Origin of the sequence: Halotalea alkalilenta DSM 17697, from assembly GCF_000621205.1 — a bacterium.
Classification (GTDB): Bacteria; Pseudomonadota; Gammaproteobacteria; order Pseudomonadales; family Halomonadaceae; genus Halotalea; species Halotalea alkalilenta.
On sequence record NZ_KK211226.1, the window covers coordinates 312,369 to 399,257 of the forward strand.

At 65.0% G+C, this 86,889-nt stretch carries 72 protein-coding genes and 1 pseudogene (1 of these 73 cut by a window edge); 32 read left to right on the top strand and 41 right to left on the bottom strand.

Going from position 1 to position 86,889, the window contains the following annotated elements; all coding sequences use genetic code 11:
• The 8 genes from Q376_RS0110700 to Q376_RS0110735 form a co-directional block, all read right to left on the bottom strand.
• Positions 1 to 245, bottom strand: the start of a protein-coding gene (locus tag Q376_RS0110700; RefSeq protein WP_281173360.1) for an ABC transporter substrate-binding protein. Its footprint begins 556 nt before the window's first position; 245 of the gene's 801 nt are visible here — the first part of the coding sequence; its start codon is at positions 243 to 245; the stop codon falls past the left edge of the window.
• A 439-nt stretch (positions 246 to 684) separates the two neighbouring features.
• Entirely contained in the window at positions 685 to 1,737 is a 1,053-nt protein-coding gene (gene allD, locus Q376_RS0110705; RefSeq protein ID WP_043447325.1) for an ureidoglycolate dehydrogenase, read from the bottom strand.
• 2 nt (positions 1,738 to 1,739) lie between these two features.
• Positions 1,740 to 2,936, bottom strand: a complete 1,197-nt coding sequence (locus Q376_RS0110710; protein ID WP_052365132.1) for an amidase — start codon at positions 2,934 to 2,936, stop codon at positions 1,740 to 1,742.
• Positions 2,933 to 3,970: an ABC transporter ATP-binding protein gene (locus Q376_RS22285; RefSeq protein WP_081803506.1), complete on the bottom strand. Its 1,038-nt coding sequence runs from the start codon at positions 3,968 to 3,970 to the stop codon at positions 2,933 to 2,935. Before Q376_RS22285 ends, Q376_RS0110710 begins: the two co-directional genes overlap by 4 nt.
• Before the next feature lie 72 nt (positions 3,971 to 4,042).
• The gene (locus Q376_RS22290; protein ID WP_043447328.1) at positions 4,043 to 5,101 is read right to left on the bottom strand and encodes an ABC transporter ATP-binding protein; all 1,059 of its coding nucleotides are present in this window, start codon (positions 5,099 to 5,101) and stop codon (positions 4,043 to 4,045) included.
• A gap of 2 nt (positions 5,102 to 5,103) precedes the next feature.
• Positions 5,104 to 5,997 carry an ABC transporter permease gene (locus Q376_RS0110725; RefSeq protein ID WP_052365133.1) on the bottom strand — a complete coding sequence of 298 codons (894 nt, stop codon included), beginning with the start codon at positions 5,995 to 5,997 and terminating at the stop codon, positions 5,104 to 5,106.
• A 25-nt stretch (positions 5,998 to 6,022) separates the two neighbouring features.
• Positions 6,023 to 6,976 (bottom strand): ABC transporter permease, encoded by a 954-nt coding sequence (locus Q376_RS0110730; protein WP_027350313.1) that lies wholly within the window; start codon positions 6,974 to 6,976, stop codon positions 6,023 to 6,025.
• Between the two features lie 19 nt (positions 6,977 to 6,995).
• A complete protein-coding gene (locus Q376_RS0110735) occupies positions 6,996 to 8,666 on the bottom strand; it encodes an ABC transporter substrate-binding protein (protein WP_052365134.1) in 1,671 nt (556 codons plus the stop codon).
• Positions 8,667 to 9,014: 348 nt separating this feature from the next.
• On the opposite strand from Q376_RS0110735, the gene mnmE reads away from it, so the two are divergent.
• Together mnmE and Q376_RS0110745 are read left to right on the top strand one after the other, a co-directional pair.
• Positions 9,015 to 10,406: a tRNA uridine-5-carboxymethylaminomethyl(34) synthesis GTPase MnmE gene (gene mnmE / locus Q376_RS0110740; RefSeq protein ID WP_052365135.1), complete on the top strand. Its 1,392-nt coding sequence runs from the start codon at positions 9,015 to 9,017 to the stop codon at positions 10,404 to 10,406.
• Positions 10,407 to 10,589: 183 nt separating this feature from the next.
• Positions 10,590 to 11,795 carry a tyrosine-type recombinase/integrase gene (locus Q376_RS0110745; RefSeq protein WP_027350316.1) on the top strand — a complete coding sequence of 402 codons (1,206 nt, stop codon included), beginning with the start codon at positions 10,590 to 10,592 and terminating at the stop codon, positions 11,793 to 11,795.
• A gap of 99 nt (positions 11,796 to 11,894) precedes the next feature.
• Here Q376_RS0110745 and Q376_RS0110755 read toward each other — a convergent pair whose 3' ends face one another.
• The 10 genes from Q376_RS0110755 to Q376_RS0110795 form a co-directional block, all read right to left on the bottom strand.
• Entirely contained in the window at positions 11,895 to 12,947 is a 1,053-nt protein-coding gene (locus Q376_RS0110755) for a virulence RhuM family protein (protein WP_027350317.1), read from the bottom strand.
• 90 nt (positions 12,948 to 13,037) lie between these two features.
• Positions 13,038 to 14,831, bottom strand: a complete 1,794-nt coding sequence (locus Q376_RS0110760) for an ATP-binding protein (protein ID WP_027350318.1) — start codon at positions 14,829 to 14,831, stop codon at positions 13,038 to 13,040.
• Between the two features lie 7 nt (positions 14,832 to 14,838).
• Positions 14,839 to 15,924, bottom strand: a complete 1,086-nt coding sequence (locus tag Q376_RS0110765; protein ID WP_211266650.1) for an SIR2 family protein — start codon at positions 15,922 to 15,924, stop codon at positions 14,839 to 14,841.
• Between the two features lie 2 nt (positions 15,925 to 15,926).
• A complete protein-coding gene (locus Q376_RS0110770; protein ID WP_027350320.1) occupies positions 15,927 to 18,950 on the bottom strand; it encodes a type I restriction endonuclease subunit R in 3,024 nt (1,007 codons plus the stop codon).
• Positions 18,947 to 19,531, bottom strand: coding sequence for a restriction endonuclease subunit S (locus Q376_RS24815; protein ID WP_211266651.1), 585 nt, complete (start codon positions 19,529 to 19,531; stop codon positions 18,947 to 18,949). Before Q376_RS24815 ends, Q376_RS0110770 begins: the two co-directional genes overlap by 4 nt.
• 8 nt (positions 19,532 to 19,539) lie before the next feature.
• Complete coding sequence (locus Q376_RS24820) at positions 19,540 to 20,223, bottom strand: restriction endonuclease subunit S (protein ID WP_155834288.1); 684 nt, start codon at positions 20,221 to 20,223, stop codon at positions 19,540 to 19,542.
• Positions 20,220 to 21,788: a type I restriction-modification system subunit M gene (locus tag Q376_RS0110780; protein ID WP_027350321.1), complete on the bottom strand. Its 1,569-nt coding sequence runs from the start codon at positions 21,786 to 21,788 to the stop codon at positions 20,220 to 20,222. The genes Q376_RS24820 and Q376_RS0110780 overlap by 4 nt, the downstream gene beginning before the upstream one ends.
• A gap of 10 nt (positions 21,789 to 21,798) precedes the next feature.
• The gene (locus tag Q376_RS0110785; RefSeq protein ID WP_027350322.1) at positions 21,799 to 22,122 is read right to left on the bottom strand and encodes an HVO_A0114 family putative DNA-binding protein; all 324 of its coding nucleotides are present in this window, start codon (positions 22,120 to 22,122) and stop codon (positions 21,799 to 21,801) included.
• 134 nt (positions 22,123 to 22,256) lie between these two features.
• Entirely contained in the window at positions 22,257 to 23,120 is an 864-nt protein-coding gene (locus Q376_RS0110790) for a phage integrase N-terminal domain-containing protein (protein ID WP_027350323.1), read from the bottom strand.
• 575 nt (positions 23,121 to 23,695) lie between these two features.
• Positions 23,696 to 24,862: an STY4528 family pathogenicity island replication protein gene (locus tag Q376_RS0110795; RefSeq protein ID WP_027350324.1), complete on the bottom strand. Its 1,167-nt coding sequence runs from the start codon at positions 24,860 to 24,862 to the stop codon at positions 23,696 to 23,698.
• Between the two features lie 1,101 nt (positions 24,863 to 25,963).
• Here Q376_RS0110795 and Q376_RS0110800 point away from each other — a divergent pair.
• Positions 25,964 to 28,384 carry a membrane-bound PQQ-dependent dehydrogenase, glucose/quinate/shikimate family gene (locus Q376_RS0110800; RefSeq protein WP_027350325.1) on the top strand — a complete coding sequence of 807 codons (2,421 nt, stop codon included), beginning with the start codon at positions 25,964 to 25,966 and terminating at the stop codon, positions 28,382 to 28,384.
• A 120-nt stretch (positions 28,385 to 28,504) separates the two neighbouring features.
• Here the strand turns inward: Q376_RS0110800 and Q376_RS0110805 are convergent, their stop codons facing one another.
• Together Q376_RS0110805 and Q376_RS0110810 are read right to left on the bottom strand one after the other, a co-directional pair.
• Positions 28,505 to 29,425, bottom strand: a complete 921-nt coding sequence (locus tag Q376_RS0110805; RefSeq protein ID WP_027350326.1) for a LysR family transcriptional regulator — start codon at positions 29,423 to 29,425, stop codon at positions 28,505 to 28,507.
• 151 nt (positions 29,426 to 29,576) lie between these two features.
• Positions 29,577 to 30,539 carry an NAD(P)H-dependent flavin oxidoreductase gene (locus Q376_RS0110810; protein ID WP_027350327.1) on the bottom strand — a complete coding sequence of 321 codons (963 nt, stop codon included), beginning with the start codon at positions 30,537 to 30,539 and terminating at the stop codon, positions 29,577 to 29,579.
• A 148-nt stretch (positions 30,540 to 30,687) separates the two neighbouring features.
• Here Q376_RS0110810 and Q376_RS24025 point away from each other — a divergent pair, with 148 nt between their 5' ends.
• Both Q376_RS24025 and surE read left to right on the top strand, forming a co-directional pair.
• Positions 30,688 to 31,227 carry a GNAT family N-acetyltransferase gene (locus Q376_RS24025; protein WP_052365136.1) on the top strand — a complete coding sequence of 180 codons (540 nt, stop codon included), beginning with the start codon at positions 30,688 to 30,690 and terminating at the stop codon, positions 31,225 to 31,227.
• A complete protein-coding gene (surE, locus tag Q376_RS0110820; RefSeq protein WP_027350328.1) occupies positions 31,224 to 31,997 on the top strand; it encodes a 5'/3'-nucleotidase SurE in 774 nt (257 codons plus the stop codon). The genes Q376_RS24025 and surE overlap by 4 nt, the downstream gene beginning before the upstream one ends.
• Before the next feature lie 431 nt (positions 31,998 to 32,428).
• Here the strand turns inward: surE and Q376_RS0110825 are convergent, their stop codons facing one another.
• Together Q376_RS0110825 and Q376_RS0110830 are read right to left on the bottom strand one after the other, a co-directional pair.
• Positions 32,429 to 32,776, bottom strand: a complete 348-nt coding sequence (locus Q376_RS0110825) for a zinc ribbon domain-containing protein YjdM (protein ID WP_027350329.1) — start codon at positions 32,774 to 32,776, stop codon at positions 32,429 to 32,431.
• Between the two features lie 198 nt (positions 32,777 to 32,974).
• Complete coding sequence (locus Q376_RS0110830) at positions 32,975 to 33,277, bottom strand: hypothetical protein (RefSeq protein ID WP_027350330.1); 303 nt, start codon at positions 33,275 to 33,277, stop codon at positions 32,975 to 32,977.
• A 488-nt stretch (positions 33,278 to 33,765) separates the two neighbouring features.
• On the opposite strand from Q376_RS0110830, the gene Q376_RS24825 reads away from it, so the two are divergent.
• Together Q376_RS24825 and Q376_RS0110840 are read left to right on the top strand one after the other, a co-directional pair.
• Positions 33,766 to 33,963 carry a hypothetical protein gene (locus tag Q376_RS24825; protein WP_155834289.1) on the top strand — a complete coding sequence of 66 codons (198 nt, stop codon included), beginning with the start codon at positions 33,766 to 33,768 and terminating at the stop codon, positions 33,961 to 33,963.
• Between the two features lie 81 nt (positions 33,964 to 34,044).
• Positions 34,045 to 34,968, top strand: coding sequence for a hypothetical protein (locus tag Q376_RS0110840; protein WP_155834291.1), 924 nt, complete (start codon positions 34,045 to 34,047; stop codon positions 34,966 to 34,968).
• An 8-nt stretch (positions 34,969 to 34,976) separates the two neighbouring features.
• Here Q376_RS0110840 and Q376_RS0110845 read toward each other — a convergent pair whose 3' ends face one another.
• The 5 genes from Q376_RS0110845 to Q376_RS0110865 all read right to left on the bottom strand — a co-directional run bounded on the left by Q376_RS0110845 (position 34,977) and on the right by Q376_RS0110865 (position 40,655).
• On the bottom strand, positions 34,977 to 36,149 hold the full coding sequence (locus Q376_RS0110845; RefSeq protein WP_027350332.1) for a cysteine desulfurase family protein: 1,173 nt from the start codon (positions 36,147 to 36,149) through the stop codon (positions 34,977 to 34,979).
• Positions 36,146 to 37,006, bottom strand: a complete 861-nt coding sequence (nadC, locus tag Q376_RS0110850; protein ID WP_155834293.1) for a carboxylating nicotinate-nucleotide diphosphorylase — start codon at positions 37,004 to 37,006, stop codon at positions 36,146 to 36,148. Before nadC ends, Q376_RS0110845 begins: the two co-directional genes overlap by 4 nt.
• 5 nt (positions 37,007 to 37,011) lie before the next feature.
• Complete coding sequence (gene nadB / locus Q376_RS22305; protein ID WP_081803509.1) at positions 37,012 to 38,649, bottom strand: L-aspartate oxidase; 1,638 nt, start codon at positions 38,647 to 38,649, stop codon at positions 37,012 to 37,014.
• Positions 38,646 to 39,911, bottom strand: a complete 1,266-nt coding sequence (gene nadA, locus Q376_RS0110860; RefSeq protein WP_027350334.1) for a quinolinate synthase NadA — start codon at positions 39,909 to 39,911, stop codon at positions 38,646 to 38,648. The genes nadB and nadA overlap by 4 nt, the downstream gene beginning before the upstream one ends.
• A gap of 72 nt (positions 39,912 to 39,983) precedes the next feature.
• Positions 39,984 to 40,655, bottom strand: a complete 672-nt coding sequence (locus tag Q376_RS0110865) for an NUDIX hydrolase (protein ID WP_052365137.1) — start codon at positions 40,653 to 40,655, stop codon at positions 39,984 to 39,986.
• A gap of 220 nt (positions 40,656 to 40,875) precedes the next feature.
• On the opposite strand from Q376_RS0110865, the gene lplAB reads away from it, so the two are divergent.
• From lplAB to Q376_RS0110880, 3 genes are all read left to right on the top strand, one after another.
• Positions 40,876 to 41,922: a lipoate-protein ligase LplAB gene (gene lplAB, locus Q376_RS0110870; protein ID WP_027350336.1), complete on the top strand. Its 1,047-nt coding sequence runs from the start codon at positions 40,876 to 40,878 to the stop codon at positions 41,920 to 41,922.
• A 108-nt stretch (positions 41,923 to 42,030) separates the two neighbouring features.
• Positions 42,031 to 42,708: a DUF2848 domain-containing protein gene (locus Q376_RS0110875; RefSeq protein ID WP_027350337.1), complete on the top strand. Its 678-nt coding sequence runs from the start codon at positions 42,031 to 42,033 to the stop codon at positions 42,706 to 42,708.
• A 141-nt stretch (positions 42,709 to 42,849) separates the two neighbouring features.
• Complete coding sequence (locus Q376_RS0110880) at positions 42,850 to 43,236, top strand: RcnB family protein (protein WP_027350338.1); 387 nt, start codon at positions 42,850 to 42,852, stop codon at positions 43,234 to 43,236.
• Positions 43,237 to 43,268: 32 nt separating this feature from the next.
• Here the strand turns inward: Q376_RS0110880 and Q376_RS0110885 are convergent, their stop codons facing one another.
• On the bottom strand, positions 43,269 to 44,465 hold the full coding sequence (locus Q376_RS0110885; RefSeq protein WP_027350339.1) for a globin domain-containing protein: 1,197 nt from the start codon (positions 44,463 to 44,465) through the stop codon (positions 43,269 to 43,271).
• A 138-nt stretch (positions 44,466 to 44,603) separates the two neighbouring features.
• On the opposite strand from Q376_RS0110885, the gene norR reads away from it, so the two are divergent.
• The 10 genes from norR to Q376_RS22330 all read left to right on the top strand — a co-directional run bounded on the left by norR (position 44,604) and on the right by Q376_RS22330 (position 58,150).
• Positions 44,604 to 46,178 (top strand): nitric oxide reductase transcriptional regulator NorR, encoded by a 1,575-nt coding sequence (gene norR / locus Q376_RS0110890; RefSeq protein ID WP_052365139.1) that lies wholly within the window; start codon positions 44,604 to 44,606, stop codon positions 46,176 to 46,178.
• Between the two features lie 208 nt (positions 46,179 to 46,386).
• A complete protein-coding gene (locus tag Q376_RS22310) occupies positions 46,387 to 48,144 on the top strand; it encodes an ABC transporter ATP-binding protein (protein WP_043447334.1) in 1,758 nt (585 codons plus the stop codon).
• Complete coding sequence (locus tag Q376_RS22315; RefSeq protein WP_043447337.1) at positions 48,141 to 49,907, top strand: ABC transporter ATP-binding protein; 1,767 nt, start codon at positions 48,141 to 48,143, stop codon at positions 49,905 to 49,907. The genes Q376_RS22310 and Q376_RS22315 overlap by 4 nt, the downstream gene beginning before the upstream one ends.
• Before the next feature lie 115 nt (positions 49,908 to 50,022).
• Positions 50,023 to 51,375 carry a paraquat-inducible protein A gene (locus tag Q376_RS22320; protein ID WP_052365140.1) on the top strand — a complete coding sequence of 451 codons (1,353 nt, stop codon included), beginning with the start codon at positions 50,023 to 50,025 and terminating at the stop codon, positions 51,373 to 51,375.
• Positions 51,372 to 53,021, top strand: a complete 1,650-nt coding sequence (gene pqiB / locus Q376_RS0110910; protein WP_027350341.1) for an intermembrane transport protein PqiB — start codon at positions 51,372 to 51,374, stop codon at positions 53,019 to 53,021. Before Q376_RS22320 ends, pqiB begins: the two co-directional genes overlap by 4 nt.
• Positions 53,018 to 53,725 carry a PqiC family protein gene (locus tag Q376_RS22325; protein WP_052365141.1) on the top strand — a complete coding sequence of 236 codons (708 nt, stop codon included), beginning with the start codon at positions 53,018 to 53,020 and terminating at the stop codon, positions 53,723 to 53,725. Before pqiB ends, Q376_RS22325 begins: the two co-directional genes overlap by 4 nt.
• A gap of 193 nt (positions 53,726 to 53,918) precedes the next feature.
• Positions 53,919 to 55,271 carry a sn-glycerol-3-phosphate ABC transporter substrate-binding protein UgpB gene (ugpB, locus tag Q376_RS0110920; protein WP_052365142.1) on the top strand — a complete coding sequence of 451 codons (1,353 nt, stop codon included), beginning with the start codon at positions 53,919 to 53,921 and terminating at the stop codon, positions 55,269 to 55,271.
• Positions 55,272 to 55,282: 11 nt separating this feature from the next.
• Positions 55,283 to 56,158 (top strand): sn-glycerol-3-phosphate ABC transporter permease UgpA, encoded by an 876-nt coding sequence (gene ugpA / locus Q376_RS0110925; RefSeq protein ID WP_027350343.1) that lies wholly within the window; start codon positions 55,283 to 55,285, stop codon positions 56,156 to 56,158.
• The gene (ugpE, locus tag Q376_RS0110930; RefSeq protein ID WP_027350344.1) at positions 56,158 to 57,003 is read left to right on the top strand and encodes a sn-glycerol-3-phosphate ABC transporter permease UgpE; all 846 of its coding nucleotides are present in this window, start codon (positions 56,158 to 56,160) and stop codon (positions 57,001 to 57,003) included. The genes ugpA and ugpE overlap by 1 nt, the downstream gene beginning before the upstream one ends.
• 34 nt (positions 57,004 to 57,037) lie before the next feature.
• Positions 57,038 to 58,150, top strand: a complete 1,113-nt coding sequence (locus tag Q376_RS22330; RefSeq protein WP_052365143.1) for a sn-glycerol-3-phosphate import ATP-binding protein UgpC — start codon at positions 57,038 to 57,040, stop codon at positions 58,148 to 58,150.
• Between the two features lie 15 nt (positions 58,151 to 58,165).
• On the opposite strand, the gene Q376_RS0110940 is transcribed toward Q376_RS22330, so the two are convergent.
• From Q376_RS0110940 to Q376_RS0110960, 5 genes and pseudogenes are all read right to left on the bottom strand, one after another.
• The gene (locus Q376_RS0110940; protein WP_027350345.1) at positions 58,166 to 59,023 is read right to left on the bottom strand and encodes a 23S rRNA (adenine(2030)-N(6))-methyltransferase RlmJ; all 858 of its coding nucleotides are present in this window, start codon (positions 59,021 to 59,023) and stop codon (positions 58,166 to 58,168) included.
• A gap of 280 nt (positions 59,024 to 59,303) precedes the next feature.
• Positions 59,304 to 59,948, bottom strand: a pseudogene (locus Q376_RS22335) (YiaD family glycine zipper/OmpA-like lipoprotein); the annotation flags it as partial.
• A gap of 37 nt (positions 59,949 to 59,985) precedes the next feature.
• Entirely contained in the window at positions 59,986 to 61,188 is a 1,203-nt protein-coding gene (gene hemW / locus Q376_RS0110950; protein ID WP_027350346.1) for a radical SAM family heme chaperone HemW, read from the bottom strand.
• Positions 61,188 to 61,787 carry an RdgB/HAM1 family non-canonical purine NTP pyrophosphatase gene (gene rdgB / locus Q376_RS0110955; protein WP_027350347.1) on the bottom strand — a complete coding sequence of 200 codons (600 nt, stop codon included), beginning with the start codon at positions 61,785 to 61,787 and terminating at the stop codon, positions 61,188 to 61,190. Before rdgB ends, hemW begins: the two co-directional genes overlap by 1 nt.
• 186 nt (positions 61,788 to 61,973) lie before the next feature.
• Positions 61,974 to 64,250, bottom strand: coding sequence for a xanthine dehydrogenase family protein molybdopterin-binding subunit (locus Q376_RS0110960; protein ID WP_245598938.1), 2,277 nt, complete (start codon positions 64,248 to 64,250; stop codon positions 61,974 to 61,976).
• 305 nt (positions 64,251 to 64,555) lie between these two features.
• On the opposite strand from Q376_RS0110960, the gene Q376_RS0110965 reads away from it, so the two are divergent.
• Positions 64,556 to 65,026 (top strand): MarR family winged helix-turn-helix transcriptional regulator, encoded by a 471-nt coding sequence (locus Q376_RS0110965; protein ID WP_027350349.1) that lies wholly within the window; start codon positions 64,556 to 64,558, stop codon positions 65,024 to 65,026.
• Positions 65,027 to 65,051: 25 nt separating this feature from the next.
• Here the strand turns inward: Q376_RS0110965 and Q376_RS0110970 are convergent, their stop codons facing one another.
• The 4 genes from Q376_RS0110970 to Q376_RS0110985 all read right to left on the bottom strand — a co-directional run bounded on the left by Q376_RS0110970 (position 65,052) and on the right by Q376_RS0110985 (position 69,096).
• Complete coding sequence (locus Q376_RS0110970; protein WP_027350350.1) at positions 65,052 to 66,368, bottom strand: MFS transporter; 1,317 nt, start codon at positions 66,366 to 66,368, stop codon at positions 65,052 to 65,054.
• Positions 66,369 to 66,429: 61 nt separating this feature from the next.
• The gene (locus Q376_RS0110975) at positions 66,430 to 67,089 is read right to left on the bottom strand and encodes an N-carbamoylsarcosine amidohydrolase (RefSeq protein WP_027350351.1); all 660 of its coding nucleotides are present in this window, start codon (positions 67,087 to 67,089) and stop codon (positions 66,430 to 66,432) included.
• A gap of 25 nt (positions 67,090 to 67,114) precedes the next feature.
• Entirely contained in the window at positions 67,115 to 67,933 is an 819-nt protein-coding gene (locus tag Q376_RS22340) for an alpha/beta fold hydrolase (protein WP_052365144.1), read from the bottom strand.
• Complete coding sequence (locus Q376_RS0110985; protein ID WP_043447344.1) at positions 67,930 to 69,096, bottom strand: FAD-dependent monooxygenase; 1,167 nt, start codon at positions 69,094 to 69,096, stop codon at positions 67,930 to 67,932. Before Q376_RS0110985 ends, Q376_RS22340 begins: the two co-directional genes overlap by 4 nt.
• 484 nt (positions 69,097 to 69,580) lie before the next feature.
• Between Q376_RS0110985 and Q376_RS0110990 the strand changes: the two genes are divergently transcribed.
• The 4 genes from Q376_RS0110990 (at position 69,581) to Q376_RS0111005 (ending at position 75,531) form a co-directional block, all read left to right on the top strand.
• A complete protein-coding gene (locus Q376_RS0110990; protein WP_027350353.1) occupies positions 69,581 to 70,630 on the top strand; it encodes a 2,5-dihydroxypyridine 5,6-dioxygenase NicX family protein in 1,050 nt (349 codons plus the stop codon).
• Between the two features lie 99 nt (positions 70,631 to 70,729).
• Positions 70,730 to 71,260, top strand: coding sequence for a (2Fe-2S)-binding protein (locus Q376_RS0110995; protein WP_027350354.1), 531 nt, complete (start codon positions 70,730 to 70,732; stop codon positions 71,258 to 71,260).
• Positions 71,257 to 74,124 carry a c-type cytochrome gene (locus Q376_RS0111000; RefSeq protein ID WP_043447348.1) on the top strand — a complete coding sequence of 956 codons (2,868 nt, stop codon included), beginning with the start codon at positions 71,257 to 71,259 and terminating at the stop codon, positions 74,122 to 74,124. The genes Q376_RS0110995 and Q376_RS0111000 overlap by 4 nt, the downstream gene beginning before the upstream one ends.
• 243 nt (positions 74,125 to 74,367) lie before the next feature.
• Positions 74,368 to 75,531, top strand: a complete 1,164-nt coding sequence (locus Q376_RS0111005) for a type III PLP-dependent enzyme (protein WP_027350356.1) — start codon at positions 74,368 to 74,370, stop codon at positions 75,529 to 75,531.
• Between the two features lie 126 nt (positions 75,532 to 75,657).
• On the opposite strand, the gene Q376_RS22345 is transcribed toward Q376_RS0111005, so the two are convergent.
• Complete coding sequence (locus tag Q376_RS22345) at positions 75,658 to 76,629, bottom strand: LysR family transcriptional regulator (RefSeq protein ID WP_052365145.1); 972 nt, start codon at positions 76,627 to 76,629, stop codon at positions 75,658 to 75,660.
• 327 nt (positions 76,630 to 76,956) lie between these two features.
• Here Q376_RS22345 and argH point away from each other — a divergent pair, with 327 nt between their 5' ends.
• From argH to Q376_RS0111045, 7 genes are read left to right on the top strand one after another with little or no spacing between them, the layout of a single operon-like run.
• A complete protein-coding gene (gene argH / locus Q376_RS0111015) occupies positions 76,957 to 78,387 on the top strand; it encodes an argininosuccinate lyase (RefSeq protein ID WP_027350357.1) in 1,431 nt (476 codons plus the stop codon).
• 45 nt (positions 78,388 to 78,432) lie between these two features.
• A complete protein-coding gene (locus Q376_RS0111020) occupies positions 78,433 to 79,314 on the top strand; it encodes an amino acid ABC transporter permease (protein WP_027350358.1) in 882 nt (293 codons plus the stop codon).
• A 27-nt stretch (positions 79,315 to 79,341) separates the two neighbouring features.
• Positions 79,342 to 80,106 carry an amino acid ABC transporter ATP-binding protein gene (locus tag Q376_RS0111025; protein WP_027350359.1) on the top strand — a complete coding sequence of 255 codons (765 nt, stop codon included), beginning with the start codon at positions 79,342 to 79,344 and terminating at the stop codon, positions 80,104 to 80,106.
• A gap of 46 nt (positions 80,107 to 80,152) precedes the next feature.
• Complete coding sequence (locus Q376_RS0111030; protein ID WP_043447350.1) at positions 80,153 to 80,980, top strand: ABC transporter substrate-binding protein; 828 nt, start codon at positions 80,153 to 80,155, stop codon at positions 80,978 to 80,980.
• A gap of 55 nt (positions 80,981 to 81,035) precedes the next feature.
• Positions 81,036 to 81,887, top strand: a complete 852-nt coding sequence (locus Q376_RS0111035; RefSeq protein ID WP_027350361.1) for a polysaccharide deacetylase family protein — start codon at positions 81,036 to 81,038, stop codon at positions 81,885 to 81,887.
• The gene (locus Q376_RS0111040) at positions 81,880 to 82,770 is read left to right on the top strand and encodes a polysaccharide deacetylase family protein (RefSeq protein ID WP_027350362.1); all 891 of its coding nucleotides are present in this window, start codon (positions 81,880 to 81,882) and stop codon (positions 82,768 to 82,770) included. Before Q376_RS0111035 ends, Q376_RS0111040 begins: the two co-directional genes overlap by 8 nt.
• On the top strand, positions 82,767 to 84,134 hold the full coding sequence (locus tag Q376_RS0111045) for an MmgE/PrpD family protein (RefSeq protein ID WP_043447353.1): 1,368 nt from the start codon (positions 82,767 to 82,769) through the stop codon (positions 84,132 to 84,134). Before Q376_RS0111040 ends, Q376_RS0111045 begins: the two co-directional genes overlap by 4 nt.
• Before the next feature lie 49 nt (positions 84,135 to 84,183).
• Here Q376_RS0111045 and Q376_RS0111050 read toward each other — a convergent pair whose 3' ends face one another.
• From Q376_RS0111050 to Q376_RS24345, 3 genes are all read right to left on the bottom strand, one after another.
• On the bottom strand, positions 84,184 to 85,317 hold the full coding sequence (locus Q376_RS0111050; RefSeq protein WP_027350364.1) for an SMP-30/gluconolactonase/LRE family protein: 1,134 nt from the start codon (positions 85,315 to 85,317) through the stop codon (positions 84,184 to 84,186).
• Between the two features lie 469 nt (positions 85,318 to 85,786).
• Positions 85,787 to 86,080, bottom strand: coding sequence for a hypothetical protein (locus tag Q376_RS24830; RefSeq protein ID WP_155834295.1), 294 nt, complete (start codon positions 86,078 to 86,080; stop codon positions 85,787 to 85,789).
• Position 86,081: 1 nt separating this feature from the next.
• Positions 86,082 to 86,438 carry a hypothetical protein gene (locus tag Q376_RS24345; protein ID WP_211266652.1) on the bottom strand — a complete coding sequence of 119 codons (357 nt, stop codon included), beginning with the start codon at positions 86,436 to 86,438 and terminating at the stop codon, positions 86,082 to 86,084.
• Between the last annotated feature and the right edge of the window lie 451 nt (positions 86,439 to 86,889).

The window sequence follows — 86,889 nt, forward strand, 5'->3', positions numbered from 1 at the left end:
AAGCGGTGCGAACGTAGACCGGTGATCAAACTGGCGAACCGGGTATCGACGAAGTCCGCCGTAAGACCCATCCGCCCGGCCATCGCACGCATGAAGTCGGGATCGAAACCCGCAGGCTGGTCACCCTCCATGTAGGCGTAAGGGGGGTAGGTCAAATCGGAGCCGATCGTCAGCCGACCCTGGCTCAGCGTCGGCGAGGCAGCTTGGGCAATGGAGGTAGAGGAGGCAAGGGCAGTAAGTATCACGGCGGCGCGACACAGTTGAGAGAGACGAGAGAGGCGCATGGGAGAGTCCGAGTCTGATTATTGTTGAACAATTTGGCATTGACACTAAAGCAAAATACGTTCCATTTTATTTTTAATCTTATATTTCAAAATCTTAAACAAGATATCGAGAGATAGTTTTTGTCAAAAATCCATCAAATGCACCATTTTCGATCAAAAAACCGCAACATAAAGATGAAGTGCATGCCCACAGCAAGTCGATCAGGCGCATGTCTGTCCCACGCGGACTGCGGTCTAATCTCCAAGGCACTTGGAATCCGCTCGGGACGAACGGGTTGGGGGTTGGCGCCAAGGCCCGGGATTTCCCCACCGCTCGCGGTGAACCGGGCCTTCGCCGACTTGGGCCAATCTTGCGAGACACCATGGAGGCCCGTGTCGAACCACGGCCTCGACCACCGCTTCAGCGTGCGAAGGGATCTTTGCCGGCGTAGGCGTTGCGGTGGATCACTTCGCTTTCTAAATAGGCGAGCACGGCATCGTCGACTTCCACTCCGAGACGCTTGGATTCGCGCTCGCGCAGTACGCAGTCCTCGCCGGGGTAGAGCACTCGCTCGACGCCGGCGGCGGGGGTGGAGGCGCTGAGCTCGCGCATCGCTTGGGAGACGCGGGAGCGAAACGCGCGGGCGTCGGTGAAGGCGGCGGGATCGATCACCAGGTGCAGCTGGCCCAGTTCGCGCCCGGCCGAGAGGTCGTGGTACATCGAGGAGACGTGCTTGCCGAACGGCAGGCCGAGCAGCATGCCGGCGAGCACGTCGACCATCATCATTAAGCCATAGCCTTTGGGCCCGGCGATCGGCAGCAGCGCACGCACGGCATCGGCGTCGGTGGTCGGCGCGCCGCTGGCGTCGACCGCCCAATCGGGTGGGATTGCCTCGCCGCGCATCCGCGCATTCAGCGCCTTGCCCCACGCCTGCACCGTGGTCGCCATGTCGAGCATCATCCGATCGTCCCCCTCGCCCGGCGCGGCGAAAGCGATCGGATTGGTACCGTAGTAAGGCTCGGCGCCGCCGTAGGGCACCGCCATGGGGTCGGACTGGCACATCGATAGCGCGACCAGCCCTTGCCGGGCGGCCTGCTCGACGAAGAACGAGAGCGCCCCGCTGTGGCCGATCCGGCGTACGCCGACCGCCGCTACGCCTTGCTCGCGGGCGATCTCGATCGCCACCTCCATCGCCTCGAAAGCGGCGACGTGGCCGGCGCCGTTGTCGCCGTCGAACACCGCCGCGGCGGGTGCCCGGCGCTCGACCATGAAGCGCGGCGCGGGGTTGGTGCCCCCCTTGCTGATCCGCTCGGCGTAGTACTCGACCCGCAGCGCGCCGTGGGAGTGGACCCCACGGGCGTCAGCATGAACCAGCGAGGCGGCGACCATGCCAGCGTGCTCGGCACTCAGCCCCGCCAGCACGAGCTTGCGGACGATCAGCGCGGTGAGCTTCTCAACCGCGATGCGTGTCACACTCAGCCCTCCACCGATGCGCCGATACGCGCCGCCAGCCGCACCAGCGCAAGGTCGCGACCGCGCCCGGCGAGCAATGAGATACCCAGCGGCGCGCCGTCTTTCTCGGCGAGCGGCAGATTGACCTGGGGCAGGCCGCAGAGCACCGCGATTCCGAGCAGGTGATGAGCGATGGTGCGAGCCGCCTCGATCTCCTCGTCCTTGGCGTCGAGGCGCGGCGCGATGTCGGCGACGGTGGGCAGTACCAGCACGCGGTCGCCGAGCATTGCATCCACCGCATCGCGAAAGCGCGCCCGAAATGCGATGGCCTCGGCCAGCTGTTCGTCACTGACCTGCCGCCCCCAGCTGAAGCGAGCGCTCACATCCGGGCCAAGCACCAGGCCGTGGCGCAGGATCGTCTCGCCCTGCGCCTGCCAGGCCTCGCGGCCCTGGATGTAGCGAAACGCCCAGTAGGCCTCCTCAAGCGACGGCCACTGATCGCTGAACGCCTCGATACCGCTGCAGGCGCGCTCGATACGCGCCAACGCCGGCGCCAGCGCGGCGCGAGAAGCCGCTGGCAGCATTTCCATCAGCACCGCGCTGGACAGCGCCGGCGCCTCGATCAGCGGCGCGCTGTCCTCGCCAAGCAGACACTCGGCGACCCGCTGGAACACCTCAGGGTCGCGCGCGAAGAAGCCGCAGGTGTCCATGCTCGCGCACAGCGGCTGGCAGCCCTCGAGCGAGATCCGCCCGTGGCTTGGGCGCAGCCCGTACAGACCGCAGTAGCTCGCAGGCGTACGCACCGAGCCGCCGGTATCGGTGCCCAGCGCGAAGTCGCACAGGCCGTTCGAGACCGCCGAGGCCGAGCCCGAGGAGGAGCCGCCGGGAATCCGCTGCGGCGCGGCGCCGTTGCGCGGGGTGCCGAAGTGCGCGTTCTTGCCGCTCATCGAGAACGCCATCTCATTGGTCTGCGCCTTGCCGATCATCCTCGCGCCTGAGTCGAGCAGCCGCTGCACGGTGGGCGCGGTAGTGCGCTTGATCCCCGACATCGCCAAGAGCGTCGGGTTGCCGCCGGAGGTCGGGTAGCCGGCGACGTCGAACAGGTCCTTGACCGCGAAACTCAGCCCCGCGAGTGGCCCCTGCTCTGCATGCGCGACGCTGGCCGGCGGATAGGGCATCAGCGCGAACGGCTCGTCGCCCTGTACATCCTCGATGTTCATCGATCCATTCGCTCCTCTTGGCGGGGTTGGGTATAGGGATCGGCGTCGCTGCGTCCCATCGCCCAGTGGCAGGCGACGAGATGCTCGCTGTCGATCCTTTCGCTGGGCGGCAGCTGGCTCGAGCAGATCGCCATCGCGTGGCGGCAGCGCGGGGCGAAGGCGCAGCCGGGGGGCAGCGCGGCGAGGTCCGGCGGGGAGCCGGGGATGGTCTCCAGCCGCTTGCCCTTGGCCAGCCCGCCATCCGGCCGACTGGCGAGCAGGGCGATGGTGTAGGGGTGGCGCGGCGCGCGCAGAAGCTCCCTGACCGGCGCCATCTCGACGATCCGCCCGCCGTACATCACCGCGACCCGATCAGCGACCTCCGCGGCGGCGGCGATGTCGTGGGTGACGAAGATCAGCGCCAGGCCGAGCTCGCGCCTGAGTTCGCGCAGCAAGATCAGGATCTGGATCTGCACCGTGGCGTCGAGCGCGGTGGTCGGCTCGTCGGCGAGCAGCAGCTTGGGGTGGCAAGAGAGCGCCAGCGCGATCATCGCGCGCTGGCGCATCCCTCCCGACATCTCGTGGGGGTAGGCGTCGAGGCGCGACTCGGGGCTCGGGATGCGCACGCTCTTCAGCGCCTCCAGCGCCCGCGCGCGCGCCTCACTGCGCGATAGCCCGCGATGCCGGCGCAGCCCCTCGACGATCTGCTGGCCCACGGTATAGACCGGGTCGAGCGCCAGAAGCGGCTCTTGGAAGATCATCGCCACCTCGCCCCCGCGCAGCCGCGATAGCTCGCCGCGCGACATCGCCATCAGTTCGCGCCCCTCGATCTCGATCTGGCCCTCGATCCGGGTGCTGCGCTCGGGGTGCAGGCGCATCAGCGCGCGCAGGGTGACGCTCTTGCCCGAGCCGGACTCGCCGATCAGCGCCAGCGCCTCGCCCCGCGAGACGCTGAGATCGACGCCATTGACCGCCTCGATGCGCTTGCCGGCCTGCTCGAAGCGCACCTTGAGGCCGCGCGTCTCGACCATCGCCGCCGGTTGCAGGTCGCTCATGCTGCCTCCTCGCTAGCGGATTGATGGGCGGCGCGCGGCGCGCCCGTGGAAGGTTCCCAGCGCCTGTCGCGGTCAGGCATCGACGCACTGCGCCTTGGCGGCCTGCGAGTGCTGAGAACCCGGCACCACCATCCAGCACGCCGCCCGGTGGCCCTCATCGAGCTCCGCGAACGGCGGCTTTTGTTCTGCGCAAAGCGGCTCGGCGTAAGGGCAGCGGGTGTGAAAACGACAGCCGCTGGGGGGATCGATCGGGCTCGGCGGGTCGCCGACCAGCGGCGGCGCTTCGGTGCGCTGGTCAGGGTCGAGCGAGGGCATCGAGCCGAGCAGCGCGACCGTGTAGGGGTGCGCCGAGCGCTCGAACAGCGCCTCCGCCGGGCCGATCTCGATCACTTCGCCCAGGTACATCACCAGGATGCGGTCCGAGACGTAGCGCACCACGTGAAGATCGTGGCTGATGAACACGTAGGTCAGCGCCATGCTGCGTTTCAGGTCGTCGAGCAGGTTGAGCACCTGGGCCTCGACCGACTTGTCGAGCGCCGACACCGCCTCGTCGAGGATCACCAGCCGCGGCTCCAACGCCAGGGCGCGGGCGATATTGACCCGCTGGCGCTGGCCGCCGGAAAGCTCATGGGGATAGCGCCCGCCGAAGCGCTGGGGGTCGAGCCCGACACGATCGAGCAGCGAGCGCGCACGCGCCATCGACTCGCGCCTGCCGACGCCGTGGACCCGCGGCCCGAAGGCCACCGACTGCTCGATGGTCATCCTCGGGTTGAGCGATGAGTAGCTGTCCTGGAACACCATCTGCACCTGGCGGCGGAACTCGCGCAGCGGCAGCTGCTGCCCGCCGACCGTGGCGGCGTCGAAGATCAGCTCGCCGGCATCAAGCTTGATCAACTGCATCAAAAGCCGCGCGGTGGTCGACTTGCCGCAGCCGGACTCGCCGACCACGCCGAGGGTCTCGCCCTTGCGCACCTCGAAGTCGATGCCGTCGACCGCGCGCACCACCCGCCGCTTGCCGGCCCCGCCCCTGACCGAGAAGTGCTTCACCAGGCCGCGCACCTTGAGCAGGGGCTGGATCGGCCCGCCGAGATCGCGCGGATCGGCAGCGCGGGAATCACTGCTGGATGGCATCGTCAGCTCCTCACCGCCATCGCCGCGCGCAGGCGATCGGCGAAGACATTGAACGAGATCGAGGTGATGAAGATCATCACGCCGGGCAGCGCGGCGATCAGCGGCTGGGAGTAGATCGCCGTGCGCAGGGTGTTAAGCATCAGCCCCCACTCCGGCTCCGGCGGACGTACGCCGAGGCCGAGGAAGGAGAGCCCGGAGGCGAGGATCATCGACACCGAGATCAGCCCGGTGGAGTAGACGAAGATCGGCCCGATCACATTGCCGAACACCTGGGTACGGATGATCAACAGCGCACTGGCGCCCGAGGCGCGCGCCGCCTCGATGTAGTCACGCCCGCGCACCTGGGTGGTGACGCTCTCGGCGACCCGCGCCACCTCGGGAATGAACACCAGGGTCAGCGACAGCAGCGCGTTGCCGATCCCGGCGCCCAGCGCACCGGAGATCGCGATCGCCAGCAGCACCGAGGGGAAGGCGTAGAAGACATCGATGGTGCGCATGATCACCGCGTTCAGCCAGCCGCCGGCGTAGCCGGCGACGATACCGAGGGCGCTGCCGATGAAGAACGCCAGCACCACCGGGGTGATGCCCATGAACAGCGAGAGCCTGGCGCCGAGGATCAACCGCGAGAGCAGGTCGCGCCCGAGCTCGTCGGTGCCGAGCGGATGCCCTTCGGTGCCGATCGGGCGCAGCCTTCTGATCATCGAGGTGGCATAGGGATCGTGCGGGGTAAGCCACGGCCCGAACAGCGCCATCGCCAGCAGTGCCACGATGATCAAGCCCACCACCAAAGCGAGGCGATCGCGCGCAAGGCGCCCACCGACCGTGCGCCAGTAGCCGCTGGAGCGATGCACCAGGGGGGCGACCTGAGCGGGGTCGACCACCGGGGAAGTCGTCATGTTGATTCTCCTAGGTGTTCTCGCCCTAGCTGCGCTCGATGCGCGGGTCGAGCAGGGCCTGGAAGATGTCGACGCAGAGATTGAGGCTGACGAAGAACAGCGCCAGCACCCAGATCGAACCCTGGAGCAGCGGCATGTCGCGCTGGAAGATCGCGGTATTGAGCAAAAGCCCGGTGCCCGGCCAGGAGAACACCGTCTCGACCAGGATCGAGCCGCCCATCAGGTAGCCGAGCTGCAGCCCCATCACCGCCAGCGCCGTGGGGGCCGCGTTCTTGACCACGTGGCGGAACACCGCCGCCTCGCCGAGGCCCCGCGCGCGCAGGCCGACGATGAACTCCTGTGCCAGGGTCTCGGCGACCACGGCGCGCACGGTGCGGGAGATGATCCCGGTAGGAATCACCGACAGCGTGATCGCCGGCAGGATCATGTACTGCAGGTGGTCCCAGTCCCACTGCCAGCCATCAGAACCCGTCGGCCCACCGCCAGTGGCCGGTAGCCAGTAGAGCTGCGAGGCGAAGATGATCACCAGCACCATGCCGAGCCAGTAGTGCGGCACGCTGACACCGAAGATCGACAGCATCGACGCCAGCTTGTCGATCCAGCTGTTCTGGAAGTAGCCGGCGACGAAGCCGAACAGGCTGCCGAAGCAGAAGCCGAGCAGGGTCGCCAGCACCGCCAGGCGCAGCGAATTGACCGCCGCCACCAGCACCTCGTCGATCACCGGCCGGCCGGTGGCGATCGAGGTGCCGAGGTTGCCTTGCAGCGCGTTGAAGAGCCACTTGAAGAACTGCACCACGTAGGGCTGGTCGAAGCCGTAGAGCGAGATCATCTGCTCGCGCAGCGCCTGCGACGCATCCGGCGGCAGCACCGATACCAGCGGATCTCCCGGCGACAGATGCACCAGCATGAAGCAGACCAGCGCCACGCCGAGCATGATCGGGATCGTCAGCAGCAGCCGACGCACCACGTAGCCTCCCATCGTTTTCTCCCGGGACCGGTCAGTCTTCCATCGACATGGTGGCGAGGTCGATGAACCAGCTCTGCGGCTGGACCACGCCATGGACCTTCGGCGAGATCGCACGCGGGCCGACGTCGTGGGCGACGAACAAGAACGGCGTCTCGTCGACGATCGCGGCGTGGAGCTTGGCCGCGGCCTCATCGAGCGCGGCAGGCTCGAAGGCATTGCGCGCCTCGCGGGCGAGCTCCTCCACTTCAGGGGTCGAGAAGTAGCCCCAGTTGGTCGACGCCGGCGGGAAGGCCGCCTCGGTGGCGAAGCGGATCATCGCGAAGTAGGGGTCCATGGTCGCCGCGCTGACGTTGATCCCGTTGGCGCCCTGGGCGGCCGGGTCACGAGCGCCGAGCCGCCAGTTGGTGAACAGCGTGTTCCACTCGGTGACATCGAGCTCGGTATCGATGTAGCAGGCGCGCAGGCTCTCCTGGATGAACTCGTTCATCGGCAGCGGCTGCATCTGGCCTGAGCCCGATGCTGAGGTCTGGATCTTGACCTTCACCGGGTTGTCGGGGCCGAAGCCGGCCTCCTCCATCATTTCGCGGGCGCGATCGGGATCGTAGGAGATCTGGAACTCAGGCTCGCCGCGCCACGGCGAGCCCGGCTCGAAGATCCCGGTCGCCTCGACCATGTAGCCACCGAGGTACTCCTTGAGATCCGCGCGGTTGAGACACAGATTGGCGGCCTGGCGAACGCGCTTGTCGTTCCACGGCGAGCCCTCGACGAAAGAGAACTGCCACGGCCACAGGTGCGGCTGGGTATTGGAGTAGATCTTGAAGCCACGGCTTTCGATCTGTGGGATCGCATCGGGCGCCGGCGCCTCGATCCAATCGACCTGGCCGGAGAGCAGCGCGGCGGTACGGGCATTGGCCTCCGGCAGCGGCAGCAGCACCACGCGGTCGACCTTCGGCACCCGGTCGGGGTTCCAGTAGTCGGGATTCTTGGCAAGCGTCAGCTGCTGGCGCGGCACCAGCCGCTCGAGCTTGAACGGACCACTGCCGACCGCATGGGCCGCGAACTCGGTCCACGCCTGCTGGCTGCGGGTCGCCGCATCCGCGCTCGAGGGCGTCGCATCGTAGAAGCCCTGCCAGGCCGAAGGCGAGGCGATGAAGAGGTTGGTCAGGTTGAACGGCAAGAAGGCATCCGGCTCGGAGGTCACCAGTTCGACGGTGTAGTCGTCGATCTTGTGCGCCGAACGCAAAGTCGGCATCCGCGACAGCGTATTGCCGATCTGACCCGGCGCGTACTGCGGCGCCTCGCTGTTCAGCACCTTGTCGACGTTCCAGACGATCGCATCGGCATTGACCGGCGTGCCGTCATGGAACTCGACACCCTCGCGCAGGGTGAAGCGCCATTTGGTGTGATCCTCGGCATCGACCTGCCACTCGGTGGCAAGACCCGGCACCAGGCCGCTCGGCGCATCGCCCTGGGACAAATCCCACTGGACCAGCGAATCGTAGATCGGAATACCGCTGAAACGATTGCCCTCATAGCCCTGGTCGGGCTGACCGTGGGTCAGCGGGATGTCACCGGCGGTCATACCGATGCGCAGCGTGGTCTGCGCAGCGGCAAGGCCCGGCAGTGCAAGTGCCGAAGAGATAGCCAGAGCGAGCGCCGCCCGGCGCAAGCGGGTCGCCGGAGCGAGAGATCCGAAGTCCATATCGTGGTCCTGTGCTTATCGTTGTTATCCGAGCGCAGCCAAAGCGCTGACTCGTTAAGCAAAGCAAATCGCACGCCAACCACGACCACGGCAACGCCAGCCCCCACCCCTTCGTAGTGAGGAGCGAGGGACGAGCCTCTCGAACCACGGCCCGACGTCAAAGCCAACCCAAACACCAGCCCCAAGATGGTGCCAACACCACCCCCACCGACACCACCCCGCCAACAATTGGTGCACCCACCCCCAACCCACACAAATTGGTCGCTGAGCAAGCGAGGCCTTATCATTTGCCGCCTCGGATGACACCCAAGCGTCATCCGCCACTCACGGCGTGCCGAGGAGCTTCGCATGGCCACTTCGTCCCCCCTTTCGCTGTCCACCCTCGACCAGGACACCATCAGCGCCCAGGCGACCCCGCCCGGACGCGGCGGGGTCGGCATCGTGCGAATCTCAGGCCAGAAGGCGAGCGCGATCGCCGAAGCCCTGCTCGGCTATCTTCCGCGCCCGCGCCACGCCCACTATGGACCCTTCCTCGACCACGACGGCAGCGTCCTCGATCAAGGCATCGCGCTCTACTTTCCTGGGCCCAATTCGTTCACCGGCGAAGACGTGCTCGAGCTCCAAGGCCACGGCGGCCCGGTGATCATCGACTGGCTGCTCGAACGCACCCTCGCCCTCGGCGCGCGCCTCGCCCGGCCCGGAGAGTTCTCCGAACGCGCCTTTCTCAACGACAAGCTCGATCTTGCCCAGGCCGAAGCGATCAGCGACCTGATCGAAGCCAGCTCGCGCGCGGCCGCCGCCAACGCACTGCGCTCGCTGTCGGGCGAATTCTCACGCCGGGTGAGCGCGCTCACCGACGCCCTGGTCGAGCTCAGGGTCTACGTCGAAGCGGCGATCGACTTCCCCGAGGAAGAGATCGACTTCATCAACGACGGCGTCGTCGCCACCCGGCTCGCCGAGCTGCGCCAACGCCTCGACCAGGTGCGAGCCGCAGCGGCGCAAGGAGCGCTGATGCGCGAAGGCATGAGCGTAGTGATCGCCGGGCGCCCCAACGCCGGCAAATCGAGCCTGCTCAACGCCCTGACCGAGCGCGACAGCGCGATCGTCACCGACATCGCCGGCACCACCCGCGACGTACTGCGCGAGCACATCCACCTCGACGGCATGCCGCTGCACGTGATCGACACCGCCGGACTGCGCGACACCCCCGACGCCGTAGAGCAAATCGGCGTACAGCGCGCCTGGGCCGAAATCGAGCGCGCCGACCGCGTCCTGCTGCTGGTCGACGCCACCGAGACCCAATCCCTCGACCCGCTCCAGATCTGGCCCGAATTCGTCTCCCGCCTCCCCGACCCCGCACGGCTGACCCTGGTGCGCAACAAAGTCGACCTCAGCGGCGAAGGCGACGCCAGCGAACTATCCACAACCCCACCCGTCATCCGCCTCTCCGCCCGCCAAGGAGTGGGTGTGGATAACTTGAAAGCCCACCTCAAGCAAGTGATGGGCTACACCACCACCAGCGAAGGCCAATTCTCCGCCCGCCGCCGCCACCTCGAAGCCCTCGAACGCGCCAGCGCCGCACTCACCACCGGCACCGCCCAGCTCCAAGGCGGCGGCGCCGGCGAACTGCTCGCCGAAGACCTCCGCGCCGCCCAGCAAGCCCTCGGCGAGATCACCGGCGAATTCACCGCCGACGATCTGCTCGGGGAGATATTCGGCAGTTTTTGTATAGGGAAGTGAGATAGGTTCCATTGATGTCCATCGAAGTCTGCTGATGCGCCTGTAAGCCGCATAAATAAAGGGATTTTTGTCTACTGAGTGATTCGGTGATACACTCAAAGCCACTCATTTTTATGTCCAAGTTTAGTTCCAAGTAGCTGGTTGATCGCTTTCTTACCCCTACTTGGACATACGGAGGATGAGATGGCACTGACCGACAACGCACTCAAGGCGCTCAAGCCCAGAGACAGGACCTACACGATTACCGACGACCGGGGGCTTCATGTGGAAGTCTTCCCGACCGGCGGCATCGTCTGGCGTTACCGCTACCGCCTGAATGGCAAGTACGAGAAGCTGACGCTGGGCAAATACCCCGCGCTGACGCTGAAGAATGCTCGCTTGAAACGGGATGAGGCGGCCCAGCAAGTAGCAATGGGCGAATCGCCGGCAAAGAAGAAACAGCAAGCCAAGGTGGCCGGCGCAGAAGACGCCACCGTAGCCGAGTTCTCCGAGCGCTTCTTCAAAGACATCCAATCGCGCGACCGCAAGGACGTGACCATGCCCCGGCGCTACCTGGAAAAGGACATCCTGCCGCACATCGGCAGCAAGCCCGTCCGGGACATTACCGCCGAGGACGTGCGCAGCGTCATCTGGCGCAAGAAAGAACAAGGCTTCGATGCCGCCGCCGGCCAGGTGCGCGGCCTGCTCAAGCGCATGTTCGACTACGCACTGACCTGCGGCCTGATCCAGGCCAACCCGGTCATGGCCCTGCCGATGCGGCACGTCTACCGCGCAGCAGCCCGCGACCGGGCGCTGACGCCGGACGAGATCCGGCAGTTCCTGCGCGCCATGCAGACCTCCAACATCCGCCGCCAGTTCAAGATCGCCTTCCAGTTGATCCTGATGACTCTGGTGCGCAAGTCCGAACTGATGCTGGCGCAGTGGAAGGACATGCATCTGGACGAAGGCGAATGGCACATCCCGGTCGAGAACTCCAAGACCGGCAAGCCGCACATCGTCTACCTGTCCACCCAGGCGCAGATGCTGTTCAAGGAGCTCAAGCCGCTGGCCAGCAGCAGCGTCTGGGTGTTGCCGGGGCGTGGCACCCTGGCCAAGCCCTTCGCCAGCAATGCACTGAACCAGGCGTTGAAGGTGTCATTACAGGGGCAGGAGATTCCTGCCTTCACCATCCACGACCTGCGGCGCACCGCATCGACGCTGCTGCACGAACAGGGCTGGCCTTCGGACGTGGTGGAGAAGGCGCTGAACCACACCATCGGCGGCGTGCGCGGTGTCTACAACCGGGCGGAGTACGCCGAGCAGCGGCGGGAGATGTTGCAGGCGTGGTCGGATTACATCGACAGGCTGGTGCCGTCGGCAAATCTGGTGATCGGCGCCGCTTCGGCTTGAGGGGGACCTTTTCCTTTTCCGGGTAGGGCCGTTGTCCCTTGGTCTCCATTCCCTTATCGCCTTTTTCATCTTCCCTTTGGCCGGGCCAAGCCCGGCAATTCATTTTCTCTTCCTGCTACTTTTGCCCGGCTTGGGCAGCGCCTTGGCGGCGTCCTCCAACGCTCGTACATTGGCATCTGCACCTTCAGCCTCCAACAAGGCCCGCCGCTGGACGGCGAACTGCTCATATTGGTTCTCAGCGTGGGCGTCGGCCTGCTTCTTGGAGATGCGGCCTGCGCCGGTGAGCACATCGCGTTCGTTGAAGGTCAGGAAGGCATCGAGCCGCTCCGCCCAGTCCTTCAGGAACACCTCCTTGCGCCGACGAGCCTGATCCTCGGCAAAGTCCAGCCACATCGTGACGATGCGGTTGAGTTCGCTGATTTCCGATTCCCGCAGGTAATTCTTGGCAACGGTCACATCGGCCTTCTGTACGCTGCCGGATTTCCAGGTCGTCAGCCCCATGTTGGGCTGGCGGCTGTCGGCACGCTCGGCTATCAGTTCGGCGGCGGTCTTGCCTGTGACGGCGAAGTGCAGCTTGTTCTGGATAAAGCGGAAGAACTGGGTGGTTTCCGGCAGCGTGGGCGAATAGTCCGCTGCCATCGAAAATATCTCGCGCACTCGCAGGTACATCCGGCGTTCGCTGGCCCGGATGTCGCGGATACGTTCGAGCAGCTCGTCGAAACGGTCGGAAACGGCGGAACCGGCGACGGGCGGATTCTTCAGGCGTTCGTCGTCCAGCGTGAAGCCCTTGACCAGGTACTCAGCCAGGCGCTCCGTAGCCCAGCGGCGGAATTGGGTGCCGCGTGGCGAGCGCACCCGGTAGCCGACCGCCAGAATCGCCTCCAGGCTGTAGTAGGCCACCCGGTAGTTCTTGCCGTCAGAGGCAGTTGTCAACCATTGGTTGACAACTGCCTCGGGCCGCAGCTCCCCCTCGGCAAAGATCGCCTTCAGGTGTTTGGCAACGTTCTGCTTGCTGGTCTGGAACAGCTCGGCCATGCCCGCCTGCGGCAGCCACAGTGTATCGGCCACGAAGCGGCATTCGACGCGGGTTCGCCCGTCCTCGGTCTCGTAGAGTAGGAATTCGCCGGGCAGAGGCTGAAGTTGGTCGGTCATGAGCAATGCACACGGGCTAGAAATTGAATGTGTTGGCCTGCATTCGTATGGAGCGCTACCTTCAAAACAGGAGATAACACCACGAGCATCCTATTTCGCGAGATCACGCGACTGGCGACGCATGTTCTCAACTGCAGCAGCCAAATCGACATCACTCTTAGGTTTGGCCCAGCGTGTCCAGAATGGAATTGTCGCGCTGCGTGGTTCGTGCTTGGGTTTCGACATCTTGATTCGGGTCGGCAGCAAGGTGGCATCGCCCACCACAACGGCTTCACCCACATCCAGTGTCGGTAGTACCTCCATCAACCCTTCCAGACTTTCCGGCAAGAGCTGCTTGACGACCGACTGGTCGGTCTTGTTAGCAAGACGCAGGCTGATGATGTTGCTGCACTGGCTGAGAATGGTCGTGCTCACATCCGAAGGCCGCTGGCTGACCACCATCAGGCCAACGCCGTACTTGCGTCCTTCTTTGGCGATACGTTCGTAGTTCTCCAAAGCGCGCTTTTCCAGCGGGCCAGTGGATGCCGCGCTGCTAGGCAAGTACAGGTGCGCCTCGTCGCAAACGATCACGATGGGGTGCCGCGCATCGCCGTCTTCACCCGGACTGCTCCAGAACTGGATCTGGTAGATCAATCGCCCGACCAAGCCCACAACTACCGGCAAGATGTCGGAGGGAACCTCAGAGAAGTCGATGATCTTGATGCCGGGATTGACGCCGTCCTTGATATTGCCAGTGCCGAGCAGCTTGTTCGCCAAGACGTGCAACGCTTCGTAAGCCTCGTATTCCTCCGGCGCTTGATACATGAACGCATAACGACGGTCGTTCATCTTGGTCTTCAAGCGGATGAGAAAGCGCGAGAGCTTGCCGTTCAATGGACCCTTTTCAGTTTTAGGCTGCCCCTTTTTCGCGCCGCTGACGTACTCCTCGCCCGTAGGAATGACCTCATCGTTTTTCTTGTCCAAAGATTCCACCAAGTCACTCAACTTGTACGGCACCGGCGTATCGACCGTGAAGCCTTCAAGAAGCTCTGGCTTGCTAAGCGCATTGATGGCTGCGCGCTTCATCTCTACGACCGAATCCATAAGTGCGAGCGCCTGATTTGGGGCATTGTCCCCCGAACGATCCACGAAAACCGATTGCATTTCATCGTAAGTCAGCAGCCAAAAGGGCAGGAATATTGCACCATCATTCTTGGCCTTGATATCGCCGATACCTGCAATTCGGTAGTGCGAGGCGAACTTCATGCTCGAATATTCGCCATGCAGGTCGAGCACAACAATGTTCGCGTGAGGCAATAGCGCGGACTGCTCCAGAATGGAAGCCACAGTGAAGGATTTTCCCGATCCCGTGCTGCCCAGCAGCGCAGCGTGCCGCTGGAAGAGTTTGTCTCCGTCGATGTAGGCGCTGGCCTTGCCGTCCAGCGTGTAGGTTCCAACGTTGAGCGGGGCGACCGCATCCGTCTTGGACGATGTGCTCAAGATGCCCATGAAGTCTTCGAGGGACTTCTCCTCGATGGGAAACACGGGCCGGTTGATTTCGGGCAAGATGAAAACGGCTCGCGTGAAAGTGTCCTTGCGCTGCCCGTCACGAGCGCGATAGGTGCCGACCAGACTGATCGAGATACCGTTCTCTTCCTGAGATACGCCTGTCAGGTCGGGGATTTCTTCGCCCTCCGAGAAGGTTGGCAACTCGACTGGGTGACGCCAAACGCGCTCGATGATGCCGATCAGCCATTCGTCTCCCATCGACTGGATGGCAACCAAGCGGCCGACGCGCGCCTTTTGCAGGCGCTGCCCGTCGGTCACCCGTACCGTGATTCGTGAGGTTTCGACGCTGCGGACTTCGCCCAAGGACTGTTCTTCGGTGAAATTGAAAATGCTCATCGTCGCCTCACTCCAAGAATTTTTTCAGGAAATCATCAAGCTGCCAGAGCGGCTCCGGGGATTGCAGCGTTTGCCCATTCCAGTGACAAACCGCCCCGTCACCCGACTTGAACAGGGCGATCAGATGGGAGTGGTCGCTGAGCAGTTGCTCGATGTTCGGAGTCGCATCGCGCGTGACGATGATGACGGGCATTCCAGCCGCCAATCGGCGCTTGATGACACCTTGCAAATGGTCGTCATTGAATCCGAAGCCAATGCACAACAAGGCTTCAGCCTTGGTGAGCACCTCATTCATCTCGGCACGCATGGCATCGAACAGCGTGTTGACCAATGTGTCCTGATACTTCGCCGGGCCGGGCACGACAATGGCTCGCCCTGCGATGGACACGTCGTTGAGGGCTTCCACCGGCCCATCATCGGTTGTCAGCCAACTGATCGAGCCATGCGGCTTGTACAGGCGAACAGTTTTACAGAGGCGGTGATCGACCTGCTGCTGGCGTTTTTCAGCCACCAGAACACGGCTGTATTGCGTCTGGAAAAGCGGGCGAGGTCGCGGCTTGCGCCGACGGAACCCCGTGAAACCCGTGTCCAGTGGAAGCTCCGCCAGATCGCAGAACAACTCCAGCAAAGTGTCGTAGTTGGTCGTGATGACGTGTATGCTTTCCGCGTTCTGTGGCGAACCGTTGAACAAGCGGTTCAGGAGACGTGATGGCGCATGACCGCCTGCGACCTTTTCACCCAGAATCCTCCCCTCTGCGGCGATGGCCTTATCCAGAATCAGCTTCGCCGTTTCTCCGCGTATGGCTGAAACGATTTCTCCCCATTCCGCCATACCAAGTGGAATGCCATTCAGGCCCGCTTCCAGATTTTCCTTTATGGCCTCGACTGATTGTGCCCAAGCATTTTTTGCCCCTTCGGTGGTCAGTGCATCGTGAACGGCTGTTGCCAAGTGTTCCGCCAAAGCGCCCATACCGGGAAGACCGTAGCCGCAGGAAAAGCCAGAGCCGATAAGCAGCACCGGAGTTTTGCGGAAAACTCCTTGAATATCCGCGAAGAGATCATCCGGCAGTTCGGCGGCGGTCATATCAGTCATGGTCAGGCCAACCCGAAATAACGCTCGAAGAACGCCGCCAGCTTCTCCAGCACCGTCTGCTTCTTCGCTGAATGGTTATTGTTCTTGGAGAACCGCGAGACGGGCGGAAGAATCTTTGTGATCGCCGTGCCTGTGGTCGGAATACCGCCGTCGCGGAAGGCGTTGTCCACGAACGTCTTCGTCTCGTCCGGGTTTAGACCTTCGTCGGCAATGATGCGGTCAAGCTCCTCGACCTTTCTCCTGGCGACGAACGCCTGCCATTCCGCATCCACCTGGGCTTTCGGGGAAACCGAATCCACGAACGCTTCGATGAGGTCTTTCTTGTTGCGCAGGGACGGGCTGGAATTGATCGCGCGCTCGATGGTCGCGCGGATTTCCTTGTCCTGACCGGTGCCCTTGGCCTTGATGTAGCGCTCGACAAGCATCAGGATGTAATCGACGTTGATCTCGACCTGTTTGATCAGTTCGATCTCGAACACCACGTCGTCGTTGATCGATTCCTTCTCGGCTTCGGAAGTGCTGCGGAACTCGGCGTACAGGTTCAAGTACAGGCTCTGATAGTCCTGAAAATCGCGGTCGCTCAAGATTTCGTTGCCCGCGAAGTCATCGAAGGCAGTCAGGATGTTCTTCAGCCGCAGGATTGAACCGAACAGCTTGATGAACGCCTTCTGCGCCGCTTCGCCCGTGATGGCCAGGCCCAGCGGAAACAGCGCCACCAATTCGGCGACCTTCTTCTGGTATTCGGTGTAGTAGTCCGCATAGGGCTTCAGCAACACGATGCCCTTGGCATCCTTGTTGCCGAACAGCGCCAGTGCGTCGTTGGTCGCCTGCTCCAGATCTCGGAAGGAAACGATGTTGCCGTAGGTCTTGACTGAATTGAGGATGCGGTTGGTGCGCGAATACGCCTGGATCAACCCGTGCGCCCGCAGGTTCTTGTCCGCCCACAGGGTGTTGAGCGTGGTGGCGTCGAAGCCGGTCAAGAACATGTTGACCACGATCACGAGGTCAAGCTCGCGGTTTTTCAGGCGCTGTGACAAATCCTTGTAGTAGTTCTCGAACTTGCCGTTCGAGGTATCGAAGCTGGTGGCGAACAGATCGTTGTAGTCGCGGATGGCGGCATCGAGGAAATCGCGCGAGCTTTGATCCAGTCCGTCGGTCTCGAACGCCTCTTCATCCAGCAAGCCGTCTTCGCTGCCTTCGTTGGCGGCAAAGCTGTAGATCAGGCCGATCTTGAGCCGCTGGGCCGGTGGCACATCCTTCTGCTGCTGCGCGAACTCGGTGTAGTAGCGTTTAGCTGCGTCGATGGACGCGGTGGCGAACAGCGAATTGAACCCGGCCAGTCGCTTGCCGCCGTGCCGGTAGCTGGCGCTGCGCTTGGTTTTCTGGTCGAAGTGCTCGCGTATGTAGCTGACGATCTGCTTGATGCGTTCCGGCGCGAGCAAGGCCCGTTCGGTATCGATGGCCGGAACCTTCTTGTCGCGGATAGCCGCCGCTGCCTTGATGGTGTTGATGTAGTCGATTCGGAACGGCAGCACGTTCTTGTCGTTGATGGCATCGACGATGGTGTAGGTGTGCAGCTTGTCGCCGAACGCTTGTTCCGTGGTGCGCAGCTTCGGATTGCCGCCTGTGCCTGCGTTGTCGGCGAAGATCGGTGTGCCGGTGAAACCGAACAGGTGGTGGCGCTTGAAAGTCCGGGTGATATCCGTGTGCATGTCGCCGAACTGGCTGCGGTGGCATTCGTCGAAGATCACCACCACATGCGCGTCGTAGACCGGGTGCTTTTTGTTCCTGGCGACGAAGCGGCTCAGCTTCTGGATGGTGGTGATGATGATGCGCGCGTTCGCATCTTCCAGTTGCCTTTGCAGCACCGCCGTCGAGGTGTTGGAATTGGCCGCGCCTTTCTCGAAGCGTTCGTATTCGCGCATGGTCTGGTAGTCCAGATCCTTGCGATCCACCACAAACAGCACCTTGTCGATTTCCGGCAACCCGCGCGCCAGTTGCGCGGCCTTGAAGCTGGTCAGCGTCTTGCCGCTGCCCGTGGTGTGCCAGATGTAGCCGCCTGCCGCCACCGTGCCGAGTTGCCGGTGATTGGTCGCCGTGGCGATGCGTTGCAGCATGCGTTCGGCCGCGACGATCTGGTAGGGCCGCATCACCAGCAGCTTGCGATCCACGTCGAACACGCAATAGCGGGTGAGGATGTTCAGCAGCGCGTGCTTGGCGAAGAAGGTCTTGGTGAAGTCGGCCAGCTCGGTGATGGGCTGGTTCTTCGCATCGGCCCACCAACTGGTGAAGGCGAAGCTGTTGGACGTCTTGCCGCGTGCACGTCGGTTGCTGCGCTGCTCGGCCAGGTGGCCGTCGCGCGTGGTGTTGCTGTAATACTTGGTCAGCGTGCCGTTGCTGATGACGAACAACTGCACGTACTCGAACAGGCCGGAACCGGCCCAGAAGCTGTCGCGTTGGTAACGGTCGATCTGGTTGAACGCCTCGCGGATGTCCACGCCCCGGCGCTTCAGTTCGATGTGAACCATCGGCAGGCCGTTGACCAGCACGGTTACGTCAAAGCGGGTGGCGCGCACGCCTTCGGCTTCATACTGGTTGATGACTTGCAGGCGGTTGTTGTGGATGCTCTGCTTGTCGATCAAGTAGATGTTCTTGGTGCTTCCATCGTCGCGCTTCAAGACCTGGATGTGGTCTTCCTGAAGGCGTGCGGTTTTCTCGACGATGCCATCGTTGGCCCCGGCGATCTTCTCGCCGAAGAACTGCTGCCATTCCTTGTCGCTGAACGTAATCTTGTTCAGCGCCTCCAACTGGCGGCGCAGGTTGGCGATGAGGTCGGTCTCGCTGGTGATGCGCAGATATTCGTAAGCCTGTACCTGCAAGCGTGCGATGAAGTCGCGCTCAAGCTCTGCTTCGGGCTGGTAGCGTTCTTCGCGCACCTCGTTCGGGTGCACGAATTCGGCGACGACGGTGCTTTCGTTGGAAAGCGCAATCGGCTCGTAGCGGTAGGGTTTGAGGTCTTCGCTCACGCGACCTCCCTGAAGGTTAGCAGGCGGTCGCGGTAGTGTTCGTACTGCCGGCGGCGGGCCTTGATTTCGGCGGGCAGGCCGATAGAAAGATCGTTTACCAGTGTGTCGAACTTGTCGAGAATGGAAACAATACGCTCCTGTTCTTCAAGGGGCGGAATAGGAATACGGATTTTCGAGAATCCGTCAATTAGAAGCGTGTTGACCTTTGTGCGCGCCACATACTTGGCTTTCTCTGCGATGAACGAAGTCGTCTGCATGCAGTAGGAGACGAACTTCGGATTCATCGAATGGCGGAAGGCGTAGCAGTGGTCGTGGATGGCAACTTCTTCATCGCCAAGCCAGGCTACCGCTTTGCCGACATCTTCGACGGTTTCGCCGACATCAGTGATGACAACATCGCCGGGCTTTGCGTAGCGCAAGGTGTCCGCCATATCCGAACGGACTTGCGAGATGACGCGATCAGTCCATACGCCGTATTGCGTGTAAATTTCGCCGTAGTGGATGACGCTGATTCCGTCGCCCACATAATCCGCTTTCGTGAAGCGACGACCGCGAATGAATTGGCCTATTTCATTCAGCATCATCCACCTTATAATTTGCTTGCTTGCTTGCTTGCTTGCTTGCTTGCTTGCTTGCTTGCGTCAGCGTCCGTGCGTTCGCCGAAGGTCAAAAGCATATCGCGGTAATACTTGTATTGCCGCCGACGCGCCTCAAGCTCCGCCTCAAGCTCCGCCTCAAGCTTGGTAAAAGTGTCTAGCACTTTCACGATTTCGCGTTGCACTTCGAGCGGCGGGACGGGAACACGGAACTTCTTCACCACGTTGTCGGGAATCGCAGGGTAGCTTGCGCCGCGCTCGTTGGCCTCGACGTAGGCGTAAAAGTCATCGGTTCCTATCAGATGGAACAGGAAATTGGTCAGGACGATGTTGTTGTCAGGCCGGAGCACGCAAAAGCCCGTGCTGCAAATCTGGCCGTCAAACTCGCGCGGGATGACGGCATACCGTTTCAGCATCGGGCGCGTTGTTCCAAAGATGACATCGCCTTCACGGACGACCTGCTGCGCGCGACTGGGCGCGTTTTCGCTGGTGATGGTGGATGTTTCGGCAATCGCGTGGGTTGCCCGGTCAACCGAAGTCAAGTCAATATATTGAAGTTCAGCACTGCCCTGATCTGCCCAGCGAATATTCGCAGGCCGCAAGACAATACTCTCGATAGCCTTGAACTCAACGCCATCCGAACATTGCGCGGCAATGAGGTCGTCAATGCGGCTCATGCCTCGTCTCCTTCCAGTTCGGCAACGATGGCATCAATCTGCGTCCGCAGTTCAGCTTGTCTTGTCACGATGCGGACGATCTTGGTGTTGAGCGCCTTGATATCCACCGTTACATCGTTGTTCGGCTGCTCGACATACGATGAGACAGAGACGTTGTAGTCATTTGCCACAATGTTAGCGTTATCGACCAATCGAGCGAAGTGCGCCACGTCCTTACGAGCAGTGAAGGCATCAAGCACCTTCTGCTGGTTGGTATCCGTCAGCTTGTTCTTGTTGCCGCTACGCATGAACTCGGCGGACGCATCAATGAACAGCGTGGCGTTGTCGCGCTTGGATTTCTTCAGCACGATGATGCAAGTGGCAATCGTGGTGCCGAAAAACAGGTCGGGCGGCAATTGGATGACGGTATCGACGTAGTTGTTGTCGATCAGGTACTGGCGGATTTTTCGCTCCGCACCGCCGCGATAGAGCACACCGGGAAACTCGACGATGGCCGCCGTGCCGCTGGTCGCCAGCCACGACAGAATGTGCATGGTGAAGGCAAGGTCGGCCTTGCTCTTGGGCGCGAGTACGCCCGCAGGCGCGAAGCGTGGGTCGTTGATGAGCAGCGGATTGCTGTCGCCCGCCCACTTGATGGAATACGGTGGATTGGAAACGATGGCCTCGAACGGCTCGTCGTCCCAGTGTGCGGGGTCGGTGAGCGTGTCGCCGTGCGCGATGTCGAACTTCTCGTAGTTCACGTCGTGCAGGAACATGTTGATGCGGCACAGGTTGTAAGTGGTCAGGTTGATCTCCTGCCCATAGAAGCCTTGCCGCACCTTGTCCTGCCCCAGAACCTTGGCGAACTTGAGCAGCAGCGAACCCGACCCGCAGGCCGGGTCGTACACCTTGTTGACCTCGGTCTTGCCGCTGACGGCGATGCGCGCCAGCAGTTCAGAGACTTCCTGCGGCGTGTAGAACTCGCCGCCGGATTTGCCGGCGGTCGAGGCGTACATCTGCATCAGGTATTCGTAGGCATCGCCGAACAGGTCGATGGTGTTGTCGGTGAAGCTGCCGAGCGGCAGGTCGCCGATGGCATCGAGCAGCTTCGCCAGTTTTTCGTTGCGCCTGGCGACCGTGGGGCCGAGCTTGCTGCTGTTGACGTCCAGGTCGTCGAACAGGCCCTTGAAATCGTCCTCGCTGTCCACGCCGATGGCCGAGCCCTCGATGTCCTTGAACACGCGGGACAGGGTCTCATTGAGGTTGGTGTCGTGCCGTGCCTGTTCGCGCACGTTGGCGAACAGGTGCGAGGGCAGGATGTAGAAGCCTTTTTCCTTTACCGTTTCGGTGCGGCCCTGTTCGGCGTCGGCGTCGGACAGGGCGGCGTAGTCGAAGTCGTTCTCTCCGGCGCGATGAGCTTCATCGTTCAGGTAGGCGATGAGGTTCTCCGAGATGAAGCGGTAGAACAACATGCCCAGCACATAGCTCTTGAAGTCCCAGCCGTCCACGCTGCCGCGCAGATCGTTGGCGATTCGCCAGATGGTTTTGTGCAGCTCCGCCCGCTCGGCTTCTTTGTTGTTGTTCACGTCCGAACCTTCAATCAATCAGAATCTTGAAACTGGTCGCCAGCGCCTCCGGCTCCACGCCATGTGCGTCACGCTTTAGTCTGACCAGGCCGTAGCCTTCCATCATCCGCAGCGAGCGCGACAGGTTGGACACGCGCCGACCGGTGAGCGCTGCCAGCGCCGTCAGCGACTTGGGCTGCTGGTCGCGGATCACGCGCAGCAAGGCCCGGTTGTCCTCGGACAGCACCGCCGCCATCGTCGCCATCGACGGAAACCAGACCGAGGGCTGACCAGGGCCGTCAGCAGAATGGCTCTGATCCTCGGGTCGGCGTATGCCGACGGTGCAACGCTTCATCTTGGGCAGGATGGCGAAAGAAAGATGTATGGCAGTTTATCAGGCTGACATAAGGAAAGAGAGGCTTGGTGCATCACATTTCGTGGCTTTCGTGCCGGGCAGCACATTGATCGCTGTACCGGTTGCCGACTGCACTATCTGCCGAGATAGGTGGCGGTGATCTGAATCCGCTCGTGCCCCAATTCGCGGCTGATGGTCTGACGAGCATGGCCGTCTTCCACGCGCCGCGTTGGACTGAGCCCACCGACTGAAGGCCCACCTGCCGCAGGTGCTTTCCGCCCGGTCAGTGCCTCATACCGCATCTGCGCATACCGATGCCGCAGCCCGTGCATGTTGCTCAGACCCGCCGCCTTGCATTGCCCGTCGTAAACGTGCCGCTGCTGGATGTAGGTCTTGTTCGCAGGGATCAGCGAACCCAACCCTGCCAGCCGGTGTGCTTCGTCCAGCACCGTCCGCTGCTCCGGCGTCGTGATCGGCACCGTCCGGTCGCGCCCGCCCTTGGCCCATGATCCTTTGATGGCGATGTGGTCGCCACGGTCGGCATAACGGGGTTGGAACTTGATGGACTCCTCCCGTCGCAGACCAAAGGTCGCTTGTAAGCGCAGGCTCATGCGGACGTGTGGATCGGTGATTCTGTCCAGCCCATCGCCCAATTCCTTGGCCTTGCTTTCGTTGGTCACATAGCGGCGGTCAGGGATGCCCAGCCTGGTGTTGTCCGCTGGCAGGATGCCTGCCTTGCCGACCTTCTCTGCCCACCAGCGCAGATGCGCCATGCGGTTCTTGATCGTGCCCGCCGACAAGCCTTCGGCTTGCCAGCGCTGCAACAGCGCTTCGACATGCTTGACCTTGAGCGAGGTGGCCCGCATCTGGCAAAAGCCCGCCTCGCGCAGTTGGCGGGCGGCCAGGGTCAGCGACCGTTGCCGGTCAGCCTGGGTGGCGTGGCTGCCGTCGCGGTTGCGCAGGCAGAGCTGGCGCAGGGTATAGGTCAGGTCGTCCATCGCGGTGTTGTTCCATCGGTTGTCGGGGCTGAGAAGCAAACGGTCAGTGTTTTTGCCAACTCGCCAAGGCGAGATCCCCGAAGGGCAAGGGCCAGGTGCTCAGTTCACCTGCGGCCTCGAATGAGGCGTCCGCCTTGCTTCCTGTGGGAAGGCCGGGCGGAGGAATGGCAAGAGATGACAACGCGATGTGCTGGGATGGATACCTCCTGTTATGGATGGTGGAAGAGGAGCCGGCAGGCCGTGCGAGGTTGGGCGACCAGCGACGAAGGCGAGCGTGTAGTGCGACGATGGCGGGACAAGCCACGCCGAGGATGAGGAAGGCTCTGCCCGTGGGTAGGGCGGCACACCGAACGAGCCTGGGTGTGCCTGGAATGGTTCCGTCCGGCGGGCCGGGTCGGCGCTTGCAGGAACCTGCGCCAGGGTTCCGGTGTTCAGACCCACCGGCAGGTTGTTGCTGGGCCAGTGTGCCGGGGCATCATCATGTGCGCCGCCATCAATGCGATGCCGCGCCAACCCGCATTGTTGCTGCAGTTCGCCGGGCCGTCACTGCGGCGGGCAGTGACGGCCCGGGGTTATTACGTTGCGCCAACATGTCTGAGTCCGCCTGCAGCAGGCAGGTCGCCAGGTTGAACCAGATGCCCGTTGCCAGTCAGGTTCTCGATGATCTGCCCGATGGGCTGGGGCGGCAGCTTCAGCATGCGCCGGATCTGCTCCAGATGCCGTTGTGCGACCTCGCGCGACGCGGGTTTTGCTGCCTGGCTGCTGGACGATGGAGAAGGGGCGAGCGGCGAGCCATGCTGGCTGTTGCTGACGGCCTGCACGGGTGTCTGCTGCGGGGCGGATTTGCGCGCCGCCCAGAGCTTGAACACGCCTTCCGCGGCCTTCTTGATCAACCCGTAGAGGTAGGCGATGGCGTTGTGCACGCCGCCTGATTCGCAGCGCACGTCCCACTCGGCCAGTACCGCCAGGCGTTGCTCCGGAGGCAAGCCCTTGAGGCGCGCGGTGAGAACCCGTTGCTGATCCTGTGGCAGTTGCTGGAAGCGGGCTGGCACATCTGACCCCGATGCCTGCACTTCGGGTGATGAGCGGTACGTACGTACTTCTTTGAATACTTCTTTTTCTACAGTACGTACTGCTGTCGCAGATGCCGGAACGGGTTTCGGAATGCCGCCGCTGGCTTCGGGCACGAGGGCATCGCGCGCAGTTGAGCCTCCAGGGCTGCCCGGATCATGGTCATCGCCCCGGTGTTGCAAGCGCCTGATCCGCTCTTGCATTGTTGCGGGCAGCTTTCCCAACCTGCCCGGATGACGCATGGCCTCATCAAGAATGGACTGTGCCAGTTGGCGAATCGTCGCACTGGCATGGCCGAGCGCCCGTTCCAGCAGGGGCAGGTAGTCCTCGTCCTCCATGCAGGCGTCGTCGAACGCGAGGGGCTGATTGCGCACTGCGTAGCGGCTGGCCATCGAAAAGCCAGTCATGGGATTGCGGCGGTACTCGACCAGCGCAATCCACGTGGACAGTCGCAGGCACAGCACGGCCCTGGACACGGTTTCAAGGGCAGCCCGCTTGCTGCCCGGCGCGCTCGGCAGGTACCCGCGCAGCGCGTCGTAACTGAGAACCACGGTGCCGTCGCTGCCGGCCAGCGCACGGAAAGTCAGCCAGGCGTTGCGTTCCAGTGGTGTCAGCCGCTCATCGAGCAACAGGGCTTTCGGAGTGATGATGTCCGAGGTTTGGTGTGACATGGTGAGGCTCCTATCGGTATCGGCCAACTGGCCAAAGGAGCCGTCATCTCACCCCGGCATCACCGCTGCCGCAGCCATCAATCCGAACTGCGTGCTTCCCGTTTTTTCGGACTGAAGCAGGGCGCAACATCCTTGGTGTTCCGGGTCAGGAGGTGGGAAAATGATCCTCCGCTACAGTCATTGGACGTTGCTGAACGCTGATGGCCATGTTCGCCGTCCTTGATCAGACCGCTTGCTGGCGTGCTGTACCGGCGACGAGAGTGCGGGGAGCGTCCAAGATGGGCCATCCGCCGCTACCAAGGGACACACTTGGTACTTGGGTCCAAGAATAGGTCCAAGCACGTTGCGGGACCGCCATGATTGGCTTGAAAATCAACGACATGCGGCAGAAATTCCGCTTCTGCATCGGGAAGTGATGGATTTAGAGAGATATTCGATGTCATCCAACACAATTTCCGATATGCAGGGCTATCCCGCGCCAACCCGATGTATATGCGCTCTTTCGCCAACATCTGGCCCCAGGGCAATGGTCCAACAGGCTGTTGGACCATTGCCCTGGGGCCACAACCTGGTATTGCTAACCAAGCTGAAGCAGCCCACAGAGCCTAGCCAACGCCCGGCGCACCCGGGAACAAGGCCGATCACGTGCCGCGCTGTAAATCCATATCGAATCCCTGCCTGAAGAACTGCAAACCAGCCTGACTAGCATCGACAGGCCGCTATCATCGCGCATCCTCTCCTAGTCCTTTGGTCTAACCCCACCCTCCTCACCGCCTAGGCCGTGCTCCATCCCGCTTCCTCTTTCAACCACTTACCTCGCCGACGCGATCAAGCCGTTAGGCCACCAACCATGGGCCTTTCCTCGCGCTCGATGCGGGGCAGCGACACAAAGGTAGACGAGTTGGACAAGCCGCCTTTGCCTCTCCACAAAAGAGAATGATTTACATTAATAGGCTGACCCACTGTTTTCTTCAGACTATCATCAGTTACCAAATCGGCGCGCTCAGCCTTGAAGCTGCGTCGATGGGCTGGTCGTGGGTATGGGTGTCTGAGCCAGCCGAAACAGACGTTTAGCAACGTTGATCACGCAAGGTGAACGGCATGGGAAATGAGAGTGGAAGTCGCGGGAGTGGAATACCGACGCTGCTGGTGGGTGTGCTGGTCGCGGTCGTTGGGGTGGTACTTGCCGCGGGCGGTGCTTGGTTGGCGGTGGTCGGTGGCTCCTGGTACTACCTGATCGCGGGTGTGGCGCTGTTGATCTCCGGTGTGCAGTTGATCCGCCGCCGGGCGTCGGGTGCGTGGTGGTACGCGGCGGTGCTGGTCGGCACGCTGGGGTGGACGGCGTGGGAGTCGGGGCTGAACTATTGGCGCTGGATTCCTCGCCTCGATGTGGTGCTGATCCTTGCGATCCTGGTCGCGCTGGTGATGCACCGCCTCGATGGCGGGCCTTCGCGCCGTGGCGCTTTCGCCAGCGCCGGTGTGCTGTTCCTGGGCCTGGTGATCGCGGGTGCGCTGGCGTTCGTGCCGCGCGGCTACGACAACCCCGGCCAGCTGCCGGATATCGCGGCGGCGTCGCTGGCCACCGACGTAGGCACCCTGCAGCCGGCGGATCGCCCAAGCGATGAGGACTGGACCGCCTATGGGCGCGACTCGGCGGCGACTCGCTTCTCTCCGCTCGACCAGATCAACGTCGACAACGTAGGCAAGCTCGAGCGCGCCTGGGTCTATCGCACCGGTGACCTGCTCGATCACCGCTGGGGCGCGGAGACCACGCCGTTGAAGGTGGGCGACAGCGTCTACCTGTGCACCTCGCGCAACATCCTGATCTCGCTCGAGGCAAGCAGCGGCGAGGAGCGCTGGCGCTATGACCCGCAGGTGTCGGAGGATGCGATCCCCTATACCGCGGCGTGCCGTGGGGTGACCTATTACGAGGTACCGGCGCAGCGCCAGGCCGAGCTCGCGGATGGCGGCGTGTGTCAGGCGCGGATCATCTCGGGCACGCTCGATGGCAGGATTATCGAGGTGGACGCGCAGACCGGCCGCCCCTGCGAGGACTTCGGCGACAACGGCCAGGTCGATATCAAGGTCGGCATGGGCGAGACCCCGCCGGGCTACGTTTCGATCAACTCGGCACCGGTGGTGGTGCGCGATGTGGTGGTGACCGGGCACCAAGTGCTCGATGGCCAGCGGCGCTACCCGCCTTCCGGGGTGATCAAGGGGTTCGACGCGCTCACCGGCGAACTACGCTGGGCCTGGGACGCGGGCCGGCCGGATCGCAGCGAACCAGTGAGCGGTGACGAGACCTACGTGCGCGGCTCGCCGAACATGTGGACCACCGCCGCCGGCGACAGCCAGCTCGGGCTCGTCTACCTGCCGATGGCCAACGCAGCAGCCGACTACTGGAGCAGCTCGCGCACGCCGGAGGAGAACGAGTGGGCCGCCTCGCTGGTGGCGCTGAACGTCGAGACCGGCCTGCCCGAGTGGCACTTCCAGACCTCGCACGTCGATGTCTGGGACTACGATCCGGGCTCGCAGCCGACGCTGATCGACTTCCCCACCGACCAGGGCAAGGTGCCCGCGGTGATCATGCCGACCAAGCAGGGGGAGATCTACGTCTTCGACCGCCGCGACGGCACCCCGCTTTCCGGGATCGAGGAGCGCCCGGTACCGCAGGGCGGCGCGGAGCCAGAGATGCGCACGGCGACCCAGCCATTCTCGCTCTACCACTCGCTGCAAAAGCCTGAACTGACCGAGCAGAGCATGTGGGGGATGTCGCCGTTCGACCAGCTGTTCTGCCGCATCCAGTATCGCCAGGCCGACTACCGGGGCATGTACACGCCGCCGAACGCCGACAAGCCGTGGATCCAGTACACCGGCTACAACGGCGGGTCGGACTGGGGCAGCGTGGCGGTCGACCCGCAGCGCGGGGTGATCATCGCCAACTACAACGACATGCCCAACTACAACGAGTTGGTGCCGCGCGCCGAGGCCGACCGCCTGGGCTGGGTGCCGCGCGATGAGCTGGCGCAGGACCGCGGCGGCGCCGAGGGCGCAGGCGACCCGCAGCAGGGCACGCCCTATGCGATCAACGTCAACGCCGGCTGGCGCGTGCCGTTCACCGGCATGCTGTGCAAGGAGCCACCCTACGGCGGGATTCGCGCGATCGACCTGGCCAGCGGCGAGACGATCTGGGATCGCCCGTTGGGTACCGCTCGCTCCAATGGCCCATTCGGCATCCGCTCGGGCCTGCCGATCGACATAGGCACGCCCAACAACGGCGGCTCGGTGGTCACCGCCGGGGGCTTGGTGTTCATCGCCGCGGCGACCGACGATTTGATCAGGGCGATCGACATGCGCACCGGCAAGACCGTGTGGCAGGACGTGCTGCCCGCCGGCGGCCAGGCCAATCCGATGGTCTATGAGGTCGACGGTCGCCAGTACCTGACGATCGTCGCCACCGGCCACCACTTCATGGAGACGCCGACCGGCGACTACGTGGTCACCTACGCGCTGCCCGAGTAAGCGGCCGCCTTGGCGAGACCCCGGCGGCACCGGGGTCTCGCCGGTCGATATCCGCCCGGCGGCAGGTCATCGTGCGATGGCTTGCCGCCGGGCTTTTTCATTCATCGAAGCGGAGCACATTCAGCGGGGAAAGCCTTCGTGCAGCCCCGCCCAGCCCTCGTCGGTGGCGAACCATTCGACCAGGAAGTCGAGCAGGGTACGCAGCGTCGCCGGCAGGTGCTGGCGCGAGGTATAGATGCCGTAGATATCCAGCGTCTGGGGCTGGTAGCCGGGCAGTAGCGCGACCAGTCGACCACTGGCGATCAGCGCCGCCGCCGAATGCAGCGGTTGCAGTACGATGCCCGCGCCTTCCACGGCGGCCTCGAGCAGCACCAGGGATTCATTGGCGCTGAGGTTGCCGTCGACCGGGACGTCCAACTGCTCGCCCTCATGGGTGAACCGCCACAGACTCTTGCTGAAGTAGGAGTAGGTCAGGCAGTTGTGCGCGCTCAGCTCCTCGGCACGCTGCGGCGTGCCATGGGCGGCGAGGTAGGCGGGCGAGGCGCAGACCACCGAGGCGCATCGGGCCAGCCGCCGGGCGATCAGGTTCGGGTCGAGCTGGTTGGTGATCCGGATCGCCAGGTCGATGCGCTCCTCGACCAGGTTCACCGTCCGGCCGTCGACCTGCAGATCGATCGCGGTACGCGGGTAGCGCTGCAGGTAGGCTGCGACCGCTCTCGCCACCGCCGCCTGCGCCAGCGACTGCACGCAGGCGATGCGCAGCATGCCGTGCGGCTCGGCCGCCTCGGCATCGGCGACCAGCGCCATCTGCTCGGCGAGCCCGAGCATTTCGCGACAGTAGGCAAGCGCGGTCTCGCCAGCGGCGGTCAGGCCCAGCCGGCGGGTGCTGCGGTGCAGCAGCCGCGCGCTCGCCCACCGTTCCACTTCGGCGAGATAGCGCGTCACCATCGCACGCGACATATCCAGCGCCTCGGCCGCGCCGGTCAGGCTGCCACGCTCGACGATGGCGACGAAGACCTGCGCGGCCTTGATCCGGTCCATTATTCGCTCGATCCAAGCAATTCAAAGTGGCATGTTAGCCGGTTTCCTGGCCGATTCGACCGAAACGGTGCGCTTTACCCGCGACTAGCTCGAAGCCTTCGAGCGCGAGGCGGTCGAGGGAGAGATACGGTGGCCGCGGTGAGTGGCCTGGTCATCCACAGGCGCTGCCGAGCAGCCGGCGGCGGGCGTCTCGATACTCTCGCTCGATGCGCTCGACGATGACTGCCACGGGCTCGATCGCCTCGATCGCGCCTACGCCTTGCCCGGCGCCAACCACGTCGCGCCAGACCTTGAGCCCGCCATCGCCGAGGGTGAGCTTCTCACCGTTCGAGGCCGGCAGGGCGCTGGGGTCGAGGCCTGCGTCGCGGATGCTGGCGGCGAGATAGTTGCCGTGAATGCCGGTGAACAGGTCAGTGTAGATCACCTCACTGGCGCCCGCCTCGATCAGCATCTGGCGATAGCGCACTGAGGCGTTGGCCTCGAGGCTTGCGATGAAGCGGGTACCGAGATAGCCGAAGTCGGCACCGAGCGCCTGGGCGGCGAGCAGGTGTTCGCCGCGGGATATCGCGCCGGCCAGCGCGATAGGGCCGTCATAGAAGCGCCTCACCTCGCCGGCCAGCGCGAAGGGGCTTAATCGCCCGGCGTGTCCGCCGGCGCCGGCACAGACCAGGATCAACCCATCGACCCCGGCGTCGAGGGCACGCTTGGCGTGACGCACGGTCGTCACGTCATGAAACACCAGCCCGCCGTAGGCGTGCGCCGCCTCGACCGCCCGGTCGGGGGCGTGGAGGCTCGTGATCATCAGCGGTACACGGTGCTCGGCGCAGGTGTCGATATCCTGCTCGAGCCTCGGGTTGCTCGGATGGACGATCTGGTTGACCGCGAAAGGCGCGATGGCGCGCTCGGGGTGCTCACGCCGCAGAGCGTCGAGCGCGGCGGTGATGCGGCCCAGCCAGTCGCCGAGCTGCGCCTGGGGCCGGGCGTTGAGTGCGGGAAAGGCGCCGAGCACGCCGCTTGCGCACTGGGCGATCACCAGTTCGGGCGTGGAGACGATGAACATCGGAGCGCCGATCAGCGGCAGGCGCAGCTGGGCCTTCAATTCCTCGACGGTCATCGAGTGTCTCCTCTGGTATCGACTGAGCACCAGTTTAAACACTCGTTTGAAAACCGCCTCTACGACAATCGGCCGAGTCCTGGACTTGCCCACGCACATCGCTGAGGATCGAGTGACCGGTTCGATCGAGCACACAAGGAAACCATCGATGTTCGCCGCAGTCCGTCCCGCCAACGCCCGCGATATCGCACCGCTGCGCGAGCTCGCCCGTACGACCTTCATCGATACCTATGCAGAAGGCTGCGACGCCGCCAGGATCGAGGCCTACATCGCCGAGGCCTATTCCCACCAGGCCCTCGGCGCGGCATTGGACGACGCCGATATCACTGTGCTTCTGATCGAGCGCGCGGGCGAACTGGCCGGCTTCCTGCAGCTCCACGCCGATGATGCAAGAACTGCAACCTTCGACGCCGACACTCTCGAGATAGCACGACTCTATCTCGACCGCCGGGCCCAGGGGGCCGGGCTCGGCGCGCGGCTGATCGAGGCGGCGGCCGAGCACGCGCGTACCCTCAACAAGCGCCGGCTCGGACTCGGCGTCTGGCGCCAGAACGACCGCGCGATCCGCTTCTACCAGCGCCAGGGCTTCGAGATCACCGGCACCCATCGGTTCGATTTCGCCGGCGAGATCCACCACGACTACACCATGCATCGAACGCTTTCCCACCATCTGGAGATCCCCGCATGAGCCAACCGATCGTCGACCGTATCCTGCTGACCAACGACGACGGCATCGACGCCCCCGGCCTCGAGACCCTCGCCCGGGTCGCCTCGACGCTGGCCCGCGAGGTGTGGATCGTCGCGCCCGCCTTCGACCAGAGCGGGGTGGCGACCTCGATCAGCCTGCACCATCCGCTGCGTCTGGCGCACTTCGGCGAGCGCCGCTACTCGGTGACCGGCACGCCGGCCGACTGCGTGACCATGGCGGTGCGCCACCTGATGCGCGACGCCCCGCCCGACCTGGTGCTGTCGGGTATCAACCGCGGCGCCAACCTGGGTCGCGAAACGCTCTACTCCGGCACCGTGGGCGCGGCACTGACCGCGCTGCTGCTCGGTGTACCCACCATCGCGCTGAGCCAGGCGTTCACCGATCGCTCGGCGGTGCGCTGGGCGACCGCCGAGCGGCTGGCCCCCGATACCATCCGCCGCCTCCACGCGATCGGCTGGCCCCGGGAGGTCGCGCTCAACGTCAACTTCCCCGACGTCGCCGCCGGCCAGGCCGGTCCGATCACCGCCAGCCGCCAAGGGCGCGGCACGCTCGAGACCATCGACGTGGTCGAACGCACCGACCTTCGCGACCAGCGCTACCACTGGTTCGACATCAAGCGCCGCGAGCTCGACGACGACCCGCAGAGCGAGGCCTACCTGCTGCGCCACGGCCGGATCACCGTCACCCCGCTGCAGTTCGAGCGCACCGACGAGCAGGCCCGCACCGAGCTGGCCGCGCGGCTGGGCTGAGCCCAAGCGAAGCGGCGCCCCACTTGAACGCAAGAAACCGGCCCGAAGGCCGGTCTCAGATCAATGAAAAACCCCTTTTGACCCAGCGACGCTCTCGATCCTGGCGAGTCGAGAACCGTTTTCGCCCCAACGACCTATCGCTCGTTTAGATGCGAGGGGCGGCCCCCTCGCGCTCCCCCTTTGAGGGGACGCGCCGCCACAAGAGCGCGCAACCCTGGCCGATCAATCGCTTGCCCTCGGGTCGGCGCGCATGGACGTCCCTGTCCGGGCGCGCCTTTTGCGACATCCATGTCGCAAACCCCGGTGCAATCGATTGCCGTCCAGCGCGCTCTTGGAGGCGGCTGGAAGCCATCGTGGCATCTTCAAATACTTTGTCAGCAGTCTGAAACCGGCCCGAAGGCCGGTCTCTCGCTTTACGCAAAACCGCTTTTTCAGATCTTCTTGACGAACTCGGACTTGAGCTTCATCGCCCCGATGCCGTCGATCTTGCAGTCGATATCGTGATCGCCGTCGACCAGACGGATGTTCTTCACCTTGGTGCCGACCTTGACCACGAGCGAAGAGCCCTTGACCTTGAGGTCCTTGATCACCGAGACGCTGTCGCCGTCGGCTAGGACATTGCCCACCGAATCACGGATCACGCCCTGCTCCTCGCTGGCGGCGTCCGCCGCCTCCTCGGTCGAGGACCACTCATGGGCGCAAGAAGGGCAGACCAGCATCAGTCCATCCTCGTAGGTGTAGTCGGCCTGGCACTGGGGGCAGGGGGGCAGCTGGCTCATTCGAAGCTCCTCGATACATAAAGACCGGCGATTGTATAGGGTTTTGAGCAATAGCGGTGAGCGCCGATCACGACCAGACATCGAGGAGCGGGGCGCACGCAGCGACGCCCCATGCAGCGCGAGTGGGTCCACCCACCCGCGCCCGGCCCCGAAGGGCCCTTGCAGCGCCCCGGTCGCCTGACGGCCCCGGGGCATGCGCTACGGCAGGGGGGCCCCGCAGTGTCTACACACTGGCGGCGCTTCCTGGCGGCGGCGTTTCACATGAAACATCTGCTCTTCGCGGCCCGCGCCGCCCAGGATCAGGGTCAGCTTCGGCGGCGCGGGCGAAAGCGTTTGGTCGCTCTCGCTGGCCAGCGGGCGCAGTTCTCCCGCCTCGTAGTGCAGGCCCATGTCCTTGAGCAGATAGGCGGGCAGGCCGCGCAGCGAACGTTCGGCGCGACGATGGTGGCGACGCGCGCGCAAAGTGGTCAGGTGGTCGAGCAGGCTAGCGATGAAAGCCATGGTGGCGGTCTCCAAGGGCAGTTGGAGGCCACGGACCCGGCAAAGGTGGAATGATCGGTAAAACGATGATGATCAGACGACCGCGGCAAGATCCGCGGCCGGTCGATTGATTTCAGTTCCGGGCGCGCGGCGAGTGGCGTACTCGCATCCCATGCAGGGAGACGAGGGTCGGCGCGTGATTGACTCGGAAAGAAATCATCATGATCAGGTACTCCTGAGCGGCTGGTACGCCCTGATTGCAAGGCGTCGTTGGATTAAAGCGCATTCCGACTCGGCATGACAACGTACTCATCAATCGCTTTTCGCAATCAGAACGCAATTTCTCATTGCGCCTATATGGATCGACAGCAACTCGATAAACTATCCACCGTTTCTTAAGCAAAATGCTCTTCGCTTCACTCACAGATCTTGCTCAGGCCAATCCCAGCACTTAGAGTCCAAAGATGCATCGCTAAATTCAATTGCACACCGCTATGGGAGTTTCAATCATGGCAGGCTCGAAATTGAAGCAGTGGCTACGCAAAGGCGGTATCAAGGCCTCCGACGTAACGATCGTCGGTCGCGGGAGCATCATCCTCTCCAATGACGCTCTCAACGCAGCGCAAAAAAAATACGCTAAATCTCATCGCGCGGCGCCGGGCCGGCAGGAAGCACCCCCGAAAGATCGCGAACTCGAACATAGCTGATCCCGCGCTTTACGCCAGGGCCAACCAAAGATGTTCGTGTTTCTCGTGCTCGTCGCCTTGGTCAGCGGCTACATCGTTTGCGTGCTCGCACCCGAGCGAAAATTCAAGATTCGCCGTTATGAAGGCCAGAGACTCTACCTGGAAGTAGCCACCTGGGGTCTGCTGTGCCTGCTCCTATCACTGACTCTCATCCATTTCGTCTTCGCCCCGAATAGCTGGAATCAGGCTATCGATGAGCGGTCATTGAACATCCATTTTCTCGCTGGTTTGAGCGCACTCTCCCTGGGCATCGCGCTGCTCGGCGTATTCGTCTATCGGCTCTATCGCCGCTGCGAAGCGCTGTTGGCGAGCAAAGAGGTAATCGGCCGGTGGCACTATCGACGCTGGCTCGATGCCCTGCTGGAGCGTGCAAGACGCGCAGGCGCTAGCCGAGACTCCGTGCAAGGCCACAGACTGCTTTGGTTGCTGAGGATCGGCCAGAAACGCTGTCACCGCCTCAACTTGGAAGCGGGTGCCCACGCCAGACTGCGCTTGATCGAGCAGAGAGTGAAAGGAAGCCGCATAGATTCCTTCCTCTTCCAGTCGGCGCTCACTTTCACCCTCGTTCAACTCCATACCAAGAGTGGCAAGGTCTACGTCGGCACCATCCTGGGCATAGGCGAACTCGGCCAGGACATGGATACCGAGGTATTCGAAGAGCTTGTCCTCCAACCCGCCTACAGCGGTTTTCGTCACCATGAAACCCGAGAGCTGATCATCACCAATCGCTACCAACGCTTCTTCACCCACCAATACGCGGATATCGACGAGCGGTTGATGGATGCGATCTTCATTCCTCGGACCGAGCTGTACTCGGTGAGCGGCTTCGACCCGGCGATCTTCCGTTCGGTCTCAGGCCTCGATATCGACCAGGTCATCCGTGCCGAGAAACAGCACCGCCAGCGTCAGGATGCTTGCCGCCGCCGCCCCAGCCCTCTCCTGCGCGTAAAATCGCCCAACCGCTGATCCCACCCTCAGCGCCCGCCCAACCCCCGCACCTGCGCCACCGCTTCGACGACCGCGCGCACGGCGCGGTCGACCTGGGGCTGGTCGATGTCGATGTCGAAACAGAAGCGCACCGCGGTCTGCGCCTCCTGGCGGGAAACGCCGAGCGCGAGCAGCGCAGGTGAAGGCTCGTCTTCGCCGGCCTTGCAGGCCGAGCCGCTGGAGCAGATCACCCCCCGGGCCTCGAGTGCGAGCAGCACCGCTTCGCCGTGGGTACCGGGAAACAGGAAAGACGCATGGTGGGGCAGGCGCCGCTCGGCGTCGCCGGTGAGGCGGGCACCCGGGCAGCCCTCGAGCACGCCGCGGATGAACGCATCGCGCAGCGCCGCGACCCGCTCGCCGTGGCGTTCGGCCTCGGCCCGGGCCAGGGTGAAGGCGCGGGCAAGGGCGATGACGCCCGGCAGCTGCTCGGTGCCACCGCGCCGGCCGCGCTCCTGGTGGCCGCCGTGGAGCAGCGGCTCGAGCGGCACGCCGCGCCTGAGGAACAGCGCGCCGATCCCCCGCCCGGCGCCGAGCTTGTGGCCGCTGAGGCTCAGCGCGGCGATGCCGAGGCGCTCGACGTCGATCGCCTCCCAGCCGGCGGCCTGCACCGCATCGACGTGCAGCGCCACGCCGTGGGCGCGTGCGATCGCGCTGATGCGCTCGATCGGCTGCAGGGTGCCGATCTCGTTGTGGCCGAGAATCACGCTGCACAGCGCCGCCGGAAGCGCGAGCCTGCGGGCGAGATCGTCGAGGTCGATCAGCCCGTTTCGATCGACCGCGAGGCGTTCGAGCCGATAGCCGTGATGGCGGCAGAGATAGTCGCAGGCCCCCTCCACCGCGGGATGCTCGAAGGGGGAGATGATCAGCCGCCGCGCCGCCGGCGGGCGCTCGACGCCGAGCGCGATGCCCTTGATCGCCAGGTTGTCCGCCTCGGTGCCGCCGGAGGTGAAGATCAGCTCTCCCGCGCGGCAGCCGAGCCCGCGGGCCAGCTCCTCGCGCGCGGCTTCGAGCGCTGCGCGGGCCTCGCGCCCGAGCCCGTGCGGGCTCGAGGGGTTGGCGAATCGAGCGGTCAGCCACGGCCACATCGCCTCGAGCGCCTCACGCCTGAGCGGCGTGGTAGCGGCGTGGTCGAGGTAGAGAAGCTCGTCCTCGGTGATCATCGATCGGGCTCGAAATCGAGCCCGAGATCGAGGGCGCGGGCGCTGTGGGTCAGCGCCCCGACCGAGATGATCTCGACGCCGGTCTCGGCGATCGCCCTCACCGTGGTCAGATCGACCCCGCCGCTGGCCTCGATCCATGCCCGCCCTTTGATCCGCGCCACGCCCTCGCGCAGCTCATCGAGGGAGAAGTTGTCGAGCATCACGGTGTCGACCTTGGCCTCGAGCACCGCATCGAGCTGATCGAGCCGGTCGATCTCGACTTCTATATGCACCGTGTGCGGCAGCTGCTCGCGCAGGCGCTCGAGCGCCTGGGTGACCGCCGCGGGCGAGTCGGCCCCCAGCGCGGCGAGATGGTTGTCCTTGATCATCACCGCGTCCGACAGCGAGAAGCGATGATTGTGGCCGCCGCCTGCGCGCACCGCGTGGCGCTCCAGCGCGCGCAGCCCGGGCGTGGTCTTGCGGGTGTCGACGATCCGCGCCGAGGTGCCGGCCACCGCTTCGACGAAACGAGAGGTGAGGGTGGCGATCCCGCTCATCCGCTGGACCAGGTTGAGCGCCACCCGCTCGGCGCGCAGCAGCGCCCGCGCCGGGCCTTCGATCTGCGCGAGTGCGTCGCCGCGGGAGAAACGCTCACCGTCGGCGCACAGCAGGCGAACTTCGACGCCAGGATCGACGGCGCGAAAAGTACGCGCCAGCACCTCGCCACCGGCGAACACGCCGGGCTCGCGCGCGGCGAGCAGCGCCCTGGCCCGGCGCTCGGCGGGAATCAAGGTCTCCGAGCTGAGATCGCCCCAGGGCGCGTCCTCGGCGAGCGCGGCCTCGACCACGGCGTCGATCTGGGAGGGTGAAAGCAGCATCGTGATCACCTCATGACCAATGACAGAGGAAACGGCCGCGCCTCGGACGACTCCTCGACGAACAGGCGGGTCACCGCCCGCCGCCGCGCGAAGCGGGCCGCGGCGTTGGGAAAGTCGAGGCGATGGTGCGCACCGCGGGACTCCTCGCGAGCCAGCGCCGATTCGCAGATCAACGTGGCGATCTCGAGCTGGTTGCGCGCCTCCAGCGCGGCGCGATGGTCGGCGAAGCGCCAGCCCCGCTGCCAGCCGGTGAGCCGCTCGAGGCTGCGGGAGAGCCCCTCGCCGCTGCGTTCGAGCCCGACCTCGCGCCACATCGTCTCGCGCAGCGCGCTGAGCGAGAAAGGCACCTCGTCGTTGGCGCCGAAGATCGGCAGGACCTGCATCCGGATCTCATCGAAGCGCGCCGGCAGGCCCTGGCCCTCATCGCAGGCCAGCGCCTCGACCAGCCTGCGGGCGAACACCACGCCTTCGAGCAGCGAGTTGGAGGCCAGCCGGTTCGCGCCATGCACGCCCGTGCAGGCCGCCTCGCCGAGGGCGTAGAGCCCGGCCAGCGAGCTGCGCCCGAGGGTGTCGGTGAGAATCCCGCCCATCCAGTAGTGCGCCGCGGGCGTTACCGGCAGCCAGTCGCGGGCCAGCCGCAGCCCCAGCCCCTCGAGGTGCGCGGAGATCCCGGGGAAGCGCGCCGCCAGCCGCTCGGCCTCGAGCCCGGTGGCGTCGAGCCAGACCGGCTGGCCCTGCTGCGCGGCCATGGTCCGGGCGATGGCGCGTGCGACCACGTCGCGCGGTGCGAGCTCGGCCTGGGCGTGCAGCGCCGGCATGAAGCGCCGCCCATGGACATCGCGCAGCACCGCGCCCTCGCCGCGCAGCGCCTCGGTGATCAGAAAGCGCTGCTCGCCGAGCGCAAGCGCAGTGGGGTGGAACTGGTAGAACTCGGCATCGAGGATCGCAGCGCCGGCGCGAAACGCGCAGGCGACCCCATCGCCGGTGGCGACCGAGGGGTTGGTGGTATGCGCATAGACCTGGCCGGCGCCCCCGGTCGCGATCACCACCGCTTCGGCCTCGAGGCCGAAGCGCCGCTCATCGGCATCCAGGCATTCAATGCCGGTGACCCGGCCGCCATGCAGCTGGAGCTCGGCGAGCATGCAGTGCTCGAACAGCGTCACCTCGGCCCGGCGAACGTGATCGGCGAGGGTCGCCTCGATCGCGCGCCCCGTGGCGTCACCGCCGGCATGGAGGATACGTGGCCGCGAATGGGCCGCCTCCAGCCCCACCGCCCAGTCATCGCCCTCACGATCGAACGGCACGCCGAGCGCGATCAGCCACTCGAGCGCCTCGGCCCCGCCGGCGCAGAGCCGGCGCACCGACTCCACCACGCAGCCGCCGGCACCGGCGACCAGGGTGTCGCGCGCGTGCAACCCCGCGCGATCCAGCGGGTGCAGGGCGCCGGCGATGCCGCCCTGGGCATAGCGGGTGTTGCTCTCCTCGAGCTCCGCCTTGGTCACCAGCGCCACCGGCCCCAGGCCGCGCTGCTGCGCCAGCAGCGCGCAGCTCAAGCCAGCGACACCGCTGCCGACCACGACCAGCGCGAAGCGCCCGCGGCGCTCGGCACGAGGCCTGGGAGTGAAGCCGAACGGCCGGTTCATGGCTGCGCCGCCAGCATTCGCTCGAGCGCCACCCGCGCATCGCGCGAAGTGGCGACATCGACGCGGATGCGGTTGCGCACCTCGCCCTCGACCAGGCCATCGAGGATCCAGGCCAGGTAGGCCGGGTGGATGCGGTACATGGTCGAGCAGGGGCAAACCACCGGATCGAGACAGAAGATGGTGTGCTCGGGATGCTCCCGCGCGAGCCGCTGGACCAGGTTGATCTCGGTGCCGATCGCGAAGGTCGCGCCGGGCGGCGCGGCTTCGATCGCCTTCTTGATGTAGTCGGTCGAACCCGCCTCATCGGCGGCATCGACCACCGCCATCGGGCATTCGGGATGGACGATCACCCGCACATCGGGGAAATGCCGCCGGGCGCTTGCGATCTGCTCGACGGTGAAGCGCTTGTGCACCGAGCAGTAGCCATGCCACAGGATCACCCGCGCGCGCTCGAGCGCATCGAGCTGATTGCCACCGAGCGGGCGGTTCGGGTCCCACAGCGGCATCTGGTCGAGGCCGATGCCCATCGCCTTGGCGGTATTGCGTCCCAGGTGCTGGTCGGGGAAGAACAGCACCCGCTGGCCCTGGGAGAAGGCCCAGTCGAGCACCTTGGCGGCGTTCGAGGAGGTACAGACGATACCGCCGTGGCGGCCGCAGAAGGCTTTCAGCGCCGCCGATGAGTTCATGTAGGTGACCGGGATCACCGGCGCTCGCCCGCTGGCGTCCAGTTCCTCCCCCCACAGCTGCGACAGCGCCTCCCAGCAGGCCTCGACCGAGGCGAGATCGGCCATGTCGGCCATCGAGCAGCCGGCACCGAGGTTGGGCAGCGATACGGTCTGGCGCTGGTCGGAGAGGATATCGGCGGTCTCGGCCATGAAGTGCACGCCGCAGAACACGATCGCCTCGGCCTCCGGCCGGCCGAGGGTCGCGCGGGCGAGCTGGAAGGAGTCGCCGACGAAGTCGGCATGACGCACCACCTCGTCGCGCTGGTAGAAGTGGCCGAGGATCAACAGCCGCTCACCCAGCGTGCGCTTGGCGGCGATGATCCGCGCCTCGAGCTCCTCATCGCTGGCATTGCGATACTCGCCCGGCAGCGCCGGCTGCCGTGGCGCTTGGTCGGGCAGCTCGTCGGTCTCGGAGGCGCCCGGCCCGTAGGTGGGGATCCGATCGAAGCGCCAGGGATCGGTGGCAAGCCCGGTGCTGCAGTGGGCGCCTGCCTGCGACTTCTCGAACGCTTCAAGGGAGGTGGCGATGGTCGACATCGACGGCTCTCCTGTAGAGGTGCGCGAACCAACGACCTGCGGGCGCACGGATGGAACGGCGAAAAACGGGCCTCAGGCCCAAGGGTTCGGGGTCGTCCCCGGTACCTCGACATAGCGATAGAGCCGCGGCGGACGATGGCGGGCGCCGCTTTGCATTTCGCCGGTGGCGGCCAGGCTCTTCGCGGCCGCCATCTGGCGGCGGAAGTTGGCCGGATCGAGCGGGCGCTGCAGGATCGCCTCGTAGACGCTGCGCAGCTGGGCGAGGGTGAAGGTCTCCCCGAGCAGCCGGTGGGCGATCTGCGCGTACTCGACTTTGTTGCGCAGCCGCCACAGCGCGTAGTCGACGATCAGCTGGTGGTCGAAGGCCAGCGCCGGCAGCGCATCGGCCGGGAACCAGCGCACGTTGTCGTCCGCTTCGCTGCGGCTGGCCTCATCGTTGCCGACCAGCGCCCAATAGACAATCGAGACCAGCCGTTGGTCCCCGGAGCGCGCCGGATCGCCGAAGGCATAGAGCTGCTCGAGGTAGCGCGGCGCAAGCCCGGTGGTCGCCTTGAGGTTGTGCCGCGCGGCCTCGCTCAGGCTCTCGTCGATCCCCAGCGGCCCGCCCGGCAGCGCCCAGAGCCCCTCGAACGGCGCGCGAATGCGGCGCACCAGCGGCATCCATAGCGCCGGCAGCGCTTGGTCGTCGGTTTCCCGCAGCGCGAAGATCACCGTCGAGACGGCGATCTGCGGATGATCGGTCATCGGATTTCCAAATATTCTCGATCGACTTAAAGTCAAAAAAACCTTAACTCTTTTACAAAGCATATCCCCACCACGCAGCGGCTGTCCAACCATCAGCGTCAGTGGGACGACCAAAGTAGAAGCCCCCTCGGACCCTACGCCGGCCATCGTAGCGTCACCTGCTACGCCGCCCGTGCTGCTATGATCGAGAACAATTCTCGAATTCGCACAGAGGCGCGGCATGCACGGTGAATACAAGGTCCCGGGCGGCAAACTGGTGGTGGTCGACTTGGACGAAGTCGACGGCAGGCTGAGCGGCGTAAGGCTCTCGGGGGACTTCTTCCTCGAGCCCGACGACCTCCTGGAGCGGATCGATGCCGCGCTCGAGGGCGCCCCCGCCGGGCTCGACATCGAGGCGCTGGCGGCGCGGGTCAGGGCCGCGCTGCCGGCCGACGCGACCCTGCTCGGCCTGACCCCCGAGGCGGTCGGGGTGGTAGTGCGCCGTGCACTGGCACAGGCCAGCGAGTGGCGCGATCACCGCTTCAGCCTGATCCACCGCGCCCCGGAGGCGCCCGCGCTGCACATGGCGCTCGACCAGGTGCTCGCCGAGGAGGTCGCCGCCGGCCGGCGCGGTCCGCTGCTCAGGGTGTGGGAATGGGCCAGCCCGGCGGTGATCATCGGCAGCTTCCAGTCGCTCTCCAACGAGGTCGATCTCGACGCCGCCCGTGCGCGCGGCGTCGCGGTGATGCGCAGGATCAGCGGCGGTGGCGCGATGTTCGTCGAGCCGGGCAACACCATCACCTGGTCGCTGGTGGTGCCGGAGTCGCTGGTCCAGGGGCTGAGCCTGGTCGACAGCTACGCCTTCCTCGACGACTGGGTGATCAATGCGCTCCAGGAGCTCGGCATCGAGGCCCGGTACGTACCGATCAACGACATCGTCTCGCCCGCCGGCAAGATCGCAGGCGCTGCGCAAAAGCGCCTGCGCGGGGCGGTGCTCCACCATGTGACCATGGCCTACGACATCGACGTCGATGCGATGCTCGCGGTGCTGCGGATCGGCAAGGAGAAGATCTCCGACAAGGGGATCAAGAGCTCGGGCAAGCGTGTCGACCCGCTCAAAAGCCAGACCGGGCTGCCCCGCGACGAGATCATCAGTCGCATGTCCGCCTCCTTCGCCGCCCGCGCAGGCCTCGAGCCCGGCGAGCTCACCGCCGCTGAGCTCGAGCGCGCCGAACGCCTGGCCAGGGAAAAGTTCGAGGATCCCGCCTGGCTCGCCCGGGTGCCTTGAGCGAGCCAGGGCCCCCATGGGCTTCGAATTGGTGAAACCCTGTGCGGGTGACCATCGACGATGAAGACCAACTACAACGACAACCACTGAAGACAACCAGGAGCCTTCATGCCCACTCTCTCTTTCGAACTCACCGGCCACGGACCGATCCAGGTCGCCATCGATCAACTGGTGATCGCCGGCTGGGCCGGGCGCGACCAGGCGGCGGTCGAGGCACACATCGCCGAGCTTGCCGAGCTCGGCGTACCGCGCCCGAGCCAGGTGCCGTGCTTCTACCGCCTCGCCGCCAGCCTGCTCAGTAGCGACCAACGGCTGCAGACGCCGGGGCGAAACTCCTCCGGCGAGGCCGAGGTGGTGCTGATCCAGGCGCCCGAAGGCCTGCTGCTCGGCATCGGCTCGGACCACACCGACCGCAAGGTGGAGAGCTACGACGTCACCGTCTCCAAGCAGCTCTGCGCCAAACCGATCGGCCTTGAGCTCTGGCGCTTCGAGGAGGTCGCGCCACACTGGGAGCGTCTGCAACTCAAGTGCTGGCGCAGCCGCGATGGCGCGGACGAGCTCTACCAGGATGGCGAAGTGGCGAGCCTGCTCGACCCTCGCGACCTGATCCAGCGCCTCACCGGCGGTGAACGGCTGCCGACCGGCTGGGCGATGTTCTGCGGTACTCAGCCGGTGATCGGCGAGCTCGGCCACGGCGAGGCCTTCGAGGTTGCGCTGGTCGACCCGGTGCTCGGCCGCGAGCTGCGCCACCGCTACCAGGTCGAGGCGCTGGAGGTGGCGTCATGAGCTAAGCGACGCTGATCGGGCGCGGGATAACGCTCGATGCTACGGCCTCACCGATTCAGACGAAAAGCCACGATCGATGATCATTTCTTGCACGCCGGTGAATCATCATCAGCACCGAACTCAAGGCATGCAGAGGTGCCCATGCGTAATCAACGATTGCTGGCGATGCTTCTCAGTACGCTGCTGCTCGCCTCGCCGCTCGCCATGGCGCAGCAGAACGGCCACTCCCAGGGCCAGCATCAGGCCCAGGGCGGTCAGGGGCAGAGCAAGAATGGTGGCCACGGCCAGGGCGGGTCACGACAGGGCGGGCAGAACCAGGCGAAGCGCCAAGGGCCGAGTCCTCACCAGGATTGGCAGCGTGGCCAGGCGGTGCCGCAGCAGTATCGCGGCGGCAACTACGTGGTCAACGATTGGCGCTCGCGCAATCTGGCGCCGCCACCGAGCGGCCAGCACTGGCTACAGGTGAACGGCGACTTCGTCCTCGCCGCGATCGCCACCGGCGTGATCTATTCGATCATCAGCCGCTGACCAGCCACTCCCTCCTCCGAAGTCCGAAAACGTCAGCCAGGGGATGCCGCCATCCCCTGGCTCGCACCGAACCACTCATGCCGGCGCCGATCCTCGGCAACGCCCCGCTCGGCGAGCAGCCGCTCGATCTCGGCCATGAAGCCGGCCGGGCCGACGAAATAGCAGCTCGGCAGAGCCTCTCTAGGCGGCAGATAGCAATCAAGCAGCGCACCATCTATCCGTCCCCGCAGCGCGGGATCACCGCCCCGGCTGTAGCGCGTGACCGGCGTGAAACGCTCCGGCCAAAGGCCCGCCAGAGCAGCGGTCTCGTCGGCGAAGGCATGGTGCTGCGGATCCCGGGCGCCGTGCAGATAGACGACCCGGCGACCAAACGCCAGCGCCCGTTTGGCAAGGCCCAGCATCGGTGTCTGGCCGATACCGGCGCTGATCAGCACCACCGGCCCATCGCCTTGGTCGAGGGTGAGCAGGCCGGTAGGCGGGGAGAGCAGCAGGGTGTCGCCGATCTCGAGTCGATCATGTAGATAGCGGCTGACCACGCCCTGCGGGTGGCGCCGCACACTGATCCGGTAGTGCGCCGCGTCGCGGTCGGAAGTCAGGCTGTACTGGCGCGGATGGCGCTGCCCGTCGATCTCAGCCACCACGCCAAGGTACTGCCCCGGCTCACCGGCGAGGATCGCGCCGCCGTCGCGGGGCGCCAGATGAAACGAAGCGATTCCATCCGCCTCATCGACCCGCGCGACCAGTTGGAACGGCCGCAGCCCTTGCCATCCGCCACTGCTTGCGGCGAGTGCCTGGTACTGGCGACGCTCGGCGCCGATCATCCGCTCGGCGAGCTCGTCGTAGAGCGCGCGCCAGGCCGCAGCGACTTCCGCATCCAACGGCTCGCCCAGCACTTCGCCCAGCACTTCGCCGACCGCATCGAGCAGGCAGTCACCGACCAGCGGGTAATGCTCGGGCCGCACCGACAGCGACACATGCTTGTGCACCGCCGGGGCGATCACCGCGTCCGCGCAGCGAGGGTCCTGCCGGGCGATGACGTACTCGAGCACCATCCGCGCCAGCGCACGGGGCTGCGCTCCACTACGCTGGTGGGCGGGGTTGAACATCGCCACCACCTCGGGGTGGCGAGCGAACAGCAGCGGATAGAACCGCGCAGTGATCCGCTCGAGATGTTCGGCGACCAACGCGGCCGTCTGGGAAATGAGGGTTTCCTGGGTGAGGGTAGGCATGCGAATCTCCGTGGAAGCTGGCCCCTGTGGCCATTCATCCAGCTGCTTGGCAAGCCGCATGCCAATCTTCAATCAATTGAAAATCATGAATATTTTCTCCGCAGAGGGTCATTTAGACCTCGCCAGGCAGGAGTCGAAATGACCCTGGATGTACAAATGACTCCGCTATATGCGGCCCTCGCTGCGCTGCTCCAGGCCTTCGAGCGGCGAAGCGCACCGCCCTGGCAGACGGTGCTCGAGGCGGTGATCCGCCGCTATGCCTGCGATGCGGCCACGCTAATGGTCGCGATCGACGACCGGATGCTGCGACCGGTGGCGATTCACGGCCTGCCGCTCGAAGTGCTCGGGCGCCATTACGGTCTCGACGACAACCCTCGTCTGGAGCGGATTGCGGCGGCGAACGGCGTACACCGCTTCGCCGCCGACGAGCCGCTGCCCGACCCCTTCGATGGACTGCTCTCGCCCCGAGGCGAGGATAACGGCGAAGACCTGCCTCTACCGCTGGAGGCGCTCGAGCACGTCCACGACTGCATGGGAGTGGCGCTGCGTGATGGCCAGCGGCTGATCGGCATGCTCACCCTGGATGCCCTGAACCCTGGCCAGCTCGATCGGATCGACCACGACGAGCTGCAGGCGGTCGCGGCGTTGCTCGGCACTGGCCTGCACCTGGCCGAGGAGCTCGGCCGCACCCGCGAGCGCCTGGACGCGGTGCTGACCGATACCCTCGGCGAGCGCGAACAGCCGAGGTTGGACGGGCGCAGCCGCGTGATCGCCCGCTTGGACGAGGAGCTGACGATGGTGGCAGCGACCGACTTCGCGGTGCTGGTCGAGGGCGAGACCGGGGTCGGCAAGGAGCGCGTGGCGCGCCTGATCCACCAGCGCTCGCCGCGCAGCACCAGGCCGATGGTGCGGATCAACTGCGCGGCGCTGTCGCCGTCGCTGATCGAAAGCGAACTGTTCGGTCACGCCCGCGGCGCCTTTTCCGGCGCGGTGCGCGACCACCGCGGCCACTTCACCATGGCCGACGGCGGGACCCTGCTGCTCGACGAGATCGGCGAGCTGCCACTGGCGCTGCAGCCCAAGCTGCTGCGCGCGCTGCAGGAAGGCGAGATCCAACCGGTCGGCGCCGAGCGGGTCCAGCGTGTCGATGTGCGCGTGATCTGCGCCACCAACCGTGACCTGGCCGCAGAGGTAGCCGCCGGACGCTTTCGCGCCGATCTGTTCCACCGCCTCGGCGCCTACCCGATCAGCGTGCCTGCGCTGCGCGAGCGCGGCGACGATGTGCTGCTGCTCGCCGGTATCTATCTCGAGGACAACCGCGTCCGCCTTGGGCTGCGCAATCTGCGCCTGTCGCCCGCCGCCGCGGATGCGCTGCTCGGCCACTCCTGGCCGGGCAACGTGCGTGAGCTCGAGCACGTGCTCGGTCGCGCGGCGCTGCGCGCTCGCGGCGAACGCGGCTCGATCGTTACGCTCGAACCCATCCACCTCGGCCTCGGCGCAGGCGAGCCACCCGCCTCCGCCATCGTCGTTCCACCAGCGCCGGCGTCGGATATGCCCGGTGCCGACCTGCGCACCCGGGTCGATGCCTACCAGCGCGGCCTGATCGAGCTAGGGCTGGCCGAAAGCCAAGGCAACTGGGCGGAATGCGCCCGCCGCCTCGGCATCGACAAGAGCAACCTGCATCGGCTGGCCACGAGGCTGGGGCTGAAATGAAGCGACCGGGACAAAATTGAAATAGCCGCGCCCGCTCGAAGCACCCACCGAAGCCGAATATCCACCGGCGGGCAGTGTGCTTCCCAGCCGATCCCTCTATCCTATGGCCCCATCTCAATGGACCATCCGGTCACCGACCGTCGCGACCCGCACACCAGCGGGCCAACCCGATGGCGCTTGACCCGAGACCCAAGCCAGGAAACCGGTTATGTCGCTGTGGCGCATCCTGCGTGAATTCTTCGATCGTCATCGTCGCACCTACGCGCTGGCAGTGCTCTGCCTGCTCGCGGTCGGGATTCTCAACCTGCTGCTGCCCTGGTGGGTCGGCAGGATCGTCGATGCGCTCGCCGCCGGCGAAATGGACCGCACCCGGCTGATCCATAGCGTGCTGGCGCTGCTCTTGGTCGGCGTCTCGATGTATGGACTGCGTTATCTTTGGCGGGTGCTGCTGTTCGGCACCGCCTACCGCCTGGGCGTAGAGCTGCGCGCGCAGTTCTACGCCAAGCTTTTGCGCCTCGACCCCGGCTTCTACCAGCGCCGCAGCAGCGGCGACCTGCTCGCCCGCGCGACCCAGGACATCGACGCCGTGGAGTTCGCCGCGGGCGAAGGGGTGCTGTCGAGCGTCGACGGCGCGATGACCCTGATGCTGGTGCTGGGAATGATGCTGATCAGCATCGACGCGCCCTTGACCCTGGTCGCGATCGTGCCGTTCCCGCTGATGGCGTGGGGTTTCTATCGTATCGCCAAGCGGGTGCAAGCCCGCTTCGGCGTCGCCCTGGAGCGCTTCTCGAGGCTCAACGAGCGTACCCAGGAGGCGTTCTCCGGCATCCGCACGCTGAAGAGCCATGCCTTGATCGAAGCGGAGATCGAGGACTTCGAGCATCGCGCCCGCGCCACCGCCGAGGCCGATTTCCAGGTCCAGCGGATGGAGGCGCGCTACGAGCCGGTGGTGTTCATCGCCCTCGCCTCGGCGACGCTCTTGACCTTGGTGGTCGGAAGCCTGCGGCTCGACGCGGGGGCGCTGACCCTCGGCGGCTTGACTAGCTTCACCCTCTACCTGGTGCAGCTGATCTGGCCGATGTTCGCGATCGGCTGGTGCTTGAACCTGCTCCAGCGCGGCGAGGCCGGAGCACGGCGGCTGTTCGACGTGTTCGACGAGACCGAGGCGGTCGCGGACCACGGGCAGATCACCCGGGTCGACGCGACCGAGCTCAGCGTCGAGATCGAACGCTTCGCCTATCCAGGGGATGCGCATCCCACGCTCGAGGGAATCTCGCTGCGCCTCGCACCGGGCCAGACCGTCGGCGTGGTCGGCCACACCGGCAGCGGCAAGAGCACCCTGCTCAAGCTGCTGATGCGCCAGTATCCGCTCGAACACGGGCGGATCACCCTCGGCGGAGAGCCGATCGAGGCCTACCGGCTGGATACGCTGCGCACCGCCTTCGCCTACGTGCCCCAGGACGCCTTCCTGTTCGCGGCCAGCCTCGCCGACAACCTGCGTCTCGGGCGTCCTGACGCGGACCAGCAGGCGCTTAACGCCGCGCTCGCGGCCGCGGCGTTCGAACATGACCTCAACGCGCTGCCGCAGGGGCTCGAGACACCGATCGGCGAACGCGGGGTGACGCTCTCGGGTGGCCAGCGCCAGCGGGTCGCGCTGGCGCGGGCGCTGCTCAAGGACGCGCCGATCCTGCTGCTCGACGACACCCTTTCAGCGGTCGACTACGCCACCGAGCGCCGCTTGCTGGCCACGCTGAACGAGGATCGAGGGCGGCGCACGCGACTGATCGTCAGCCACCGGCTGTCGGCGGTCGCCGCTGCCGACCAGATCCTGGTGCTCGACCAGGGCCGGGTGGTCGAGCGCGGCAGCCACGCCGAACTGCTCTCCATCGACGGCCTCTACGCTGCGCTCTGGCGCGAGCAGGCCGCCGCCCGCGAGCGTCATCCGCTGGAGGAGAGCCTGCGATGAACCGACGCCTGCGTACCCTGCTGCTGCAGCCACTGCTCGATCGCCCGCGCCAGCTGCTGATCGCCTTCGCCCTGCTGGTCGGTGCCACTGCGCTCGATGTCTGCGGGCCCTGGCTGACCCAGTACTACATCGATCGGCACCTGGTGCCCGGCGACTTCGCCATCGCCCCGCTGGCGCTCTTGGTGATCCTCTACATCTCGAGCCAGTGTCTCGCCGCGCTCGGGCGCTACCTGCAGACCCTGCGCTTCGCCCGGCTGGCGATCGAGGCGGTGCGCGAGCTGCGCAGCCGGATCTTCCGCCATCTCCTGCAGCAGCCCCAGAGCCGGCTCGACGCCACGCCGACCGGTGAGCTGATCAGCCGGGTGACCAGCGATACCGATGCGCTGCGCGAGCTCTACGTCGGCTTCCTCGCCTCGGTGCTGCAGAACCTGGTGCTGCTGATCGGCATCCTGGTCGCGATGACGCTGATGGACCCGCGGCTGACCGCCATCGCTGTCCTGCTGATCCCCGCGGGAATCGCGACGATCTGGGCCTACCAGCGGCTCTCGGTGGCCGCGGCGATGAAGGTCCGCCAGCTGCGCGCCGAACAGAGCGCACGGCTGGTCGATGCGGTGCAGGGGATCGCGGTGATCCAGGCCTATCGCCAGGGCCAGCGTTTTCTCGAGCGCTTCGATGCCATCGGCCAGCGCCAGTACACCGCAAGGATGCGCATGGTGCGGATCGGCTCGCTGCTGCTGCGCTCGGCGATCGATCTGCTCGGCATGCTGGTGCTGGCGGCGCTGCTGTTCGGCTATGGCATCACCCATATCGACAGCGGCGGCGATGCGATAGGTATCGGTGTGCTCTACGCCTTCATCACCTATCTTGGACGAGTATCCGAACCATTGATCGATATCTCGCAACGCTTCAATCTGTTCCAGCAGGCGAGCGTCGCTGGAACCCGGCTGCTCGACGTGCTCGATTGGCCGCTCGAGCGCCTCGGCGAGGACAAGGCGCCGATCGGGGATGCGCGAATCGAGCTCGAAGGGGTTCGCTTCCGCCACGATGGCGCGGCGAGCGACACGCTGCACGGCTTGGACGCGATGATTCCCGCCGGCGCGTTCATCGGTGTGGTCGGCGCCACCGGCAGCGGCAGCGGCAGCGGCAAGTCGACCCTGCTCGACCTGCTCTGTGGCTTGAAGCGCCCGACCGCCGGCCGAGTGACCATCGACGGCAGGCCGCTGGCGGAGATCGACCGCGCCACCCTCAGCGAAGCGGTGGCGGTGGTACCGCAAGAGCCGTTCCTGCGCTCGACCACGCTGCGCGACAACCTGCTGCTCGGCGGCGAGGCCAGCGAGGAGCGCCTTGAGCAGGCGCTGCGCGATGCCCGCCTGGCGACGCTGGTCGAACGCCTCCCCAAGGGGTTGGATACACCGCTCGGCGAGCGAGGGCTTTCGCTCTCCTCGGGTGAACGCCAGCTACTCGCGCTGGCCCGGGCGCTGCTGCGCCAGCCCCGCGTGCTGCTGCTTGACGAGGCCACCGCCAGCGTCGACAGCGCCACCGAATCGGAGCTGTCGAAGGCGCTGGACCTGCTGCGCGGCCGGGTGACCTTGGTGGTGGTCGCCCATCGCCTGGCGACGATCCGCGAGGCGGACCAGATCCTGGTGATGAATCAGGGCAGGATCGAGGAGCGCGGTACCCATGAGGAGCTGCTCGCGCGTCCCGAAGGCGCCTACCGCGCCCTGTGGCGCTCTGCCGCGCAGGGCGCGGATGCGATCGGATGAGACCCCAGCGGGCGAAAATTGGGTCATTTTGAACGCGGGCTAGTGGAACGCCTGCAAACATACGTTATCGTATGTTTCTTGCAAACGAGCGCCCCTCTTTCATACCGGAGAAAGGATGACCACGCTCTTCACCGTCGATGATCAAGCGCCCTCCCGCTCGCGGATCCGTATCTGCGTCGAGTGCGATCTCGTCAGCGACGTACCGCCGCTCTCCGCCGGCGAGCGTTCGCGCTGCCCGCGCTGTGGTCATCGGCTGGCGACTCGCATGTTCACGCCGATCGACCACACCCTGGCCTACGCGATCGCGGCGGTGATCATGCTCGCGCTGTCGCTGAGCTTCTCGTTCATCTCGTTCTCCTCGACCGGCATCGAGCAGAGCATGCATCTGGTCGATGCGATCACCGTCACCCTCGAGCAGCGCTATGGGTTCCTCTCCTTCTGCTTCCTGGTCGGCGTGCTGGCCCTGCCATTCGTCTACCTGATGCTGGTGATCTACCTGCACGTCAGCCTGGCACTCGACCATCGTCCGCCCGGCGGGGTCTACATCGCCAGGAGCCTCTCGCGCATGCAGCCATGGGTGATGGCCGACATCTTCATCGTCGGCGTACTGGTCAGCCTGGTGAAGATCATGTCGCTCGCGACGATCGGCTTCGGTCCGGCGTTCTGGGCGTTCTGCATCTTCTCGCTGCTGCTGCTCACCACCACCCAGAGCGTCGACCGCGATTGGCTGTTCAAGCGGATGTGCGGGCCGATCCTCACCCCTGAACCGGAACCCGGCCGCGGCGCGCTGGCCCAGGGGTTCACCAGCTGCCACGCCTGCGGCCAGCCAGGCCAGGTCGACGAACACGGCAAGGGGCGCTGCCGGCGCTGCGGCGAGGCGCTGCACGCGCGCACCAAGCGCAGCGTCCAGCTCACCCTGGCGCTGGTGATCACCTCGTTCATTTTCTACATCCCATCGATGGCGCTGCCGGTGATGATCATCACCCAGTTCGGCCATCCCGAACCGCAGACGATCATCGGCGGCGTGCTGCTGCTGCTCTCGCATGGGGACTATCCGGTGGCACTGGTGATCTTCTTCGCCAGCGTCATGGTGCCGGTGGCGAAGGTCATGGCACTTACGTGGCTGTGCCGGAAGACCCGCAAGCCGGAGCCCTTCCGCCCCGGTCCGCGGATGAAGCTCTACCGCCTCACCGAATTCATCGGCCGCTGGTCGATGATCGACGTCTTCGTCGTCACCGTGCTCGCGGCGATGGTCCAGCTCGGTAATCTGATGAACATCGTTCCCGGCCATGGCGTGGTCGCTTTCGGCCTGGTGGTGGTGGTCACCATGATCGCTGCGATGTGCTTCGATCCCAGGCTGTTGTGGGATGCTGTCGACCCGCAGCAGACCAGCCAGCGCCATGTCGCTACCCGGGCAGCCAGGCTGTCGCCCGCCCCTCCATCCTCAGGACAGGAAGTCACCCGATGAGCGACTCCGCTCCCAAGGCGCGCATCAAACGTCTCAGCGACTACATCTCGCCGGTCTGGTTCGTGCCGCTGCTCGCGGCACTGATCGGGCTGTGGATGCTGATCCATACCCTCTCCCAGCGCGGGCCGGAGGTCACGCTGACGATCCAGAACGCCGATGGGATCGAGGCCGGCACCAGGATTCGCGCCCGCAGCGTGGAGGTCGGGCAGGTCGAGTCGGTGGAACTCTCGGACGATGCCTCCCACGCGGTGATGAAGGCGCGGATGACCCCCGATGCCGCGCGCCTGCTCGGCGACGACGCCCAGTTCTGGGTGGTCAAGCCGCGGATCGGCCGCGATGGCATCAGCGGGCTCGGCACGGTGCTCTCGGGCGCCTACATCGAGCTGCAGCCGGATACCAGTGGAGAAGGAGACAAAGACGAGTTCCAGGTACTCGACCAGCCACCGGTCGCGCCCTCGGATGCAGCGGGCCTGCGCATTCGTCTCGACAGCAAAAACGGCAACGCGCTGAGCGTCGGCGACCCGGTGGTGTTCCAGGGCTATACCGTCGGCAGGGTGGAGGCTTCTAACTTCGACGCCGAGCAGCGCGTCGTCCATTACGACCTCTATATCTTCAGCAACTATACGTCGCTGGTGACCGCCAATACCCATTTCTGGGTGACTTCGGGCGTCAACTTCGACATCACCTCGGAGGGGGTCAACCTCAACGTCGGCTCCCTCGAGACGCTGATCAGCGGCGGGGTGACCTTCGACGTCGCCGAAGGCGTCGATCCTGGCGAGCCGGTCGAAGACGGCGCCGCCTTCGACCTGTTCTCCAACGAAGAGCAGGCGAGCCTCGGCAGCTACAACCAGTATCTCGAGTACGTGCTGCTGCTCGACGACTCGATCCGTGGACTCAGCGCCGGCGCACCGGTCGAATACCGCGGCGTGCGGGTAGGCACGGTCGAGGCGCTGCCGTGGCGGATCAACCGCCTGGCCGACAACCACCTGAGCGGCTTCCGCATACCGGTACTGATCCGGATCGAGCCGCAGCGGCTGCAGCCGGTGGTCACTGCCGAGGACCTCGAGCGCACCCGCGGCGTATTCGCGCGGATGATCAACAACGGCATGCGTGCGTCGCTGGCGACCGCCAACCTGGTCACCGGTGCGCTCTACATCGACCTCGACTTCGTCGGCAGCGCTGACGACGGTTCGACGCAGGTGGCGAACTTCGAGGGCAAGCCGGTGTTCCCGAGCACCCAGAGCGGCTTCGGCCAGGTCACCGGAAAAGTCTCGGCGCTGCTCGACAAGGTCAACCAGCTCGATATCGAGAACACCATCACCAACCTCAACGCGACCCTGGGCAGCTCCAATGCCCTGGTCCAGCAGCTCAACACCACCACGGAAGGGCTGAACCAGCTGCTCAACGATCCGGCGATGCGCTCGCTGCCAAGCGACGTCCAGTCGTCGCTCCAAGCGATCGAGCACACGCTCCAGGGCTTCGACCCGCAGGCTCCGGCCTATCGCGACCTGCGCGCGACGATCCAGCAGCTCGACCAGCTGCTGCGCAGCCTGCAACCCGCGGCGAGAACGATCAGCGACAAGCCCAATTCGCTGATCTTCAACCGCGGCCAGATCGACGACCCGCAACCGAGGGCACGCCAATGACCGCTCCGCTTTCCGCCCATTCGCTGCGCGCGTGCGCAGGCATCGCCCTGCTCGCCCTGCTCGCCGGCTGCGGCGGCGATTCCACTACGCTGCGCTACTACAGCCTGCCGGAGTACAGCGCACCGCCCCCCGCGCCTTCCGCCGTGCTGCCGCCGCGGGCGGAGCCGCAGAGCCTGTCGGTAGCACCGGTGGTGCTCTCGACCTACCTGCGCGGCAGCGGGATCGTCTACCAGCTGAGCCCGGTGGAATACAGCGAGGCCCAGGCCAACCTCTGGGCCGGGGATCTCTCCGAGCAGCTGACCCGGTCCTTGCGCGAGCAGCTGGCCAATCGACTGCCCGGCCATCAGCTGCTGCCGGCGAATGCCAGCGGCCAGGCCGAGCAGCGGCTCGAAGTGGAACTCGACCAGTTCCAGGGCCGCTACGATGGAGAGGCCGTGATCCAAGGCCGCTACCAGCTCTACGACGACCAGCAGCGGCTACTGGTCGAGCGTCCCCTCGCGCTCACCGTGCCGCTCGCCGACGACGGCTATCCGGCGCTGGTCGAGGCGCTGGGCGCCGGCTGGAAGAGCGCCGGCGAGCAGATCGCCACCACCATCATGCGTCAATCCGCACCCAACTCGCCGGTGACCCGGGAGATCGAGCCGCGCATGGAGTATCCACCGCAGCAGCCGCCGGCCCGGCAGGCCCCGGGCTCGCAGGACTGAGCGAGAAAAGCTGATCGAGCAGAACTAACCAAGAAAGACCGATAGCAAGGCACGCCGTGGCGCAGTCCCGGCGTGCCTTGCCTGTGCCTCCTTTCCCCCTTCAAGCCTCCAGCTGTCACGCTTCCTTAATCAACGCTCATTAGGGTGGATCGCGCTCCTTCGGGATATCCATCGGAACGTTCAAGGAAGCGCCATGCACGCCGCACCCAAAGCGACATCTGCCCGCCGTCACCTGCTGCCGCTCGTCACCGCCGTCTGCCTGCTCGGCACCACCCCTGCCTGGGCTGCGACGGAAATCCAGTTCTGGCATGCGATGACCGGAGAGCTTGCGGACAAGATCGACGCGATCGCCCGCGACTTCAACGCAAGTCAGCCGGACTACGTGGTCGAACCCTCCTACCGGGGCAACTACAGTGAAACCATGACCGGGGCGATCGCCGCCTTCCGCGCAGGCCAGGCGCCGACCATCGTGCAGATCTTCGAGGTCGGCACGGCGACGATGATGGCCGCCCGTGGCGCCACCGAGCCGGTCTACCAGCTGATGGAGCAGTCGAACCAGCCCTTCGATCCGAGCGCCTACCTGCCCGCGGTGACCGGCTACTACTCGAGCGCCGATGGCCAGATGCTGTCGATGCCGTTCAACTCCTCGACGCCGGTGCTCTACGTCAATCGCACGATCCTCGACCAGGCGGGGGTCGATGAGGTACCGCGTACCTGGGAAGCGCTCGGCGATGCGCTCCAGCGAGTGATCGACTCGGGTGCCGCGCGCTGCGGCCTCACCACCACCTGGCCTTCGTGGATCCAGCTCGAGAACTACGCTGCGCGACACGACCTGCCGTTCGCTACCGAAGCCAACGGCTTCGCTGGGCTGGATACCCGGCTTGCATTCGACACCCCGGAAATCGCCGCCCACCTCCAGCGCCTGGTCGACTGGCAGCAGGACGGCCGATTCCGCTACGGCGGACGGGTCGACGATGCGATGCCGATGTTCTACAGCGGCCAATGCGCGATGATCACCGCCTCCTCGGCCTCGCTGGCCGGGATCCGCGCCAACGCCCAGGCCTTCGACTTCGAGGTGGCGCCGCTGCCGTGGTCCACCACCGCGCTCGAACACCAAGGTCGCGAGCAGCCGCTCAACACCATCATCGGCGGCGCATCGCTTTGGGTGATGGCGGGCAAGAGCGCGGAGGAGAACGCTGCCGCGGCGAGCTTCTTCCACTACCTATCATCGCCCGAGGTGCAGGCCGACTGGCACCAGTTCTCCGGCTATCTGCCGATCACCGAGGCCGCGTACGAGCTGACCCGCGAATCCGGCTTCTACGAGCAGCACCCCGGAACCGGCACGGCGATCGAGCAGCTCACCTCGAGCGAGCCGAGCGACAATTCGCGCGGGCTGCGGCTCGGCAACATGGTCCAGGTCCGCGATGTGATCGAAGAGGAGCTCGAACGCGTATTCAGCGGCGCCCAGACCGTGCAGGAGGGGCTCGATAACGCAGTGCGCCGCGGTAACCAGCTGCTCGAGCGCTTCCAGCGCGCCAACGGCTGAGCCCCAGCGAGATGACCACGTTCCAACGCCACCGCTTCACTCCCTGGCTGCTGCTCGCGCCACAGCTTGTGGTCATCGCCGTGTTCTTCTTCTGGCCGGCGAGCCAGGCGCTTTACCAGTCGCTCTACGTCCAGGACCCGTTCGGCCTCAGCGCCACCTTCGCCGGGCTGGACAACTTCATCCAGGTACTGGTCGACCCAGAGTATCGCCGCGCACTCGGCGTAACGGTGGTGTTCAGCGCTTCGGTGGCCCTGCTGGCGCTCTCGGTCGCGCTCCTGCTCGCGGTGCTCGCTGATCGGGTGGTCAAGGGCGCGCGCGGCTATCGCACCCTGCTGGTATGGCCGTATGCGGTCGCGCCGGCGGTCGCCGGCGTACTGTGGATGTTCCTGTTCGATCCTACCCTGGGGGTGCTCAGCGCCATGCTCGGCACGCTCGGCGTGGACTGGAACCACCGGCTCGACGGCGGCCAAGCGCTGGCGCTGGTGATCATCGCCTCGGTGTGGAAGCAGGTCAGCTACAACTTCGTATTCTTCCTCGCAGGCCTCCAGGCGATTCCCAAGAGCCTGCTCGAAGCCGCGGCGATCGACGCCGCGGGCCCCTGGAAACGGTTCTGGACGATCACCTTCCCGCTGCTCTCGCCGACCACCTTCTTCCTGCTGGTGATGAACACGACCTACGCCTTCTTCGATACCTTCGGCACCATCGACGCCACCACCGGCGGTGGCCCGGGCGGGGCGACGCGAACGCTGATCTACAAGGTGTTCGAGGATGGCTTCGTCGGTTACGACCTGGGCGCAAGTGCTGCGCAGTCGGTGATCCTGATGCTGTTGGTAGGTGCGCTGACGCTGGTCCAGTTCCGCTACATCGAACGCAAGGTGCACTACTGATGCGCTACCGTCGCCCCGGCCTCGACCTGCTCAGCCACGCCCTGCTGCTACTCTCGATCGCGATGTTCCTGTTCCCGGTATGGATGGCGCTGACCGCCGCCACCCATACCCGCGCCGAGCTCTATACCGGCATCGCGCCGCTGTGGTTCGGCGGTGAAGGCATCGACAACTTCATCGCCGTGCTGAGAGATCCGGTCGGCCGGCTCGGGGTCAGCGTCTCCCAGCTGCTGTTCAACTCGCTGGTGATGGCGCTCGGTATCGCGGTGGGCAAGATCGTGATCGCGATCCTCGCCGCCTATGCGGTGGTGTTCTTCCGCTTTCGGGGGCGGATGCTGTGCTTCTGGGCGATCTTCGTCACCCTGATGCTGCCGGTCGAGGTGCGGATCATGCCGACCTACCAGGTGGTCTCCGATCTCGGCCTGCTCAACTCCTACGCCGGCCTGATCCTGCCGCTGATCGCCAGTGCCACCGCCACCTTCCTGTTCCGCCAGTTCTACCTCACCGTGCCGCCGGAGCTGCTCGAGGCGGCACGGGTCGACGGCGCCGGGCCGTGGAAGTTCCTTTGCGACATCCTGCTGCCGCTGTCGAAGACCAACGTCGCCGCGCTGTTCGTGATCATGTTCCTCTACGGCTGGAACCAGTATCTATGGCCTTTGATGATCACCACCGATACCGCCTATACCACCGCGGTGGTCAGCCTCAAGCAGATGGCCACCGGGGGCGACAACCTGGTGCCCTGGCAGACGGTGATGGCCACTGCGCTGCTGGCCCTGCTACCGCCGGTGGCGGTGATCGTCACGATGCAGCGCTATTTCGTCAAAGGGCTGGTGGACAGCGAGAAATGAGCACCCTCCATCACCGACGCCAAGGAAACGAGCCATGGCCACCCTGACTCTCGATGCACTGAACAAGCGCTACCCCAACGGCAACGCCGCGCTCCTCGGTATCGACCTCAGCGTCGAGGACGGCGAGATGATCGTCATCGTCGGCCCCTCGGGCTGCGGCAAGTCGACCTTGCTGCGCTGCCTGGCGGGGCTCGAAACGATCAGCGAGGGGGAGCTCAAGATCGATGGCGAGCGGGTCAACGAGCGCGAGCCGGCGGAGCGCGACATCGCGATGGTGTTCCAGAACTACGCGCTCTATCCGCATATGAGCGTGGCCGAGAACATGGCCTATGCGCTGAAGAATCGAGGCGTGCCCAAGCCCGCGCGCGAAGCCAAGGTACGCGAGACCGCGCGGGTGCTCGGGCTCGAAGCCCTGCTCGACCGGCGCCCTCGTCAGCTCTCCGGCGGCCAGCGCCAGCGGGTGGCGATGGGCCGGGCGATCGTACGCGAACCCAAGGTGTTCTTGTTCGACGAGCCGCTCTCCAACCTCGATGCCGCGCTCAGGGTGCAGATGCGCCTGGAGATCCGCCGGCTGCAAAAGCGGCTGGGCACCACCGCGATCTACGTCACCCATGACCAGGTGGAGGCGATGACGCTGGCGGACCGGCTGGTGGTGATGAACGCAGGCCGAGTCGAGCAGATCGGCACGCCGATGACGCTCTATCAGCGCCCGGCGACTCGCTTCGTCGCCGGATTCATCGGCTCTCCAGCGATGAACTTCCTGCCCCTGGAGCAGGGCGCCGCAGGCTGGCGGCTACCCGGCGGCGCATGCCTGGAGCTCGAAGGGTTCGAAGGGCGGCCGAGCAGTCTCGGGGTGAGGCCGGAACATCTGCGCGAAAGCGACGCTGAGACGGCACTGTTCGATGTCCGGGTCGAGCTGATCGAGCCGCTCGGCGCCGATACCCTGGCCTACTGCCGGCTCGATGGCACCGCCACGCCGCTGGTGGTGCGACTCGACGGCGCGCGGCAGCTGGATGAAGGCGAGCGCCTGCGCCTCGACGCCGGAATCGACCGACTGCACCTGTTCGATGCCGAAGGACGACGCCTCGAGCGCCGCTCTCTCGATCACGGCAGGGCGCCGCTGCTCCCGCTCAGCGCCAGCCTTTGAGCGCGAGAGCGGCGCCTACTCTTCCACCCACCAGTCGAGGTGATGGCTGGCGCCGCCGCCATAGAAAGCGGCGAGGTGGTCGAAGCTCTGCCTGAGCTCGTCATCGAGCCGCCACGGTGGGTTGAACAGCAGCATGCCGGAGCCGTACATGCCGCGCCCCTTGCCGGGATCGCGATAGCGCAGTTCGCTGCGCAACAGCTTGCGCAGCCCGGTCGCCCGGCTCGCCTCGAGCAGTTCGAGATGGCGCTCCTCCGGCAGCAGCGGATACCAGATCGCGACCACCGCATGGCGCGCCTTGGCGCCGATCTTGCCGAGGGTTTCGGCGACGGTCAGATAGTCACGCTTGATCTCGTAGGAGGGGTCGATCAGCACGCACAGTCGTGGCGTCGGCACCGGCAAATGCTTGACCACCGCCTCGAGTCCATCGGCGAAGTGCCGCCGCGCAGCGACTGGCAGCCCGCCCGCGGCGACGCTCAGGTCGTCGAGATGGGCGTATTCACGCGGGTGCAGCTCATAGAGCTCGAGGCGATCGCCCTCGCGCATCATTTGCGCGAACCACCAGGGCGAGCCCGGGTAGCATTCGAGTTTCATCCGTGGATTGAGCAGATCGAGCGCGGCGAGCCAATCATCGAGCAGCTCGTCGTCCTGGAGACGGTCGCGCGCCTGCCATAGCGGCAGCACCCCGTCGCGGTACTCGCCACCGCGCTGCGTCTCCGCGGCATCGAGCGGGTAGAGCCCGCGCCCGGCGTGGGTATCGACGAAGGTGATCGACGAGGTCTTGGCGGTCATCTGGCGCGAAAGCGCGAACAGCGTCAGGTGCTTGTGGACGTCGGCAATGTTGCCTGCGTGATAGGCATGCTGGTAGGCGAGCACGTCGGGCTCCAAGGGCGCCTCACGCGCCGTGAAAAGGGGCTGATGGAACACGCCAAGGCCAGGAGCGCCGGCGCCGGCGGGCGAGGCAGCGCCTCGCCCGCCTCGACGTTCAGTTACCGATGGTCTGGGTCGGCACGCTCTGGGTCGGTACCGACTGGCCCGGCGTGTACTGTCCCGGTGTGCTCTGCCCCGGTACGTACTGCTGGCCCGGCGAGCCCTGGCCCGGCACGTACTGCTGCGGGGTGATCTGGCCCTGGATCACCTGGTTCGAGTAGTTCGGCGGAATCAGGGTGATGGTCACCCGGCGGTTCTGCTGGCGCCCCTCTTCGCTATCGTTGCTGGCGACGAAGTTCGACGCGCCGTGGCCGGTCATGGTCAGGCGATTGAACGCGATCCCACCGCGGGCGAGATAGTCACCGACCGCCTGGGCGCGCAGCTGGGAGAGCTGCTGGTTGTAGGAAGCCCGACCGGTGGAGTCGGTGTAGCCGTCGATCTGGATGCCGGTATCGGGAAAGTCGCGCAGCACGTTGACCACGCTGTCCATCGCCGGCCCGATCGAGCTCGAGAGCTGGCTCGAGTCATGCGCGAAGAGGATCGCGCTGGGCATGTTGAGCTGCAGTTGGTCGGCGGTACGGGTCACCTGGATGCCGCTGCCACGGGTGGTCTGGCGCAGCTGCTCCTCCTGGCGGTCCATGTAGGCACCGACGCCGGCGCCAAGCACCGAGCCCGCGGCCGCGCCGATCACCGCGCCGCTGGTGTGGCCGCCGGTGGCGAGCCCGATCGCAGTGCCCGCGCCGGCACCGATCAGCGCTCCGCTACCGGTATTGTTGCTGACCCGCTGGCCGGTGTAGGGATCATTGGTCGAGCAGCCGGCCAGTCCCACGGCGGCGGCCAGCGGCAGTGCCAGCCAGAAACGCTTGTTCATCGCATCCTTCCTTCTCTTGGCAGTGCCGGACACCAGGTCATTCGAGCGGTACTCGAGCGGACTCACACAGTGCCAGCAGGTCGTTCAAGAATAGCAGACCCCGTGGGCTCGCCTTGATCCTCCCGGGGTCCTCGGCCAGCAGCGTCATCGACCGCGCCCGCGCAGTCTGGGCGGCGAGGCGCGCGTTGGATAGACCCGTGCGCGCCTGCCAGAGTTCAAGCGGCACCCCCTCGACCAGGCGCAGCGCGTTCATCAGGAACTCGAGCCCGATCTCGTCGCGCTCGATCTGCCGTTGGCCGGCGACGAAGCCGCGCGGGTCGCAGCGGCGCTTGAGATAGGACTCAGGCTGGCGGCTCTTCCAGCGGCGCGTCACGGTGAGTTCGCCATCGGCGTCGCGTCGGCTCAGCTTGCCATGGGCACCGGCGCCGATGCCGAGATAGTCGCCGAAACGCCAGTAGTTGAGGTTGTGCCGCGCGCGCCGGTCCACGCCACCGGCGCGCGCATAGGCGGAAATTTCGTAGCGCTCGAGGCCTGCGGCTTCGAGCCGCGCATGGCCTTCGTCCTGGATGTCGAACAGCGTCTCCTCCTCCGGCAGCCGGGGGGGATGGGAGAAGAACTCGGTGTTCGGCTCGAGCGTCAGCTGGTACCAGGACAGATGCTCGGGCGAAAGCGAAAGGGCGCGCTCGATGTCGGCCAGCGCCCCTTCGACCGACTGCCCCGGCAGGCCATGCATCAGGTCGAGGTTGAAGTTGTAAAACCCCGCCGCGCGCGCCGCCTCGACCGCGCGCTCGGCGTCGTCGCCCGAGTGGATGCGGCCGAGCTCGGCGAGCAGCGCATCGTCGAAGCTCTGGATGCCCAGCGACAGGCGATTGATCCCAGCCTGACGATAGCCCTCGAAGCGCGTGCGCTCGACGGTGCCAGGGTTGGCCTCGAGAGTGATCTCGATCCCCGGCTCGAAGCCGAGCCGGGCCTCGCAGGCCTCGAGCAGCCGGACATAGGCGTCCGGCGACAGCAGGCTCGGCGTACCGCCGCCGATGAAGATGCTGCGCAGCGCCCGCGGCTCGATCAGCGCCAGGTCCTGATCGAGATCCTCGATCAAGGCCTCGACGTACTCGGCTTCAGGCAGCACCGCACCGTGCCCGACCCCGTGGGAGTTGAAGTCGCAGTAAGGACACTTGCGCACGCACCACGGCACATGGACGTAAAGTGCGAGCGGCGGCAGCGCCGCGCGGGCGGTCATCACAGCGCCTTGAGCGACTCGAGCAGCGCCGCCACCGCGCGACCGCGATGGCTCAAGCGGTTCTTCTCGCCAGCGCTCAGCTCCGCCGCGCTTGCACCCTGGTCCGGCAGCCAGAACAGCGAATCATAGCCGAACCCACCCTCGCCCCTCGGCAGCGAGAGGATCTCACCGCGCCAGTCGCGCTGGATCACCAGCGGTGCCGGGTCCTCGGCGTGGCGCAGGTAGACCAGCGCACACCAGTAGCGCGCCTGGCGCTGGCCCTCGGGCACGTCCTTGAGCGCATCGAGCAGCTTGGCGTTGTTGGCGCCATCGTCGGAAGGCTCGCCCGCGTAGCGCGCCGAATAGATCCCCGGCGCACCGTCGAGCACATCGACGGCGAGGCCGGAATCATCGGCCAGCGCCGCCCGACCGCTCGCCTTGGCTGCCGCACGCGCCTTGAGCAGCGCGTTCTCGACGAAGGTCAGCCCGGTCTCCTCGACATCGAGGACGCCGTGGTCGGCCTGGGACGACAGTGAAAATCCAAGCGGCGAAAGCAACGCCTGGAATTCGCGCAGCTTGCCCGGGTTGGCGCTTGCCAGCACCAGTTCGCGTGATGACATCGCGGCGGTTCTCCGTGGGGAATGTCTTGCGGCGAGAAATTCGTTCGCCATGGCGGCGGCCCATTGTAAGCCCTGCCTGGGCGAACGCCAGCGCTAGCCTGCCCGCGGGTGCGCAAGCAAGCCATTCCACCATCATCGCAGCCGTCGCCGTCATCGCTCGCCACCGCGTAGAACCCATTCTCGAGCCTAGGAGGCCAGCACCTCGCGCACTCGCTCCGGGGTGAACGGCGGGGCGCGGAAATGGCGGCCTGTGGCGTCGAACAGCGCGTTGGCGATCGCCGGGGCCACCGGCAGCGAGGCGCTTTCGCCGACCCCCAGCGGTGGCTCGTCGGGGCGCTCGAGCAGATGGACCTCGAACGCCGGTAGCTCACTGAAATCGAGGATCGGATAACCTCCCCACTCGAGGCTCTCGGCGCCCAGGGAGCCGAACTGGACGCGCTCCTTGAGCGTGCGTCCCAGCGCCTGGATCAGATTACCGTGGACCTGGTGGCGCACGCCGGCGGGGTTGACCATCTGCCCCGCGTCTTGGACCAGCACCACGCGCTCGACGCGGACTTCGCCGCTATCGAGCGCCACCGCGAGCTCGACCACCGCGGCCGCCATCGCGGCACCGAAGCCGGGGAAACGGCTGTGCACGTAGTGCGCGTAAGCGAGGCCCCGCCCGCGCACCCAGCGCCCGACCGCCTCATCGCGACGCGCGGGATCGGGACCGGCACGGCGCGGCTGCCAGCCGGCGCGGGCGCCGAGCTCGGCAAGCAGCGTACGGGCGCGCCCACCGATCAGGTAGTCGAGGCGAAACGCCAGCGGATCACGCCCAGCAAGATAGGCGAGCTCGTCGATGAAAGATTCATGGGCGAACACATTGGGCAACGCCGAGACGCCGCGAAGCCACGCCGAGCGCACGATCGGCGCCATGTCCTCGCAGGCGGTGCCGAGGTGCTCGATGGCGTATGGCGGCACCGCACTGCGATCGCCCATCTCGAACACCCGCGGCTCGGCGGGCTCGCGCCCGGTGAGCAGCAGCGCCAGGGTCGGCGCATCGTTGGAGGGGTAGCGGATGACCAGGTCGTAGACCAAAGCGCCACTGGCGAGCCGGCCGCCGCTGACCTCGATCAGCTGGGCGGCTCCCTTCGGCTCCCAGCCGTGTTCGTCGGAACGGCTCAGCTGCACCCGCACCGGGCGCCCCACCGCGCGGGAGAGCAGCGCCGCATCGGCGCAGACGTCATCGGCGCCGTTGCGCCCATAGCAGCCCGAGGCCTCCAGCCGCTTGATCGCGATCGCGCTTTCATCGAGCCCGCACAGGCGCGACAGGTCGGCGCGCAGGCTGTGCGGATTCTGGCTGCCCGACCACAGCGCCAGTCGCGTGCCCTCGCTCGATTCGCGCCAGTCGGCGACTGCGCAGGAGGGGCCTATCGAGGCATGCAGCTGATAGGGCCATAGATAAGTGCGCGACAGCGGCGCGTCGAGCTGCGCCATCGCAGCCTCGACGTCGCCCTCGCGCTTGAGCGTGCGATGGGTTGAGGGCGCGTCACGCAGGGTCACCGCGAGCGCGCGATCGAGATTGGGCAACGGCGGCGGAACCCGCCAGCGGCACGCCAGCCGCTTGGCGGCGAGGATCGCCTGCTCTTCGCGCTCGGCGACCACACCGACGAAATCGCCCTCGACCACCACCGCGACCACGCCCTCGATCTCATCGATCGAGGCGCGGTCGACCTCGATCAGGCTGCGTCCGATGAAGGCGCCGCCATCGCGGCCGACGTAGGGCGGGCGCACCACTCGGCCATGGAGCATGCCCGGCAGGCGCAGGTCATGCACGAACAGGGTTTCGCCGAACACCTTGGCCGGGATGTCGACCCGTGGCATCGCCCGGCCCACCACCCGATAGGCGCTGGCAGGCTTCGGCACCACCGACTCGTCCAGCTCGAGCAGCGCGCGGCGCCCGCGCAGCAGCTCGGCATAATCGAGCCAACCGCCGTCGGGGGCCATGACCACCCCCACCTCGGTCACCAGCGTCTCGACCGGCGCCTCGAGCCGCTCGGCCGCGAACTCGAGCAGCGCACGCCGCGCCTGGGCAGCCGCGATGCGCAGCGGCCTCGCGGCGATCTGGATCGTCGCGCTGGCGATGGTCGGACCCTGGTTGGGCACCTCGTCGGGGTCGCCGAGCACCATGTCGATCCGGGAGAAATCGACCTCCAGCTCCTCGGCGACGATCTGCGCCAGCGCGGTACGGATGCCGGTGCCCAGGTCGACGTGGCCATTGAATGCCAGCACCCGGCCGTCGTCGAACAGCGCGACGAACGGCTCCGGCTCGCACGGCACGTAGCTCGAACGGCTGCCCGGCTGCCCGGGCGCGGGGACGGGAGGTGCCGCGGGGTTACGATAGACGCAAAGCACGCCATCGGCGTCGAACAGCCGGGCGCGGTCGACCCTGGGATTGCGTGAGGCGGTTGAAAAAGCGCTCAAGGAGGCTCCTCCATGGGTCAGCCGGATTGGCGAGGAATCATGATTCGACTGCCCGGGTTCCACGGGCGCGGACCATCAGCGGGTTGATCGCAGCAGCGCCGAGAATCTCATCGATACTGCGTTTTGTCTGCGAAGGTTGCGTACCCAAGCCCTGCCCACGGCTTGGGAACCATCACAGTCATTTGTTATTAAATGAGAAATCCCCAGCCATCCAGAGCCGGCAGGCTTACTTGGTGTCGTTGTCCTGGCTGAAATACAATGTGTACACGCTAGTTCTTGTTTCACCCCTTTCGGCGGACCACCCCATGACCGAGGCCCACCGCTCTTCGCTCGGCAGCTGTCCTGCTGATCAGGACTACGATTTCCACGAGCAAGTCGGCCATCTGCTGCGCAAGGCCTACCAGCGCCACACCGCGATCTTCCAGCGCGAAAGCTGCGACCCACAGCTGACTTCGATCCAGTTCGTCACCCTCTGCACGTTGAGCGAACAGGGCCCACGCTCGTTGGCGGAGATCGTCCGCGCCACGGCGATCGATCCCGCCACCATTCGCGGCGTGATCAAACGGCTCCAGGCTCGCGCTCTGGTCGAGCTCTCCAAGGATGAACTCGACCAGCGCAAAGTGATCGTCAGCGTCACCCCCGAAGGCGAGCGATTGGTGGCAGAGATGGTGCCCCACGCCAAGCGGATCACCGACCTGACCTTCGGGACGCTCAATCACGCCGAGCGAGTAGCGCTACTGATGCTGCTCGAGAAGATGAACGAGAGCGGGGGCTGATCCCCTCGCATGCTTTCGAGCGGGTTCAGCGATTGACCAGCTTGGGCGGCAGCCAGAGCACGATCAGGCAGCTCAGCAGCAGGCAAGCCGCGAAGAACCAGATCGCGAACCTCGCGCTGCCGGTGAGGTCGAGCATGAATCCCATCAACGAGTTGCTGATCAGGCCCGCGATATTGGCCACCGAGATCGCCAGGGCGAAGCCGGTCGCGGCCGCGGTGCCCTTGAGGAAGGTGCCCGGCAGGCTGAAGAACACCGGGATCGCGCCGAAGATCGCGAGCGAGGCAAGCGAGAACAGCGCGACGGTGGCGACCAGCTGGTGGGTGAAGAAGGTGCTGGCGAACATGCTGAACGCGCCGATGATGAAGGGCACGATGATGTGCCAGCGCCGCTCGCGGAAGTGATCCGAACTGAACCCGATCGCCAGCATGCCGAGGACGCCCGCGATGCTCGGGATCGCGGTGAGCACGCCGATATGGAAGGTGTCGGAGACCCCCGTGTCGCGGATGAAGCTCGGCAGCCAGAAGCCGAGCGCGTAGGCCGAAAGCAGGATCGAGAAATCGATGCCACCGAGCAGCCAGACCCTGAGGCTCAGGAAGGCATCCTTGAATGAATGCCTGCCCTCGCCGAGCTCATCGTTGTCATCCTCGAGCCGACGCTGGAGCAGCGCTTTCTGCTCGGCGTCGAGCCAGCGCGCGTCGCTGATGCCGTTGGGCAGCCAAAACAGCGTCACCACGCCGAGCACCACTGTCGGCAAGGCCTCGAGCAGGAACAGCCACTGCCAGCCGGCGAGGCCGTAGCTGCCGTCGAAGAAGTGCATGATTCCCCCCGACAGCGGCCCACCGATTACGCTGGAAAGCGGTAGCCCGATGATGAACAGCGCCATCACCTTGCCGCGCCGGTAGGAGGGGAACCAGCAGGTCAGGTAGTAGAGCACCCCAGGCAGGAAACCCGCCTCGGCGAAACCGAGCAGAAAGCGCAGGGTATAGAAGTGCCAGGGCTCGGTGACCAGCATGGTCATCCCCGAGATGATGCCCCAGGTGACCATGATCCGGGCGATCCAAAGCTTCGCACCGACCCGCGCCAGGATCAGGTTGCTCGGCACTTCGAAGAGGATGTAGCCGACGAAGAACAGCCCCGCGCCGAAACCGTAGATCGAAGCGCTGAAGCCAAGGTCGCTCTCCATCGTCAGGCGCGCGAACCCGACGTTGATCCGGTCGAGGTAGGACATCAGGTAGCAGATGCACAGAAACGGTACCAGCCGCCAGGCGACGCGGCGGTAGAGCGATTGCTCCTGAAGGGTCGCGGCGGGCTGCGCCCGACCGTCGAGCGTTGCGTGGGACATGGAAAGGATTCCTCGCTAGCGACTGCTTTTGATTGTTGACGCTACAGGGACCATGGAGCAATTAACGGGCCTCGCAATCTCGGCCCAGCGATCCGATGTATTCGAGGGTCTCGTCCAGCGAGACGACGTCGCCGTACTTGCTGTCGATGTCGAACAGGTTGGCTTCATGGGGAGCCTGATGCCGATCACCGACGCACTCGCGCACCACCGCGACCCGGAAGCCGTACTGGACCCCGTCGACCGCGGTGGCGCGAATGCAGCCACTGGTCGAGCAGCCGGCGATGACCAGGGTATCGACCCCCAGCGCCACCAGGGTGGAGGCCAGAGAAGTGCCGAAGAAAGCGCTGGCGTACTGCTTGACGATCACCAACTCGCCCGCCGCTGGTGCGACACCCTGGCAAAACTCGGCGAGAGGATTGCCCTCGACCATCGCCTTCATCACCGGCGCCTTCTTGACCCACAGACCGCCGTCGAGAAAGCCCTCGGGCTGGTAGCGGATCGTGGTGTGCACCACCGGAAGGTACGCGTTACGGGCGGCCTCGAGCAACCGCGGCGCCGCCGCCACCGCCTCGACCACACCAGGGGCGTAGAGCGGCGCACCAAAGGTGACGTAGGCGTTGAGAAAATCCACCACCAGCAGCGCCGGCCGCGTGCCGAAGCCGATCCGACTATCCCAAACGCCCTTGTAGTTGTCGACGCAGTTGTCGATCGTGTCGTTCATCGATCCTTCCTCCTCATCACCCGCATCAGCGCTCGGCGCCAGCAAAGGAGAGCCCGAAACGAGCACCGAGCGCGGCAAGAAAACCTTCGAGGTCGTCCCACGGAATCATATGGCCGGCCTTTTCGACTCGAGCGATATGGATGCCGGGTGCGAGCGTCGCGATCTCCTCCTCGTCGGCCGGCTCGATCACCCCGCCACGCCCGGCGACCATCAGCATCGACGGCACCGCGACCGCGGGCAGGTCGGCATGGAAGTCGTCGCGATGGAAATCCTCGAAGGCAGTGACGATCGCAGGCGTATAGCAGGTGTGCAGCCACTCGGCGCGCAGCCTGAGCTGCTCGTCGCTCCAGGTCGGGCAGAAACCGCGCATGGTCTCGATGTCGGCGCCGCGCTCACAGGCCGCGATCGAATCGACGTACCAGGGCAGCTTGCTTGGATACTCGCGCCGCCCGGGGCCGGAGACCGGTGGATCGACCATCACCAGCTGGCTCACTGCGCTGGCGCCGCGCTTGAGCGCGCGGGCGGCGAAGCGCGCGCCCATCGAGTGGCCGAGCAGCACCACATCCTCGAGTCCGAGCGCATCGATCAAGGCAATGACGTCGTCGGCGCATGCATCGGGGCCGTAGTCGAGCCCAGGGCCGGACGCGGAGAGCCCGCGGCCACGCACGTCGAGCACGTAGACGTCGAAGTGGGCGGCGAGACGCTCAGCGACGAAGCCCCAGGTGATCGCCGGGCTGGTGATGCCGGGGATCAGCACCAGCGGGCGGCCGCTGCCGCCGTAACGCAGATAGTGCTGGCGAATGCCGTTGGCGTAGAGGTTGGCGCCATACACCAGCGCGCTCATGCGACGCTCTTCTCGGTCGCGTCGATCGGCTCGGCGTAGACGTCGTAGCCGAACACCCAGGCCGGATCCTCCTGGGTACGCAGCCAAGTGTTGTCGTGGGAGACCTGCTGGACCTTGGAAGCACGCTCGAACCGCCTGTCGCGATAGCAAGCGAAGGCCTGCCGATAGTGCTCGACGCCGAAGGCCTCGAGACAGCGCACCAGCATCGCCGCGTCCTCGATCGCCATCGCCGCACCCTGGGCCATGTGCGGCTTCATCGGGTGGCAAGCGTCGCCCAGCAGCACCATCCGCCCTTTGTGCCACAGCGCCTGCGGGTCACGTTCGAGCAGCGGCCACTTGGTGACCTCCTCGGTGGAGTCGATCAGCGCCTGCACCACCGGGTGGGTATAGTCGGCGAACGCCTCGCGCAGCTCCTCGCGGGAACTCTCGACGAAGGAAGTGCCGTGGTCCCACTCCGGCTCCGGTACGCCGGTGACGTAGTAGTACTCGCGCCGGTCGCCGGTGACGTAATAGACCATCATGTGACGGTCTTCGCTCCACCACTTGACGCAATCCTCGAACGCCGAGAGTTCGAGCTCCTCGATCGCCTCGAGCTTCGCCGCGGGAATGATCGCGCGATGGGCGACCCAGCCGCTGTAAAGCGGCGCCTCCACCCCCAGTAGCGCTTCGCGCAGGGCGGAGTTGACTCCGTCGGCGCCGATCACGATGTCCGCTCGCGCCTTGCTGCCATCGACGAAGCTCAGCTCGACGCCGTCACCGCGTTCCTCGACGCCACTCAGCCGCTTGCCATAATGCAGCCGCTCGGAATCGAGCTGGTCGACCAGCAGCGCATGCAGATCACCCCGGTGCACGGTGATGTAGGCCGCGCCATAGCGGCTGCGCGCATGATCGCCCAGCTCGATCCGCGACATATAGTCACCGCTGGCGCCGTCACGGCTGAACCAGTGGCTCGGGTGCGAGCCCATCGCCTCGAGCTGCTGCTCGACGCCGATCCGGCGCATCACCTTCATCAGGTTGGGGCCCATGTGGATGCCCGCACCCAGGCGCGAGAAGGCTTCGGCCTGCTCGTACACCTGAGTGTCGAATCCAGCCTTCTGCAACAGAGCCGCAACCGCGGCGCCGCCAAGTCCGGCGCCGATCACGGCGATCGTAGGGGTGCTCATCTGTATCTCCCGCGCTTGCTATTGATGTTATCGGGGATCAGGACAGGGGTTGCCCCGGCCGAGAGTTAACAACGTATACGCCTTATCTTTCAGCTGTAAAGGGTGTCTACGCTATATTTTTGCGTCCGCTTAAATTTACCGGATGATCAAAAAACCAGTTCTAATCGAAGAAAAACAAACACAAAACGCCCATAAAAACAGGGATTGAACGCTTTCCCTGTCAACTATGTTTGCCGATCAGATTTCTTCGATGCTATAAGGAATAGCGACTATTAAAGGCGTATACGCCATAAATATGCACCATAACGACAAACCGTTCGCACCTCCTGCACCATCCAGACGCAGCGACCAGGATCAGTGACTAGCTTCTCCACGAGAGGCCCCGGGCGAGCCCGACTTCTCCCGACGGCCCACTCGTCGACTTCGAGCGCAACAACAACTTCAAGCCATGAGGCGCACGCCAAGCGGCGCCGAGGAGCACGACATGCCGGTCAACGACACCCAGCTCAGCCAGATGTTCGAAGAGGTCCTCACCCTCTCCAAGGTCGACGCCACGCAAAGCGTCGCAGTACTCAAAAGTGGCTACTCCGACCCCCGTACGGTACGCGCCGCCACCGATGCGGCGCTGCGCCTCGGCGCCAAGGTTTACGGCGTAGAGCTCCCCGCATTCAACGATCCGCGGGCGATCGGCAACGATCTCACTGCGATCGTCGGCCAGACGCCATTGAGCGGCCACAAGGCGGCGCTCGAGGCCCTGATGGCCGCGGACCTGATCGTCGATACGATGATGCTGCTGCACTCCCCGGAGCAGGAGCAGATCCTCAAATCGGGCACCCGCATGCTGCTCGCGGTGGAGCCGCCGGAGATGCTCGCGCGGATGCTGCCGACGCTCGACGACAAGCGCCGGGTCGAAGCCGCCGCCGAGGTATTCCGCAACGCCTCGACCTTCCACGCCGCATCGAAAGCCGGTACCGACTTCCATGCCAGGCTCGGCCAGTATCCGGTGGTCACCGAGTACGGTTTCGCCGACGAGCCGGGACGCTGGGATCACTGGCCGAGCGGGTTCCTGTTCTCGTGGCCGGACGAGACCAGCGCCGAAGGCGTGATCGTGCTCGATGTCGGCGACATCCTGCTGCCGTTCAAGCGCTATGCGCAGTCCCAGGTGGTGCTCGAGATCTCCGAAGGCTACATCCGCAAGATCAGCGGCGGCTTCGATGCTGATTTCCTGCGCAGCTACATGGAGCACTTCAAGGACCCGGAGGTGTTCGCGCTCTCTCATATCGGCTGGGGTCTGCAGCCGCGCGCCGAGTGGAGCGCGATGGGACTGCACGACAAAAACGACGCCATCGCCATGGACGCGCGCGCCTTCCAGGGCAACTTCCTGTTCTCCACCGGCCCCAACACCGAGGTCGGCGGACCGCGCAACACGCCGTGTCACATGGACATCCCGCTGCGCCACTGCACCATCCGCCTCGACGACACCACGGTGGTCGAGGCCGGTCGAGTGGTCGCGCCCGAGGCCTCGATCGGCTGATTCTCCGCGGCGTACGTGGTCCAGAGGCCGACAGATCCAGGCGGCGCCAAATACAATGACGAGCGCGAACAACGATAACTAGGCAATGATGGACTCCAAATGGCCCTACCCGATGACCTGACCCTGACCGTCAACGGGCGCGAGCACCGGCTTCGCGCCGCACCGCAGACGCCGCTGCTCTATCTGCTGCGCAACGACCTCGCGCTCAACGGCCCCAAGTACGGCTGCGGTCTCGGCGAGTGCGGCGCCTGCACGGTGCTGGTCGACGGCCGCGTGGCGCGCAGCTGCGTATTACCCACCCGCGTCGCCCTCGGGCGACGGGTGACCACGCTCGAAGGGCTCGGCGATCGCCAACAGCCAAGCGCGGTGCAGCAAGCGTTCATCGAGGCTCAGGCGGCGCAGTGCGGTTACTGCATCAACGGCATGATCATTGCCGTGACCGCGCTGCTCGAACAGGACCCCGACCCTTCGGAGACGACGATAAAGCGTGCGCTGCGTCATCAGCTGTGCCGCTGCGGCGCCCATGTCGAGATCATCCAGGCCGCCCGTCGCGCGGCCGAAATCGCACGCGCGCGGCGCATCGAGGTCCATGAGGCGGACCCGCTCGACGCACGATCCCCATCCCTATGAGCGAGCTACCGGCAAACGAAGAGGTGCGCTACGGCGCGGTGGTCCGGCCGCCTCGTTTCCGGCTGGAAGAAGGCCGGTTCGAATCCGACCAGCCGGTCAACGTCGATGCCTCCGCGCTCGATTCGCTCCCCGGCAGCTACCAGGTGGTCGAGCGCGGTGCCTTCATCGGCGTTGTCGCCGACACCCCGGATCGCGCCCGGATCGCCGCGCAGCGGCTGGTCATCGAGTGGTCGGCAGCTCCGCCGCCGCCGCCCGCCTGCGCCGAGCCTTGCGCCAAGGGCGAGACCGATTACGCTTGGCCGAACCGGATGCGCTTCGGCCCCAGCGCTGGCTGGGTGGTCGCCGACGCCCGCGCTGGGAGGGTGCGGCTGTGGGCACCGAGCCAGACATCGACCGCGCTGCGCGAGGATATCGCGCGGCTGCTCGGTCGCCCGATCGACCAGATCGAGCTGCACCAAGCGCTGGACGATGGCCTGGGGAGAACCGGCGCCGACGACGCCGCCGCCGATGCGGCGCTGCTTTCCGCCGCGGCCGGCGCACCGGTGGCGGTCTGGCTCGATCGCAGCTATGCCGCCGACGGCGATCGCCTCGGTCCGGGTCAGCGTATCGCGCTGTCGGACACCTTGACGGATGGCAACCTGAGCGGGCTCGAGGCACGGCTCCACTTGGCCGGCGACGCCGCGCCAGCCCTTGCGCTGCTGCTCGCCGGGCTGTCGGCGGCCGACCCGATGCCGCGCCAGCCGCTGTCGATCCCCTACACCGCACTCGACTGGAAGATCGAAGCCCCCGACCGGCCGGGCTACCGTCTGCCGGGGCTCGGCGCGGCGCAGCTCGCCTTCGCCCGCGAGTCGTATCTCGACGAACTCGCACATCGCCTCGGACAGGATCCGGTCGCGCTGCGTCTCGCTGCGCTGGAAGACCCTCGCGGCCAGGCATTGATCGAAGCGGTCGCCGCGCGCGCCGGCTGGTCCACACGACGCAGGCGAAGCGAGCACCCGGAAGTCTCCCACGGGCGCGGCTTCGCCTATGGAGAAGAAGGTCCCGCCGGCGACCCCAAGCGGGCCCGTGCGGCCTGGATAGCCGATGTCGAAGTCAATCGGATCACCGGCGACATCGCCTTAACCCGGCTGGTGCTGGGCCAGGAGAGCGGGGAGCGGCTCGACCAGGAGCAGCTGCGCGCCGAACTGCAACGCCAGCTGATCGAGCGCACCAGTCCGTTGCTTGCGAACTCAGGCGACGCGCAGGAATGGGGCGAAGGCGAGGAGCCGCGACGCGGCCCGCTCTCCATCGAGCACATCACGCTGGCACCGATCAGCGATCAGACCTTGTCGACCTCGCTGGGCAGCGCCGGCCTCCGCGCACTCGATGCAGGCACCCTGGCGCCCAGCGTGGCGGTGATCAGCAACGCGCTGTTCGACGCCACCGGCGTACGCCTGCGCGAGCCACCGTTCAGTCCCGAGCGGGTGCGCGCAGCGCTTGCCGAGTATGCTCCCACCGCAAGCGCCGGCGCCCGCGCGCTGCCTGGCGGCATACCGGGAGCTCGCACCAGGCCTTGGCGCAAGAAGCGCTGGCTCGCCGCCTCGATGCTGCCGCTGGCCGGCGCGGCGGCGGCGCTGTGGCCATTCAAGCCGGCGATCGCACCGATCCAGCGCCCTCCGGCGGATCTCTACTCCGCCGCCACCCTCGAGCGCGGCCGTTTGGTCGCCGAGGTCGGCGACTGCGCGGTATGCCATACCGCACCGGGAGGTGAGACCAACGCAGGCGGGCACGCCTTCGAGACCCCATTCGGCACGCTCTACAGCACCAACCTCACCCCCGATGAAGAGACCGGCATCGGCAGTTGGTCATTCGCCGCTTTCGAGCGCGCCATGCGCCATGGCGTCGGCCGGGACGGACGGCAGCTCTATCCGGCCTTCCCCTATACCGCCTACGCCAAGCTCTCCGATACCGACATGCAGGCGCTCTACGCCTATCTGATGTCGCGCCCGGCGGTGAGCGCGACGCCGCCGGAAAACCAGCTGCGCGCACCGTTCAACTTCCGCCCGCTGCTCGCCGGCTGGAATGCGCTGTTCCACGATCCGACACCGTTCCAGCCCGATCCGACCAAATCCGCGCAGTACAACCGCGGGGCCTATCTCGTCGAGGGCCCCGGCCACTGCAGCGCCTGTCACACGCCGCGCAACCTGCTCGGCGCCGAGCGCGGCGCCGAGGCGCGCTTTTCCGGCGCGATCGTCGACGGCTGGGAGGCCCCGGCATTGAATGGCCTCTCCAGCGCCCCGGTTCCCTGGACCGAGGCCGATCTCTATGCCTACCTACGTGAGGGCTCCTCGCCCCACCACGGCGCTGCAGGTGGCCCGATGGCGCCGGTGGTAGCGGGACTCGCTGAGCTGCCCGAGGAAGATGTCCGGGCGATTGCCCACTACGTCGCCGCGCTCTCCGGCCCCCTCGCGGCGACGGTCGAGGATGCCGCCAGCGCCGCCGCCGAACGGATCCAGGCTGCCGGGCTCGCCACGCCGCTGCCCGACGAAGGCGGGCGCAGCTTCGAACGCGCCTGCGCGGCGTGCCATGAAAGCACACTGCCCGGGCCCACCTCGGCCCAAATCTCGCTCGCGCTCAATACCAACGTCTCGAGCGCGAGGCCGGACAACCTGATCCAGACCATGCTCGACGGCGTCCACGCCGAGGGCATGATCGATAGCGCCCTGATGCCAAGCTTCCGCGATAGCCTCAGCGATGCCCAGATCGCCGCGATCGCTCGCTATGTCCGCGCTCGCTACGCCCCCGACCAGCCCGCCTGGCAGGATCTCGACGAGCGCATTGGCGAGCTGCGCGATGCGGGAGCCGACTGGGCCCCGCGCCGGTAAAAGCCCGAGGATCGCCCCCTGGCCAAGGTTCGAACCGAGCGTGCACGAGAATTCATTTGCGCTCGATCGAGCGCGGCCCTAAAGTCCGCGACGAACGACGACCACCGCTTTCGCCATCCGCTTGGCAGCCATGACGAGCGGGCTATCGATGCCCGCGCAGTGGGCCTTGGCGACCCTTGAGGGAGAGATCGACCGGCCGTTCGACACGTGCCCATTCCTGCCTCGTTCGAGGAGCATCACCGCATGACCATCCGCATCGACGACTACTACGCTCCCGCCACCTTCGAGCGCCTCAAGACCTTCGCCGACGGCCAGGAGACGCCGTTCGTGGTGATCGATCTCGCCACCATCTCGCGCGCCTTCGATGAACTGGTGGAGAGCTTTCCCTCCGCGCGGATCTTCTACGCGGTGAAGGCCAACCCGGCGACCGAGATCACTGAACTCTTGCGCGACAAGGGCTCGAACTTCGACATCGCCTCGATCTATGAGCTCGACAAGGTCCTCGCCACCGGGGTCGATGCCTCGCGGATCAGCTACGGCAACACGATCAAGAAAGCCCGCGACGTGCGCTATTTCTACGAGAAGGGCGTGCGGATGTTCGCCACCGACTCGGAAGCCGACCTGCGCAACATCGCCAAGGCGGCGCCGGGCTCGAAGATCTACGTGCGCATCCTCACCGAAGGCTCCTCCACCGCGGACTGGCCGCTGTCACGCAAGTTCGGCTGCCAGACCGACATGGCGATGGATCTTTTGATCCTCGCCCGCGAACTCGGTCTAGACCCCTACGGGATCTCGTTCCACGTCGGCTCGCAGCAGCGCGACATCGGGGTGTGGGACGCAGCGATCGCCAAGGTCAAGGTGATCTTCGAGCGCCTGCGCGAGGAAGACGGCATCGTACTGAAGATGATCAACATGGGCGGCGGCTTCCCGGCCAACTACCTCCAGCGCACCAACGAACTGGCGGTCTACGCCGAGGAGATCACCCGCTTCCTGCAGGAGGACTTCGGCGACGACATGCCGGAGATCATCCTCGAGCCCGGCCGCTCGCTGATCGCCAATGCAGGCGTACTGGTCAGCGAAGTGGTGCTGGTCGCACGCAAGTCGCGCACCGCGGTCGAGCGCTGGGTCTATACCGACGTCGGCAAGTTCTCGGGCCTGGTCGAGACGATGGACGAAGCGATCAAGTTCCCGATCTGGACCGAACGCAAGGGTGAGCTCGAGGAAGTGGTGATCGCAGGGCCCACCTGCGACAGCGCCGACATCATGTACGAGCAGTACAAGTACGGCCTGCCGCTCAACCTCTCCAGCGGCGACCGGCTCTACTGGTTCTCCACCGGCGCCTACACCACGAGCTACAGCGCGATCGAGTTCAACGGCTTCCCCCCGCTGAAATCCTACTATCTCTAAGCCTGGGCCCCGAGCGCGCCAGCGGGCAGCGCAGCTCGCCGGAGCAACGCCAATACCCCGCGCGGGGGAACTCGCGCGGGGTATTGGTTTTTGAAGCGCCACGCGTGCGCCATGGCGGGCTCGGGCTCACTCCGTCACCGCGCGCAGGGTATCGACGAAATGGCAAGTGATCGCCGAGGAGCCGCCCTTTTGCGAGCGGACCAGCTCGATCGGCGTACCTAGCTCGAACTCATCCTGCGCCAGCCGGACCATGCGCCCGGTCTCGCCATACTGCCTGGCGTAGTGGTGAGGCAGCACACCGAGATAGGCGCCGGAGAGAATCAGCATCGCCACCGCCTCCACCTGGGTGGCGCAGGACAACCGGGTGAAACGGCTGGCCAGCTCGCGCCGCTGGGCGTCGTTGACGTAGTTCAGGCTGACGAAGTCATAGCCACCCAGCGCCTGCATCGAAAGCCTCGCGGCATCGGCGAAGGCGGGATGGTGCCGCCCGCAATAGAGCCCGCTCTGCTCCTCATAGGCGATCCAGCGCTCGAACTGCCCTGGCCGGGTGAAGCTGCCCAGGGCGTGATAGCCGGGAACCAGCGCACAGCTGAAGCGACCCGTCTCCAGGCCCTTTTCGATTCCACCGAGCGACTCGATGTGCACCGACAGCCGCACCTTTGGCGCATCCCGCGCCAGCCGGCCGAGCGTCTCTATCAACGGCGAGCAGGGATCGCTGATCGTGTTGTCGATCACCGCGATGCTGAGTTCGCCGATCAGCTCCCGATGCGAGGAGCTGATCCGATCGCTGAAGTCGTCCAACGCGCGGAACAGCTCGATGCTGTTGCGATAGACGATGTCTCCCTCCTCACTGAGCTCGAACCCCTCGCGACCCCGCGTGCAGAGCCGCATTCCGAGCCGAACCTCCAGATCGGAAACCTGCTTGCTGATCGAGGCGAGACTGACCCCGAGCTGCTGCTGGGCGGCGGAAAAGCCGCCTGCCTCGACGACGGCCTTGAATACCTTCAAGAGCTTGAGTTCCAGCGCACCGACCTGTGGAGCCCGTTTGAGTCCCTGACCGACCCGGCGACTTTCAAAACCGGAAAGTTCACTTTCCATATTCAGGATTCCTCCTAGCAGCACGTCATGCGATACCTGCAACGAGCGCCAGGACAATCATAACCATGCCGATAAAGGTAGCCTGCGCCACTTCGAAACGTTCCGCGCCCGGCCCAACCGACGCTTTTATTGCAACACCACATCGTCAAGAGACGCCTTGGCGATGGCATCGATATCAGTCTATCCAGATCGCGCGCGCTCTTTGAGCGATTGGAACGGCGTTCGAACACGGATTCGGCTCGATCATCGAAAGCTACGACGCTGATCGACAGCCAACAAAGACAACCGGCACTGGCAGCCGACAACCGTTTGCACGAGGAAAAAACGATGGCATCACACAGTGACCGTCTCTGGGGTGCGCGCTTCGCCACCGGTCCCAGCGAGGCGATGGCAAGGCTCTCTCGATCGCCCGCTGGCTACTTCCGCCTACTCCCTTACGATGTCGCGGGCTCCCGCGCCCACTGTGGTGAACTGCTTCGCGCAGGTATCGTGAGCCCCGAGGAAAACGACCAGATCATCGCTGCGCTCGACGCAATCGAAGTGGAATTCAACGCAGGCCAGATCCAACCGACCGCGGACGATGAAGACGTTCACACCTTGCTCGAGCGGCTCCTGACCGAGCGGCTCGGCACCCTGGGGGGCAAGCTGAGGGCGGGGCGCTCGCGCAACGACCAGTCGGCCAACGATATGCGCCTGCTGCTGCGCGACCAGGGGCGACGGCTCGCTCGCCAGATCCACGAGTTGCAGCACGCGCTGATCTCCCAGGCTCGTACGCACCTGCATACCATCGCTCCGGGCTTCACCCATCTACAGCAAGCCCAGCCCATCGTCTTCGGCCATCAGCTGCTCGCCCATGCGCAGTCATTCCTGCGCGATGTCCAACGCTTGATTGACTGGGACCGCCGCTGCTCGCTCACTCCACTAGGCGCCGCTGCGCTTGCCGGCTCGGCGATCGCCAAGGGCAGCGACCAGGCCGCGCACGAGATGGGATTCGACGGCAGCTGCGAAAACTCGATCGACGCCGTCGCCAGCCGTGATCATGTCGCCGAATTCCTGTTCATCACCAGCATGCTCGGGATCAATCTCTCTCGGCTCGGAGAAGAAGTCTGCCTTTGGACATCGCGCCAATTCCGCTGGGTCGAGCTCGACGACGGCTACGCCACCGGCAGCTCGATCATGCCACAGAAGAAAAACCCGGACATCGCCGAACTGACCCGCGGCAAGGCGGGACGACTGATCGGCAATCTGACCGGGATACTGGCAACGATCAAGGCCCAACCCTTGGCCTATAACCGTGACCTCGGCGAAGACAAACACCAGGTTCTTGATGCGCTCGACACGCTGGATCTGGTACTGCCCGCGATGGCGGGAATGATCGAGACGATGAGGGTCAATGTCGACGAATTACGCCGACAGGCCCCTCTTGGTTTCACCCTCGCCACCGAAATAGCCGACTGGCTTTCCCTACGCGGCGTGCCTTTCAAGCAAGCCCATGAGATCACAGGCTCCGTGGTTCGATTATGTGAGGATCTCGGCATCGAACTTTCGCAATTGAACGCAGAACAGCTGCAACGGGTGGACACCCGGCTGGAGGCGAGCGTGCTCGAGGTGCTCACGCTGGAGGCGGCGATAGACGCTCGTAACGGCCATGGCGGCACCGCGCCGGTGCAAGTCGCCAGACAGCTGGAGAGGCTCGAATCCTCGTTGGCCGAGCAAGCGCGCTGGTGCGCACGTTACCAGGGACCGAGAGCGGGCTAGGCCGCCCAAGGCCATCGTTCGACCCTATCCAGCGGAGACTCTACGATGCAATCGACTAAAAAAGACCCGACTCCGTCCGCCTCCGCGATGCCGGACATCTCCCACTACGACATCTCCCACTACAAGGTGATGCCCAAGCGCCACTATCGCCGGTTCATCGCCGCGGCGCTGATCGTGTTAGCGATCGGAGGTCTACTGCGGGCCTTCGCCAATGGCAACATCGAATGGCAGTTCGTCGGTCAGTTCCTCACCTCCCAGGCCATTCTCTGGGGACTGTGGAACACCGTACTGATGTCGATCCTGGCGATGGCGCTAGGCGTCGTACTGGGTGTGATCTTCGCCGTCATGCGGATGTCGAAGAATCCCGTGCTGCGCTACACGGCATCCGGCTACATCTGGTTCTTCCGCGGTACGCCGGTGATCCTCCAGCTGCTGCTGTGGTTCAACCTTGCCCTGGTATTCCCGACCATCGGCATCCCGGGCCTTTTCGAGGCACGCACGGTAGACGTAATGACGCCGTTCGCTGCGGCACTGCTGGGCCTGGGGATCAATCAAGGCGCCTATACCGCGGAGGTGGTGCGCGCGGGCCTCCTATCCGTCGACAACGGCCAATACGAGGCCGCCAAGTCCATCGGCATGACCCGTATTCGCAGTCTTCGCCGGATCGTTCTGCCGCAGGCGATGCGAGTCATCATCCCGCCGATCGGCAATGAATTCATCAGCATGATCAAGATGACCAGCCTGGCCAGCGTGATCCTGTACTCGGAGATTCTGCACAACGCTCAGAACATCTATTACGCCAATGCCAGGGTAATGGAGCTGCTGATCGTCGCTGGCATCTGGTACATCGTGGTGGTCACCGTGCTATCGATCGGCCAGAGTCGCCTCGAACGCCATTTCGCCCGTGGCTCACGCGATAGCGCCTGATATCGGCCCATATAGAGGAGGATTTCGATGAGACCGATCGTCGTAGGCCAGGCCGTCACCAAGCGCTTCGGTGATTTCGTGGCACTCAAGGAGATAGATATCGAAGTCGAGAACGGCGAGGTTCTCTGCATCATTGGCCCATCCGGCTCGGGCAAGAGCACGCTTTTGCGTTGCATCAACCAGTTGGAAAAAATCGACGGCGGCGGGCTCTGGGTCGACGGTGAACTGACCGGATATCGCATCGTCGGCGACAAGCTTCATGAGCTGGACGACAACCAGATCGCTCGCCAGCGGCTGGCTACGGGCATGGTCTTCCAGCGCTTCAACCTGTTCCCGCACATGACCGCGCTCGAAAACGTCATCGAAGGGCCGATCCAAGTGCTCAGGCGCGCGCCAAAAGAAAGCCGTGATCATGCCATGGAGCTGCTCGGGCGTGTCGGCCTGGCGCACAAAGCGGACGCTTATCCGATCGAGCTCTCCGGAGGCCAGCAGCAGCGCGTGGCGATCGCGCGGGCGCTCGCCATGCGCCCGCGTCTGATGCTGTTCGACGAGCCGACTTCGGCGCTGGACCCAGAACTGGTCGGGGAGGTGCTGCAGGTGATGCGCGACCTCGCCCGCAGCGGCATGTCGATGATCGTGGTCACCCACGAGCTCGGATTCGCCCGGGAGGTCGCCAACCGGGTGGTGTTCATGGACGCGGGCCAGATCGTCGAAACCGGGGCCCCGGAGGACATCCTGATGAATCCACGCAACGAACGCACCCAGAGCTTCATTTCCGCAGTGCTCAACTAAGCACTGCTTTCAAGCGGCCACCATCACAACCATAAGAGTCATCGACATGAACAAAGCCCTCGCCCTGCTCACGCTCTGCTCCAGCGCCGTCTTCGCTCATACGCTCCAGGCCGCGCAGCTGCCCGCCGACATCACCCAGCGTGGTTACATTACCGCGGCCATCGTGCCCAACTATCCACCACTCGAGTTCAAGGACCCGGCCACCAACCAGCTGACCGGCTTCGATTATGATCTCGGCACCGCACTGGCCAAGCACCTCGGTATCGAGATCCGCTGGCAGGAGAGCGCGTTCGAGCAGATGCTCAGCGGGTTGACCACTGGACGCAGCGACCTGGTGCTGTCCGGGATGACCGACACGCCGGAACGGCAGAAGGTGGTGAGCTTCATCGACTACCTGCGCTCGGGCCCGCAGTTCTACACCCTGGAAAGCAACACCGAGGTGAATGCCGCCACCGACCTTTGCGGCAAGCGAGTCGGTGCCAGTCGCCGCACCAACTTCCTTAACGAAATCAGCAAGTGGAGCGCCGAGCACTGCGAGGCGGCGGGCAACCCGGCGGTGGTCGGCGTCGGCACCGAGGGCTCCGCGGACGCCCGCGCCCAGCTGCGCCAGGGCCGCCTCGACGCCGCGCTGCAAGGCAGCGAGACGTTGCCCTACATCCAATCGATGGAGCCCGGTACCTACAAGGTGGTTGGCGATCCTCTCGCTTGGCAGTTCACCGGCATGGCCGTAGCCGCGACCAATACCGAGCTGCGCGACGCGCTGGCTTCATCGCTCGATGAGCTGATCGAAAACGGCACCTATGAACAGATCATCGATAAATGGGGCCTCCAGGACGCCAAGGTCGACGCGGTCCAGATCAACGCGGGCCAATGATCCTCGCGCGGGCGCCCCGCCCGCGCGCACTTCCACCTCGATCGCAGGCCCGCTCATGGAATCAATCGTCTGGCCCGAGGGCGCGCGCTCCTGCGTCGCCTTGGCCTTCGATCTCGATGGCCCCACCGGTGACGCCATGCTCGATGGCTCGCTGCGCCACAATCCCGGCCACTTCACCCTCGGCGCGTACGGCCCTTATCGCGCGCTGCGACGGATACTGGAAGTCCTCGCGTCGCAGCAGGTGCCAGCGACCTTCTTCATTCCCACCTGGGTGGTGACGCAGTGGCCGCGACAGTGCAGGGAAATCGTCGAGGCAGGCCATGAAGTCGCTTATCACGGGCATCTGCATGAGCCTTTCTGGACCCTGGATGACCATCGCCAGCGCGAAGTGATGGCGTGCAGCCGCAAGATCTTCGCCGACCTCCTGGGCATCCAGGCCGAAGGATTCCGCACCCCTTCCGGTGACTGGGGGAAGGACACCGCAAAGGTGCTGCTCGAATTCGGCGTCACCTATTCGAGCAGCATGCGCGGCGACGATCGTCCCTACTTCGTCAACGTCGAGGACCAATCGGCCAGCCTCGTCGAGATCCCTGCACGCTGGGAGCTCGATGACTACGCCAGCCTCGCCTATACCCAGGCCCCGGACTTTCCCGCCGGGCTCGATCGCATCGCGCCCTACCGACAGGTGCTCGAGAACTGGTGCGCTGAGTTCGATGGCAGTCATGCCGAAGGGCTCTGTCTCACCACGCTGTTTCACCCGAAAGTGAGCGCCAGGCCCGGTAGGATCGCCCTGCTCGAAGGCTTCATCGCCCACATGAAATCGCAACACGGCGTGTGGTTCGCGCGCGGTCGCGAAGTCGCAGCGCACTGGCGAGCTCACCATGCGGGAGCGTCCATCGATGGCTGAACCCATTGCCACCCTCTGGCCCGGGGCCTACCGCAGCGTCTTGGTCCTGACCGTCGACTACGCCGATGTCCTCGGCATCCTTTCGCGCATTCCGGCGATGGCGAACCGCGACAAGAGCCTCTCCGTATGGCGCTATGGCAGCCAGCGCGGCGTCGAGCGCCTGCTCAGGATCCTCGATGAGGCGAAGGTATCGACCAGCTGGTGCCTGCCAGGCATAGTCGCCGAGACCCACCCCAGCCTGGTCGCCGACATCCACGCGGCGGGGCATGAGATCGCCTGCTCGGGCTATGCCTACGAGGATTTCTCCCGGCTCGACGCATCAGCGCAGCGCGACGTCCTGCTGCGTGGTCGCGATGCGCTCAGCGCACTCACCGGGCGCATGCCGAAAGGCTTTCGTCTGCCGGTGGGAGCATGGTCGAAAGGCTTCGAGGCCGAGCTGCTGGCCGCGGGCTTCAGCTGGTCTTCGTCATGGCGTGGAGACGACCTCCCCTATCGCCACCCGCTCGCCCCCGGGCTGATCGAGCTGCCGCTGCATTACGAGCTCGACGACGAGGCCTATTTCGCCTTCAACCTCTCTCCTCCCGTGCCCAGCGGCCAGCCGCGGATCGCCGGCTACCGAGCGACCCTCGCCAACTGGCAGGCCGACCTCGACGGTTTCGATCGCTTCGGGCTCTGCGCGGTGATGAGGCTGCGCCCCGAAATCATCGCTACCCCAGGCCGCGCGCCGCTGCTGCGCGAACTGCTGGCATGGCTGAACGAACGATCGTCGTGCTGGATCGCCCGCGCCGAAGAGGTCGCAGATTGGTGGTCCAAATGGGGCCCTCCTCTTCCAGCGGACCATCCAGCGCAAGCTTTCGTACGCTACCGGGATCGGATGCCATGAGCAGCAGCACGCTTGATCCCCTGGTCGACTTCATTCATCGGCTGGATTTCGAACACCTGCCCTCAGCGCTGGTCGAGCAGGCCAAACGCCACCTGCTCGATACCCTGGGCGCTGCGCTGGCGGGCACGACCAGCGAGATCGCACGCAGGACTTTCAGGCAGCTAGCACTCAGCGAACCGAGGGGAAGCGCGCGGGTCTGGGGCACCGATGCATGCTTCTCTCCCCGCGTCGCCGCCTTCGCCAACGGCGTCGCCGCCCATGCGCTCGAACTCGACGACACCGGAGGTTGCGATCACTCGGGCGCAGTGGTGGTACCTGCGCTGCTCGCGGTGCTTCCGCTCATCGAGCGTCAAATCAGCGGGCGCGAGTTGCTCACCGCGATGGTGGCCGGATACGAAGTGGGGCGCCGAGTGCTCGAAGCATGCGGCGGCTATTCGCTCCACAATCAGGACGGCTGGCACTCCACCGGAACCTGCGGGGTATTCGCCGCCGCTGCCGCCTGCGCCAAGCTGCTGGCACTCGACCCGCATGCCCTGCGCTCGGCGATCACCCTCTCCGGCAGCTTCAGCGCCGGCCTATGGGCGTTCATCCATGACGGCTCGCAAAGCAAGAAGCTGCACGCTGGACGGGCGGCGGAAGGCGGCGTGCACGCGGCCCTGCTCGCCCAGGCGGGCATCGAGGGCCCCTCGCATCTGTTCGACGACGTGTGGGGCGGCTTCCTCACCACCCTGGCGCCAACGCATGCCGACCCCGCAGCGCTGACCACCGGCCTGGGCGAGCGGTGGCGGCTCTCCCGCTGCTCGATCAAACCCTATGCCTCCTGCCGCGGAACCCACGCAGCCATCGATGCGCTCGCCCAGCTGATGGCGCAAGCCAGCGTCGATGCACAGGGTATCGAGCGCGTCGAAGTGCGGCTCAGCCCGTTTCTCGACCAGATGTGCGGCACTCGGGACCTGGCCAACCTGGCCAGTGCACAGATGAGCCTGCCCTACGCGCTGGCGGCGCAGGCGGGATTGGGAGACGCCGGGCTCGACGCCTACGCAGCGGAACAGCGCCGGTCACCGCGGCTGCTCGCGCTGATGGAACGTATCCGGCTCGAGGTCGATGAGAGATGCGACAAGGACGGCGAGCCAGACGTCACCCTGATGACATCGGATGGCCGCCGATTGAGTACCCGAGTCGACATCGCACTGGGGAATCCGCTCAATCCACTGGACGATACGCGGCTGCTGGCCAAGTTCGACGGCCTGGCGCGCCGGGCGCTGCCTGCCGAACAGGTCGCGCGCATCGCGCACGCCTGCCTTGCGCTCGAACGGCTCGATACCATCGAGCCGCTGATGCAGGCACTGGCCGGCGAGAGCTGAGCCCCGGCCATCGCCGGGGCAGCGGCACAGGAGCGTCCGATACCCATCTTCAGCCATGATCATTCGGCGCGGGCTTGGCGTCGATCTTCATTCGCAGCAGCTGTATCGGGTACTCGACCGAATTCGGTACCTGGCCATCGTCGGTACCCAGCAGGCTCATCTGGGTCGCGGGAATCCACAGCCAGCCCTCGGCGTCGATCCACAGCGCATCCGGCGAGATCAGCCGCGGATCCTCGATCAGCTGTTGGTGCTCGCCGTTCGGGTCGAAGCGCAGGATCCTGCGCGCATTGGTATCGGCGACATAGATATTGCCCTCGGCATCGATCGCGGTGCCGCCGGTGCTCGGCGTGTCGGCCCACTCCTCGACGTGATCGTCGGCCTCGGCGCGCAGCGCGGGATCCTTGAGCCAGCGGGTCTCGATCCGCGCCATCGGGCCGCCGACCGGCTGGAAGTAGAAATAGCGCCCGTCGGGCGAGACCTCGAGCTGGTCGGCGTGAACCACCGCCGGCGAGCCGTCGCTTTCGAGCTGGGGCGCGCCGTTGGCATGGATGGGGCGGATGCTGGTCGCCAGCGGGTGCCCATCCAGGACTCGACTGAATTCACCCGCTTTGCGATCGAAGACCAGGATGCCCGGGGCGCCGGAGTCGGCGGCGTAGATGAAGTCCCCATCGAAGCGGATATCGTTGATGAAACTTTCATCGTGCAGCACCTCGTCCGGAACGACATGGACGTTGATCACCTGGTCGCTCGCCGGATCGATCTCGACCAACTTACCCGCACCCGGCGTACGCCGGCTCTCCCCCTGGGCGACACCTGAATCGACCACCCACAGATGCCCGTCTGGACCGATCCTGAGCGCATTGGCGTGCAGGAAATGGCGCCCCGGTTCGGACTCATCCCACTGGTTCCACGCTGCGTCCGGGTAGGGCTCTGCGCTCTCCCGCCCGGTCAAACGAGTGACCTGCGCCCCGGCGCCATCGAGCAGCGGATAGACCGCGAACACCTCGCCACTCGAGGGATCGATCGTCGCACCGTTCCATATCCGCGGCGACTCGAACACCACCTCCAACCGCGGATCCTCACGCTCCGGCATCGGGATGCCCAGCTGATCCAACGCAAGCGCGGGCGTCGCAACCGAGGCTAGCAGCACCGTCAACCACGCAGCGGGACGAGACCAAGCCATATCGCTCTCCTTGAAATGCGAATTTCACTGAAGGGAACTAAAATCAGTAGTCGAATTCGCAGCTGACCGCACCCAATGAATGGGGCACTAAACGGCATGGCATGGCGGCGAGCGCAGGGCCTGGATGTTAGGTCCCGGAAAGTAGTCTGACAGCGCGTTCAAGCGAATGTAATGAAAGGCCTGCGTCGTAGATTCTGAGCAAACATGGATTCATACCACAAATACTTACAGCTACGATATCATCTTAATGGCAAGTAAGCCAAGAGACCTTTTTTGCCACGTGCAAGAAAAAATATCCTAATATCTTCCTTCACATTACAGCCCTATCTATGGAATATTCCATTAACGATGAAAAAGTTTCTCATATGAAACATGGCGATTATTTTTATTATCTTCTTCCGACAAATTAGTATCTACTATGAATCAAAATCGAGCCGGTAGTGACTTCATCCCGAATTGCCTTCGCATTTCATCTTTTTTTCAAAGGATGAAATATAATGTCATATTTTTCGCCAACCTCCTTTTTTATTTCGTTGAAAAGCCTCTCTCCCTCTATATTGTGCTCATCCACTTTTTCAAATATAGAATCAGGAGGATAATTCTGATTCAATGATTCCTGATAATGCTTATCCCATTCATATATGTTTTTTCCAAGCTGAGCGCTTAGCTCCAAATCTTCAATATCGACATGTCCCATACTATCAGTGTCAGGGCAGAAGAAGGGAGTAGCCATATATTCAACACCAAAATTTAGTTTTTTCACTTCATTCCTTCCAAGTTGAAGTTGGATTAGCCCTTACAATATAGCCATTGTCGCCCACACCAATTGCGATATATTCCTTCTCTCCTATGTAAGCAATCTCATAAACAGGTGCAGTTCCATTTTTCCCAACTATTTTATCTTCCGTTATTGCTGCCATTATCACATAAGGTATGTCATTTACAGAAATGCCCTTATCTGCAAACTGGCTAGCATGCCTTTCATTAATATGTGCTAACCCTGAACCTCCTTTTCCCGCTTCTAAGAATACAATTCTATTACTGTTCATTCGAGCGATATCTACGATACTTCCTGGTGTATGCTTCACACCTCCTCTCGAAAGCTCATCCATCAGTTTCACAGGGGTGTCGGCAACTGTTGAATAGCCTACATCGACTTTAGCGCACGCCCTGCGATACCTGTTCCTACTTTTCTTATACCTCCCGCTATAGGACCGACTTATCCATGAGGCAGGCCTGAGATCAAGAATAACGACTGGTGCCTTCTGACGATGTTCCGCTAATAGCTTGATTTCATACGGCCATCCGCCATGGCAAAAGATTTTGTTTACGCTACAGAGACCGGCGAGCTAGCGGCAGTGCCGGGCGCTAGTGCCTGCGAAGTGGCGTCCCCGGACCGCTGGTCAGGTGATATCCGAAACCCGGCTTTCCAGAAGCGGGGCACCTGGATTCCAAGCGGAATTCAGGTGTCGCAGGCCGCATAATTTTGAAGCATCAGCGTCATTTTTTGATGGACTGCGCATTCGTCACTTGGCAATTCTCATTCTGCTGCTGGATCCTCACCGTGTATGA

What these genes read in the sequence shown, in the direction of transcription:
- nadC (WP_155834293.1), bottom strand. Translation starts at nt 37,006, where the DNA reads ATGCTGCTTTCACCCTCCCAGATCGACGCCGTGGTCGAGGCCGCGCTC.
- Q376_RS22310 (WP_043447334.1), top strand. Translation starts at nt 46,387, where the DNA reads ATGTCGCTGTGGCGCATCCTGCGTGAATTCTTCGATCGTCATCGTCGC.
- Q376_RS0110865 (WP_052365137.1), bottom strand. Translation starts at nt 40,655, where the DNA reads ATGACCGATCATCCGCAGATCGCCGTCTCGACGGTGATCTTCGCGCTG.
- lplAB (WP_027350336.1), top strand. Translation starts at nt 40,876, where the DNA reads ATGCACGGTGAATACAAGGTCCCGGGCGGCAAACTGGTGGTGGTCGAC.
- Q376_RS24820 (WP_155834288.1), bottom strand. Translation starts at nt 20,223, where the DNA reads ATGAGCCGCATTGACGACCTCATTGCCGCGCAATGTTCGGATGGCGTT.
- Q376_RS0110965 (WP_027350349.1), top strand. Translation starts at nt 64,556, where the DNA reads ATGACCGAGGCCCACCGCTCTTCGCTCGGCAGCTGTCCTGCTGATCAG.
- Q376_RS0110830 (WP_027350330.1), bottom strand. Translation starts at nt 33,277, where the DNA reads ATGGCTTTCATCGCTAGCCTGCTCGACCACCTGACCACTTTGCGCGCG.
- Q376_RS0110735 (WP_052365134.1), bottom strand. Translation starts at nt 8,666, where the DNA reads ATGGACTTCGGATCTCTCGCTCCGGCGACCCGCTTGCGCCGGGCGGCG.
- Q376_RS24815 (WP_211266651.1), bottom strand. Translation starts at nt 19,531, where the DNA reads ATGCTGAATGAAATAGGCCAATTCATTCGCGGTCGTCGCTTCACGAAA.
- Q376_RS0110790 (WP_027350323.1), bottom strand. Translation starts at nt 23,120, where the DNA reads ATGGACGACCTGACCTATACCCTGCGCCAGCTCTGCCTGCGCAACCGC.
- Q376_RS0111000 (WP_043447348.1), top strand. Translation starts at nt 71,257, where the DNA reads ATGAGCGAGCTACCGGCAAACGAAGAGGTGCGCTACGGCGCGGTGGTC.
- Q376_RS22325 (WP_052365141.1), top strand. Translation starts at nt 53,018, where the DNA reads ATGACCGCTCCGCTTTCCGCCCATTCGCTGCGCGCGTGCGCAGGCATC.
- Q376_RS0110885 (WP_027350339.1), bottom strand. Translation starts at nt 44,465, where the DNA reads ATGCCTACCCTCACCCAGGAAACCCTCATTTCCCAGACGGCCGCGTTG.
- argH (WP_027350357.1), top strand. Translation starts at nt 76,957, where the DNA reads ATGGCATCACACAGTGACCGTCTCTGGGGTGCGCGCTTCGCCACCGGT.
- Q376_RS22345 (WP_052365145.1), bottom strand. Translation starts at nt 76,629, where the DNA reads ATGGAAAGTGAACTTTCCGGTTTTGAAAGTCGCCGGGTCGGTCAGGGA.
- Q376_RS24025 (WP_052365136.1), top strand. Translation starts at nt 30,688, where the DNA reads ATGTTCGCCGCAGTCCGTCCCGCCAACGCCCGCGATATCGCACCGCTG.
- Q376_RS22330 (WP_052365143.1), top strand. Translation starts at nt 57,038, where the DNA reads ATGGCCACCCTGACTCTCGATGCACTGAACAAGCGCTACCCCAACGGC.
- hemW (WP_027350346.1), bottom strand. Translation starts at nt 61,188, where the DNA reads ATGACCGCCCGCGCGGCGCTGCCGCCGCTCGCACTTTACGTCCATGTG.
- rdgB (WP_027350347.1), bottom strand. Translation starts at nt 61,787, where the DNA reads ATGTCATCACGCGAACTGGTGCTGGCAAGCGCCAACCCGGGCAAGCTG.
- Q376_RS22285 (WP_081803506.1), bottom strand. Translation starts at nt 3,970, where the DNA reads ATGAGCGACCTGCAACCGGCGGCGATGGTCGAGACGCGCGGCCTCAAG.
- Q376_RS24825 (WP_155834289.1), top strand. Translation starts at nt 33,766, where the DNA reads ATGGCAGGCTCGAAATTGAAGCAGTGGCTACGCAAAGGCGGTATCAAG.
- Q376_RS0110990 (WP_027350353.1), top strand. Translation starts at nt 69,581, where the DNA reads ATGCCGGTCAACGACACCCAGCTCAGCCAGATGTTCGAAGAGGTCCTC.
- Q376_RS0110880 (WP_027350338.1), top strand. Translation starts at nt 42,850, where the DNA reads ATGCGTAATCAACGATTGCTGGCGATGCTTCTCAGTACGCTGCTGCTC.
- Q376_RS0110760 (WP_027350318.1), bottom strand. Translation starts at nt 14,831, where the DNA reads ATGAGCATTTTCAATTTCACCGAAGAACAGTCCTTGGGCGAAGTCCGC.
- Q376_RS0110875 (WP_027350337.1), top strand. Translation starts at nt 42,031, where the DNA reads ATGCCCACTCTCTCTTTCGAACTCACCGGCCACGGACCGATCCAGGTC.
- mnmE (WP_052365135.1), top strand. Translation starts at nt 9,015, where the DNA reads ATGGCCACTTCGTCCCCCCTTTCGCTGTCCACCCTCGACCAGGACACC.
- Q376_RS0110985 (WP_043447344.1), bottom strand. Translation starts at nt 69,096, where the DNA reads ATGAGCACCCCTACGATCGCCGTGATCGGCGCCGGACTTGGCGGCGCC.
- Q376_RS0111035 (WP_027350361.1), top strand. Translation starts at nt 81,036, where the DNA reads ATGGAATCAATCGTCTGGCCCGAGGGCGCGCGCTCCTGCGTCGCCTTG.
- Q376_RS0111040 (WP_027350362.1), top strand. Translation starts at nt 81,880, where the DNA reads ATGGCTGAACCCATTGCCACCCTCTGGCCCGGGGCCTACCGCAGCGTC.
- Q376_RS0111025 (WP_027350359.1), top strand. Translation starts at nt 79,342, where the DNA reads ATGAGACCGATCGTCGTAGGCCAGGCCGTCACCAAGCGCTTCGGTGAT.
- Q376_RS22315 (WP_043447337.1), top strand. Translation starts at nt 48,141, where the DNA reads ATGAACCGACGCCTGCGTACCCTGCTGCTGCAGCCACTGCTCGATCGC.
- Q376_RS0110785 (WP_027350322.1), bottom strand. Translation starts at nt 22,122, where the DNA reads ATGAAGCGTTGCACCGTCGGCATACGCCGACCCGAGGATCAGAGCCAT.
- Q376_RS0111045 (WP_043447353.1), top strand. Translation starts at nt 82,767, where the DNA reads ATGAGCAGCAGCACGCTTGATCCCCTGGTCGACTTCATTCATCGGCTG.
- ugpE (WP_027350344.1), top strand. Translation starts at nt 56,158, where the DNA reads ATGCGCTACCGTCGCCCCGGCCTCGACCTGCTCAGCCACGCCCTGCTG.
- Q376_RS0111005 (WP_027350356.1), top strand. Translation starts at nt 74,368, where the DNA reads ATGACCATCCGCATCGACGACTACTACGCTCCCGCCACCTTCGAGCGC.
- Q376_RS0110755 (WP_027350317.1), bottom strand. Translation starts at nt 12,947, where the DNA reads ATGACCGACCAACTTCAGCCTCTGCCCGGCGAATTCCTACTCTACGAG.
- Q376_RS0110710 (WP_052365132.1), bottom strand. Translation starts at nt 2,936, where the DNA reads ATGAACATCGAGGATGTACAGGGCGACGAGCCGTTCGCGCTGATGCCC.
- Q376_RS0110810 (WP_027350327.1), bottom strand. Translation starts at nt 30,539, where the DNA reads ATGACCGTCGAGGAATTGAAGGCCCAGCTGCGCCTGCCGCTGATCGGC.
- Q376_RS0110805 (WP_027350326.1), bottom strand. Translation starts at nt 29,425, where the DNA reads ATGGACCGGATCAAGGCCGCGCAGGTCTTCGTCGCCATCGTCGAGCGT.
- Q376_RS0110845 (WP_027350332.1), bottom strand. Translation starts at nt 36,149, where the DNA reads ATGATCACCGAGGACGAGCTTCTCTACCTCGACCACGCCGCTACCACG.
- Q376_RS0110995 (WP_027350354.1), top strand. Translation starts at nt 70,730, where the DNA reads ATGGCCCTACCCGATGACCTGACCCTGACCGTCAACGGGCGCGAGCAC.
- pqiB (WP_027350341.1), top strand. Translation starts at nt 51,372, where the DNA reads ATGAGCGACTCCGCTCCCAAGGCGCGCATCAAACGTCTCAGCGACTAC.
- Q376_RS22340 (WP_052365144.1), bottom strand. Translation starts at nt 67,933, where the DNA reads ATGAGCGCGCTGGTGTATGGCGCCAACCTCTACGCCAACGGCATTCGC.
- Q376_RS0110795 (WP_027350324.1), bottom strand. Translation starts at nt 24,862, where the DNA reads ATGTCACACCAAACCTCGGACATCATCACTCCGAAAGCCCTGTTGCTC.
- Q376_RS0110825 (WP_027350329.1), bottom strand. Translation starts at nt 32,776, where the DNA reads ATGAGCCAGCTGCCCCCCTGCCCCCAGTGCCAGGCCGACTACACCTAC.
- ugpB (WP_052365142.1), top strand. Translation starts at nt 53,919, where the DNA reads ATGCACGCCGCACCCAAAGCGACATCTGCCCGCCGTCACCTGCTGCCG.
- Q376_RS0111030 (WP_043447350.1), top strand. Translation starts at nt 80,153, where the DNA reads ATGAACAAAGCCCTCGCCCTGCTCACGCTCTGCTCCAGCGCCGTCTTC.
- Q376_RS0111020 (WP_027350358.1), top strand. Translation starts at nt 78,433, where the DNA reads ATGCAATCGACTAAAAAAGACCCGACTCCGTCCGCCTCCGCGATGCCG.
- surE (WP_027350328.1), top strand. Translation starts at nt 31,224, where the DNA reads ATGAGCCAACCGATCGTCGACCGTATCCTGCTGACCAACGACGACGGC.
- Q376_RS0110745 (WP_027350316.1), top strand. Translation starts at nt 10,590, where the DNA reads ATGGCACTGACCGACAACGCACTCAAGGCGCTCAAGCCCAGAGACAGG.
- Q376_RS0110970 (WP_027350350.1), bottom strand. Translation starts at nt 66,368, where the DNA reads ATGTCCCACGCAACGCTCGACGGTCGGGCGCAGCCCGCCGCGACCCTT.
- nadB (WP_081803509.1), bottom strand. Translation starts at nt 38,649, where the DNA reads ATGAACCGGCCGTTCGGCTTCACTCCCAGGCCTCGTGCCGAGCGCCGC.
- norR (WP_052365139.1), top strand. Translation starts at nt 44,604, where the DNA reads ATGACCCTGGATGTACAAATGACTCCGCTATATGCGGCCCTCGCTGCG.
- Q376_RS0111050 (WP_027350364.1), bottom strand. Translation starts at nt 85,317, where the DNA reads ATGGCTTGGTCTCGTCCCGCTGCGTGGTTGACGGTGCTGCTAGCCTCG.
- Q376_RS22320 (WP_052365140.1), top strand. Translation starts at nt 50,023, where the DNA reads ATGACCACGCTCTTCACCGTCGATGATCAAGCGCCCTCCCGCTCGCGG.
- Q376_RS0110800 (WP_027350325.1), top strand. Translation starts at nt 25,964, where the DNA reads ATGGGAAATGAGAGTGGAAGTCGCGGGAGTGGAATACCGACGCTGCTG.
- Q376_RS0110765 (WP_211266650.1), bottom strand. Translation starts at nt 15,924, where the DNA reads ATGACTGATATGACCGCCGCCGAACTGCCGGATGATCTCTTCGCGGAT.
- ugpA (WP_027350343.1), top strand. Translation starts at nt 55,283, where the DNA reads ATGACCACGTTCCAACGCCACCGCTTCACTCCCTGGCTGCTGCTCGCG.
- Q376_RS0110725 (WP_052365133.1), bottom strand. Translation starts at nt 5,997, where the DNA reads ATGACGACTTCCCCGGTGGTCGACCCCGCTCAGGTCGCCCCCCTGGTG.
- Q376_RS0110975 (WP_027350351.1), bottom strand. Translation starts at nt 67,089, where the DNA reads ATGAACGACACGATCGACAACTGCGTCGACAACTACAAGGGCGTTTGG.
- nadA (WP_027350334.1), bottom strand. Translation starts at nt 39,911, where the DNA reads ATGTCGACCATCGCCACCTCCCTTGAAGCGTTCGAGAAGTCGCAGGCA.
- Q376_RS22290 (WP_043447328.1), bottom strand. Translation starts at nt 5,101, where the DNA reads ATGCCATCCAGCAGTGATTCCCGCGCTGCCGATCCGCGCGATCTCGGC.
- Q376_RS0110730 (WP_027350313.1), bottom strand. Translation starts at nt 6,976, where the DNA reads ATGGGAGGCTACGTGGTGCGTCGGCTGCTGCTGACGATCCCGATCATG.